This window comes from Myxococcus sp. MH1, from assembly GCF_059738865.1.
Genome location: NZ_AP026947.1, coordinates 8,541,383 through 8,652,345 on the forward strand (window position 1 = coordinate 8,541,383; position 110,963 = coordinate 8,652,345).

105 protein-coding genes and 2 pseudogenes (1 of these 107 cut by a window edge) are annotated in these 110,963 nt (G+C 69.9%); 42 read left to right on the top strand and 65 right to left on the bottom strand.

Annotation, left to right across the window (positions count from 1 at the left end; all coding sequences use genetic code 11):
- Positions 1-97: 97 nt before the first annotated feature.
- Both AC6JA9_RS33565 and AC6JA9_RS33570 read right to left on the bottom strand, forming a co-directional pair.
- Positions 98-712 (bottom strand): YceI family protein, encoded by a 615-nt coding sequence (locus tag AC6JA9_RS33565; protein WP_223748544.1) that lies wholly within the window; start codon positions 710-712, stop codon positions 98-100.
- 33 nt (positions 713-745) lie between these two features.
- On the bottom strand, positions 746-1,621 hold the full coding sequence (locus AC6JA9_RS33570; RefSeq protein WP_267699752.1) for a dioxygenase family protein: 876 nt from the start codon (positions 1,619-1,621) through the stop codon (positions 746-748).
- A gap of 141 nt (positions 1,622-1,762) precedes the next feature.
- Here AC6JA9_RS33570 and AC6JA9_RS33575 point away from each other — a divergent pair, with 141 nt between their 5' ends.
- The gene (locus AC6JA9_RS33575) at positions 1,763-3,400 is read left to right on the top strand and encodes a sigma-54-dependent Fis family transcriptional regulator (protein ID WP_141323539.1); all 1,638 of its coding nucleotides are present in this window, start codon (positions 1,763-1,765) and stop codon (positions 3,398-3,400) included.
- A gap of 10 nt (positions 3,401-3,410) precedes the next feature.
- On the opposite strand, the gene AC6JA9_RS33580 is transcribed toward AC6JA9_RS33575, so the two are convergent.
- The 7 genes from AC6JA9_RS33580 to AC6JA9_RS33610 form a co-directional block, all read right to left on the bottom strand.
- The gene (locus tag AC6JA9_RS33580; RefSeq protein ID WP_223748542.1) at positions 3,411-4,148 is read right to left on the bottom strand and encodes a DUF1751 domain-containing protein; all 738 of its coding nucleotides are present in this window, start codon (positions 4,146-4,148) and stop codon (positions 3,411-3,413) included.
- A gap of 143 nt (positions 4,149-4,291) precedes the next feature.
- Positions 4,292-4,495 carry a hypothetical protein gene (locus AC6JA9_RS33585; RefSeq protein ID WP_046715756.1) on the bottom strand — a complete coding sequence of 68 codons (204 nt, stop codon included), beginning with the start codon at positions 4,493-4,495 and terminating at the stop codon, positions 4,292-4,294.
- Positions 4,496-4,712: 217 nt separating this feature from the next.
- A complete protein-coding gene (locus tag AC6JA9_RS33590; protein ID WP_141323581.1) occupies positions 4,713-4,931 on the bottom strand; it encodes a hypothetical protein in 219 nt (72 codons plus the stop codon).
- A gap of 32 nt (positions 4,932-4,963) precedes the next feature.
- Positions 4,964-6,160: an acetyl-CoA C-acetyltransferase gene (locus tag AC6JA9_RS33595; RefSeq protein ID WP_223748541.1), complete on the bottom strand. Its 1,197-nt coding sequence runs from the start codon at positions 6,158-6,160 to the stop codon at positions 4,964-4,966.
- Positions 6,161-6,226: 66 nt separating this feature from the next.
- A complete protein-coding gene (locus AC6JA9_RS33600; protein WP_223781696.1) occupies positions 6,227-6,874 on the bottom strand; it encodes a hypothetical protein in 648 nt (215 codons plus the stop codon).
- A gap of 92 nt (positions 6,875-6,966) precedes the next feature.
- Positions 6,967-7,623: a 2-hydroxychromene-2-carboxylate isomerase gene (locus AC6JA9_RS33605; RefSeq protein WP_483578580.1), complete on the bottom strand. Its 657-nt coding sequence runs from the start codon at positions 7,621-7,623 to the stop codon at positions 6,967-6,969.
- Positions 7,624-7,863: 240 nt separating this feature from the next.
- Entirely contained in the window at positions 7,864-11,439 is a 3,576-nt protein-coding gene (locus AC6JA9_RS33610; protein ID WP_223782049.1) for a protein kinase domain-containing protein, read from the bottom strand.
- A gap of 341 nt (positions 11,440-11,780) precedes the next feature.
- Between AC6JA9_RS33610 and AC6JA9_RS33615 the strand changes: the two genes are divergently transcribed.
- Positions 11,781-12,080 (top strand): hypothetical protein, encoded by a 300-nt coding sequence (locus AC6JA9_RS33615; protein WP_223781694.1) that lies wholly within the window; start codon positions 11,781-11,783, stop codon positions 12,078-12,080.
- A 145-nt stretch (positions 12,081-12,225) separates the two neighbouring features.
- Positions 12,226-12,642: a response regulator gene (locus tag AC6JA9_RS33620; protein ID WP_223748537.1), complete on the top strand. Its 417-nt coding sequence runs from the start codon at positions 12,226-12,228 to the stop codon at positions 12,640-12,642.
- Positions 12,643-12,644: 2 nt separating this feature from the next.
- Here AC6JA9_RS33620 and uraH read toward each other — a convergent pair whose 3' ends face one another.
- Genes uraH through AC6JA9_RS33645 form a run of 5 tightly spaced genes read right to left on the bottom strand, consistent with a single transcriptional unit; the run spans position 12,645 to position 17,352 of the window.
- Positions 12,645-12,989, bottom strand: coding sequence for a hydroxyisourate hydrolase (uraH, locus tag AC6JA9_RS33625; RefSeq protein ID WP_223748536.1), 345 nt, complete (start codon positions 12,987-12,989; stop codon positions 12,645-12,647).
- Positions 12,986-13,495 (bottom strand): 2-oxo-4-hydroxy-4-carboxy-5-ureidoimidazoline decarboxylase, encoded by a 510-nt coding sequence (gene uraD / locus AC6JA9_RS33630; protein WP_483578581.1) that lies wholly within the window; start codon positions 13,493-13,495, stop codon positions 12,986-12,988. Before uraD ends, uraH begins: the two co-directional genes overlap by 4 nt.
- Complete coding sequence (gene alc, locus AC6JA9_RS33635; RefSeq protein ID WP_408889385.1) at positions 13,492-14,514, bottom strand: allantoicase; 1,023 nt, start codon at positions 14,512-14,514, stop codon at positions 13,492-13,494. Before alc ends, uraD begins: the two co-directional genes overlap by 4 nt.
- Positions 14,515-14,542: 28 nt before the next feature.
- Positions 14,543-15,910, bottom strand: a complete 1,368-nt coding sequence (gene allB / locus AC6JA9_RS33640; RefSeq protein WP_497958377.1) for an allantoinase AllB — start codon at positions 15,908-15,910, stop codon at positions 14,543-14,545.
- A complete protein-coding gene (locus AC6JA9_RS33645) occupies positions 15,907-17,352 on the bottom strand; it encodes an FAD/NAD(P)-binding protein (RefSeq protein ID WP_223748532.1) in 1,446 nt (481 codons plus the stop codon). The genes allB and AC6JA9_RS33645 overlap by 4 nt, the downstream gene beginning before the upstream one ends.
- Positions 17,353-17,564: 212 nt before the next feature.
- Between AC6JA9_RS33645 and pruA the strand changes: the two genes are divergently transcribed.
- Positions 17,565-19,220: an L-glutamate gamma-semialdehyde dehydrogenase gene (pruA, locus tag AC6JA9_RS33650; RefSeq protein ID WP_223748531.1), complete on the top strand. Its 1,656-nt coding sequence runs from the start codon at positions 17,565-17,567 to the stop codon at positions 19,218-19,220.
- A gap of 6 nt (positions 19,221-19,226) precedes the next feature.
- Entirely contained in the window at positions 19,227-20,075 is an 849-nt protein-coding gene (locus AC6JA9_RS33655) for an aldose epimerase family protein (RefSeq protein ID WP_408889384.1), read from the top strand.
- Positions 20,076-20,097: 22 nt separating this feature from the next.
- Here the strand turns inward: AC6JA9_RS33655 and AC6JA9_RS33660 are convergent, their stop codons facing one another.
- From AC6JA9_RS33660 to AC6JA9_RS33670, 3 genes are all read right to left on the bottom strand, one after another.
- Positions 20,098-20,643 carry a hypothetical protein gene (locus AC6JA9_RS33660; RefSeq protein WP_223781688.1) on the bottom strand — a complete coding sequence of 182 codons (546 nt, stop codon included), beginning with the start codon at positions 20,641-20,643 and terminating at the stop codon, positions 20,098-20,100.
- Between the two features lie 8 nt (positions 20,644-20,651).
- On the bottom strand, positions 20,652-22,010 hold the full coding sequence (gene sitA5, locus AC6JA9_RS33665; RefSeq protein WP_408889383.1) for a SitA5 family polymorphic toxin: 1,359 nt from the start codon (positions 22,008-22,010) through the stop codon (positions 20,652-20,654).
- A gap of 91 nt (positions 22,011-22,101) precedes the next feature.
- A complete protein-coding gene (locus AC6JA9_RS33670) occupies positions 22,102-22,947 on the bottom strand; it encodes an alpha/beta fold hydrolase (protein WP_497958378.1) in 846 nt (281 codons plus the stop codon).
- A 171-nt stretch (positions 22,948-23,118) separates the two neighbouring features.
- Here AC6JA9_RS33670 and AC6JA9_RS33675 point away from each other — a divergent pair, with 171 nt between their 5' ends.
- The gene (locus AC6JA9_RS33675) at positions 23,119-23,409 is read left to right on the top strand and encodes a hypothetical protein (protein WP_267699740.1); all 291 of its coding nucleotides are present in this window, start codon (positions 23,119-23,121) and stop codon (positions 23,407-23,409) included.
- A gap of 17 nt (positions 23,410-23,426) precedes the next feature.
- Here AC6JA9_RS33675 and AC6JA9_RS33680 read toward each other — a convergent pair whose 3' ends face one another.
- A complete protein-coding gene (locus tag AC6JA9_RS33680) occupies positions 23,427-24,368 on the bottom strand; it encodes a LysR family transcriptional regulator (protein ID WP_223781684.1) in 942 nt (313 codons plus the stop codon).
- Between the two features lie 82 nt (positions 24,369-24,450).
- Between AC6JA9_RS33680 and AC6JA9_RS33685 the strand changes: the two genes are divergently transcribed.
- From AC6JA9_RS33685 to AC6JA9_RS33700, 4 genes are read left to right on the top strand one after another with little or no spacing between them, the layout of a single operon-like run.
- Positions 24,451-25,686: an acyl-CoA dehydrogenase family protein gene (locus tag AC6JA9_RS33685; protein WP_223748524.1), complete on the top strand. Its 1,236-nt coding sequence runs from the start codon at positions 24,451-24,453 to the stop codon at positions 25,684-25,686.
- A gap of 6 nt (positions 25,687-25,692) precedes the next feature.
- The gene (locus AC6JA9_RS33690; RefSeq protein ID WP_497958379.1) at positions 25,693-26,778 is read left to right on the top strand and encodes a phosphotransferase family protein; all 1,086 of its coding nucleotides are present in this window, start codon (positions 25,693-25,695) and stop codon (positions 26,776-26,778) included.
- A complete protein-coding gene (locus AC6JA9_RS33695) occupies positions 26,778-27,470 on the top strand; it encodes a histidine phosphatase family protein (protein WP_223748523.1) in 693 nt (230 codons plus the stop codon). Before AC6JA9_RS33690 ends, AC6JA9_RS33695 begins: the two co-directional genes overlap by 1 nt.
- 14 nt (positions 27,471-27,484) lie before the next feature.
- Positions 27,485-28,231 (top strand): SDR family oxidoreductase, encoded by a 747-nt coding sequence (locus AC6JA9_RS33700; RefSeq protein WP_483578585.1) that lies wholly within the window; start codon positions 27,485-27,487, stop codon positions 28,229-28,231.
- 13 nt (positions 28,232-28,244) lie between these two features.
- Here AC6JA9_RS33700 and AC6JA9_RS33705 read toward each other — a convergent pair whose 3' ends face one another.
- Positions 28,245-29,000 (bottom strand): dienelactone hydrolase family protein, encoded by a 756-nt coding sequence (locus tag AC6JA9_RS33705; RefSeq protein ID WP_473570405.1) that lies wholly within the window; start codon positions 28,998-29,000, stop codon positions 28,245-28,247.
- A 241-nt stretch (positions 29,001-29,241) separates the two neighbouring features.
- On the bottom strand, positions 29,242-30,057 hold the full coding sequence (locus AC6JA9_RS33710) for a helix-turn-helix domain-containing protein (protein WP_483578587.1): 816 nt from the start codon (positions 30,055-30,057) through the stop codon (positions 29,242-29,244).
- Positions 30,058-30,234: 177 nt separating this feature from the next.
- Between AC6JA9_RS33710 and AC6JA9_RS33715 the strand changes: the two genes are divergently transcribed.
- Together AC6JA9_RS33715 and AC6JA9_RS33720 are read left to right on the top strand one after the other, a co-directional pair.
- The gene (locus tag AC6JA9_RS33715; protein ID WP_223748519.1) at positions 30,235-30,609 is read left to right on the top strand and encodes a hypothetical protein; all 375 of its coding nucleotides are present in this window, start codon (positions 30,235-30,237) and stop codon (positions 30,607-30,609) included.
- A 6-nt stretch (positions 30,610-30,615) separates the two neighbouring features.
- Entirely contained in the window at positions 30,616-32,196 is a 1,581-nt protein-coding gene (locus tag AC6JA9_RS33720; RefSeq protein ID WP_497958380.1) for a hypothetical protein, read from the top strand.
- A 6-nt stretch (positions 32,197-32,202) separates the two neighbouring features.
- On the opposite strand, the gene AC6JA9_RS33725 is transcribed toward AC6JA9_RS33720, so the two are convergent.
- A complete protein-coding gene (locus tag AC6JA9_RS33725) occupies positions 32,203-33,087 on the bottom strand; it encodes a bifunctional transcriptional activator/DNA repair enzyme AdaA (protein ID WP_483578588.1) in 885 nt (294 codons plus the stop codon).
- 141 nt (positions 33,088-33,228) lie between these two features.
- Here AC6JA9_RS33725 and AC6JA9_RS33730 point away from each other — a divergent pair, with 141 nt between their 5' ends.
- Both AC6JA9_RS33730 and AC6JA9_RS33735 read left to right on the top strand, forming a co-directional pair.
- Positions 33,229-33,864 (top strand): glutathione S-transferase family protein, encoded by a 636-nt coding sequence (locus AC6JA9_RS33730; RefSeq protein ID WP_267699732.1) that lies wholly within the window; start codon positions 33,229-33,231, stop codon positions 33,862-33,864.
- A 404-nt stretch (positions 33,865-34,268) separates the two neighbouring features.
- Positions 34,269-35,606 (top strand): alpha/beta fold hydrolase, encoded by a 1,338-nt coding sequence (locus AC6JA9_RS33735; RefSeq protein WP_497958381.1) that lies wholly within the window; start codon positions 34,269-34,271, stop codon positions 35,604-35,606.
- On the opposite strand, the gene AC6JA9_RS33740 is transcribed toward AC6JA9_RS33735, so the two are convergent.
- From AC6JA9_RS33740 to AC6JA9_RS33775, 8 genes and pseudogenes are all read right to left on the bottom strand, one after another.
- Entirely contained in the window at positions 35,548-36,117 is a 570-nt protein-coding gene (locus tag AC6JA9_RS33740; protein WP_497958382.1) for an imm11 family protein, read from the bottom strand. The genes AC6JA9_RS33735 and AC6JA9_RS33740 overlap by 59 nt on opposite strands.
- A gap of 1 nt (position 36,118) precedes the next feature.
- Positions 36,119-36,331 (bottom strand): annotated as a pseudogene (locus tag AC6JA9_RS33745) (AHH domain-containing protein); the annotation flags it as partial.
- Positions 36,283-36,561, bottom strand: a pseudogene (locus tag AC6JA9_RS33750) (AHH domain-containing protein); the annotation flags it as partial. The pseudogenes AC6JA9_RS33750 and AC6JA9_RS33745, both read right to left, overlap by 49 nt.
- A gap of 82 nt (positions 36,562-36,643) precedes the next feature.
- Positions 36,644-37,735 carry a potassium channel family protein gene (locus AC6JA9_RS33755; RefSeq protein WP_223748514.1) on the bottom strand — a complete coding sequence of 364 codons (1,092 nt, stop codon included), beginning with the start codon at positions 37,733-37,735 and terminating at the stop codon, positions 36,644-36,646.
- 16 nt (positions 37,736-37,751) lie between these two features.
- Positions 37,752-38,957 (bottom strand): twin-arginine translocase subunit TatC, encoded by a 1,206-nt coding sequence (gene tatC, locus AC6JA9_RS33760; RefSeq protein ID WP_223748513.1) that lies wholly within the window; start codon positions 38,955-38,957, stop codon positions 37,752-37,754.
- Positions 38,958-38,996: 39 nt separating this feature from the next.
- Positions 38,997-39,542 carry a Sec-independent protein translocase protein TatB gene (gene tatB / locus AC6JA9_RS33765; protein ID WP_223748512.1) on the bottom strand — a complete coding sequence of 182 codons (546 nt, stop codon included), beginning with the start codon at positions 39,540-39,542 and terminating at the stop codon, positions 38,997-38,999.
- A 132-nt stretch (positions 39,543-39,674) separates the two neighbouring features.
- Complete coding sequence (locus tag AC6JA9_RS33770; protein WP_223748511.1) at positions 39,675-40,958, bottom strand: MFS transporter; 1,284 nt, start codon at positions 40,956-40,958, stop codon at positions 39,675-39,677.
- A gap of 40 nt (positions 40,959-40,998) precedes the next feature.
- Positions 40,999-43,053: a methyl-accepting chemotaxis protein gene (locus AC6JA9_RS33775; RefSeq protein ID WP_141327323.1), complete on the bottom strand. Its 2,055-nt coding sequence runs from the start codon at positions 43,051-43,053 to the stop codon at positions 40,999-41,001.
- Between the two features lie 122 nt (positions 43,054-43,175).
- Between AC6JA9_RS33775 and AC6JA9_RS33780 the strand changes: the two genes are divergently transcribed.
- Entirely contained in the window at positions 43,176-44,204 is a 1,029-nt protein-coding gene (locus tag AC6JA9_RS33780) for a histone deacetylase family protein (RefSeq protein ID WP_497958383.1), read from the top strand.
- Here AC6JA9_RS33780 and AC6JA9_RS33785 read toward each other — a convergent pair.
- Positions 44,201-45,538: a threonine/serine exporter family protein gene (locus tag AC6JA9_RS33785; protein ID WP_223781677.1), complete on the bottom strand. Its 1,338-nt coding sequence runs from the start codon at positions 45,536-45,538 to the stop codon at positions 44,201-44,203. The two genes, AC6JA9_RS33780 and AC6JA9_RS33785, sit on opposite strands and share 4 nt — an antisense overlap.
- A gap of 118 nt (positions 45,539-45,656) precedes the next feature.
- Here AC6JA9_RS33785 and AC6JA9_RS33790 point away from each other — a divergent pair, with 118 nt between their 5' ends.
- Positions 45,657-45,953 (top strand): hypothetical protein, encoded by a 297-nt coding sequence (locus AC6JA9_RS33790; RefSeq protein ID WP_223748507.1) that lies wholly within the window; start codon positions 45,657-45,659, stop codon positions 45,951-45,953.
- A gap of 88 nt (positions 45,954-46,041) precedes the next feature.
- Here AC6JA9_RS33790 and AC6JA9_RS33795 read toward each other — a convergent pair whose 3' ends face one another.
- Entirely contained in the window at positions 46,042-46,431 is a 390-nt protein-coding gene (locus AC6JA9_RS33795; protein WP_223748506.1) for a response regulator, read from the bottom strand.
- Between the two features lie 256 nt (positions 46,432-46,687).
- Between AC6JA9_RS33795 and AC6JA9_RS33800 the strand changes: the two genes are divergently transcribed.
- A complete protein-coding gene (locus tag AC6JA9_RS33800; RefSeq protein WP_497958384.1) occupies positions 46,688-47,449 on the top strand; it encodes an SDR family NAD(P)-dependent oxidoreductase in 762 nt (253 codons plus the stop codon).
- Between the two features lie 6 nt (positions 47,450-47,455).
- Positions 47,456-48,316: an orotidine-5'-phosphate decarboxylase gene (gene pyrF, locus AC6JA9_RS33805; RefSeq protein ID WP_497958385.1), complete on the top strand. Its 861-nt coding sequence runs from the start codon at positions 47,456-47,458 to the stop codon at positions 48,314-48,316.
- Positions 48,317-48,387: 71 nt separating this feature from the next.
- On the opposite strand, the gene AC6JA9_RS33810 is transcribed toward pyrF, so the two are convergent.
- Complete coding sequence (locus AC6JA9_RS33810) at positions 48,388-50,958, bottom strand: penicillin-binding protein 1A (protein WP_223781675.1); 2,571 nt, start codon at positions 50,956-50,958, stop codon at positions 48,388-48,390.
- 33 nt (positions 50,959-50,991) lie between these two features.
- On the bottom strand, positions 50,992-51,948 hold the full coding sequence (locus AC6JA9_RS33815; RefSeq protein ID WP_074950880.1) for an RluA family pseudouridine synthase: 957 nt from the start codon (positions 51,946-51,948) through the stop codon (positions 50,992-50,994).
- Between the two features lie 44 nt (positions 51,949-51,992).
- Here AC6JA9_RS33815 and AC6JA9_RS33820 point away from each other — a divergent pair, with 44 nt between their 5' ends.
- Positions 51,993-53,459 carry a pentapeptide repeat-containing protein gene (locus AC6JA9_RS33820; RefSeq protein ID WP_497958386.1) on the top strand — a complete coding sequence of 489 codons (1,467 nt, stop codon included), beginning with the start codon at positions 51,993-51,995 and terminating at the stop codon, positions 53,457-53,459.
- Between the two features lie 556 nt (positions 53,460-54,015).
- Positions 54,016-54,915 carry an alpha/beta fold hydrolase gene (locus tag AC6JA9_RS33825; protein WP_408889368.1) on the top strand — a complete coding sequence of 300 codons (900 nt, stop codon included), beginning with the start codon at positions 54,016-54,018 and terminating at the stop codon, positions 54,913-54,915.
- Positions 54,916-54,933: 18 nt separating this feature from the next.
- On the opposite strand, the gene AC6JA9_RS33830 is transcribed toward AC6JA9_RS33825, so the two are convergent.
- The 6 genes from AC6JA9_RS33830 to AC6JA9_RS33855 form a co-directional block, all read right to left on the bottom strand.
- Complete coding sequence (locus AC6JA9_RS33830; protein ID WP_497958387.1) at positions 54,934-55,596, bottom strand: hypothetical protein; 663 nt, start codon at positions 55,594-55,596, stop codon at positions 54,934-54,936.
- Between the two features lie 14 nt (positions 55,597-55,610).
- On the bottom strand, positions 55,611-57,224 hold the full coding sequence (locus tag AC6JA9_RS33835; protein ID WP_497958388.1) for a hypothetical protein: 1,614 nt from the start codon (positions 57,222-57,224) through the stop codon (positions 55,611-55,613).
- Positions 57,225-57,363: 139 nt separating this feature from the next.
- Positions 57,364-57,948 carry an MOSC domain-containing protein gene (locus AC6JA9_RS33840; protein WP_497958389.1) on the bottom strand — a complete coding sequence of 195 codons (585 nt, stop codon included), beginning with the start codon at positions 57,946-57,948 and terminating at the stop codon, positions 57,364-57,366.
- 30 nt (positions 57,949-57,978) lie between these two features.
- Positions 57,979-58,956, bottom strand: a complete 978-nt coding sequence (locus AC6JA9_RS33845) for an MBL fold metallo-hydrolase (RefSeq protein ID WP_141327351.1) — start codon at positions 58,954-58,956, stop codon at positions 57,979-57,981.
- A 78-nt stretch (positions 58,957-59,034) separates the two neighbouring features.
- On the bottom strand, positions 59,035-59,982 hold the full coding sequence (locus AC6JA9_RS33850; RefSeq protein ID WP_267699720.1) for a DMT family transporter: 948 nt from the start codon (positions 59,980-59,982) through the stop codon (positions 59,035-59,037).
- 51 nt (positions 59,983-60,033) lie between these two features.
- Positions 60,034-61,017, bottom strand: coding sequence for a GNAT family N-acetyltransferase (locus AC6JA9_RS33855; RefSeq protein ID WP_497958390.1), 984 nt, complete (start codon positions 61,015-61,017; stop codon positions 60,034-60,036).
- Between the two features lie 177 nt (positions 61,018-61,194).
- On the opposite strand from AC6JA9_RS33855, the gene AC6JA9_RS33860 reads away from it, so the two are divergent.
- Positions 61,195-61,761, top strand: coding sequence for a cytochrome c oxidase assembly factor Coa1 family protein (locus AC6JA9_RS33860; RefSeq protein WP_223748494.1), 567 nt, complete (start codon positions 61,195-61,197; stop codon positions 61,759-61,761).
- A gap of 244 nt (positions 61,762-62,005) precedes the next feature.
- Here the strand turns inward: AC6JA9_RS33860 and AC6JA9_RS33865 are convergent, their stop codons facing one another.
- The 4 genes from AC6JA9_RS33865 to fsa form a co-directional block, all read right to left on the bottom strand.
- Positions 62,006-62,971, bottom strand: a complete 966-nt coding sequence (locus AC6JA9_RS33865; protein ID WP_223781668.1) for an electron transfer flavoprotein subunit alpha/FixB family protein — start codon at positions 62,969-62,971, stop codon at positions 62,006-62,008.
- Between the two features lie 28 nt (positions 62,972-62,999).
- Positions 63,000-63,797: an electron transfer flavoprotein subunit beta/FixA family protein gene (locus tag AC6JA9_RS33870; RefSeq protein WP_046715805.1), complete on the bottom strand. Its 798-nt coding sequence runs from the start codon at positions 63,795-63,797 to the stop codon at positions 63,000-63,002.
- A gap of 149 nt (positions 63,798-63,946) precedes the next feature.
- A complete protein-coding gene (locus AC6JA9_RS33875) occupies positions 63,947-65,083 on the bottom strand; it encodes an acyl-CoA dehydrogenase family protein (RefSeq protein WP_497958391.1) in 1,137 nt (378 codons plus the stop codon).
- A 162-nt stretch (positions 65,084-65,245) separates the two neighbouring features.
- Positions 65,246-65,899: a fructose-6-phosphate aldolase gene (fsa, locus tag AC6JA9_RS33880; protein ID WP_141327363.1), complete on the bottom strand. Its 654-nt coding sequence runs from the start codon at positions 65,897-65,899 to the stop codon at positions 65,246-65,248.
- Positions 65,900-66,049: 150 nt separating this feature from the next.
- On the opposite strand from fsa, the gene AC6JA9_RS33885 reads away from it, so the two are divergent.
- Positions 66,050-67,108, top strand: coding sequence for a KpsF/GutQ family sugar-phosphate isomerase (locus AC6JA9_RS33885; protein ID WP_223748491.1), 1,059 nt, complete (start codon positions 66,050-66,052; stop codon positions 67,106-67,108).
- Positions 67,109-67,502: 394 nt separating this feature from the next.
- Here the strand turns inward: AC6JA9_RS33885 and AC6JA9_RS33890 are convergent, their stop codons facing one another.
- The 10 genes from AC6JA9_RS33890 to ku all read right to left on the bottom strand — a co-directional run bounded on the left by AC6JA9_RS33890 (position 67,503) and on the right by ku (position 77,235).
- Positions 67,503-68,858, bottom strand: coding sequence for a tetratricopeptide repeat protein (locus AC6JA9_RS33890; RefSeq protein WP_223781666.1), 1,356 nt, complete (start codon positions 68,856-68,858; stop codon positions 67,503-67,505).
- Entirely contained in the window at positions 68,855-69,379 is a 525-nt protein-coding gene (gene folK, locus AC6JA9_RS33895; protein WP_046715810.1) for a 2-amino-4-hydroxy-6-hydroxymethyldihydropteridine diphosphokinase, read from the bottom strand. Before folK ends, AC6JA9_RS33890 begins: the two co-directional genes overlap by 4 nt.
- Positions 69,376-70,149: a fumarylacetoacetate hydrolase family protein gene (locus AC6JA9_RS33900; protein ID WP_223748489.1), complete on the bottom strand. Its 774-nt coding sequence runs from the start codon at positions 70,147-70,149 to the stop codon at positions 69,376-69,378. The genes folK and AC6JA9_RS33900 overlap by 4 nt, the downstream gene beginning before the upstream one ends.
- Positions 70,146-70,961 carry a 4-hydroxy-tetrahydrodipicolinate reductase gene (gene dapB / locus AC6JA9_RS33905; protein ID WP_223748488.1) on the bottom strand — a complete coding sequence of 272 codons (816 nt, stop codon included), beginning with the start codon at positions 70,959-70,961 and terminating at the stop codon, positions 70,146-70,148. Before dapB ends, AC6JA9_RS33900 begins: the two co-directional genes overlap by 4 nt.
- Before the next feature lie 52 nt (positions 70,962-71,013).
- The gene (gene dapA, locus AC6JA9_RS33910) at positions 71,014-71,901 is read right to left on the bottom strand and encodes a 4-hydroxy-tetrahydrodipicolinate synthase (RefSeq protein WP_223781665.1); all 888 of its coding nucleotides are present in this window, start codon (positions 71,899-71,901) and stop codon (positions 71,014-71,016) included.
- A 16-nt stretch (positions 71,902-71,917) separates the two neighbouring features.
- Positions 71,918-73,159 (bottom strand): diaminopimelate decarboxylase, encoded by a 1,242-nt coding sequence (gene lysA / locus AC6JA9_RS33915; RefSeq protein ID WP_223781664.1) that lies wholly within the window; start codon positions 73,157-73,159, stop codon positions 71,918-71,920.
- The gene (locus AC6JA9_RS33920; protein ID WP_223748485.1) at positions 73,156-73,401 is read right to left on the bottom strand and encodes a hypothetical protein; all 246 of its coding nucleotides are present in this window, start codon (positions 73,399-73,401) and stop codon (positions 73,156-73,158) included. The genes lysA and AC6JA9_RS33920 overlap by 4 nt, the downstream gene beginning before the upstream one ends.
- A gap of 2 nt (positions 73,402-73,403) precedes the next feature.
- On the bottom strand, positions 73,404-75,239 hold the full coding sequence (locus AC6JA9_RS33925) for a TIGR04551 family protein (protein ID WP_408889360.1): 1,836 nt from the start codon (positions 75,237-75,239) through the stop codon (positions 73,404-73,406).
- Positions 75,240-75,367: 128 nt separating this feature from the next.
- Positions 75,368-76,189: a bifunctional DNA-formamidopyrimidine glycosylase/DNA-(apurinic or apyrimidinic site) lyase gene (gene mutM / locus AC6JA9_RS33930; RefSeq protein WP_223781662.1), complete on the bottom strand. Its 822-nt coding sequence runs from the start codon at positions 76,187-76,189 to the stop codon at positions 75,368-75,370.
- A gap of 68 nt (positions 76,190-76,257) precedes the next feature.
- Positions 76,258-77,235, bottom strand: coding sequence for a non-homologous end joining protein Ku (gene ku, locus AC6JA9_RS33935; RefSeq protein WP_267699713.1), 978 nt, complete (start codon positions 77,233-77,235; stop codon positions 76,258-76,260).
- Positions 77,236-77,484: 249 nt separating this feature from the next.
- On the opposite strand from ku, the gene AC6JA9_RS33940 reads away from it, so the two are divergent.
- Positions 77,485-78,309: a M48 family metallopeptidase gene (locus AC6JA9_RS33940; protein ID WP_223748481.1), complete on the top strand. Its 825-nt coding sequence runs from the start codon at positions 77,485-77,487 to the stop codon at positions 78,307-78,309.
- 12 nt (positions 78,310-78,321) lie between these two features.
- Here AC6JA9_RS33940 and AC6JA9_RS33945 read toward each other — a convergent pair whose 3' ends face one another.
- Both AC6JA9_RS33945 and AC6JA9_RS33950 read right to left on the bottom strand, forming a co-directional pair.
- Positions 78,322-79,368: a YihY/virulence factor BrkB family protein gene (locus AC6JA9_RS33945; protein ID WP_223748480.1), complete on the bottom strand. Its 1,047-nt coding sequence runs from the start codon at positions 79,366-79,368 to the stop codon at positions 78,322-78,324.
- Positions 79,369-79,458: 90 nt separating this feature from the next.
- Positions 79,459-80,346: an MTAP family purine nucleoside phosphorylase gene (locus AC6JA9_RS33950; protein WP_497958392.1), complete on the bottom strand. Its 888-nt coding sequence runs from the start codon at positions 80,344-80,346 to the stop codon at positions 79,459-79,461.
- Positions 80,347-80,439: 93 nt separating this feature from the next.
- Here AC6JA9_RS33950 and AC6JA9_RS33955 point away from each other — a divergent pair, with 93 nt between their 5' ends.
- Together AC6JA9_RS33955 and AC6JA9_RS33960 are read left to right on the top strand one after the other, a co-directional pair.
- Complete coding sequence (locus AC6JA9_RS33955) at positions 80,440-81,288, top strand: hypothetical protein (RefSeq protein WP_483578599.1); 849 nt, start codon at positions 80,440-80,442, stop codon at positions 81,286-81,288.
- Positions 81,289-81,452: 164 nt separating this feature from the next.
- The gene (locus AC6JA9_RS33960) at positions 81,453-82,937 is read left to right on the top strand and encodes an endo alpha-1,4 polygalactosaminidase (protein ID WP_483578600.1); all 1,485 of its coding nucleotides are present in this window, start codon (positions 81,453-81,455) and stop codon (positions 82,935-82,937) included.
- A gap of 58 nt (positions 82,938-82,995) precedes the next feature.
- Here AC6JA9_RS33960 and AC6JA9_RS33965 read toward each other — a convergent pair whose 3' ends face one another.
- The 5 genes from AC6JA9_RS33965 to AC6JA9_RS33985 form a co-directional block, all read right to left on the bottom strand.
- Positions 82,996-83,208, bottom strand: coding sequence for a helix-turn-helix transcriptional regulator (locus tag AC6JA9_RS33965; RefSeq protein WP_046715820.1), 213 nt, complete (start codon positions 83,206-83,208; stop codon positions 82,996-82,998).
- A complete protein-coding gene (locus AC6JA9_RS33970) occupies positions 83,201-83,641 on the bottom strand; it encodes a hypothetical protein (protein WP_426745239.1) in 441 nt (146 codons plus the stop codon). Before AC6JA9_RS33970 ends, AC6JA9_RS33965 begins: the two co-directional genes overlap by 8 nt.
- Positions 83,642-83,762: 121 nt before the next feature.
- Positions 83,763-84,719, bottom strand: a complete 957-nt coding sequence (locus AC6JA9_RS33975) for a DMT family transporter (RefSeq protein WP_473570437.1) — start codon at positions 84,717-84,719, stop codon at positions 83,763-83,765.
- Positions 84,692-85,705 carry a tRNA epoxyqueuosine(34) reductase QueG gene (gene queG / locus AC6JA9_RS33980; RefSeq protein ID WP_426745238.1) on the bottom strand — a complete coding sequence of 338 codons (1,014 nt, stop codon included), beginning with the start codon at positions 85,703-85,705 and terminating at the stop codon, positions 84,692-84,694. Before queG ends, AC6JA9_RS33975 begins: the two co-directional genes overlap by 28 nt.
- 18 nt (positions 85,706-85,723) lie before the next feature.
- A complete protein-coding gene (locus AC6JA9_RS33985) occupies positions 85,724-86,287 on the bottom strand; it encodes a cob(I)yrinic acid a,c-diamide adenosyltransferase (RefSeq protein ID WP_223748473.1) in 564 nt (187 codons plus the stop codon).
- A gap of 140 nt (positions 86,288-86,427) precedes the next feature.
- Here AC6JA9_RS33985 and AC6JA9_RS33990 point away from each other — a divergent pair, with 140 nt between their 5' ends.
- The 5 genes from AC6JA9_RS33990 (at position 86,428) to AC6JA9_RS34010 (ending at position 90,909) form a co-directional block, all read left to right on the top strand.
- Positions 86,428-87,222 (top strand): thymidylate synthase, encoded by a 795-nt coding sequence (locus tag AC6JA9_RS33990; RefSeq protein WP_223748472.1) that lies wholly within the window; start codon positions 86,428-86,430, stop codon positions 87,220-87,222.
- On the top strand, positions 87,219-87,698 hold the full coding sequence (locus tag AC6JA9_RS33995; RefSeq protein WP_426745237.1) for a dihydrofolate reductase: 480 nt from the start codon (positions 87,219-87,221) through the stop codon (positions 87,696-87,698). Before AC6JA9_RS33990 ends, AC6JA9_RS33995 begins: the two co-directional genes overlap by 4 nt.
- 80 nt (positions 87,699-87,778) lie before the next feature.
- Positions 87,779-88,186 (top strand): hypothetical protein, encoded by a 408-nt coding sequence (locus AC6JA9_RS34000; RefSeq protein ID WP_223748470.1) that lies wholly within the window; start codon positions 87,779-87,781, stop codon positions 88,184-88,186.
- Between the two features lie 64 nt (positions 88,187-88,250).
- Positions 88,251-90,104 (top strand): FTR1 family protein, encoded by a 1,854-nt coding sequence (locus tag AC6JA9_RS34005; protein ID WP_223748469.1) that lies wholly within the window; start codon positions 88,251-88,253, stop codon positions 90,102-90,104.
- A 37-nt stretch (positions 90,105-90,141) separates the two neighbouring features.
- A complete protein-coding gene (locus AC6JA9_RS34010; RefSeq protein WP_223748468.1) occupies positions 90,142-90,909 on the top strand; it encodes a GlsB/YeaQ/YmgE family stress response membrane protein in 768 nt (255 codons plus the stop codon).
- A gap of 327 nt (positions 90,910-91,236) precedes the next feature.
- Here AC6JA9_RS34010 and AC6JA9_RS34015 read toward each other — a convergent pair whose 3' ends face one another.
- On the bottom strand, positions 91,237-92,769 hold the full coding sequence (locus AC6JA9_RS34015; RefSeq protein ID WP_497958393.1) for an MBL fold metallo-hydrolase: 1,533 nt from the start codon (positions 92,767-92,769) through the stop codon (positions 91,237-91,239).
- On the bottom strand, positions 92,766-94,061 hold the full coding sequence (locus AC6JA9_RS34020; protein WP_223748466.1) for an HD domain-containing protein: 1,296 nt from the start codon (positions 94,059-94,061) through the stop codon (positions 92,766-92,768). The genes AC6JA9_RS34015 and AC6JA9_RS34020 overlap by 4 nt, the downstream gene beginning before the upstream one ends.
- A gap of 147 nt (positions 94,062-94,208) precedes the next feature.
- Between AC6JA9_RS34020 and AC6JA9_RS34025 the strand changes: the two genes are divergently transcribed.
- The 3 genes from AC6JA9_RS34025 (at position 94,209) to AC6JA9_RS34035 (ending at position 97,248) form a co-directional block, all read left to right on the top strand.
- Positions 94,209-95,288, top strand: coding sequence for a D-alanine--D-alanine ligase family protein (locus AC6JA9_RS34025; RefSeq protein WP_267699703.1), 1,080 nt, complete (start codon positions 94,209-94,211; stop codon positions 95,286-95,288).
- 16 nt (positions 95,289-95,304) lie between these two features.
- The gene (locus tag AC6JA9_RS34030) at positions 95,305-95,667 is read left to right on the top strand and encodes a GNAT family N-acetyltransferase (protein WP_245772208.1); all 363 of its coding nucleotides are present in this window, start codon (positions 95,305-95,307) and stop codon (positions 95,665-95,667) included.
- Between the two features lie 63 nt (positions 95,668-95,730).
- Positions 95,731-97,248 carry a transglutaminase-like domain-containing protein gene (locus AC6JA9_RS34035; protein ID WP_223748464.1) on the top strand — a complete coding sequence of 506 codons (1,518 nt, stop codon included), beginning with the start codon at positions 95,731-95,733 and terminating at the stop codon, positions 97,246-97,248.
- A 25-nt stretch (positions 97,249-97,273) separates the two neighbouring features.
- Here AC6JA9_RS34035 and AC6JA9_RS34040 read toward each other — a convergent pair whose 3' ends face one another.
- Complete coding sequence (locus tag AC6JA9_RS34040; RefSeq protein ID WP_497958394.1) at positions 97,274-99,367, bottom strand: thioredoxin domain-containing protein; 2,094 nt, start codon at positions 99,365-99,367, stop codon at positions 97,274-97,276.
- Positions 99,368-99,491: 124 nt separating this feature from the next.
- Here AC6JA9_RS34040 and AC6JA9_RS34045 point away from each other — a divergent pair, with 124 nt between their 5' ends.
- The 4 genes from AC6JA9_RS34045 to AC6JA9_RS34060 all read left to right on the top strand — a co-directional run bounded on the left by AC6JA9_RS34045 (position 99,492) and on the right by AC6JA9_RS34060 (position 103,154).
- A complete protein-coding gene (locus AC6JA9_RS34045) occupies positions 99,492-100,862 on the top strand; it encodes an ArnT family glycosyltransferase (RefSeq protein WP_497958395.1) in 1,371 nt (456 codons plus the stop codon).
- An 85-nt stretch (positions 100,863-100,947) separates the two neighbouring features.
- Positions 100,948-101,646 carry a peptidoglycan-binding protein gene (locus tag AC6JA9_RS34050; RefSeq protein ID WP_497958396.1) on the top strand — a complete coding sequence of 233 codons (699 nt, stop codon included), beginning with the start codon at positions 100,948-100,950 and terminating at the stop codon, positions 101,644-101,646.
- Between the two features lie 69 nt (positions 101,647-101,715).
- Positions 101,716-102,258: a DUF350 domain-containing protein gene (locus AC6JA9_RS34055; protein ID WP_223748460.1), complete on the top strand. Its 543-nt coding sequence runs from the start codon at positions 101,716-101,718 to the stop codon at positions 102,256-102,258.
- Positions 102,259-102,281: 23 nt separating this feature from the next.
- A complete protein-coding gene (locus tag AC6JA9_RS34060; RefSeq protein WP_223781650.1) occupies positions 102,282-103,154 on the top strand; it encodes a transglutaminase-like domain-containing protein in 873 nt (290 codons plus the stop codon).
- Here the strand turns inward: AC6JA9_RS34060 and AC6JA9_RS34065 are convergent.
- Positions 103,151-103,921 (bottom strand): tRNA(His) guanylyltransferase Thg1 family protein, encoded by a 771-nt coding sequence (locus AC6JA9_RS34065; RefSeq protein ID WP_305070668.1) that lies wholly within the window; start codon positions 103,919-103,921, stop codon positions 103,151-103,153. The genes AC6JA9_RS34060 and AC6JA9_RS34065 overlap by 4 nt on opposite strands.
- Positions 103,908-104,381 carry an ATP-binding protein gene (locus AC6JA9_RS34070; RefSeq protein WP_223781649.1) on the bottom strand — a complete coding sequence of 158 codons (474 nt, stop codon included), beginning with the start codon at positions 104,379-104,381 and terminating at the stop codon, positions 103,908-103,910. The genes AC6JA9_RS34065 and AC6JA9_RS34070 overlap by 14 nt, the downstream gene beginning before the upstream one ends.
- 376 nt (positions 104,382-104,757) lie before the next feature.
- Here AC6JA9_RS34070 and AC6JA9_RS34075 point away from each other — a divergent pair, with 376 nt between their 5' ends.
- The 5 genes from AC6JA9_RS34075 to AC6JA9_RS34095 all read left to right on the top strand — a co-directional run.
- A complete protein-coding gene (locus AC6JA9_RS34075; protein WP_497958397.1) occupies positions 104,758-107,022 on the top strand; it encodes a S8 family serine peptidase in 2,265 nt (754 codons plus the stop codon).
- A 412-nt stretch (positions 107,023-107,434) separates the two neighbouring features.
- On the top strand, positions 107,435-109,348 hold the full coding sequence (locus AC6JA9_RS34080) for an AAA domain-containing protein (RefSeq protein ID WP_473570453.1): 1,914 nt from the start codon (positions 107,435-107,437) through the stop codon (positions 109,346-109,348).
- Positions 109,349-109,566: 218 nt separating this feature from the next.
- Entirely contained in the window at positions 109,567-109,746 is a 180-nt protein-coding gene (locus tag AC6JA9_RS34085) for a hypothetical protein (protein ID WP_223748455.1), read from the top strand.
- A gap of 37 nt (positions 109,747-109,783) precedes the next feature.
- Positions 109,784-110,644: an alpha/beta fold hydrolase gene (locus tag AC6JA9_RS34090; protein ID WP_223748454.1), complete on the top strand. Its 861-nt coding sequence runs from the start codon at positions 109,784-109,786 to the stop codon at positions 110,642-110,644.
- A 221-nt stretch (positions 110,645-110,865) separates the two neighbouring features.
- A protein-coding gene (locus AC6JA9_RS34095) for a choice-of-anchor D domain-containing protein (RefSeq protein WP_497960801.1) crosses the window boundary here: on the top strand, positions 110,866-110,963 show its start. It continues 2,911 nt past the right edge of the window; the window shows 98 of its 3,009 coding nt (coding positions 1-98); it begins with the start codon at positions 110,866-110,868; its stop codon lies off the right edge, out of view.

Consider the following 110,963-nt stretch of genomic DNA (forward strand, 5'->3'; position numbering starts at 1 on the left):
GCGCGCCGACACGAAGCGCCCACGCACGAAACGAAGAAGGGCCCCCACACCGTGGAGGCCCTTCATTCACGTCAGTCGTTGTCGAGCGACCCGCGGACTACTTCTTCGCGGGGGCGGCGGCATCCGCCTTCTTCGTCAGGGACAGGTCCAGGTTCACGGTGACTTCCTCACCCACCGCCACGCCGCCCGTCTCCAGCGCCGTGTTGTAGGTCAGGCCGAAGTCCTTGCGGTTCAGCTTCGTCGTGGCGGACACGCCCGTGCGGGTGTTGCCCCAGGGGTCCTTCGACTCCTTCGACGGGCCCGTGACGTCCAGGACGACCGGCTTGGTGACGCCGTGCATGGTCAGGTTGCCGGTGACCTTCAGCTTGCCCTCGCCCGCCTTCTCCACCTTCGTCGACTTGAAGGTGATGGTGGGGTACTTCGCCGTGTCGAAGAAGTCCGGCGCCTTCAGGTGCTCGTCACGCTTGGCGTTGCCCGTGTTCACCGTCGCCGCGTCGAGCGTGGCCTCCACGGTGGACTTGGTGATGTCCTTGTCGTCCAGGTTCACCGCGCCCTGCTTGATGTTGAACGAGCCCGTCACGTTCGACACCATCATGTGCTTCACGGTGAAGCCCGCGCTGGAGTGGGCCGGGTCCACGTCCCACGTGGCGGCAAAGGCGAGGGACGGCAGGGCCACCAGCAGGGCAATCGCGCTCTTCAGGGTCGTCTTCATAGGGGTGTGCTCCTCGAATGATGAACTGCGGGTTCAGGCGCGCAGCGCGAAGCTGCGCATGGACAAGGTTCCGTGATGGAAGCCCTCGAACACGGGGGTGATGCGGTCTTCGGGGAGGGCGGCTCCGAGGACGAAGTACAGCGGCAACAAATGCTCGGCCCTTGGATGCGCGAGCGTCGCATTGGGTGCATCCAACCATGATTGAAGCCCCGTGAAGTCGCGCGCCTCCAACTTGTTCGCGACCCACGTGTCGAACGACTGCGCCCACGGCTCCGGGGACGCATCCTTCTCTCGGAAATTCACCCGGCGCAGGTTGTGGACGATGCCACCACTGCCCATCAGCAGCACGCCTTCTTCACGCAGCGGCCGCAGCACCTCGCCCATCCTCGCGATGTCCGCCGCGCGCGCGCCCAGCGGCATCGACACCTGCACCACCGGCAACGTCGCGCGTGGAAACGTGTGGAGCAGCGGTATCCACGCGCCATGGTCCAACCCGCGCTCGCCGTCCGCGACGGCCTCGAGGCCCGCGGACTTCAGCCGGCCCACCACGTCCGTGGCCAGCGCGGGCGCGCCCGGCGCCGCGTAGCGAAGCTGGTACAGCGCGCTCGGAAAACCGTGGAAGTCATAGACGAGCGGCGGCCGCTCGCTGGCGGTGACGCGCACCTCGCCGGGCGTCTCCCAGTGCGCGGAGACGACGACGAGCGCCTTCGCCGTGGACACGCCCTCACCGAAGCTCTTGAGCGCCCGCGGGTACGCGTCCGTGTCCAGCGCCACCATCGGCGAGCCATGGGAGACAAAGAGCGCGGGGGCCTTCGCCTGCCCGCTCGCGGAGCCCGTGCCCAGGGCGCCCGCCACCCCGGCCGCCGCCATGCCCTGCAGCACTCCTCGCCTGTCCAAGCCGCCTCCCATGATGGCGCCTTCTACTGCAACCCCAGGACCAACGTCCCCGGGATTCCAACCCCCTGAAATGACTCCCACCCCACAACCTGTCGTGCAGGAAACATCTCAAAACGATAGAGAGAGGCATCACTTTGGAAGGAGCGGGACACCGTGGCGGGTCAATTCGAGCTGGGGCTGGGCGAGCTCTTGTCCTTCGAACCGGGGGGCGGGCTCATCCACTTCGCGGGGCAGCGGGTGCTGCTCATGGACCCGGTGGCGCTGGGACTGCTCCGCAAGGAGCTGGTGAACCTGATGGGCATGACGGCCGCGCGGGGCATCTTCACGCGGCTGGGCTACGCGCACGGCTGGCGCACGGCGGAGGCGATGAAGGGGGCGGTGCCCTGGACGGATGAGTCCCTGTGGCGCCGCGCGGGCGGGCGGCTGCACACGCTGCAGGGCCAGGTGCGGGTGGAGCGGATGGAGCGCAAGCCCGAGGAGGGCCCGGAGCCCTTCGCCGAGGCGCAGTGGCGCGACTCGTACGAGGCCGAGCAGCACCTGTTGCACCTGGGCCGCGCGGACCACCCGGTGTGCTGGAGCCTCACCGGCTTCGCGTCCGGGTACATGAGCTACGTCAACGGCCGGGAAATCTACTGCACGGAGCTGCGCTGCGTGGGCCAGGGGGACGCGGCGTGCCACATCGTCGGCCGCCCCTCGGAGGAGTGGACCACCGAGTGCAAGGAGGTGCTGCGCTTCTACGAGACGCAGTGCATGGAGGGCGTGCTCGCGCAGGTGACGGACGCGCTGAAGCAGGCGGAGCGCAAGCTGCGCGCCAAGCGCCAGTCGCTCGCGCGGGTGGGCGTGACGGAGGACCCGGCCGGCATGGTGGCGCGCGCGGAGGCCATGCAGCGGGTCATCAACCTGGGCCGCCGCGCGGCGAAGGTGGACTCCACGGTGCTCGTCACCGGCGAGAGCGGCGTGGGCAAGGAGAGAATCGCCCGCCTCATCCACGACGAGTCCACGCGCGCGCACAAGGCCTTCGTGGCCGTCAACTGCGCGGCCGTCACCGAGAGCCTCCTGGAGAGCGAGCTGTTCGGCCACGTGAAGGGCGCCTTCACCGGCGCGACCCACGACAGGCCGGGCCTCTTCGAGGCCGCGCACGGCGGCACCCTCTTCCTGGATGAAGTGGGCGAGGTGCCCGCCTCCATGCAGGCCAAGCTCTTGCGCGCGCTGCAGGAGAAGGAGGTGCGGCGCGTGGGAGAGAACACCAGCCGCAAGGTGGACGTGCGCGTGGTGGCCGCCACCAACCGCGACCTGAGCGAGGAGGTGAAGTCCGGTCGCTTCCGCCAGGACCTCTACTACCGCCTGCGCGTCATCGAGCTGCGCATCCCCCCCTTGCGCGAGCGGCGCGAGGACATCCTGCCCCTGGCCCGGCTGCTGCTCGCCGAGGCCGCGGAGCGGCTGGGCCGCAAGGTGTCGGGCCTGTCACCGGACGCGGCCGACCAGCTCCTGCGCTACGAGTGGCCCGGCAACGTGCGCGAGCTGGGCAACGCCCTGGAGCGCGCGGTGGCCCTGTGCGAGGGCAGCCGCGTGGAGCGCGAGGACCTGCCGGAGGAGGTCCGCGCCGCGCCGCCCAGCCTCATGCCCAGCGGCAACCCGCGCAGGCTCGAGGACATGGAGAAGGAGTACATCCTCGCGGTGCTGGCGCAGAACGCGGGCAACCGGGCGCGCACCGCCGAGCAGCTCGACATCGGCGTGGCCACGCTCTACCGCAAGCTCAAGCAGTACGGCCACCCGGAGGCGGCCCACTGAGCCCTTCGGCTCAGTTCAGATACTGGTCGCGGTCCGGCTTGTCCTTGTTCCTGCCCACCACGTGCAGGTGCTTGGAGCGGTCCTTCAGCTGTCGCTGCAGCCGCCAGTGCTGCAGCTGCAGCATGAACCGCTTGGGGCTGGCGCCCTTGACGTAGGCGAACACCAGCAGCAGCGCGACGACGTGCGGCAGCTGGCTCAAGAAGCCCGCCGTCAGCACGCGCAGCACCACGAAGCCCGCGCCGATGCCGGCGAACGCGTTGCCCGACAGGGGGATGCCCCAGAAGTTCGTCTGCCCCTTGCCGATGACCAGGCCGTAGGCGACCCACAGCACCGAGCCCATCACCCAGCCGCCCTGGTAGCCCGCCGGCAGCGGCATGAAGAGCCCCACCACGCCCAGCACGAAGCCGGCGAGCGCCGTGCAGCCCACCGCCACCATCAACAGCCGCTTCGAGCCCCAGTAGCTCTCCAGCCACCCGCCGATGGACCACAAGAGCAGCGCGCCGAAGAGGATGCTGAACGGCTCGCTCTCGATGAAGGCGTAGGTGAAGGGCTGCCAGAGGAAGAGGTTGCCGAAGACGGTATTGGGCGACAGCAGCAGGAGCAGGCTGTTGCCCGCGCCCTGGTAGCGCAGCACCAGGAAGAGCACGGAGCCCGCCACCAGGCCCACCGCCAGCTTGGACGCCGTGGTCTCCAGGCCGGGGACCCCACCACCGCCACCCCGGCCGCCGAAGCTGCGCATCGGTCGCATTCATTCCTCCACTACGGGCTCGACAAGTCGACCAAAGGTGGTGGAACCCCGCCGGCTTCGCAACCCCAAACGACGAAGGGCGCCCCACCCGGTCCCGGGAGAGCGCCCTCGTACGTCGACGTCCAGCGTCGAGAACCGCCGAATCAGGCCGTCTTCGCGCGGTAGAAAATCGTGATGGTCAGACAGTGGAACTCCTTGTCCGAGGACTGGGTCACCACCTTGTCCACCACCTCGATGTTGACCAGATTCTCCTTGAGCCACTTGGTGATGTTCTCACCCATGTTCTCGCGATCACGCGCGAGCGTGGTGGAGAACACCTTGACTCCCGTGAAGCTCGTAACGCCCATTCCGACCCTCGTCTCAAGCTGAGATTCTGGACGTTTACCCCGAGACGATTCCGCTATCAAGAAACGGGCCCGATTTACCGGCCTTGAGCGGTCCTGGCGGCCCCACCCCGACCCCGCGTGGCGCCAGGGCTCCCACCGTCACGCAGTCGACAACGGGTGGCGGCGCTGCGGGCGAGGGCCTCGCGCGGGTGGACGCCCCGCCAGGCCCCGTGTCGGGTCACGGGCGCGAGGCGGCGGCCCGGCGGTTCTGGCAGGAGACCTCGTCCTTGCAGGCCGGGCCGATGCCCTCCGGGTGGGCGGTGAGGGGCGTCTTGTCGCTCTCCTCCACGCCGCACACGACGCACTTGCGCTTGCGGTTGCGGCGCTCCGCCCGACGCTGCTCGGCGATGGCCTTGGCCCGCTCGCGGGCCGTCTTCGCATCCACCTCGTTCGTCATCTCGCGTCCCGGTTGGAAGTCGTGTTCGGGCATCAGAGCGCCTCGACCAACACGGCGATGCCCTGACCGCCCCCGATGCAGGCGGAGCCGATACCATAGCGTCCACCGCGACGCTTGAGCTCATAGACGAGCGTCGTGGTGATGCGCGCGCCGGACGCGCCCAGCGGGTGGCCCACCGCGATGGCGCCGCCGTTGACGTTGGTCTGCTCGCGCGGCAGCCCCAGCTCCTTCTCCACCGCCAGGTACTGGGGCGCGAAGGCCTCGTTCACCTCGAACAGGTCCACATCGGAGAGCTTCGCCTGCGCGCGCTCCAGCAATTGGCGGATGGCGGGCGCCGGGCCGATGCCCATCACCTTCGGGTCACACCCGGACACGCCCCAGTTCACCAGCCGGGCGATGGGCTTCAGGCCGTGCTTCTGCACGAAGCTGCCCGTCGCCATCACCATGCTGCCGGCGCCGTCGCAGATGCCGCTGGCCGCGCCCGCGTGCACCACGCCGTCCTTCTTGAAGACCTTGGGCAGCTTGCGCAGGCCCTCCACCGTGGTCTCCGGGCGGTTGTGCTCGTCCTTGGAGACGACGACGTCGCCCTTCTTCCCCTTGAGGGTGATGGGCGCGATTTCATCCTGGAAGCGGCCCGCCTCCTGCGCGGCGGCGAAGCGCTTCTGCGTGAGCACCGCGTACTCGTCCACCTGGTCCTGGGTGAGCGCGTAGTCCACCGCGAGCTGCTCGGCGGTGAGCGCCATGGGCTGGCCGGTGTAGCTGTCCGTCAGCGCCGTCCACAGCATGTCCTCCAGGCTGCCCTTGCCCAGCGGCAGGCCCCAGCGCGCGCCGCGGATGACGTGGGGCGCCTGGCTCATGGACTCGGTGCCGCCGGCCAGCACGCAGCTCGCCTGCTCGGTGAGCATCAGCTCCGCCGCGGTGACGAACGCCTGGAAGCCGGAGCCGCACAGGCGGTTGACGCCCAGGGCCGGCACGGGGACGGGCACGCCCGTCTTCAGGCCCACGTGGCGGGGCAGGTAGATGGCATCCGCGCTCGTCTGCACCACGTTGCCGTACACGACGTGCTGCACCAGCTCCGGGGACACCTTCGACTGGGCGAAAGCGGCCTTCGCGGACTCCACGGCCAGGTCGGTGGCGCTCAGGTCCTTCAGGCTGCCGCCATAGGTGCCGAACGGGGTGCGCTTGCCGGAAAGAAAGAAGATTTCCTCGGTCTTGGACACGCTCTTCATGGTGCTCGTCTACCTACTCCCAAGGGGCGCGCGGTGCACGCGCGCAGTGATGGTCCTGGCGGGGTTTCAGGCCGCGCGCCGTCCCAGGAAGGCGCTGGCGACGATGGCAAGCGCCATCACCGTCCACAACAGCCCTTGCAGGTTCTGCCGGCGGATCTCCTTCCGGCCGAGCCCGCGATACCAGGAACGTCCGGCCTCCACCCGACCTTCCCACGAGAAGTCGCTGGCGGGCGTCAGGCCCTCCATGCGGCGCAGGTGGGCGCGCAGCAGACGCTCCGGTGGAGCGTCCTCCAGTGAACCGCTCCGGTAGACGCCGGGCACATCCAGGGCGGGCCGGCGATAACCGGCGGTGATGACGAAGCCTTCCGGGGCCAGGGGGGTGAGGAAGTAGAGCCGGGGCTCGCCGTCCGCCGTCTGGTACACGGTGGCGAAGACGCGCTCGGTGGGGTGGGCCCAGTCGTAGGAGCGCGTGGCCTTCTGGAGCGGCGGCTTCTCCTCGTGGCTGCCGAGCGCCACGAAGCCCAGGGCCTGCAGGTGGATGGAGACCTGCGCCAGCTCCAGGGGCAGGTCCATCTGGTCGGCGGGCGCCTCGGGCTCCACGCGGACCGTGTGGGGGAAGAGGAACAGCACGGCGCGCCAGAAGTTGAGCGCCAGGAGGACGATGGCGAGCACGAGACCCGCGACGACGATGCCCAGCTCGGCGAGGACGTTCATTCGGTGAGCACCTGGAGACGTGGCCCGCCCCTGGGGCTTGGGCCAGCGGGGCACCCTAGCCCAAACTCCAGGTGCTTTCGCACCACCCGCGTTCAGCGTCGGGAGGCGGTCGACGGCAGGGAGCGCCAGCGCTCCAGGTCCACGCCCTTGAGCGGATCCTTGCCCTCGAGGAAGCGCTCCAGGTGCCCCAGCGAGTCGACGCCGAAGAACAGCTCGTCGCCCACGAGCACGGTGGGCACGCCGAAGGCGCCCGCGGCGATGGCCTCCTCGGTGTTGCGGCGCAGGCGGTCCTTGATGTCCTGGCGGCCGGCGGCCTCGAGCAGCGCGGGGGCATCCAGGCCCGCGGCGCGGAGGGCCACGGTGACCTGCTCGGGCGACTCCACGCCCTTCCCGCCGCCCCAGGCCTCCGCATAGAGAGCCGACACCAATCGGGCGCGGGCCTCCAGGTCATTTACGGCGGCCGTCACGCGCAACGGGAGCAGCGGGACGAAGGGATGCGAGGGAGGGGGGCCGAAGGGCACGCCCAGCTCGTGGGCGATGCGGAAGGTGTGCTTGAAGATATAGCCGCGCTTGGCGGGGACCTCGGCGGGGCCGATGTTGCCGGTGGCGTTGAGCACGCCCGCGAGCAGCACGGGGACGGGCTCCAGCACGCGGCCATGGCGCGCGGCGAGGGCGGGCATGCGCGTCCACGCGAGGTAGGCGTAGGGGGAGAGATAGTCGAAACAGAAGCGCAGGGGCGGGAGGGCCATGCCGCGCACTCTACCCTCCTGGCGCCGGCTGTTCGCCGTGACACCTGCGCGTGACGTGAGGCGGCGTACCTTCCGGCTCCCGCGCAGCGCGGCACCACACCCCTCCAAGAGAGCATCGCGTCCCGTGCGTTGCCAGAGCGCGCAGTGCTCCCTCAGCGGTGCTGCGTTTCACGTGGGCTCGCGCGCCCGCACGTTGCCGGAGCGTTCCGTCCATGATGCGGTCACTTCACGCGAGCCGTCTCAAGCGCTCCGTCGGGACTCCGCGCTGCGCTGGAGCGCGCCACGCAGCGACGTCGCCTGGGCCAGCAGGTTCGACGCCCGCGCCTCGGTGAAGGCCGTCTCCGCCGCCGTCAGCTCCGCCACCGCCGCGTCCATCGTCATCGCCCGCTCCGCGAGCGCCAGGCGCACGTGCCCCACCTGCAACACGTTGCCCGTCAGCTCCGCCAGCGCGAGCGCGCGCTTGAGGTGCGTCAGCCCGTCCTCGCCCGGCAGCAGCGCGGCCATCGCCCGGCGCGCCAGCACCTCGTCCCAGGGATTCGCCAGCACCGGGTCCATCGACCGCGACAGCGCCGTCTGCGCCGCCTCGCGCGCCGCCTCCAGGTGCCCCTGCTCGCGCTCGAAGCGCGACTGGTAGACGCGCAAGAGCGTCTCCATCCGGAGGCCACTCTCACGCGCCGCCGCCAGCGCCCGGGGCAGCGACTGGCGCACCGCCGCCGCGTCCTCGAACAGCACGTCCCGGCACGCCTGGTACGTCTGCACGTGGCACTGCAACCAGCGGTCCTCCGGCAGCACCCGCGCCAGCGCCTCGCCGCGCGCCACCACCGCCGCCACGTGCTCGTGCTCGCCGCGCTCCAGATAGTAGGGCGGCGTGAAGATGGCCAGGTTGCGCTCCATCAACCGGGGGTTGCCCAGCCGGCGCACCAGGTCACTCTTCTCCGTGAACGCCGGCACGAAGGCCGCCGCATCCCCCGTGAACGCCGCGCGCGTCACCACCGTGAACAGGTGGAAGGCCCGCACGTCCGTGAAGCCGTGCGCCTCCGCCACCGCGTAGCCATCCCGCGTCGCCTGCGCGTCCAGCGGCTCGCCGCGCAGCGCCAGGTTCATGTTCATCATGTAGCCACCCATCCCCAACGCCCACGCCAGGCGCCGAGGCAGCCGGCCCATCACCTCGCGCAGCCCGCGCAGCCGCGTGAGCTGCTCGAACTGCGCCTCCACCACCCCCGCCGAGCGGCCCGTGTACGCGCTGAGCACCGCCGGCGCCAACAACGTCGCGGCCCGGTACGGCGACACCTCCGGCTGCTCGCGCCGCACCCGCTCCAGCAACGCGTCCAAATCCTTCGTGCGCCCGACGATGGCCAGCGCCATCGCCTGGAGGATGCGCAGCTCCGCCTGCTTCCAGAAGATGTCCGCCGGCGCCACCTGCGCGTCCGCCTCGCGCTCGCGGAACAATTCCCTCAGGCGTGCCGGCCGCTCGTCCTCGGGCGCCGAGCACGCCCCGTCGAGCTGCGCGAGCGCAACCCGCCGCCCCTCCTCCAGGTCCACCGTCGACGCCCAGTGCGCGAAGAGCTTCTCCGCGAAGGCCAGCGAGCTGGGCGGGTCACTCGCGTAGCCCACCTCCACCAGCGTCACCCAGATGCGCAACAGCAGCCTGTCGCGCCCCGGGAAGTCCGGCGCGGACTCCAGCAGCGTGGAGGCCTCCTTCAAGAGCAGCGTCGCCTCCAGCAACGCCTGCGCCTCCATCGCCGCGCGCCCCGCGTCCAGCAACGGACCGATCGCCAGCTCCGGCTCCGACGAGCGCAGGTAGTGCCACCCCACCGTGCGCGTCAGGTCCGGCCGCTGCGAGTAGAGCGTCTGCAGCGCCAGCGCCACCCGCGCGTGCGCCGCGCGCCGCTCGTCCTCCGACATGCTGTCGTAGACGGCCTGGTGCACGGTGTCGTGCGTGAAGACGTACCGGCCCTCCTCCTCCTGGAGGAACTGCCGCTCCACGATTCCATCCAGCACCGCGAACAGCTCCGACTCCGGCAGGTCCGCCAGCGCCCGCACCATGGGCAGCTCCAGGCTGCGCCCCGCCGGCGCCAGCCGCCTCAAGAGCGACACCTGCTCCACCGGCGCGGAGGACAGGCGCTCGAGCACCGCCGCCTGGATGCTCGCGGGCAAGGGCCGCGTGTCCAGCCCCTCCTCCGCCGTCCAGCGTCCACCCACGCGCGTCAGCGCGCCCTCCTCCACCAGCGCGCGCAGACACTCCGTGGCGAAGAACGCGTTGCCCCCCGTCGTCTCGTGCAGCCGCGCGACGAAGCTCTCCGGCACCTCCAGGCCCGGCAGCGCCAGCCCCACCAACGTGCCCACGTGCTCGGCCCCGAGCGGCTCCAGATCCATGCGCCAGGTGAGCTTCTCGTCCACCGTCTGGAACGCCAGGCTCAGCCGGCTCAGCTCCCCCGAGCGGAACGTGCACACCACCATGCCGCGCGTGCCGTGCAGCGCGCGGATGAGCACGTTGAGCACCTCCAGCGACGCGGTGTCCGCCCAGTGCAGGTCCTCGAAGCACAGGACGAACGTCATCCGCTTGCCCAGCCCCTGCACCCACTCCGCCAGCGCGCCGAAGAACCCCAGCTTCTCCTCGCCCGGCACCTGCGCGACGCCCGAGCCCTCCGCCGACATCGCGGGCAGGAGCCTCGAGAGCCTCGGCGACAGCCGCTCCATCACCTCCGTGGGCGTGTGCGGAATCAGCGCGCGCAGCGCCTGCGCGATGGGCGTCAGCGGCGCCTGCCCCTCCGCGCGACACTGCCCCCGTCCGAACGGCAGCTCCGCCAGCTTCGCCTGCAGCTCGAACTCCTGCAGCAGCCGCGTCTTGCCCACGCCCGCCGGAGCGCCCAGCAGCACCGCGCGCGACTGGCCCCAGTCCGCCTCGGCCAGCCCGTTCATCAGCGACTCCAGCTCCGCCGCGCGCCCCACCACCTCCGGCACGTGCAGGTAGCTGGAGCGCGCCGACAGGGGCTCCTCCGGCATCGGCTCGCCGCTGGCGTGGCACAGCGCCTCCATCAGCTCGGCGGCGTCCTGGAAGCGCTCGCGCGGGTCCTTCGCCAACAGCAGGAGGATGATCTCCTCCAGCTGCGGGTCCACCGGCCCCAGCGAGGACGGCTTGGGCGGCGGCCGCGTCAGGTGCTCGGCGAGCAGCGCCGCGGGCGTGTTGCGCTTGAAGGGCAGCTTCCCCGTCACCAGGTAGTACGCCATCACCCCCAGCGAGTAGAGGTCGGCGCGCCCGTCGATGCTCGCGCCACGCTGCCACTCGGGGGCCAGGTACTCCAGCGTGCCCTTGAGCTTGCCGGGGCTCGGGGTGCCCAGCTGGTGCATCACCCCGAAGTCCATCAGCTTCACCGCGCCGGAGCGGGTGATGCGCACGTTGCTCGCCTTGATGTCGCAGTGCACGTACAGGCGCGAGTGGATGAACGCCAGCACCTGCGCCATCTGGAGGAGCACCCGGTACAGCGTGCGCGTGTCCAGCGGGGACTCGCGCGCCAGGGTGCTCAGGTCCTGCCCGTCCACCACCTCCATGGTGATGAAGCGGTTGCCGGCCTCCGTCATCCCCCAGTCGAACACCTTCAGCGTGCCGGGGTGCTGCAGCTTCTTCATCGCGAAGAACTCGTGCCGGAACATCAGCACCAGCTCCTCCGTCTTCGCCGCCGTCAGCCCCGCGGGGACCTGCATCTCCTTGAGCGCGACCTTGCGCCGCTCGTGCAGGTCCTCCGCCAGCCAGATGCGGCCCATGCCGCCCTCGCCCAAGAGGCCCTCCACCCGGTAGCGGCCCGTCACCACCATTCCGAGCTCCAACGAGCGTCGCACGCCCGCGGCGTCCCCCGGCAGGGTGACGGGCGTGCGGATGCGCTCCCCCCACGTGCTGCTCGGAGGACGGCTGCGCTCGTCCAGGACGGTTGTCTTCTCTTCGTCGCTCACGAAGGCGGGACCGGAAGGTCGGCAGAATCCAGAAGTCGATGGAATATCACGTTTCCATGTATCGGGACACGCTCCGACGACACGGAAGAAACCCCTGCCCCCCACCGCCCAGGCAGGCGGCCTGATATCCGCCAGCACTTGTCCCGCGCATCGGGACTTCGGAGGTTGAGTCGGGCAGGCGACACCCACATCCAGGCAGGTGCAACATGGCGGGCATTCCTCGAGGACCCAACGACACGCGGCCGACGCGCGGGGACTTCCAGCCGAGGAATCGCGGCGAGGTGGAGGACGCGCAGGATGAGGGCGCGCGCGACGTGAGCCGTCGGCTCGCGGACGAAGACGCCGGGGACGTGGACCCCACGCGTGACACGGACTGGGAGGCCCGCGTGGAGCGCGGGGAGGAGTGGACAAACGAGCAGGTCCCCGAGCGCGAGGCCCGCGGCGACGAGGAGCCCGACTCGGAGGTGTCCCGGCGCGGCCTGGAGAATCCCCCGCCCGAGGAGTAGGCCTCCCACGCCCGCTCGGCCTTGTACCTCCGTCCAGGGGTGGGGGCAGACCCCTTGCGACGGCGGGCGCGGTGCGGTGATGCTCGTGGTTTCGGACGGTCGTCGCCCCACGGCGCGCCGCCGGCACCGGAGGAGCCCGAGCACCGTGAAGCCCAAGGTCCTCATCGTCGAGAACTCGTGGACGATGCGCGAGACACTGCGCCTGCTGTTGTCCGGGGACTTCGACTGCACGGCGGCGTCGAGCGGCGAGGAGGGCCTGGAGAAGGCCCTGGCCCAGCCGCCAGACCTGCTCCTGTCCGACGTGAACATGGAGGGCATGGACGGGTACGAGCTGTGCCGCCGCTTCCGTCAGGAGCCCTCGCTCCAGCACATCCCCGTCGTCTTCGTCAGCGGCTTCGCGCCCCGCTCGGACAGCGACGCGAGCCTGCCCGTGCCGGATGCCTACCTGGTCAAGCCCGTGAAGCCCGCGCTGCTCATCGCCGAAATCCACGCGCTGCTGCAGCGGGGGAGCGCGCCCGTGTCGGCGGCGGCCCCCACCGCGCAGGTCGTCACCAAGGCCTGAGGTCAGCTCCCCCGGTAGGTGGAGTAGCCGAAGGGGCTGAGCAACAGCGGTACGTGGTAGTGCTCGTCGGGCGCCCCCAGCTCGAAGACGACGGACACCGACGGGTAGAAGCCCTTCACACCGAGCGAGCGGAAGTACGCGCCCGTGTCGAAGGACATCCGGTAGACGCCTGTCTCCACGCGGGCGCCCGCGGGCAGGAAGTCGCGCACGCGCCCGTCGTCGTTGGTGACGCCCCGGGCCAGCTCCTTCCAGTCGCCGTGGGCCCCCTGCAGCTCCAGGGTGATGGGAACACCGGAGGCCGGGCGGCCGCGGTGCGTGTCGAGGACATGGGTGGACAGGGTGCTCATGACGCCAGCAGCTTCTCCAATCGGATGCGGGTGATTTTCGCCTGCTCCCCGGCGGCGATGCGCAGCTCCTCGTCCGGGGCGTTGCCCAGGCGCGCGCGCAGCAGGCCGAGCATCTCCTGGGCGCTCTTGCCCGTCGCGCACACGAGGAAGATGAAGCCGAAGCGCTCCTCGTAGGCCTGGTTGCCATCGGCCAGGCCCTGGAGCACCTCCTCTCCCGCGCCGCTCACCCCGCCCTGCTCCTGCGAGGACCAATTGGCGGTGGCGGCGAACTTCGCGCGCAGCGAGGCCACGTCGCCGATGCGCGGGTGGTGCGTGAAGGCCTCTCGCCAGTCCTCCGGGCCCGTGCGGCTCCACTGCTGGGAGGCCTCGGAGAACAGGTGCTCGGCGTCACGGAAGGGCCGCGCCTTCGTCATCGCCTCCGCCCAACGCGAGGCACCGCAGCAGCGCTTCAGCTCCGCGCGGGCCTCGTCGGGGGGCAGCGTGTTGAGTCGCTCGAGCGCGCTCACGCCGGACGTCCGTGGACGAGCAGCCGGCTGACTCCGCCGTCGGGGAAGATTTTGAGGCGCACGTGGGTGAAGGGGCCCTTCGCCTTCAGCTCGGCCTCGAAGTGGTGACGGTGGTCCGCCTGGAGCTTCGTGCGCGGCAGCAGCTCCGTCCACGCCAGGTCGTGCGCGTTGGCGAAGTCCACCAGCGGCTCGCGCAGGTAGAGGCCTTCGAGCGACGCGCTCTCCGGGAAGTTGCCCTTGTAGAAGGCGGTGTCCACCTCCACGCGCTCGATGGTGCCGGGCACTGCCAGCTTCACGACAATCCAGTCGAAGCCCGGCAGCAGGCGCTTGCGGCGCGTCTCCCAGCCCTCGCCCATGTTGGCCGCGCGGCCGGGCAGGATGAGGTTGTCCTTGGTGCCGAAGAACGCGTCGTTGCACGCCACCACCGTGCCGCCGTTCTCCGCCGCCGCCAGGTCCACCGCGCCCTTCTCGCGCGTCAGCCGCGCCAGGTCCGGCCGCACCTCGCCGTGCACGCGCAAGCGCGCCACGCCGCCGTCCGGGTAGATGTTGAGGCGCAGGTGCGTCCAGCGCCGCTCGTCGGCGATGGCGAAGAGGTTGCGCGTGCCACCCTGCAGCTTGAGCTGCGGGAGGATGCGCGTCCACGCCGCGTCCACCAGCGACTCGGGCGACGGCGAGCCTTCGACCTCCAGCGCGTCCACCGAGGCGTACTCGGGGAAGTTGCCCAGGAAGTGGTTCGTGTCGATGTCCACGCCGCGAATCACGCCGGGCAGGCCGAGCTTCAGGATGCACCAGTCGTGGCCGGGCACGCGCTTGCGGCGCGACTCCCAGCCGTCCATCCACTTGCCCTGCTCGGTATACTTGTCCGGGATGAAGACGCCTCGACCGGGCTTGAGCAGGTTCTCCTTGCCGGCGAAGAACTCGTCACTGGCCAGCAGGGCCTGTCCGCCGACCTTCTCGGCGGCCAGGTCGATGAGCTCCGTGAAGCCGACGCGCAGCTTCCCCTCTTCGGGTGCATGCATTTTCGTGTGTTCTCCCGATGGAATGATGTCAGGCGGCGATGCGCGCCGAGGACGGCCGGCGCACCCAGCTTCCCGTGGGACGCGGGAAGGGCTGCCCGCGCTCGTAGATGGTCTCTCCGCGCAGCAGCGTGCGCTCCACCACGCCCGCGAGCGTCCTGCCCGCGTACGGCGTCAGGGGATGACGGTGCTGGAGCCGTGACGGCTCGACGGTGAAGGTGGCCTCGGGGTCGAACACCACGAGGTCCGCGTCCGCGCCCGGCACGAGCGAGCCCTTCGTACCGCTCAGGCCCACCAGTCGGGCCGGCGCCTCGCACATCCAGCGCACGAGCGACTCCAGACCGTGGCCTCGCCTGCGCGCCTCGGTCCACACCGCCGACAGGCTGAGCTGCAGCGACGCGATGCCACCCCACGCCGCGCCGAAGTCGCCGCGCTCCAGCAGCTTGAGCGCGGGCGTGCAGGGCGAGTGGTCCGACACCACCAGCTCGATGTCTCCGCGCGCGAGCCCCTCCCACAGGCGCTCGCGGTTCTCCGCCTCGCGGATGGGCGGCGCGCACTTGAAGTGGGTCGCGCCGTCCTCAATCTCCTCGGCGGTGAAGCTCAGGTAGTGCGGACACGTCTCCACCGACACGTCCAACCCCTCGCGCCGCGCATCGATGAGCAGCGGCAGCGCGTCCGCCGAGGACAGGTGGACGATGTGCACGCGGCAGCGGTGCTTTCGCGCCAGCTCCATCATCATCCGGATGGCGTCCTGCTCCCAGCTGCGCGGCCGGGACTCGAGATAGGCGCGGTACGTGCGAGCCCCCTCTGCGCGGACCTCCGGGAGCGCTGACTCCAGCTCCGCGTGCACGATGAGCGGCACACCGCGCCGCGCGAGAATCGGCATGGCCACGTCGAGCACCGCGCGGTCCGCGGGAGGGAACTCATCCACACCCGAGGGGCACAGGAAGCACTTGAAGCCCGCGATGCCCGCGTCGATGAGCGCCTCCAGCTCGCCCGCATTGCCGGGAATCACGCCGCCCCAGAAGCCATGGTCCACCTGGCTCGCGCCCCGGGCCGCGTCCGCCTTGAGCTTCAGCGCGTCGAGCGTGGTGGTGGGCGGCAGCGAGTTGAGCGGCATGTCCACCACGGTGGTGATGCCTCCGGCCGCCGCGGCGCGCGTGGCGGTCTCGAAGCCCTCCCACTCGGTGCGGCCGGGCTCGTTGATGTGCGCGTGGCAGTCCACCACGCCGGGCATCACCACGTGGTGGCCCACGTCCGTCACCGACAGCGCGCCGAGCGCCTCGGAGGGCCCGGCCACCTTCTCCACGCGGCCGTCCTTCACCACCACCACCGCCTCGCGCAGCCCACCGCCCGCCAGCACGCGGCGACTGCGCAGCCCGAACTCACCCCTGCTCATGGCTCGAATTCCCTCTCGTCGAAGCATTCCAGGGAGCGGAAGAACGCATCCCGGTCATCCAGGTAGAGCTGCCGCGTCACGCCCGCCGTCAGCTTGGGCAGGCTGTACTTCATGCCGGAGATGCTCGCCCCGCCGAAGCCCAGCGAGAGCAGGCACCCGAAGGTGTAGTTGAAGATGGAGCGGAGGTACGGCGCGCGACCCGGCTGCTTCTCCTGCAGCTCGAAGCCCGGCCCCAGGTACGGGTGGCGCAGCAGGTCCGCGTGCGACTGCCCCTCGGGCGGCGTGAAGCGGTCCTTCCAGAGCGCGATGTCCGTGTGCACGTTCGCCAGCTCCGGCCGCAGCGACAGGTCCGTCACCGTGCCGCTTCCGACGATGAGCTTGTCGAAGGTGTACTGCCCCTGCGGGGTGGTGATGCGGGCCTGCCCGTCCACCACCTCGGCGTCCAGCCACGGGCTCTGGGCGTGCAGGTGGAACTGGGGGAAGGCGCACGCGCGGCGGTACGTGTCCGCCGGGGGCAGCTGCCCCATCTCGAAGATGCGGTGGATGAAGCGCCACTTGTCCGCGTCCGGCAGGTCCGCGTGGTGCTTGAGGAAGCCGACGAACTCCGCCCAGCGGTACGGGTTGATGCACGGCAGCGACTTGCGCCGGTAGAACAGGTGCACCTCGCCGGCACCGTGCTCCAGCGCGACGGAGGCGTTGTCGAACGCGGACGCCCCCGCGCCGAGCACGCCCACCTTGCGACCACGCAGCGCCTCGAAGTCGATATCCTCGCGCGTCTGCGCGTACAGCTCGCGCGGCAGGTTCGCCACGATGGACGGGACTTCCCAGCGCCCCGAGCCGTCGATGCCCGTGGCGAGCACCACCTTGCGCACGAAGAGGACCTCGGTGGCGCCGGTGCGCAGGTCCTCCAGCGGCACGTGGAAGCAGTCGTCCTCGGCGCTCCAGGTCAGCGCTCCGGCGCGCGAGCGGCAGCGCACGGGGATGTTCAGCGTGCGCCGGTACCAGCCGAGGAAGTCCGCCCACAGCTCCTTGGGGATGCGCTCCAGCGACGCCCAGGCGGCCTCGCCATACTGGGCCTCGAACCAGGACTGGAAGCTGAGGTTGGGCAGGTTGTGGTCCGGCCCGGTGAGGTGCTTGGGCGTGCGCAGCGTGTGCATGCGCGCGAACGTCTTCCACGGCCCCGCGAGGTCCTGCTCGCCGTCGTCCACCACGAGCAGGTTCGTCACCTTCTCGCGCAAGAGCCCGAAGGCCGCGGTGAGGCCGCTCTGCCCGCCTCCGATGATGAGCACATCCAGCACGGCCTTGCCGTCACGGGTGTGTCGCGGGAGCACCCAGGAGCGCTTCGGGTACTCCAGCCGCTCCAGGTCCCTGCGGAGCGCGTCCTCCAGGGCGGGGAGGCCGGGAGGAGGCGGCATCGCGGGGCTCGGAGGCGGGATGCGCATGCCTCCATCGTAACCGCGCGCTATGTCGCCCGGTCAATGTGCCCCCCTCCCTGGGTGTGGGCTGACAAGGGGCTCCCGAGGGAAATAGCCGGGCGCGTCAGGGGTTGACAGCGGGTGTCCGAGCGCTGACGACGGCCCGCTTCGACGCTTCCCCGGAGGAGCCGGTTGGTTATGCTCCCCCGCCCTTTTCGCTCCGTCCCGAGGTCATTCGCGTGATCAACGCCTTCCCCCGCGTCCCGGCTCCCCGCAACGAGCCCATCCTCCCCTACTCGCCCGGTTCGCCCGAGCGCCGCGAGCTCCAGGCGACGCTCAAGCGCATGAGCGGCGAGCAGATCGACATCCCGCTCATCATCGGCGGCAAGCAGGTGCGCAGCGGCAAGACGGACACGGTGCGCATGCCCCACCGGCACTCGCACGTGCTGGCCACCCTGCACGAGGCGGACGCGAGCCACGTGGAGCAGGCCATCCAGGCGGGCCTCGCGGTGAAGGAGGACTGGGCGCGGATGTCGTTCTCCTCGCGCGCGGCCATCTTCCTGCGCGCCGCGGAGCTGCTCGCCACGCGCTACCGGCCCATCATCAACGCGTCCACCATGCTGGGTCAGTCGAAGACGGCCCACCAGGCGGAGATCGACGCCGCGTGTGAGGCCATCGACTTCCTGCGCTACAACGTCCACTTCGCCGAGCAGATTCTCGCCATCCAGCCGGAGTCGTCGCCGCAGACGTGGAACATGTTGGACTACCGCCCGCTGGACGGCTTCGTGTTCGCGGTGGCGCCGTTCAACTTCACGTCCATCGCGATGAACCTGTGCACCGCGCCCGCGCTGATGGGCAACGTGGTGCTGTTCAAGCCGTCGTCCACGTCGGCGCTGAGCGCCTGGTACTTCATGGAGATGCTGCGCGAGGCGGGCCTGCCCGACGGCGTCATCAACATGCTCAACGGCGACGGGCCCACGGTGGGCAACCCCACGCTGGCCAGCCCCCATCTGGGCGGCATCCACTTCACCGGCTCCACGCCGACGTTCAACACCATGTGGAAGACGGTGGGGGAGAACATCGGCAAGTACAAGCAGTACCCCCGGCTGGTGGGTGAGACGGGTGGCAAGGACTTCATCGTGGCGCACGCGTCCGCGGCGGACGACGTGGAGGCGCTCGCGGTGGCCATCGTGCGCGGTGGCTACGAGTACCAGGGCCAGAAGTGCTCGGCGGCCAGCCGCGTGTACGTGCCGGAATCGCTGTGGACGAAGCTCAAGCCGCGGCTGCAGGCGCTCATCGGCGACATCCGCATGGGCGACGTGACGGACTTCCGCAACTTCATGGGCGCGGTCATCGACGAGAAGTCCTTCAAGAAGGTCTCCTCGTACATCGAGCTGGCGAAGCAGGACAAGGACGCGAGCATCGTCGCGGGTGGCGAGACGGACCGGAAGGAGGGCTGGTTCGTGAAGCCCACGCTGGTGCAGTTGCAGGACCCGCGTCACCGCATCATGCGCGAGGAGGTCTTCGCGCCTCTGGTGGGCGTGCACGTGTATCCGGATTCGAAGTACGTGGAGACGCTGCGCGAGGTGGACCAGAGCGCGACGTATGCGCTGACGGGGGCCATCTTCGGGCGGGACCGGAAGGCCATCGACACGGCGATGAGCGAGCTGCGGCACGCGGCGGGCAACATCTACATCAACGACAAGCCCACGGGCGCGGTGGTGGGACAGCAGCCCTTCGGTGGCTCGCGCGCGTCGGGGACGAACGACAAGGCGGGTTCGCTGCTCAACCTCATCCGCTGGACGAGTCCTCGGACGGTGAAGGAGAACTTCGCCCCGCCGACGAAGGTGCCGTATCCGTTCATGGACAGCGACCCCCACGATGGGGGTATCTAGGCTCGCATGAGCCGAGCATTCCCGGGCATCGCGGGGCTGGAGACGTATTCGCTGAAGGGTGACGACTGCTGCGTGGAGGTCATCCCTTCACGCGGCGCGCTCGTCACGAGCTTCATGGTGGGGGACGAAGACATCCTCTACCTCGATGAGGCCACCGTGGCGGACCCGACGAAGAACGTGCGCGGGGGCATCCCCGTGCTGTTCCCCAACGCGGGTCCGCTGCCTGGGGACACCTATCCGGCGCATGGCAAGTCCTTCAGCCTGTCGCAGCACGGCTTCGCCCGGAAGCTGGCGTGGGCGGTGCGGCAGGCGGAGGACTCGTTGTTGGTGCTGGGGTTGAAGTCCAACGCGGAGACGCTGCGTGTCTATCCGTGGGAGTTCGACGCGCAGCTCACGTTCTCGCTTGTGGGGCGGAGGCTGACCATCGACTTCGACATCCAGAATCCCGGGATGGAGCCGCTGCCCGTGCACCTGGGCTTCCATCCTTACTTCCGGGTGCCGGACGCGGCGAAGTCGGTGACGACGGTGGAGACGGACGCGACACACGGCTGGGACAACCGGACCAAGCGCGAGGTGCCGTTCACCGGGTGGGATTTGACGGCGGACGAGGTGGACCTGCACCTGCGAGACCACTCGAAGCAGGAGACCCGGCTGTCGCGTGGGCCGGGGCTGCGACCCGTCCACCTGTCGTGGAGCCCTGAGTTCAAGGTGATGGTGGTGTGGACGCTGAAGGGGAAGGACTTCGTCTGCGTGGAGCCATGGACCGCCGCGGCGGGCGCGCTCGCGACGGGCGAGGGGCTGCTGCACGTGCAGCCCGATGAGCGACTGTCGCTCGCGTTCGATATCGAGGTGTGAGCCTTGGGGTGGCGCACTTCGGTCAGGGCAATCGGCTCCTGAACTGGAGCCAGTCCTTCAGCTCGGGGTGTTTTTCCACCACTCCGGACTCAGAGATGTGCGCCAGCGTATTGAGCGCGCTCTTCATGTACCGCAGCTTGAGAAGTGTCTGCGTCGGGATGGTGCGCCAGTCTGGGGTGGCCAGGAGCTTGGCCGCCTCGTCCATCGACATGACGATGAGGCCCTGAAACCAGCTGTAGATGACGTCCGGGTCCAGGACGGCGTCTCCCGCCCGTGAACCGAGTTCTCGAATCATCCACGCTCGCAGGCTCATCTCCGAGAGTCGGACGGAGTGGGCGTTGTCACCAGCCTCAAGTCCCGCGAGGACGCCATAGATGTGCAGGGCGACGTGAGCCCAGTCCAGGCTCCGCTCTTCCCTGGCCCGAGCAGCAGCAGTGAACGCGAAGCCCACCCAGTTGAAGCTCTCGCCCTGCACTGGCGCGCCGATGACCAGCCCGTCGAGCCATGTCCGAACCTGGGGAAGCGGCCAGCCCAGGACGGTTTGAAGTTGGGAGGTCTTCGGTTCCATGGTCGTCCTCACGGGGGGAATGTAATCCCGTGCCGCGCAAATGCCCTCCGTCCGATTTCGAGGGCGCTGTCACTCACGGCCTTCGACACCCCGTTCAGGAAATGCCCGCTCAAGGGCTCAATCCGGATCCCGAAACGGGTCGTGCCATGGACCGCGAGTTCGGCTTCGCCGGCAGCCAACACGGGCCGCCCACCACTCGCGACAGCATGCGAGATTTCGACGCCCTGCCATCTGTACGGGATGACCTGGAGCTGATTGTCCGCAGTGACCACCCACTTGATGCGCTCCTCGCTCGCGTAGCGCATGAAGTCTGGAGAATCCACGCGGACAGGCCGGACACCCAATTGCTCGGCCATCTCCAGTTCTGAGGCGAGCAGTTCTGGCATCTGATTCTCATGGAGCGGTTCCTGGGACGACCTGCCAGGACTCGTTTCGTCCTGGCCACCCTGTGTCCGAGCAGACATCGCGACCGCGTTGGGGGCGAGCCCCACCGTCAGGACGCCCTCCGCGACAGCAATGGAGCGGACTCCCCCAGACATCACCGCGGACCACTGGAAACCCGCATTGACCTCCGTCGCCAGCACCGCACGTGCGAAGCCAGGAAGCAGGGGGCCTTTCGATGCCAGGCTCGCTGCACCGCCGCCCAAAGCCGCGGTGAGGGCCATGATGAGGACACGTGCGCCATTCGCGCCCATCACCTCTCCAAAATCACGCCCTGCATCCTCCAGTCCCCGAAAAGACGTCGCACGCGCTGAATCGGCGGACAACCGCTGCCAGCCCATCACGAGGTTCGTGAATGCGTCCAAGCCGATGTACGCGATGACATAGGTCGTCAAGGCGAGGGCCACGAGCTTCGTCACCGGCTCGGGCGCCACAACAAGGAGCATGTAGGCAGCCATGGCCGAGGTGATCATCGCCTTGAGCACCAGTGGGTTGACAACCTCCTGCACTGCCTGCTGAACCCCATCCCAGACCCCGTCCCAGGCAAAGGACAAAGCCATCTTCCGGCGCACATCGGCATCCAGGAAGGTAAAGCCGTCCTCCAACAACGTGAGGCATTCGCCAGGATCATCCTGACGAGAGCACCAGGCACCGTAGTCCCTTCCACGCGAGGGGGATTCCGCCGCCCACGTAGCCCGCTGGAGTCGTGAACGGCTCGCTTCTTCGGGACGTACCGAGAAGCGCATCTCCAGGACGAGGCGGGTCATCGCACGCTGGAAGTCGCCAGGGTCTACATCAATGGGACTGACCCGCTCAGGAGGTGCGTAGAGGAGGGGCTCACCCTCCCCTGTATCCAAGCGAACCACTCGAGAGGTCGCACAGCCGAACGAGAGGCACGCCAGCAACACCGAGACCCAACGCAGCATCTTCTCGCTCCCGCAATCGAGTTCTCACGACAAGAGCAGGGGGAGAACTAGCAGCAGGGTCCGACAACCCCAGCGAAGCAGCTTGGGGGGGTCACTGGCGCGGAGTCATCCTCGGCACCCATTCTCGCATCGCAGAGGCCACGGCTTCCGGACGTTCGACCCAGGGGAAGTGCGCGGCTCCTGCCACGGTCCTGTGGAGGATGTGCGGTCCCTGGAAAGCGGCCTGTGACCACGGTGTCTGCTGGACGATGCGGTCCTCGGCGCCGCTGATGATGAGCGTGGGCAGCGTGCGCGGCCACCACGTGTGGACATACGTCTCGTCGAAGTTCCGGTCCGACCAGTCCACCGCCGCGCGGTTGTAGGGCATCCGTCGCAGCAGCTCTCGCCCCTCCGTCACGCCCTCCGGCGTGAAGTTCCACTCCGCCGACGCCACCGCGATGTCTCGCAGCCGCTCATCCGTGCGCTCGGATTCGTAGCGTTGGGTCGCCGCGTCGACCTCGGGCAGCGGATGCCGCTGGGTCATCTCGAAGAACGGCGCGCGCCAGCTCGCGTCCGGCGCCGTGCTCACGAGCACGAGCCCCACCAGGAGCGACTCCAGCTCCGGCACGGACAGCAGATACATACCTCCCGTGGAGTGCCCCAGATAGACACAGTTCGGAAGCGCCTGGGCAGCCTCGATGAGCACCCTGGGCCACACGTCATGGGGATTCGCTGGCGCCCCCGGAGGCGAGACATTGGACCCGTCTCCTGGCAGGTCCACCATCCAGCACGTCCCCGGGACATCCAGCGCGTCCGCCAGTCCGAACAGGCTCTCCGCGCCAATCCCTGGCCCGCCCGGGAGGAACAGCCAGTTGAAGGCCCCCGGACGGGCACCTCGTCGCCGGAGCCGAACGCCTGATGCCGTGAAGAACTGTTCCATCGTGCTGCCTGGAGACATTGCCCGCCCCCTCCATCACCGCGTCATCGATGCAAGAACCGTCGGACATCCGCCTCCGCGACCCCAAAGCCCGCACCCACGGCAGCGTCCTCCGACGAGTGAACCTGCGTACAATATCCCGCCGATGCGACTGCGACGATCCTCTCTTCACTCGCGCAGGGAGGAATCACCATGTCGAATCGCATGTCGTGGTTGGCTGGAGTGGGCGCATTGCTGCTCGCGATGGGCTGCGGTCCCATCGAGGATGAACGCGCCGAGGTGCCCGTCCTGGACGACGCCCCCGTCGCGGACGGAACCGTCCACGCGACCGGGCTGGTGAACTGCACCAATGAATGTCGAGAAGAGTCCATCCAGTGCATCGCGGACTGCAAGCTCACGCTGACCGACCCACTCCCACTCATGATCTGTCTCAATGCCTGCGTGGGCGAGCTCGCGGACTGCAACCTGGACTGCGTGAACTGAAGAAGCCTTCATCTCCATCACACGCCGCGCCGCGGCCCCATCAACACCTTCGCCAGGGCTTGAAGCTCCGAGCGCAACCACTGACTCCGAGGCTCGCTGTCCTCGGAGCGGTGCCAGTACAAATGCAGCTCCAGTCGCGGCAGCGCGAGCGGCATGGGCAACAGGTGCAGGTCATCATCCAGCACCCCGTTGATCTCCTCCGCTCTGCGCCGCGGCATCGTCAGCAACAGGTCCGAGCCCGATACGATGCGGCACGCCGTCTCGTAGTGCCGACAACGCACCGTGACCTCCCGCTGATACCCCAGCCGGCTGAGCACCAGGTCCTCCACCGCCAGCCCCGTGCGGCGCGAGGACACCGTGACGTGCTTCGCCGCCATGTACGCCGCCACGTCCAGCCGCCTGCGCTTGCGACTCACCACGCAGAACGCATCCCGCGTGAAGGCCGTATGCCGCAGCTCCGCGCTCGTCGGCTGCTCCACGTCGATGGCCAGGTCCAACCGCCCCGAAGCCAGGTCCCGCTCCAGCCGCGTCCGCTCCAACCGCACGCTGCTGATGCGCGCCTCCGGACTCCGCTCCTGAAGCCGCGCCACCAGTCGGGGCACGATCGACGGCTCCAGCATGTCGCTCATCGCCAGGGTGAAGGTCCCCACGTCCCGCGCCGGCTCGAAACCTCGCGTGTGGTGCACCGCCTGCTGGAGCAGCGCCAGCGCCTCCCGAATCTCCGGCGCCACCCGCTCCGCCAACGGCGTCGGCGCCACGCCCCTCCCCTGCCGGACGAACAGGGGCGCCCCCAACTGCTCGCGCAGCCTCGCCAGCGCGTGGCTCACCGCGGACTGACTGAGGAACAGCACCTCCGCCGCGCGCGTCAGATTCCGCTCCCGATAGACCACGTCGAACACCCGGAAGAGGTTGAGGTCCGGGGGCCCGGGGCGCCGGGTGGAATCCTGAACTGGGCTCATGACGACACATGACCAACATTCAGTGGATTCAACAAGGGCCGGGTGCCAAGGATGAGCGCCTCTCGTGAGAGGAGGCAGCACCGTGGACTTCGAGCCGAGCGCCAGAGGCAAGGACTACCTGGAGCGCGTGAAGCAGTTCATGCGCGAGCACATCGAGCCCAACGAGGCCCGCTACTACCAGGAGGTCATGGAGGCCTCGCGCGGCGGTGACTGGAAGACCTGGCCCGTGTCCTCCGTCATGGAGGACCTCAAGGCCAAGGCCCGCGCGGCCGGCCTCTGGAACCTCTTCCTCCCCGATGAGAAGCTCGCCCCGGGCCTGTCCACGCTCGAGTACGCCCCCATCGCCGAGGAGACCGGGCGCAGCCTCATGGCCCCCGAGGTCTTCAACTGCAACGCCCCCGACACCGGCAACATGGAGGTGCTCTGGAAGTACGGCACCCCCGCCCAACAGAAGCAGTGGCTCACCCCGCTGCTCGCCGGCGAAATCCGCTCCGTCTTCTGCATGACCGAGCCCGGTGTCGCCTCCTCCGACGCCACCAACATGGAGGCCACCGCCGTCGTCGAGAAGGACGAGGTCATCCTCAACGGCTCCAAGTGGTGGACCACCGGCCTGGGCCACCCCAAGGCGAAGATCGCCATCTTCATGGCGCGCACGCCCGACACCGGCGGAGACCGCCACCACCAGCACTCCATGGTGCTCGTGCCCCTGGACTCGCCGGGCGTGTCCATCAAGCGCATGCTCCCCGTCTTCGGCGAGTACGACGCCCCCCACGGCCACGGCGAGGTGCACTTCACCAACGTCCGCGTCCCCGTCTCCAACATCATCGGCGGCCCCGGCATGGGCTTCGAGATCGCCCAGGGGCGCCTGGGCCCCGGCCGCATCCACCACTGCATGCGCTGCATCGGCGCCTCCGAGCGGGCGCTGGAGCTGATGATCGACCGCGGCATGAACCGCACCGCCTTCGGCAAGCCCCTGCTCAACCTGGGCGGCAACCGCGAGCGCGTGGCCGAGGCCCGCATCGCCATCGACCAGGCCCGCCTGCTCACGCTCTACGCGGCGTGGAAGATGGACCAGGTGGGCGCCCTCGGCGCGATGACCGAAATCTCCGCCATCAAGGTCGTGGCCCCCAGCGTGCTCCAGCGCATCGTCGACGACGCCATCCAGATTCACGGCGGCGCGGGCGTGTCCAACGACACGGTGCTCGCGGGCTTCTTCGGCCAGGCGCGCACGCTGCGGCTCGCGGACGGCCCGGACGAGGTGCACAAGGGCGTCATCGCCCGCATCGAGCTGGCCAAGCGCGGCTTCTCCAAGAGGTGACGCACCATGGCCACCCACGCCGCCCCGAAATCCACCCTGGATTCACCCAGCTCCGTCCGCGCCGGTGAGGAGCTGAACGTCCCCGCCGTCGATGCCTGGCTCAAGAAGCAGGTACCGACGCTCGAGGGCCTGCCCACCGTGACGCAGTTCTCCGGCGGCGCGTCCAACTGGACCTACCGGCTCAAGTACCCCAAGCGCGACCTCATCCTCCGCCGCCCTCCCGCGGGCACCAAGGCGAAGTCCGCGCACGACATGTCGCGCGAGTACCGCGTGCAGAAGGCGCTCCGGCCCGCCTACCCGTTCGTGCCCGAGATGGTGGCCCTGTGCCAGGACGCGTCCGTCATCGGCGCGGACTTCTACGTCATGGAGCGCATCGAGGGCATCATCCCCCGCGCCAACATGCCGCGCGGGATGAACCTCAGCGCCGGCGAGACGCGCAAGCTGTGCGTCAACGTCATCGACAAGCTGCTGGAGCTGCACGCGGTGGATGCCCAGGCCGTGGGCCTGTCGTCGCTCGGCAAGGGCGCGGGCTATCCCCGCCGCCAGGTGGAGGGCTGGTCGGACCGCTACGAGAAGGCGCGCACGTGGAACGTGCCGAACTTCAAATACGTGCGCGACTGGCTCAAGGACCACATCCCCGACGACATCGCCACCTGCGTCATCCACAACGACTGGCGCTTCGACAACGTGGTGCTGGACCCGGGCGAGCCCACGCAGGTCATCGGCGTGCTCGACTGGGAGATGGCCACGCTGGGCGACCCGCTGATGGACCTGGGCAGCGCGCTCGCGTACTGGGTCGAGTCGGATGACGACTTCTTCATGCGCGCCACGCGCCGTCAGCCCACGCACATGCCGGGCATGATGAGCCGCCGGGAGGTCGTCGACTACTACCTCCAGCGCTCCGGCCTGAAGCCCGCCAGCTGGACCTTCTACGAGGTCTTCGGAATCTTCCGGCTCGCCGGCATCATCCAGCAGATCTACTACCGCTATCACCACAAGCAGACGCGCAACCCGGCGTTCAAGAACTTCTGGACGCTGGTGACGTACTACGACTGGCGCTGCAAGCGGCTCATCAAGAAGGGAGGGCGGTGATGGGCGTCGTGTACCTCATCCGCCATGGACAGGCGTCCTTCGGCGCGGAGGACTACGACCAGCTCTCCGAGACCGGCTTCGTGCAGGCCCGACTGCTCGGCGAGGCGCTCAAGACGCGGCTGCCGCGTCTCGACGCGGTTGTGGCCGGCACGCTCACCCGTCACCGGCAGACGGCGGAGACATGCCTCTCGGCCATGGGCGTGGACCTGATGCCCACGCGCAGCCCCGGCTTCAACGAGTTCGACCACGACGAGCTGGTCGTCCGCCACACGCCCCGCTACGCCAACCACGCCGCGCTGGCCGAGGACCTCGCCTCGACGCCGGAGCCGCGCCGCGCGTTCCAGGCGCTCTTCACCGAGGCCGTGGCCCGCTGGGTCGCCGGCAAGCACGACGCCGAGTACACCGAGCCCTGGCCCGTGTTCCGCGAGCGCTGCCTGCGCGCGCTCGATTCGCTCATCCACGGGCTGGGGCCATCCAAGACGGCGCTGGTGTTCACCTCGGGCGGCCCCGTCACCGCCATCTGTCAGCAGCTGCTCCAGATTCCCGACGAGCACGCGTTCCGGCTCAACTGGACGCTGGCCAACTGCGGCGTGACGAAGGTCATCTACAGTGAGCGCGGGCGCTACCTGTCCTCGCTCAACGAGCACACGCACTTCGAGGGGCCGAACCAGGCCCTCATCACCTACCGCTGAGGGAGCTTCGGGCCATGCGAAGGAACATCCTGATTACGGGCGCGAGCTCCGGACTGGGTGAGGGCATGGCCCGCGAGTTCGCGGCGCGGGGACGCAACCTCGCGCTGTGCGCTCGACGGACGGACCGGCTGGAGGCGCTGCGCGCGGAGCTGCTCTCGAAGCACCCCGGCATCCAGGTCTCCGTGCGCGCGCTGGATGTGAACGAGCACGAGCGGGTGTTCGAGGTCTTCGAGGCGTTCGCCCAGGACCTCGGCGGGCTGGACCGCGTCATCATCAACGCGGGCATCGGCGTGGGCAAGCGCATCGGCACCGGCCACTTCGCCACCAACGCGAAGACGGCCCAGACGAACTTCGTGGCCGCCGTGGCCCAGTGCGAGGCGGCCGTGGGAATCCTCCGCAAGCAGGGCCACGGACACCTGGTCACCATCTCCTCGATGAGCGCCATGCGAGGGCTGCCCCGTCACCTCACCGTGTACGCGGCGACGAAGGCGGGGCTGGCCACGCTGACGGAGGGCATCCGCGCGGAGCTGCTCGGCACGGGCATCAAGGTCTCCACGATTTACCCCGGCTACATCCACACGGAGCTGAACGCGGGGGCGAAGAGCCTGCCCTTCGCGGTGGACTCGGAGCGGGGCTCGCGCGCGCTGGTGAAGGCCATCGAGAAGGAGCCGGTGAGCGCCTACGTCCCCGGCTGGCCGTGGGGCGTCGTCGGCTTCTTCCTGCGCAACCTGCCGCTCAAGCTCGTCGCGAAGATGTCCTGAGCCCGCGAGGGGCTCACCGGGGCTCGGCGCCTACGAAGACCTCGTCGAGGAACGCGCGCATCGCGGCCCAGGTCCGCCGGGCCGCGTCGGGGTGGTACTGGAGCCCGGCCTCGGGGTTGTGGAGCCCTGGATAGGTGAAGGCGTGCATCGCGTGGCCGTGCGCGTGGAACTGCCAGTCCGCGCCCGCCTCCGTCAGCTCGCGCGCCACCGCGAGCACGTCCTCCTTCGAGCTGGTCGGGTCCTCCCAGCCGTGCAGGATGAGGACCTTGGCCGTGATGGGGGGCTGAGGCCCGAGCCTCGGCGGCACGAGGACTCCGTGGAAGCTCACGGCGGCCTTCAGGCCCGGCACGGCGCTGCGCGCGAGGTCCAACGCGCAGAGGCCACCGAAGCAGTATCCGATGACGACGATGCGCTCCGGGTCGACCCGTGGATGGCGCAGCGCGGCCTCGAAGCCAGCGACCATCCGGCGACGCAGCATCGCTCGGTCCTCCATGAAGGGCCCCATCAGGCGCGAGTTGTCGTCCGTGACGCCGCCTCGCACGCCCTTGCCATACACATCCACCGCGAAGCACAGGTAGCCCAACGCGGCGAACTCCTCCGCCTTCGCGCGGATGGGCGCGTTGAGTCCATCCCAGGCATGCGCCAGGAGCACGCAGGGACGTCGGCGGTCCTCCCGACGGTCCCAGGCCACGTATCCCTCACAGAGGGTCTCTCCCTCGCGATACTCCACGGGCTCTCCGTGGATGACTGCCTCCTGCCGTCCCGACATCACCGTGTCTCCTCGCTGCCTGCGTAGCGACAATCTGGAGCCGGGCGCGGCGCGGGTCTTGAACGAATGCGACATGCCCGTGGGCCCTCCGCTCACGCGAGCGGCGCCCTTGTCGCGATGATTCGCCTCCATCCCTCACCGCGGCCCTGCCGTCGCGGGGAGGCGCGCTGATGCGGCGCCGTGCCCGCCGGCGACGCATGGGGTCGACCTTCTTCACGGCGCAGGCACGCAAGCCCGCCCTTCAGAAGAAGTGCGCGAGTCCGTCGGGCGCGGCGTCTCGCGCCTGGGCGAAGTACTCGGCGAGGATGGACCACTTCCTCCGCTCGTACCGTCCCGGCGTCACGCCGAGGTAACGACGCCACTGGCGAATCTGGTGGGCCTGGTCGCTGAACCCGTGCAGCGGGTCACCCTGCCCCGTCTGCGTCGCATGGAGGCTCGCCTGGACGCGGTCGAGCCCGAGCAGTTGCTTGGGCGTACAACCCACGTGCGCCCGGAACCACCTCTCCAGCTGTCGCGTCGACACCCCCATTCCTCGCGCCGTCGTGCTCACGCGAGAGCTCCTCGCCAACGTCGCCCAGGCCCTTTCGAGCCGCTCCAGTTCACCGCCCATCCGCATCCGCTGGAGCAGCCACGCATCCAGCCGGTCCGCGACCCGCCTGGGAGTCCCCGCCGCCGCGAGGTCGTCACAGAGCCTTCGCGCGGGCCCGTCCCCCAGCAGCCCGCCCAGCTCGATGAGGTCGTCACGGCTCTCCAACCCCGTCGAGGGAAACAGCCGCGCCAATCCCGGCGGCCGCAACATCACCATGACGAAGGAGCACCCCTCCCCGGAGCTCCAGCTGCGCGGACGACTCTGGACGCCCAGCAACGAGGCGCGCGGCGCTCCGGCCGAGAACTCACTCCCACACGGTCGGCCGAAGTTGAGCGTCAGCACCGCCGCCGCGGTGGGGGTGGTGCGGATGGGCTTGCCCTCGTACGAACCCTCCAGGTCCTCGATGAACCAATAACCGAGGACCAGCGGCGCGAGCGCGGTGTGCGGAGCCAGGGCGAGGAAGGCCATGTGAAGAATCCCGGGACGACCCTACACAATGGCAGACGCGTCTCGAAGGTCGTCGTCGACCCGTGTGGGCTCCACCCTACGCACCGCCGACATTGACGCCGGCATTCGAGCCCACGCTAGACTCCCTGGCTTCCGGGCTTCGCGTGACTCCGCGAGCCTTTCGAGGGGGAACACCACATGGGACTCAAGCAAGCCATCGAGAAGCTCAACACGGCGGTCGACGACCTCGTCACGTTGGAGGTCATCACCTACACCGGTCAGGTGAAGCACATCATCAACACCACCGGCGGCAAGCCCACCATCGACTGGGACAACCTGACGACGAGCTCCGTGGGCAGCGCGACGACCCAGGCCACCATCAAGCTCGTCGCCGCGACGCAGGTGAAGTTCGATGGCGACATGAAGCTCTTCCAGACCGATGAGCAGGACATCCCCCGGCTGCAGGAGCTGCTCGACCTGCATCGCAAGTCGGTGGAGACCAGCATCGCCGCGCGCAAGTCCGTCGTGGACTTCTTCGGCGACCTGCTCAAGGACATCGTCAAGAAGGGCTGAGCGACGATGCCGTCCTCTCCCGAGTCGGTCCGCATCGCGGCGCTGTTCGACGCGCCGACACGGCTCCCCGCGGCGCGAGGCGTGCCGCTGAAGGGCCGTGGGCTCGACCCGTTGGAGACCGCCATGAACCTGGAGGAGAACCTCCAGGTCCTGGAGCAGCACGCGGGGCTGGTGCCTCTGTCGGAGCTGACGCCCTCGTCGCAGGGCGCCAACTACGAGCGCTACAAGCTGGTGGTCCGCGCCGTCCGCCTGCGCCTGAGTCACCTGGGCTACGACGTGGGGGCCCCCACCAGCGACAAGATGGACGCGGCGCTGCTCAAGGGCCTCAACCCGTTCCGCGTGGACATCGGGCTCGCGCCCAGCGGCGCCACCATCGAGCAGGCCACGTGGGATGCGCTCCAGGAGCTCGTCACGCTGGAGGACCCGCTCGACATCGACCGGTGGTACCCCGCCCATGGCGTGGCGAAGCCCGTGCTCCTGCGCGCCGCGCAGCTGCGGCTGACGACGCTGGGCCTGCGCGACAACGTCAAGGTCGACCCGAGCGACGCGAACAACCTGCGCATCCAGCTGGCGCGCTTCCGGGCCGTGATGTTCGAGCTGGGCCTGACCGCGTCCTCGAGCATCACCGAGCGGGAGACGCTGCGGCTGCTGATGTCTCACGATGAGCTGCTGGAGAAGGTGGCCCAGGGCACGCCCGAGCTGCGCAGCTTCCTCCCCGAGCGGGAGCTGGAAGAGAAGAAGCTGCCCACCGCGTCGCGGCGCTTCCTCCTGCGGCTCGCGCGCAACGAGCTGTGGCTGAACGGCTACCCGCTGGGAGACATCCGCGAGCCCGTCATCGCGTCGAAGCTGCGCAAGGCGCTGGACCAGTACTGGAGGAACAGCCCGGCGCGGCCCACGTTCGAGGCGCTGGTGCTGCTGCACACCACGCAGGTGACGCCCGCGCTCTTCGAGGACTTCGTGCGCCAGCAGCGCGAGGAGGACGTGTCCTCCGACGACCTCGTGAAGTTCGTCGAGAACAACCAGGCCGAGCTCCAGGACTACTGGACGAGCGAGGTCGACAACTCGGACTTCTTCCTCTGGGACGGCATCAAGCGCACCTTCAAGTGGCTCAAGCGCCAGGTGCAGCGGCTCGGTGAGACGGTGGTGAGCATCTTCCGGTCCGTCGGGGAGTTCTTCAAGACGCTGGCGCGCAACGTGTTCCGCTCCCTCTTCCAGGTCGCCAACGACGTGCTGGGCGCGATTGGCCGCGCGGCCACCGCGTTCGCGGATGGCGTGGGCATCTTCCTGAGCGGACAGCTGCTGCCTCCCGCGCCCCGGCTGGACATGGGCTGCCGGCTCAACATGGACTGCGACACGGTGCTGTTCATCGACGCGCAGGCATCGGTGGCGGACGCGCGGCAGCTGCTCGGGCGCCTGGAGCGGGTGTCGGCGGCCATCGGGCTCGCGGGGGCCGTGCTGTCACTCGTCATCCGGCTGGTCAGTCGGGCCGTCTCGGGGGTCATCGGTTGGCTGCTGCTGATCGCCACCCTGGTGCAGGCCGCCCCGGAAATCATCGCCAAGGTGTCGGCGCTCGCGGCGCTGGGCTGAGCCGCGTCACGCCAGTCCGGACTGGAGGGCCTCGCCGTCCCCGTCCTCGTTGTCGGCCTCGCGGCGCAGCGTCTCCCACGCGAGCATCACCTGCTTGCGTGAGCTGCCCCAACGGTAGTCGCCGATGACGCCCGTCTTGCGCAGCACGCGGTGGCAGGGAATCAGCAACGCCACCGAGTTGTCGCCCACCGCGGAGCCCACGGCGCGCACCGCCTTGGGCCTGCCGATGGCCTTCGCCAGGTCCTCGTACGTCGCCACGTCGCCCGGCGCCACGCGCAGCAGCGCCTGCCACACCTGCACCTGGAACGGCGTCCCCTTTACCAGCACCGACAGCGGCGCGCGCTCGCGCGGCGGCGTCTGGGGGAAGATGCGTCCGGCCCACGGCGCCGTCAGCTTCGTGGATTCGATGAAGCTCGCCTTCGGCCACTGCTCGCGCAGGGACTCCAGCGCCTCGACCTCCGACTCGCCCGTCAGGAAGTGCAGTCCGCAGATGCCGCGCTCGCAGACGGCGATGAGGCAGTCACCGAAGGGCGACGCGTGCACGCCATGGTGAATCGTCAGGCCGTCCCCCGCGAGCTTGAACTCCCCGGGCGTCATCGCCGTCAACGTCACGAACAGCTCGTGCAGCCGCCCGCCCCCGGACAGCCCCACGGCGAAGGACGTGTCGAGCACGCTGCGCCGCTCGGCCAGCAGCCGGCGCGCCGAGCTGAGCGTGTGCACCTGGAGGAAGCGCTTGGGGCTGATTCCCGCCCAGCGGGTGAACAGGCGCTGGAAGTGGAAGGGGCTCAGGCCCACGTGCGCGGCGACGTCATCCAGGGAGGGCTGCTCGCGTGCGTGCGCATCGAGGTAGAGAATCGCCTGCTCGATTCGGGCGTAGTCGCTGTTGGCCATGTCCCGGCTCCCAATAGGTGTGTCCATCCCTGGGTATGGCCCCAGGGCTCGCGCCCTTCAACCCGGTTCTTGCGGCCATCCCCTCCGGCTCACAGCAAGGACCGGGTCGTCCGCCCGCTGGCGGGCGCTTACAGTGTCCTCATGCGCCTCTACGACTGCGCGGCCTCCGCCAATGGTTACAAGCTGCGCCACGTGTTGTCCTGGCTCGGCCGGCCCTATGAGCTCGTCCCCGTGGACATCTTCGCGGGCGAGAGCCACACGCCCGACTTCCTTCGCCACAAGAACCCCGCCGGACGCATCCCCGTGCTGGAGCCGGAGCCCGGACGATTCCTCGCCGAGTCCAACGCCATCCTCCTGTTCCTCGCCGAGGACACGCCGCTGCTGCCTCGCGACGCCTTCGAGCGCGCCCAGGTCCACCAGTGGCTCTTCTTCGAACAGAACTGCGTCGAGCCCAACATCGGCACCGCGCGCTTCTGGGTGCTCACCGGGCGCGCTCGCCTGCACCCTCCCGAGGTCCTCCGCGTGCGCGTCGAGGCCGGCCGGGCCGCGCTCGCCACGTTGGAGCGGCATCTCCAACATGAGGACTTCCTCGTCGGCGGGCGTCCCACCGTCGCCGACATCGGGCTGTATGCCTATGCGCATCTCGCGCCCGACGTGGGCCTGTCCCTGGAGGACTTCCCCGCGGTGTCCCGGTGGCTCGCGCGGGTGAAGGCCCAGCCCGGGCACATCGGTGCGCTCGCCCCGTATCCGGCGAACGCGATGGTCACCGCGCCGTGACGCGCGAGCCCGCACGGAGAATCACGCGTCGTCGCGGAATCCCATGTCGGAGGTGTGCCACATGGGGCACTCGTCCGTGGGTCGACTTGACTCGCGAGGGGTGAGCGTTTATCCGTGAGGGCCATGACGTCCTTCTTCGCCATGCGTCGAATGTCGATGACCGGTGGGCTCGCGCCCGCCTGTGTCGGCTGACGTCGCGTCCGACCCTGGCGAGCCACCGAGCCCACCCACCCGCGAGGGTCGGTGGGCTTCGTCGTTCCTGGCCCTCCCGTAGCGCCCTCGCATCACCCGCAGGAGCGCAGCGAAGCCAGCCCCGCCGTCCGTTCACTTCACACCCCACTTCCACTTCCCTCACGGGCGCACGCTCGCGCCCGCGCAGCCCCCCGTCTGTCCGGAGACGTCCCTTGGCTCCCCTCACTCGCGCGACCTCGCCGCGCCTCTTCGAAGTCACCGCGCCAGAGCTGACGTTGGAAGCCGGCGCCCGCATCACCCCGCACCTGGTGCGTGGTTGGTGGTGGGGCCCGGAGGACGACCTGTCCTGGCTCCACTCCCGTGCGCACCTCCTCTCGGAGGAGGAGTCCCAGGCCACCACGCCGCGCCTCGTGCGCCGCACGCGAGAGGAGCTGCTCCACGCCGCCGAGCGTGCCCGTCATCACGGCGGAGCGCGGGCCTCGACGCGCGTCCCCACCGTGCTCCTGGTGCACGCGCTCACGGGCGACATGCGCGCGGGTGGCGAGGGCGGTTGGTGGGAGCCGCTCATCGGCGCGGGCCGCGTGCTGGACCCGACGCGCATGCGGCTGCTGTGCTTCAACAACCTGGGCTCGTGCTACGGCACCACCGGTCCCGCGGATGAGGGGTTCCCCCGACGCACCGACGACTCGCGCTTCGGCCCCGCGCCCGTGCTGTCCAAGGGCGACCTGCGACAGGACGAGCAACACCTGCCCGCGACGCTCACGCCGTGGGACCAGGCGCGAAGCATCCTCCTCACGCTCGACGCATTGGGCATCCAGGAGGTGGAACTCGTCACCGGTGGCTCACTGGGCGGGATGATTGTGCTCTGCCTCGCCGCGCTCGCGCCCGAGCGCTTCGCGCGCATGGCGCCCATCGCCGCCGCGGAGTCCGCCTCCGCTTGGGTGGTGGGGCTCAACCACGTGGCCCGACAGGCGCTGCTGCTGGACCCGGGGTTCCCCGAGTCATCACACCGGGGCCTGGAGCTGGCGCGACAGCTCGCCATGCTCACGTATCGCGCGGAGCCGGGGTTGGACACGAACCAGCCGCGTCCCGCGACGTGGTCCTCGCGCGCGCTGCATCCGGTACAGAGCTACCTGGAGCACCAGGGCCGCAAGCTGGAGGCGCGCTTCGACGGGCGCGCGTACCTGGCGCAGTTGGGGGCCATGGACCACCACGACCTTTCGCGCGCACCGCACGGAGGACTGGAGCGCATCCGCGCGAGCGCCCTGTGCGTGGGCATCGACCAGGACCTGCTCTTCTTCCCCCAGCACATGGAGGCGCTGGCCCAGCGACTGCGTGCCCAGGGCGTCCACGCCGAGCACGCGGAGCTGTCCAGCCCGCACGGCCACGATGGCTTCCTCATCGAGTGGGCGCCACTGGCTGCGCTGCTCACGAGGGCACTCGCCCTGCCCTCGGGCCTTACAGGACAGGACGCTCAAATCCCCTCGGCCCTCACGTCACCGACTCGAACGACACCCCCAGGTTCCCGACCTGCTCGAGGGCTGCCTTGATTTGCTCCGAGACGATGAACGCTACCTTGAACTTCCTGAGCCGGAAGACCTGCGCGCCTCCGGTCTTCGCGGGGTTGATGCGCAGGCCGTAGATCCACTGGTATTCGTCCGCGTATTCAGCAGAGGCGTCGTCCTCGTCATGAGGGTGCACCTCCCGGCACCTCGCCTCATCGATGGCATCGACCACCCTGCTTGCACTGACCACGAAGTACCGTTCAGGCACGCCCTCGATTGAGACCGGGAAGAGCTGGACGTCATCTGGGCTCAGCGTCCTGAAGACGCTTGCAACGGCTTCGCTGACGATGGGCGTTTCCTCAATCGTAGAGAAGACGAAGGCCCGCCCGGCACCCGGGTGCGAAACCCGAGCCTTGAGGGAACCCACGTCCGAAAGGGCTCGCCCGTCCACGAACATCCAGGGTTCATCAAAAGCCTCGCCCGAGTCGCGCGTCGGCGTCTCGAGAAGCCATTGCGGCACATTCCCCAACCGCACCCAGTAGAAATGACGCTCCATCTCACCCCTCCACCTTCACGATGAAGCTCCGTAAGTCGGAGCCCGGGGTCAACAGCTCGTTGGCAATCCTCGCAAGCTCCTTCATCAAACTGACCCGGCAGCGCTCCGTCGTCCGACAGAGTGCAACAGAGCGTTCAAGACGCTGGACCACCTCGGTGTGATAGCGCTCGGGGTGAGGCCCTTCGAGGACGCGAGCAACGTCCTGGAGCGAGACCACCCCTGCTGGTCCACCGCATCGGCTTCGCGGAAGGCGACATCCATTCGCATCTCGAGGATGAGCCGGGTGAGGGCTGATTTGAACTCCTCCTCGCTCACCTCGACCGGCTCGATGTCCACGGACTCGTGAGCCACCGTCCTGCCACCACCCACGTCCACGCGGACGACGCGCGTCGTCGCGCACGCCCCCGAGAAGAACAGCAACGCGACGATGCCAACCCACCTCATGGAATCCCCCCGGGAATACCGCCCGTAAAGCACGAACGCGGGCAGTCTCACACAGGGTTGTCCGAGGCCTGGAGCGGGGACGTCAGCCCGCCTTGCGCGGCCACACCGGCCCAATCTGGTCCTGGTGCGCGAAGATGGGCGGGTCCGCCTCGTTGGTGAAGGCGCGCAGGCGGCAGTACTCCGGATACGACGCCTGCACCGTCAGCACATCCCCTGCGCGCATGACCTCGTCCCCCACCGGGTGGAGCTGCTCGTGGCCGTCGCGCAGGAGCGACAACGCCAGCCCACCGAAGCGATCTCGAATGGCGGAGATGTTCAGCCCCGGCAGGCCCTCGCGCGCCTCGAAGAGCGACACCACCATCAGGTGCTTTCCCAGATGGAACGAGTGGATGATGCGCGGGTCCATCGCCGCCAGCGCCATGGCGGGCGCGGCGAGCGACGAACTGGACAGGGCCTCCGCCTTGAACGTGTCGCGCACCTTGCCGCTCAAGTCCTCGTCGAACAGGCGGATGACCACGCGGATGTTCGGGTTCAACTTCCGCGCATCCAGCGCGATGTTGAGGTTCGCCAGGTCGTCGTCCGTGGCGCACACAATCGCGGAGGCGTGCTTCACGTTGGTGCGTGGCAGGCACAGCGGGCTGCGCGTGTCGTCGATGAGCAACGGCACGTTCTCATCCCGCAGCGCGGAGACGAAGGCCGCGTCCTCGCGCTTCTCCACGACCACCACGTCCTTGTCCATCTCCTTCAACTGCGTCACCACGCGGTAGCCCACCCGCCCCGCCCCGCACACCACGACGTGGCCCTTCATCGTCTCGGTGACCACTTCGATCCACTCCTTGTCGTTCTTGTGTCGGGCGAAGTAGAGGTAGGCGAAGCGCACCACGCCGTCCGCCACCAGGGCGATGCCCGCCGGCGGAATCACCACGTTGAGCGCCTCGATGGCCCAGTCATGCACGTACGGCAGCGACGGCTGCCCGTAGAGCAGGAAGTAGACGTGGTGCAGCGCCTCTCCGAAGGAGATGGGCACCCCGTCCGGGCCGATGTAGCGCCAGTGGAACAAGAGCGGCCCCAGCACGAACAGCCCCGCCGCCAGCACCAGCGTGGTGCGGAAGCGGCGCAGCAACGCGCGCAGGTAGCGCAGGTTGGCTCTCAGGTGTCTTCGGGAGCCGAACATGGCCTGCCGCCCCTCCTCAGGACACCGGGGTGATGCCCGTCTCCGCCGCGTTGCGCGCCCGGCGCCGCTCCACCAGCCACACCAGGAAGACGCCCAGCTCGTAGCACATCAGCATGGGGCCAGCCATCAGCGACAGGTTCACCACGTCACCGGTGGGCGTGATGATGGCCGCGGCGATGAGGCAGAAGACGAACGCGTGCCGCTGGTACTTGAACAGCCAGCGCGACTGCACCACGCCCACGATGCCCAACAGCGCCATCACCAGCGGCAGCTCGAAGATGATGCCGAAGGCCAGGATGAGCAGCAGCACCAGCGACAACTGCTCGTGCATCGTCAGCATGGGCCGCGTCCACCGCTCCGCCTCGTGCCGCGCCTCGCCCGCCGACAGCTCCTTCTCCAGCTTCCACAGCCCCGACAGCTCCTCGCTGCGCGTGGGAGCCACGCCCGCCAAGAGGCTCGCCGCCTCGTCCATGGCCACCGACGCCGCCACGTAGTCCTGCTTGCCGTAGGCCGTCACCGCCGCGACCTTCTTCTCCACCGCCTGCCGCAACACCGCGCGCGACTGGACACCGTAGCCGTCCGCCGCCGCGTCCAACAGCTTGCCCAGGCCATCCAGCCGCGACTTCAGCTCCACCGCCTGCGACGGCGAGCGCGCGGGCTCGGTCAGCTGCCCCTCGCCTTCCGCGCGCAGCGACGCGCTGGTCTCCTTCGCGAGCACCCCCGCCCGCTCCGCGTCGCCCACGCGCAGGAAGCGCAGGGCGTCATCCGCGCGCAGCCGCGCCGTGTCCAGCCGCTGCTCCAGCGCGAGCGTCTCCTCCTCGTTGAGGAGGAACTTGAACATGGAGGGCAGCACCGCGAAGTAGCAGAAGCACGCGCCCAGGATGAACGCGAGCGAGCCGAACAGGACGAACGGCGCCGCGTACTTGCGCTCCTCCGGGAAGAGCCCCGGCGAGACGAAGCCCCAGATCTGCCAGAGGATGACGGGCGTGGTGAGGAACACGCCGCAGTACACGCCCACCTTCATGAGGACGTTCAGCTCCTCGATGCCGGACGTGTAGATGAGGGCGCGGTTGCCCTCCGGCAGCGCGTCCAGCACGGGCCGCATCAGCACGCCGAAGATGGGCTTGGCGAACAGCAGCGACACCAGGCCCAGCCCGAGCACGGCCAGGGTGCACTTGAGCAGCCGCGAGCGGAGCTCCGACAGGTGCTCCATCAAGCTCATCCGCAGCTCGGAGTCGGCGAGAGGCTGGGGACTCAGGGGTCAGCTCCGTTTCGGCGCGTTGCGCGCCACCGTTCCAGGCAGCGGCGCGAGTCGAGGCAGGCCATCCGCGCCCACGCTCTCGGCGGCGGCGGACGGGGAGGAAGAAGAAGCCGGCTCGGCGGGCTGCGGCTCGGGCGGCTGGAGGCCCGGCTGCGCTTCTGCGACGGGCTCGGGGACCATGGGGTGCTCGTCACCGTCCAGCCCCAGCGGGGCGCGGGCGCGAGGCGCCTCCACGGAGGGCGGCTCGGCGCCGGGCTCCCCGGGCGCGGCGGCCTGGTGCAGCCCCTCGGGCGGCAGCGCCTGGGGCGCGGGCGAGGGCGGGAAGACGGGCGTGGGACGCACCGGAGGCGGAGGCTCGCGATTCAGGTCCTGGTCCATCGTGTAGAACTCGCGCTCCACCACGTTGCGGACCTCGTCCGTCTGGCGACGGAACTCCCGCATGAACTTGCCGATGGCACGCGCCAGCTCGGGCAACCGCTGCGGCCCGAGGATGAGCAGCGCGGCCACCGCGATGAGCACCATTTCGCCTGCGCCGATGTTGAACATGTCCTGACGGCTCTCCCCGAAGCAGCCCGGTTTATCGCGCCCCAGGCCCCCTGGCGCAACCGCTCGACGCTTCCGGACGTCCGCCCGACACCGTGGCCGGGGGACGGCCGGGCCCTTTCCAAGGGCCTGAGACTACTGGTGTGGGTGCGCCTGGGGAGACAGGGGGACGGCCAGCCCCTGGGAAGCAGGCACCGCCAGGGCGCGCGCCTGCTCCCGGGAGCGCACCTGCCGCTCCACCACCCACAACATCGGCGGCAGCGCCACCGTCAGGCCCATGCACACCCAGGCCACGCGCGTCATGCCGCCCAGGGTGCCGTCCGGCAGGTCCGTCAGGAGCTGCGCGCTGAGGAAGGCCCCCACCGCGGAGGCCATGTGCTGGATGGCGGACTGGAGCGACATGAAGCGCGCGCGCACCGGGTTGTCCGGCACGCGCGAGGTCAGCGTGTTGTAGGACACGTTGCGCACGCCCATGGCCGTCATGAAGAGCACGAAGAGCAGCGGAATCGGCAGCCAGCGCGGGTAGTCCACGAAGCCCACGTAGGTCGCCACCAGCAGCAGCACCGAGCCCGCCGTCCCCAGCCTGAAGGCGCCGTAGCGGTCCACCAGCGGCCCCGCCAGCCGCAGCGTGACGAAGCTGACGATGCCGCCCACGAAGTACGGGAACCAGAGCAGGTCACGCGGGTAGCCCAGGTTCTGCTGGAGGTAGGCGGAGATGTTGGGGATGAGCACGAAGCCCGCCATCATCACCACCGCCGTCATGAGGTAGGACAGCTGCACCTCGCGGCGGCCGAGCAGCTCCAGCACGCCCACGCTCGGGGCCCGTCCGGTGGCACCCGTCAGGTGTCCGCGCATCGGCGGCAGGAAGAAGATGGCGCCCACCACCACGAGCAGGCCCAGCGCCGCGACGACGAAGAACGGCAGGCGCCAGCCGCCGTGCTCCGCCAGCTTCAGCGCCATGGGCACGCCCGCGACGGAGGCCACGGAGAACGCGCCCATCACCGCGCCCAGCGCGCGTCCGCGCCGCTCCACCGGAATCAGGTCCGCGATGATGGACAAGGACAGCGACGTGGCGGGCCCGCCGAAGATGCCCGCGGCCACCCGGGCGAGCATCAGCGTGGACAGCCCCGTGGCCAGCCCTCCCGCCGCCGTGGCCACCACCAGCCCCAGCATGGACACCGCCAGCGCCCGGCGCCGGTCATACCGGTCCAGGAAGTAGCCGCCCAACAGCCCCGCGACGCTGGCCGCCGCCGTGTACGCGCCGCCGATGGTGCCGATGTGCGACGAGGCGATGCCCAGGCCCTTGGCGAAGTCGGGCCCCAGCGGCATCACCATCACGAAGTCCAGGATGTTGACGAACTGGACCGCGCCAATCAGGAAGACCACCCAGCGCTCGGACACCTGTCGCTCTGTCGGCATGTCCTCCTGTCCTTAAGCCATTCGCGGGCCGCGCGCACGGCTAGACACGGAAACGGCGCACCTCGCCCCGGAGGATCTCCGCCTGCCGCTGGAGGTTGTCGATGGCCTCCTCCAGCTGCTTGACGGAGCGTGTCTGGTGCTCGGAGACGCCCTTGATGGTCTCCACCGCCTTGAGAACCTGCTCGCTGCCCTTGGTCTGCTCCTTCTGGGCGCGGTTCAGGTGGGTCACCATCTCGTTGATGCTCTCGATGGAGCGGGTGATCTGCTTGCTGCCGTGCGCCTGCTCCTGGCTGCTGCGCTGCACGTGGGCGGTGAGCGCCTTCATCTTCTCCGCGCTCTTCATGATCTGCTCGCCGCCCTTGGCCTGCTCGTTGGAGGCCTTCGAAATCTGCTGCACCGTCTCGCTGATGCGGTGGATGGAGGCCGTGACCTGCTTGCTGCCGCGGGCCTGCTCCACGGTGGCACGGGCGATGGCCTTCACCATCTGCGTGGACTTCTGGGTGCTGTCGTTGATCTTCCGCAGCGCCCCTTCCGCCTCGCGGCCCAGCTGCACGCCCTCCTCCACGTTGCGCGCGCCCTGGTTCATCACCACCACGGCGTTGCGGCTCTCCTCCTGGATGCTGCGGATGAGCTCGGCGATCTCCTTGGTGGACGCGCCGGTGCGCTCGGCCAGGTCCTTGATCTCCTCCGCCACCACCGCGAAGCCCTTGCCGTGGTCGCCGGCCTGCGCGGCGATGATGGCCGCGTTGAGGGCGAGCAGGTTGGTCTGCTCGGCCACGTCGTCGATGACGTTGAGGATGTTGCCAATCTCGGAGATGCGCCGGCCCAGGCTGTCGATGACGTCCGCGGCGGCGCGGCTGGAGCCCTTGATGCGGTCGATGCCGGTGAGCGTCTTGCGCAGCGCCTCCACGCCCGTCTGCGCGTCGTCGAAGACCTGCTCGGACAGGCGCGCGGTCTCCTTGGCGTTGGCCTCCACCTGACCGATGGCCGCGTCCATCTGGCTGATGGCCGAGGACGTCTCCTCCGTGGAGGCGGACAGCTCCTGGATGTTCTTGGCGACCTCCTTGATGGAGAAGGTCATCTCTTCAATCGCGCTGGTGGTCTCCTCCACGCTGGCGGCCATGGCGGTGACGTTCTCCGCCACCTCGTCGTTGGTGGCGGCCATCTCCATGATGGAGGAGCTGCTCTCCTCGGCGCTCTGGTAGAGGACCTCCACGTTCTCCGCGATGCCGCGCAAGGACGCCATCATCTCCACCATGGAGGAGGACGTCTCCTCCACGCGGGCCTGGACGGTGCTGGCGCCGGAGGACACGGTGGTGCCGGTGCGGTGGATCTGCTCGATGACGCCGGCCACCACGTCCGACACACCGCGCACCCGGCCCAGCGTGTCGCGCCAGCTCTGGGCGATGCGGTTGAGCGCCTCGGCGAGCAGGCCCAGCTCGTCGCGCGAGCCCACGTCCACGCGGCCCGTCAGGTCCGCCTCCGCGAGCCTCCGCGCCATGGTCATCATCGCGTCCAGCGGCACCAGGATGAACGCGCGCGAGATGAAGAAGGCCACCACCAGGAAGAGCGCCAGGCCGATGCCGAACGCCAGCAGCACCACGTGCCGCAGCGAGGTGACGACCTCCTCCAGCGAACTGAAGTTCACCGCCACCAGCACGTGGGCCGGGCCCTCGTGCAGGGACACCGGACGGACGCTGGCCTTGTTGCCGTTCTCGAAGACGGCGCCGTCCAGCGTGGCGGGGTCCTTCGACGGCTGCTCGCGCAGGTTGTTGAGCAGCCACCCCTCCGCGCTGGGGGGATGCACGGCCTGCACGCGGCCATCCGGGGTGATGAGGGCGATGAGCGCGAAGTCGTCGTCGCCGCCGTGGAGCGTCTCCAGGAGGGGCGGCAGGATGGTGAGGGAGAGGTTGGCCAGGTCACGCGACGCCTGGAGCGCCTTGTCGTCGCCGTGCTTCGTCAGGCGCGTCTCCAGGAAGTCCTCCACCCGGGACGGGACGACGAAGTAGAGCGTCCCGAGGATGAGGGCGAGCACCACGGCGAAGGAGCCGAGCAGGATGCTGCGCAGGCCGGGTTTCTTGAAGCGCGGAGCCAAGGCGGGCCACTGTAGGAATGGAAACACCGGCAGGGCAAGAACCGGGGTCAGGCCCCTCGGCCGCCCCTCCGCCCGGCGGGAGCCTGACATCCCCGCGCCTGGATGCGTAAGGTCCTACCCTGATGAAGCCCACCCTGCTGCTGACCGACCCCCTCTTCCTCAAGCACGACCCGGGAGAGGGCCACCCCGAGTCCCCCGCGCGCCTGCAGCGCATCCTCGGGGTGCTCGCGAGCACCCCCGTGCGGGGCACGGTGATGGGCTCGCCGCGCTCGGCGACGAACGAGGAGCTGTTGGCGGTGCACACCCCCGCCCTGCTCGAGCGCCTGCGCCAGCTCAACGGACACACCGCGCGCATCGACGCGGACACCGTCGTGTCCCCGGACAGCGTGGACGCGGCGAGGCTGGCGGCGGGCGCGGCGGTGCAGTCCGTGGAGGCGGTGATGGCGGGCCAGGCGCGCAACGCCTTCGCGCTGGTGCGTCCGCCGGGGCACCACGCGGAGCCGGACCGCGCCATGGGCTTCTGCCTCTTCAACAACGCGGCCATCGCCGCGGAGGCCGGGCGGCGGCTGGGCGCCGAGCGGGTGCTGGTGCTCGACTGGGACGTGCACCACGGCAACGGCACCCAGGCGGCCTTCTGGGGCCGGCGTGACGTGATGTACCAGTCGGTGCACCAGTTCCCCTACTACCCGGGCACCGGCGCTTCCCCCGAGGTAGGCCAGGGCGCGGGCGAGGGCTACACCGTCAACGTGGGCCTGCCGGGCGGCAACTCGGACGCGGACTACGGGATGCTCTTCGAGGAGCTGCTGCTCCCCGTGGCCGAGGCCTTCCGTCCCCAACTGGTGGTGGTGTCCGCCGGGTTCGACCCGCATCAGCACGACCCGATTGGCGGCATGGAGGTCACCGAGCGGGGCTTCGCCGCCATGTGCTCCTCGCTGCGCTCGCTCGCCGAGCGGGTCTGCGATGGCAGGCTCGTGCTGCTGCTCGAGGGCGGCTACTCGCTGGAGGGGCTGTCGCAGTCCGTGCACGCCTGCGTCGAGGTGCTCGCGGGCCGCTCCGACAGCTTCCCCACCGGCGACACGCACACCGACGCGCGGGAGGCGCTGCGTGAGAGCCGACAGGCGCTCAAGCCGTACTGGAGCGCGCTGTCCTAGTTCGCCTCGGCGGGTCTCCGGAGTCCTCCGCCTCGCGGCCCCGAGGGCTCCGGCGGCTTCGTCCGCGCCGGACGCTCACCCCGCTCCTCCGCCGAAGCGCGGGCGTCGTGGGACAGGCCGAGCATGAAGGCGAACATCAGGCCCAGCACCAGCTGCAGCGCGACCAGGAGGATGTCGAACACGCGCGCGTCGTCCCCCTGCCCCGGCACGCCGAGCAGCGCGAGGATGGCCCGCGTCCCGATGAACCCGGGCGCGAGCTGCAACAGGCCGGGCATGATGAGCGTGGATGAGAGCCGCTCGGGCATCCGTCCGTAGAGCTGACCCGCGATGCCCAGGATGAACGCGGAGACGAGTGGGCTGCCCCGGTCTCCCAGCACGCCCTTGGTGAGCTCCTGGATGCCCCACGCGAGCAGCACCGCGCCCACAATCCACGGCGTGTCGCGACGGCGCGCGGACATGCACACCGTGAGGGCCAGGCCGCCCACCGCGATGATGGGCAGCACCGCCGTGTGTGGCAGTGACTGCGCGCGGAGCTGGAGTGGCAGCGGCCCGAAGAAGCGCCACAGCGTGGCCGCGGCCATGATTCCCACCGCCAGCATCAAGAAGCGCAACAGGCCATAGGTGAGCCGTGACAGTCCCGCCTCCACGGACTCTCCCACCAGCTCCGCCGAGCCCAGCGTCACCACCATCGCGGGCACCAGCAGCGTGATGCCCCCGAAGAGCGCCCGCGCCGCGTCGAACGACGGCAGGACGAACGTCAGCCCGAACGCGAGCAGCGTGCCGAGGAACGCGCCGAGGAAGCTCTTCTGCAGGTCCACGCGCATGGAGCGCAGCGTGCCGAAGTGGATGGCTCCCGCGAGCACGCCCACGACGAGCCCCGCCACCAGCTCCCAGAGGCCGCCTCCCACGCGCACGGCCACGGCGCCGCCGTACACGCCATAGGCGAGCAGCACGAGCCACTCGGGGTGGGCGGGATGCGGCGTCATGATGCGGTCCAGTTCGGCGCGCGCGCCCGGCACGTCGAGCCGCCCGCGGGCAATCGACTCCGACAGGAGCAGGAGCCCGGCGGCCCGGCGCAGGTTCCAGTGGGGATTGAAGGGCAGCCGCTGGATGTCGACACGGCGGGCCGCGCCGGAGCGCACCTCCGTCACCGCGAGCGTCTGCAGCGTGAAGACCTCCACCTCCAGCCCCCACGCCCTCGCCGCGCGACGCACGCGCTGCTCCACGCCGAAGGCCGGCACGTACGACAGGTGCAGCGCCCGCGCGAGGTCCAGGAGCACCGCCACCGTGGCGTCCTCGCTCGAGGGCATGTCGTCGGTTCGAGCGTCAGTCATGCGGGCAGAGCCTCCCCTGGCATCGAACCATCGTCGCGGAGCGCACGCGTGCGAGGACTCCGACACCTGTCACTCGAGGTGAGCGCCCTCGCGCTGGACGCACACCCCGCCCTCCAGGGTGACTCGACGGCTCGCTCGCCGCGACGCCCTCGGGCAGGCGGAGGACTCGCGACGGCCTGAGTCCAAGGGCATCGACGCCTGGGGCGAGCCCTTCACCGTCCGCCGGGCCCCGCTCGCGTTCGACCTGCGCGCCGACCCGCTGGTGCGCTCCGAGGACGCCGTCGGCTACCAGGCCTGGCTCATCGACCACGCGTTCTACTTCGTGCCCGCGCAGCAGGCCGTGGCCCGCTTCCTCTCGACGTTCCGCGAGTTCCCCCGCGCCAGCGCCCGTCGAGCTTCTCCGTGGACCAGGTGATGGAGAAGCTGGAGCAGGCCCCGTCCGGCCTGCACTGAGGAAGTGACGAGAAGGGCCCGCGCGCTCGACCTGGCGCGGGCCCGGTTCCTCATGCGTGCGGCGAGTCCCCTTCGGCAGAGGCCGCGAAGCGGGACACGGCCCCCAGCAGGCGCTCCACGTCCACGGGCTTGCGCAGGTAGTCGTCCACGCCGAGCGCAATCACCTCGCGCGCGCTCACGCCCTGGCCGGAGATGACCACCACGGGGATGGAGGCGAGCGAGGCATCGGCGAGCTGCCGGTCCCGGAACTCCCAGCCGTTGCCGTCAGGCATCATCAGGTCCAACAGGATCACGTCCGGTCGCTCGCCTCGCCCGAGCAGCTCCAGCGCCTCGCGGCCTCCTCGGGCCAGCAGCACGCGGTGCCCCTCCAGCTCGAGCACGTCCTTGAAGGCCATCAGGATGTCCGGGTCGTCATCGACCGCCAGCACGCAGTTGAGCATGGTCGAGCCCCTCCTCCTGACTCAAGGTGAGGACGCTCGGCGCACACGTCATCACCCCCACGCCCGGGCCTCCCCCAAAGGCCGCCGCGCGTTGGCGCGATGACACCTCGCGCCCGACATTCCCACCAGCCGGGCGAGGCGGCGCTCCAGCGTCCGTGGACTTCTGGCGGTTCCGCCGGGCGACTTGGATTTGTGTCCCCCCTTCCTCTTCAACCATGCGAGAAGCACCCTCGCGGCCACCTCACGAGGAGACACCATGGCGGAGATGAGCTACCGGACGGCGCTGGTGACGGGCGCCTCGAGCGGATTGGGACGCGGACTGGCGCTCTGGCTGGCCCGGCGGGGCCTGCGCGTCTTCGCGGCGGGCCGGCGCGTCCCCCAGTTGCAGGCCCTGGCCGCCGAGGCCCAGGCCGCGGGCGCCACGGTGGAGCCCGTGGAGCTGGACGTCTCGCGCGCGGAGCTGCTCATGGAGAAGCTGCGCGAGCTCGACTCGGAGTGCGGCGGGCTGGACCTGGTCATCGCCAACGCGGGCGTCGGCGGCGTCACGCACGGCAAGCGGCTGGAGTGGGACAAGGTCCGCTCCATCATCGACACCAACGTCACCGGTGCGGTCGCCACGCTGACAGCGGTGTTGCCGAGCATGGTGGAGCGCCGGCGCGGTCACGTGGTGGGCATCTCCAGCCTCGCGGCGCACCGGGGGCTGGCGGGACACGCGGCCTACTCGGCGTCGAAGGCGTTCCTCGCCACGTTCATGGAGAGCCTGCGCGTGGACCTGGCGGGCACCGGCGTGTGCGTCACCTGCATCTTCCCGGGCTTCGTGAAGAGCGAGATGACCGCCGCCAACCACTTCCCCATGCCCTTCCTGATGGAGACGGACGCGGCCGTGGAGCTGATGGGCTCGGCCATCCTCCGCGGTGAGACGGAGGTCTCCTTCCCGTGGCAGCTGGCCATCCCGTCCAGGCTGGCGAAGGTGCTGCCCAACCCCCTCTTCGACGCGGCCGCCCGCCGGCTGCGCTGAGGTCCCATGTCCTCGACGACTCCTCCGTCCTTCGCCCAGCGCTTCGCCCGGCTCGCCGACGAGCGCTCGCCGTTCTGCCTCGGGGTCGACCCGTCGCGGGACCTGCTCAACCGCTGGGGACTGCCCGACACCGCGCAGGGGCTGTCCGACTTCTGCGAGCGCATCGCGGAGGCCGCCGGTGACAGCGTCGCGGTGGTGAAGCCGCAGAGCGCCTTCTTCGAGCGCCACGGCCCCGCGGGCCTCCAGGTGCTCCAGAAGCTGATGAAGCGCTTCCAGGCCGCGGGCTCGCTCGCGCTGCTGGACGTGAAGCGCGGCGACATCGGCTCCACGATGGATGCGTATGCCGAGTCGGTGTTCGGCCCGGACAGCGCCTACCAGGCGGACGCGGCGACGTTCACCGCGTACCTGGGGCTGGGCGCGCTGGTGAAGACGATTGAGCGGGCGCGGGCGTCCGGCGCCTGCGCGTTCCTCGTCGTGCGCTCGTCGAACCCGGAGGGCACCTCGCTCCAGAAGTCGAAGGGCGAGGATGGACGCACGGTGGCCGAGGCGCTGGCGGACGGCCTGCGCGAGCTGAACGAGAAGGCGGGCCCGGGCGTGCTGCCCGCGGGCGCGGTGATGGGCGCCACGCTGCCGGACTCGGACCGGGGCGTCATCGAGCGGCTGGGCGGCGCGCTCCTGTTGACGCCGGGCATCGGCGCGCAGGGCGCGGGCTTCGACGACCTGAAGCGGCTGTTCGCGGGTCGCGAGGCGCAGGTCATCCCCACCGCCACGCGCTCGGTGCTCGAGGCGGGGCCGGAGGTCGGTGCGCTGCGCGCCGCGATTCTCCGCCACGTGGAGCCCGCGCGCCGCTTCCGCCAGGGCGCCTGAAACGACTCGGGCCCCGCGTCCTCCCGGAGGAGGCGCACGGGGCCCAAAGACTCGCGCGGCGGGGACGGGCGCTACTGCGCGCCCATCATGAACTGGTCCACGTCGACGGTGTTCTTGTCGGGCACGGCGTCCTTCGGCTCGGTGCCCTTCTTGAAGAACATCAGCTCGGAGTTCTTCGAGCCCGCCGGAGCGATCTTCCCCGTCTTCTTGTCGATGTGCAGCCGGACCAGGTCCATGGACTGCCACGGGTAGAACTCCGACTGCGGCCGGCCCTCCAGCGCGCGCTTCATGTAGTTGAGCCAGATGGGCAGCGCCGCGCGGCCACCCGTCTCGTAGCGGCCGAGCGGATGCGGGTTCAGGTCGTAGCCCACCCACGCCACCGTCACGAGGTCGCGGGTGTACGCCGCGAACCACGCGTCGAACGAGTCGTTCGTCGTGCCCGTCTTGCCGGCCGCGGGCTTGCCCAGCCGCGTCGCCGGGCCACCGGTGCCCTGGAGCACCACGCCGCGCAGGAGGTGCGTGAGGATGAAGCCCACCTCCGGGCTCATCACCTGCTCACCGGGCTCGAACAAGCGCGCGTAGCCGGCGGCCACGCGGTCCTGCAGGGGCGCCCACGCGTCGTCGAACGCGGTGTGGTCCTCCAGCGTGCGGCCCCAGCGGTCCTCCACCTTGCGCACGAAGTACGTGGGCTTCTTGCGGCCGTAGCGGTTGAACGTCGCGTACGCGTTGGCCAGGTCCACCGGATACACGCACGACGAGCCGAGCGCCGCGGAGAAGTCCATGTTCATGGGCGTGGTGATGCCGAGCTTCGTGCTCCACGCCGCCATGTTCTTCACGCCCACCGCGCCGAAGGTCTTCACCGCGGGGATGTTCATCGAGTTCACCAGCGCCGTGCGCAAGAGCACGTCCCCCACGAACTCCTCGCTGTAGTTGGCCGGCTTCCAGGACACCTTGTTGTCCGGGTCGTGCTCGACGATGGGCGAGTCGACGATGACGGTGGCCTCCGTCCAGTTGAGCTGCTCGAGCGCCGCCGAGTACACGAACGGCTTGAACGAGGAGCCCGGCTGACGGCACGCCTGGAAGGCGCGGTTGAACTCGTTGTCGTCGAAGTCGTAGCCGCCCACCATCGCCGTGAGGTACTGGCGGTGGGGGTCCACGGACACGAGCGCGCTCTGGGCCTCGGGCGTCTGCTCCAGCCGGAAGAGCTTCACGCCCTCGGCGGGGATGTCCTCGGCCAGCTTCTTGTCCCACTGCTCCTTGTCGTCGGTGAGGTCCTTCTTCGTCACGTGGCGCACCACCACGAGGTCGCCCACCGCGATGGCCTTCTTCACCGACGAAATCATCATCGCCGGGTAGTAGCCCTCCGGGTTCACCTTGCGCGCCCAGCGCATGCCCAGGAGCGGCAGCCGCGCCGTGTGCGGCCCCACCTGGATGTCCGCGCCCTTGCCGTCGTCATCAATCTTCGTGACGGCCGCCACGTACAGCCGCCCCTCCACGAGCTCGTCCTGGCCCATGGCCTTGCGCGACTTGTCGAGGAAGACCTTGAGCTCGTCGGCCGTCAGCTGCTTCACCGGCCCGCGCCAGCCCTGGCGCTTGTCCACGGACAACAGGCCCTCCATCACCGCGTCCTGGGCGGCGCGCTGACGCTCGCTGTCCATGGTGGTGAAGATCTTCAGGCCCTCCTTGAGGAGCACCGGGTTGCCGTAGCGGTCCACCACGTCCTTGCGGACCTGCTCGACGAAGTACGGGGCGAACTCGTGGAAGACGTCCTCCACGGGGAACACCTTGACCGCCTCCGCGTTGGCCGTGTCGTGCTCGGCCTGGGAGATCATCCCCTCGTTCAGCATGCGGCGCAGCACGTAGGCGCGGCGCTTCCTGGCCGCCTCCGGACGCAGGAACGGCGAGTAGCGGCTGGGCGCCTGGGGCAGGCCCGCGATGAGCGTCATCTCCCCGAGCGTCAAATCCCGCACGTCCTTGCGGTAGTAGTTCTCCGCCGCGCTCTGCACGCCGTAGCTGTGGTGCCCGAGGAAGACGTTGTTCAGGTAGAGGTAGAGGATCTCCTCCTTGGTCAGCGACTGCTCCAGCCGGAGCGCGAGGATGGCCTCGCGAATCTTGCGGGTGAGCGTCTTGGCCGTGGCGGACTTGTAGCCCTCGGCGGAGATGAGCACCGCCTTCGCGGTCTGCTGCGTCAGGGTGGAGCCACCCTGGATGCCGCCGGAGCGCAGGCCCAGCTTGGAGCCGATGGTCTTGAACGCCGCGCGCGAGGTGCCCAGCACGTCCACGCCGAAGTGGTCGAAGAAGCTGGAGTCCTCGCTGGCGATGAAGGCCTGGACCAGGCGCTTCGGGATGCGCTCGTAGGGCACCACCTTGCGCCGCTCGTTGTAGAACTCGCCGGCCAGCACCGCGTCGTCGGTGTAGACCTCCGTGACGATGGGCGGCCAGTACTCGTCCACCTTGGGGATGGCGGGCAGCCCGTCCGCGTACACGTAGTAGATGGCGACCAGGCCCACCGCGCCCGCCGTCGCGCCCGTCAGCGCCAGCCACCCACCCAGCTTCAGCAGCACCTTCCACCAGCGGCCCGGGGGGACCCCCTTCAGCACCAGCTTCGAGCGGCTGCGGTCAGTCGTCTTGGAGTCGGACATACGTGTTTCGAAACCTCGCGGGCTTCCAATGCCTCAGGGCAGCAGTGCGGCCCGCTTGAGCACGTCTCGGAGCTCGGGTGGGAGGGGGGCCTCCACGGCCACCTTGCCACCGCCCTCCGGGTGGGGGAATTCGATGCGCTCGGCGTGCAGGAACAACCGCTTGAGCCCCCAGCGCGCCTGCACGTCGCGGTTGAAGGCGAAGTCACCGTATTTCTTGTCGCCGACCACCGGGTGTCCGATGGCCGCCAGGTGCCTTCTTATCTGATGGGTGCGCCCGGTCTCGATGGCGCAGGACAGGAGCGCCACCTCGCCAGACTGCTTGACGACCTTCCACCGGGTGAGGGCCTCCTGCATGTTCACCCCGCGGCGGGCCTTGGACTCGGCCGTCTGCTGGTGCTCCGACAGGGGCAGGTCGATGACGCCGGACTCCTTGGGCATCTTCCCCTTCACCAGGGTGAGGTAGCGCTTCTTGGAGAGCCCGTGGGTGAAGACCTCCGTGAAGTGCACCATCGCCGGGCGCCGCTTGGCGACGAGGATGACGCCGGAGGTCTCCCGGTCCAGCCGGTGGGCGGGGGACGCGGTGAAGTCGTTGCGGACGGCCTTGGGCCCCAGGTAGGCGCGCACGTAGTCCACCAGCGTGCCCCCGGTGATTCCGGAGCCGGTATGGACGGCCATCCCGCTGGGCTTGTCCACCGCCATCAGCCAATCGTCCTCTCTGAGAATCACCAGCCGGCTGGGGTCCACCGGCGGGGGCGGACGGTCCACTTTCGGACGGTCCTCCCCCTTGAGCGTCTGCTCGTCGCCCCGGATGGTGAGCACGTCTCCTTCGGCGAGCAACTGCTCGGGCTGGGCGCGCTTCCCGTTCACCCGCACCTTCTTGGTGCGAATCATCTTGAACAGGTGGCTGACGGGAACGGTGGGAAGGCGCTTGCGCAGGTGCTTGTCCAGGCGCATCCCGGCGGTGTCGGTCTCGATTCGGTACTCGATCATTTGTGCTGGCGCGCGGACCAGACCATACGAATAATCCCCGGTCCATGCCGAAAGCCCCCAGTATCGAGAAGCTCCTCCAGAACGGGTCGGCCGAGTGGAACCGACTGCGCAAGGGCGGTCAGGTCCCGACCGAGCACACTGGCGCCACCTTCACGCAACTTTTCTCCGCGAACGCGGACCTGTCGGGCCTCGGGCTCGTGGGCTCCGAGTGGGAGCGGTGCGATCTGTCCAAAATCAACTTCCGGGACTCGGACCTGTCGAACGCCTATTTCCACGGCGGACGGCTGCAGGACTGTGACTTCCGGGGTGCGAACCTCGAGGGCGCGACCTTCGAGAAGCTGAAGCTCTTGCGCTGCGACTTCACGGGCGCCAAGGGTCTGGATGACCTGGAGATGGACGACGTGGACATGGACCGCGTCGTCGGTCTGGACGGTGAGGAGGCCCCGCCTCCGCCGCCTCCGCCGGCCCAGGGAATCACGGCGTTCACCCGCGAACAGCGGGAGAAGGCGCTCGGGGTGCAGGCCTCGGCGCTGCTGCAGGGTGAGCCCGCGCAGGAGGAGCTGCCGCCGTTCAAGCCGCAGGACCCGCCCGGCTCGTTGTTCTTCCGGGGCCTGAAGCGCCTGGCGATGCCGCCGTTGTGGGTGTTGGACGTGCCGGGGCTGAGGCCGCTGGTGCCGCAGCGGATGCCGCCGGGCAGCTCACTGGAGACGCTCTACCGCGAGGCGGTGAAGACGCGGCTGGAGAACAAGAAGCCGCTGGCGGACAGCTCGGTGGTGGAGAAGGCGCAGAAGGCGCTGCACCTGGGCGCGAAGGACGCGGCGGTGGGCGCCATGTACCTGCGCGAGGTGGGCGTGGTGCCGCTGTTCCGCTTCTCCGCGGCGCAGGTGCTGAAGAAGGCGCTGCGCGAGGAGGTGGAGGTGGATGACCTGACGGGCTCCATCGACCCGCGGACGACAGGCGCGCTCCTGGAGCTGCGGCTGACGCACGAGGTGGTGGAGCACCTGCCGGTGGCGCGGCAGCGGCTGGCGGCGACGCAGCTGTACACGGCGCTCCTGGAGGCGGGCTTCAACCCGGAGAACAACTGGGACGAGGCGCTGGAGTCGAGCGAGTTCTCGATGCAGCTGGCGCGTGAGGCGACGGGCGAGGACCGTGACGCGCTGTTCGAGGGCTTCCAGGTCTTCTCGGCGCTGCCCGAGGAGGCGCGGCTGCGCCGGCTGGCGTACCTGGCCGAGTCGGTGACCAACCTGGAGCTGGTGAGCCGGCTGCCGGAGGGGATGGAGCCGTCGTGGCTGAACGGCCCGGAGACGCGCGAGTGCGACAACCGGGAGATGACGTACGTGCAGTCGCTGAGGGCGGAGGACATCCCGACCAAGGTGGCGGCGCTGGCGAAGGCGGAGCTCGGCGTGCCCGAGGGCGAGGTGCCCGAGGAGAGCGACGGGGACCTGTTCATCCACCTGCGCTGTGACGTGTGTGGCAAGGAGAAGCTCATCGTCCAATCGCCGGAGGAGTGACGGCGCGTTGCACGGTGTGAGCCCTCGGGGCCGCTGGGGTTCCCTTTTCGGGACCTGGCGGCCCCGCGGTGTTTGTGGCGCACGGTTGACGGTGCGCGCGCGGCTCGCACACGCTCGGGGGATGGTCGACGACGCTCGGGTGTCGGCGGTGCCGCTGGATGGATGGTCCAAGTGGGGACTGATGGCGCAGTTGCTGCTCGCCGTCGTCCTGTTCGCAGCCGTGCCCTACGCGATGTCGATGGTGCCCTTCGAGCGCATCTACGTCGACGGGCCCTACAAGGCTCCGCACAGGGAGGACCCGATGTTCCCCGTGCGATGGTGGCTCATCGCGATTGGGTCCTGGGTTCCATTCCTCTCGATGCTGTTCGCAATCCTCGCCTGGAGAAAGCGGCACACGCACCTGGGGCTCGCGCTGCTGCAAGCATGGACTGAGCGAGCCGCCGCCCACGCCCGTCCGAAGGGTCCGCAGGCGACCAGGCGGAAGCTCTCCGCGAGGTGGTCACGAGCAAGCGATGTGATGCCCAGCTTGTCCATGACATCCGGGGGAGGCACCAGCATGCTGGCGGTCCAGCACAAGACGGTGGACGTGGATGGCCTCGAGATTTTCTACCGTGAGGCGGGCCCCGAGGACGCGCCCGTGGTGCTGCTGCCCCATGGCTATCCGTGCTCGTCCTTCCAGTTCCGCAACCTGCTGCCCGAGCTCTCGGATTCGTGGCGATTGATTGCGCCGGACGCTCCGGGCTTCGGCTACAGCGCGACGCCGTCACCCCGGCGGTTCAGCTACACGTTCGATGGGTACGCACGCTTCCTCGAGCGCTTTGTGGAGACACTGGGGCTCACGCGCTACGCGCTGTACCTGCATGACTACGGCTCACAGTTCGGCTTCCGCCTCGCGCTGCGCGCACCGGAGCGTGTCGCCGCGCTCATCATCCAGAACGGCGACATCTACGAGGACCAGTTCGGCCCCAAGTACCGGATGCTGAAGGAGCAGTGGGCGAACCCCACACCGGAGGGCCGCAGGAAGCTGGTGGCCGCGGTGAGCGAGGAGGGCTTCAAGGACGAGTTCATCGGCGAGATTCCCGAGCACCTCGTCGACCGCATCAGCCCGGACCTGTGGACGCTCCACTGGGCGCTGGTGCAGCGCTTCGACCGGCGCATGAACCTGGTCCACCTGCTGGAGGACCAACGTACGACGCTCGCGTGGATGCCGCGCTATCAGGCGTACCTGCGTGAGCACCTCCCGCCCACGCTGGTCCTGTGGGGACCGCACGACGGCTACATGCCCGAGGGCGCGGGCCACGCTTACCTGCGCGACGTGCCGGACGCGGAGCTGCACATGCTCGACGCGGGACACTGGGCGCTGGAGACGCACCTGAACGAAATCGCCTTCCACATGCGGCGCTTCCTCCAGCGCGTGCATCTGTCCCACGCGGCGAGCACGACCTGGGTCACCTGAGCAGCAGCGGCCCCAACCTCACATGATGCGTCGATGGGCCTCGATGACCCGGAGCGCCCAGGCACGTGCTTCGTGACCTGCCTGCGGGAAATCGAAGCGACCTTCTTCGATGAGGCGAACGAGGTGCTCATCGCGTGCAACCAGGTGCGGAACCTGCCAGGGAAACCCGAGCGCTGCATAACCCCGCTCCGCGTAGTCCTCGTGTGAGAGGAGCGCCTCCAGGTAGCGCGCGTACAGGTCGAAGAAGCGATCCACTGTCGAGGCGAGCGGCATGACGACCGGCCCATCAAGTTCGTAGTTGCTCACCTCGACGACAGGCTGACATCCCTGCGCGTCCGCGAGACCAGGAACTGTCGCGAAGTAGTACGCCAGAGAGGCTTCACCACCGAAGACGCAGACCGACAAACCCAGTCGCTCCTGCCAACTCTCGCGCCACCACTGGTTCTTTTCCTCGAGCTGGTTCTCCTCGTCGTTGACGCGGAGCAGATAGACGTCCTCCGCGAACCTCGCGCTGCCAGACCGCGCATAGAAGGCCGCCAGCAGCGGGTCCAGGACATGTCCGGCGACACGGTGTCCCTCCCGGAGTGGATGCCGGGCGGGAGGCGTCAGCAGCATCTCGAGCGATGCCTGTCTGCACACGGCGAGCAACCGGTCGAATCCAGGCAGTGCGGGCTGCGTCATCGTCTAGCTCCCACTCAGTTCACCATCGGGAAGCGAGCCCTCAGCGCTTCGAGCGCCGCCTGCTCCGCCCGTTCGATGAGGACCTGCTCTCCTCGGGGGACATCGACACGGTGGTACCAGGACTCGAAATGCGAGTCGATGACCCTCGTCGCCGCTTCGACCTCGTCACGCGTCGCGGTGCGATGCGCTGTCCGAAACTTCGTCCAGAGTCGGCTGACCCGCTCGTGAATGAAGTCCTGGACCACGGCGAGCCGACTCGATGCATTGATGTCCTCGGCAGGGAACAAATGTGCGTATTCCAGGGGGCGCCGATGATGGACCGGGTAGCGCTCGGGGAATGCATCCATGGTGGCGGCCAGGTCGGGGTGGACCTTCTTGTAGGCGGCTCGCGCGGCCTTTCGCAGTCCGTGCTTCTCGCCCAGGTCGAGCGGCGTAGACGCCAGCTTCTCGATGCGGGCCATAAGCGCGCGCAGCTCACTGCGTTCGCTGGTGGTGAGAGCCCGCTCCCCTTCGAGTTGGACCTTCGCCCACAATCGCTCGAAAGCACGGCCCTCGCTCTGGGGAACACGGGACAACATCGTCCGCAGCCAGCCGCTCGCAGCCTCTTTGCCTTGCTGGAGCGCCTTGCGAACGACACCACCGCCACGCACGGCGAGGATGCCAGCTCCCTTGATGGCGATGGCGCCCACGTACCAGAGCGCCAGTTCCTGCACGCCCCGCTGCGCCAACCAGGTGAAACCATCCGAGACGCCTTGGCGCCACCGTCGCAAGATGTCTTCGTGCATCGCACGGTATTCGGCCGCGACCTCTGGCTCGAGTCCCTGCGGCGGCGTGAAATCGACGACTCGCGCGGACTCCACCCACCCTCCGCCGTCCCCTTGCGCCAACCGGATTCCAAACCGGACGGTGCGCTCCCCCAGGCCCTCCTGAAACGCTCGAGCCAGCCGCCCCACTTCATGAGCAAGCCGAGGCGGTACCCCTGAGGAGCTGCCTGCTCCACTCCGAGTCACATGGAAGCGGTGCAACTCCCACTGCGCCAGGCGACCGTCTTCTAGCGCCGCGTCAGCCTCCAGCCAGGCCTCACCACTCCGGGGAGCCCCCACCCCGGCCAGAAGGCGCGCCAGTTCCTCTGGAACAGCATCGCGTTCAGCATCGTCTCCCCAATGCACTGGGAGCGTCCTGGCCTCGGGCGGTCGCTCCGCGTGTCGATGGAACGCATAGTCCACCCGCCACTCGGCCTCGTCCCGATGCAGCGACAACACCACCTGACCCGTGCGCTCCATGCCGTAGCCAGCAAGCACGTCTCTCAGCACAGCTTTCGTGTCCGCCAAGGAAACCGGACGTCCACGGAGCCCGGTTCGCTCGCGCGACTCATAACTCGTCCAGGTCAGAGCACCTCGCTCCAACCAGAACGTCAGCGTCAGATGGGCCCCTACCGAGCCGATGTCGGCAACAGCCGCTCCCACCTGTTCGACAACCCGAGAGACCTCTGCCTCGGAGGCCCGCCGCATCGCGGTCTCGTCCTCTGGCGAGAGGGCGCCAGGTCCCAGCCAGACACCTCCGCCAGAACCCGCGGAGGTCGTCGCACAACCCGCTACCGAAAGAGCGATGGCGAGCAGCAGCCACATGCCGCCTACCCGAACGACTGCCACCCCGCGTCGCGGCGAATCGAGCATTTCCTCTCCATGAAATGACGGGCACCGCATCGCATCACGCCCGAACTCCACTCCGGGCGATACGACAAGAATCAGAGCGCGTTCGTAGCGCTTATCGCTCGGGCAACACGTACGTCACCGGCTTCGGCAGCATCACACGGACTTCATCCCCCGCGCGGATGACGCCGGGCCGGTCCACCCAGGCCACGAGCCCCCGCTTCTCCCACGCGGCCTTCACGAAGCGGCTCGCGAGCTTCTCCTTGTCTGGATGGTGCTCGCCAATCACCTTGCCCGGCCCGATACAGGGCTCGTTCTCCCCCTCCACCGCCAGCACCGCGTCCTCGGGGAAGAAGATGCGCGAGCCCGGCGGCAGGAACGTCAGCTGGGGGATGCCCACCAGCTCCAGGTTGGCTCCCAGCCATGACGCCAGGACCTTCGGGATGCCGAGCGTCTGGGCCACCACCGCCAGCTCCTCCGTCGACACCAGCGACAGCTGCCGCGTGTTCCGGATGGGCGTCCCCTTCGGGTACCACGGCGTACGCACGTCCGCCGGCCGCGTGTGTCCCGCGTGCCTGTCCCCGTCGATGCCCTCGAACGTCACGCGCACTTCCGCCAGCTCGCGCGTGACGAAGGTCTTCTTCTCGGTGCACACCAGGACTCGGACCGCGCGGCCGAAGAGCTGCGGAGACGGAGGCATGCCCCTCTTCTACTCCGCTCCCCTACCGCTTCACAGCAACGCGAGCTGCTGCGGCTTGCCCCCGAGTGGCCGGGCATCCACCCCGTCGTCCCGCAGCGCCTGCGCCAGCTCCTCCGCGAAGCCGAAGCACGTAATCACCTCGCTCGCCCCCGTCGCCTTCACGTACGCCTTCAACGACGGGAAGTCCGCGTGGTCCGACACCGGGAACGCCACGTCCGCGCCGTAGCGCCGCGCCGCCCCCGGGTCCATCGCCCACCCCGTCAACACCGCTGTCCCCCGAGGCCACAGGTGCGCCAGCGCCCCACCTCGCGCCTGGTGCGGCGGGAAGAACAGCACCTCGCCCGGCTCCACCGTCCCCGTGTAGCAGCGCAGGTTTTCAATCGGCACCCCCAGCTCTCCGTAGAGCCGGGCCACCTCGTAGATGGACGGGTGCGCCACCAGCGAGAACCCCCGGCCCGCGAGGAACTTCATCGACTCCTGGCTCTTGCCCAGCGGATACCCGAGCACCACCGGCACCGCGCCCCGCTCGAGCTGCCGACGCACCCACGCCTCCACCTGCCCCATCACCTCGTCACGCGGCGGGAAGCGATAGCGCGGATGCCCGAAGGTCGACTCGATGACCAGCGTGTCGCACTCGGCCACCTCCGTCGCCTCGGCCGTCAGCGACGGCACCACGTTCAAGTCCCCCGTGTAGACCACGCGCCGACCATCCGAGCGGATGACCCGCAGCTGCGCGCTGCCCAGGATGTGCCCCGCTGGCAGCAGCTCCAACACCAACGGCCCCAGCTCGAACGGCCGACGGTACGGCGCGGCCAGGGGCGCGCTCACCGGCCCCAGCCGGTGCTCCATGAAGCGCAGCGTCGCCGCCGTGGCGATGGTGCGCTCATGCCGGGCGATGTGGTCCGAATGCCCATGGCTCACGAAGCACAACGGCGACTTGCGCTTCGCGTCCAGCGACAGGAGGGTGCCCGTCAGGTGCATCCCGTTTCGACGCAGCTCCACACTCATGGGAAGGCTCGCGGATATAGCGCGTCACGGGCCCGGCGCCGCTTCTCTTCGGCCCGCCGCATGGCCGCTCGGGGGGCGTCAGCCCGGCCCCTGGACTGTGCGTGACTTCCACCACGCCCAGGCCGGTGAGCCCAGCTCCGCCACCAGCACCCCCAGGAGGATGAGCCCGCCGCCCATCGCCTCCGGCGTGCCCAGCCGCTCGTAGCCCAGCACCACCGAGTAGATGGACGCGAACACCGGCTCCAGCGCGTAGATGACCGCCGCGCGCACCGCGGACGTGCGCGCCTGCGCCCACGTCTGCACGCTGATGGCGAACGCGCTGGGCAACAGCCCACACACCAGCACCGCCATCACCAGCGAGGGCTGCCACTCCACCCTGCGCGTGACGAAGGGCAGGCACGCCGCGGACATCAGCGCCACGCCCCACAGCTGCACCGCCACCATCCCCAGCACGCCCTCCTTCGACGCGTACCGCTCCGTGAAGGTGATGTGCGCCGCGTACGCCACCGCGCAGCCGAGCGACAACATCTCCCCCAGGTTCAACCACCCGCCGCCCTCCCCCGGCGCGGGCCTGGTGAGCAGGTAGAGCCCCGCCGCCGACAGCGCCACGCCCACCAGCGCCGCGGGCTTCGGCGCCCGCCGGAACACCAGCAGCGTCAGCAGCGGGACGAACAGCACGCACATCCCGGTGATGAACGCCGAGCGCGACGGCGTGGTGAACGTCAGCCCCCACGTCTGGAGCGCGAAGCCCAGGAACAAGAACGTCGCCAGCAGCGCACCGTGACGCAGGTTCCTCGGGTTCAGCACCTGCCGGCCCGCGAGCGCGCTCAGCGCCACCGCGCCCACCCCGAAGCGCAGCGACAGGAAGGTGAACGGGTCCGCGTAGCTCAGCGCGTCCTTCACCACCACGAAGGTGACGCCCCAGATGAGGGTGATGAAGACGAGCGCGCCGTCCGCCTGGAGACCGCGGAGTCTCCCCAGGAAGGACGGCTCACGGCCCAGGCTGTCGGGAGTGGAGGCGCTCACGGAGGGCACGACGTTTCGCCTACCCCGAGGTGCCGCGCAACCCCCGTCGCGTCAGGGCGCGGAGGCCCGCTCCAGGACGACCAGGCGCTTGGAGCGACCCGCCGCGTCCCACGCCTCGTTCGTGCGCCGGGTCAGCGCCTCCGTGGCGAGGCGGAAGCCCAGGCCCTCGAAGGTCTTCAGCGACGCGGCGTTGTCCTCGTCCACGTCCGCCTGCACGCTCGGCTCGCCCTGTCGGTGGGACTCCTCCAGCAGGCACTCCAGCAGCTGCGTCGCCACACCCATCCGCCGGGCCTGCGGCGCCACCACCAGCGAGCGCACCCAGACGCCGTCCAGGGGCAACCCCTCCTGGCGATACGAGTCCACCCACGCGAAGCCGTGCAGCCGCCCCTTCGAGTCCAGCGCGCCCGCCGCCGCGCCCCGACGCTCGGTCGGCTCCAGCCCCCAGCGCTCGCGCAGCTGCCGGCGCAGGAAGCTCGCGGAGACCACCAGGCGCTCGCTCGCGAAGGTGACGAGCGCGTCCAAATCCTCGGCCCGCAGCAGGCGTATCTCCAGCGGCCCCACCAGGTGGCGCCGCAGGGGCCTGGACCAGTTGGAGAAGAAGAAGTCCCGCACGCCCCGATAGACTAGCCGGGTCCGGGGCTGTGCCCACGCGGTCGCCAGCGTCCACTGCGTCACCCACAGCGCCGGACCCAAGGGCCGGGGCAGCGGGAGCAGCCACCTTCCACGCCGCAGCGCGACGGCGCGCCCCAGCAGCTCCCCGTCCGACCGCTCCTCGGCGCCCAGCAGCGGCGCCGTGCTCCACGGCTGGGTGGCCACCACCACCTGGGCCGTCAGCATCCGCCCCTGGCGCACCAGCACCACGTCACCACGCGCCGTCTCGTCCGGCCCGCAGCGCAGCACCCGCACCGAGTCACCGGCGCGTAGCAGCGGGAACAGGCCCCCGCCCACACCGCGCACCCAGAGCTTCTGCCCGGGTGGCAGCGCCCTCAGCACGTCCAGCAGCACCTCGGTGGAAGGCGTCTTCCGCGGCGGCACACGCCACCTCCGGGGAAGTCCGGCCCTGCTCGTGCCTTCCCCTCGTCCGCCGGAATGTAGCCCCTTCGCTCTCCCACACCAACCGACCCGGACCCGGCCCTATCAACCGCCCCTGGGTCCCGCTAAGAGGAGGACGCCACCCACCGGCCGGAGGGCGGCGCAAGGAGGAGTGAGGTCATGGACGCGACGCCCGAGGGCTCGCTGGTGCCGCAGCGGGGTTGGTGGAGTCGGAACTGGAAGTGGGTGGTGCCCGTGGGCTGCCTGGGCCTGCTGGCCTCGTGCGGCTGCCTGGGCTTCGCGATGGTGGGGCTCGGCATGAAGTCGCTGAGCAACATGGGCGCGTACACGGACGCGGTGGCCATCGCCCAGTCCGACGCGCAGGTGCGACGCGCGCTCGGCACTCCCATCCAGACGGGCCTGCCGAAGCAGTCGGCGGTCCAGTCCATCAACGGCCAGACGCACGCGAAGTTCACCATCCCCCTGGATGGCCCGCAGGCCGACGGCACGCTCTTCATCGACGCGACGAAGCAGGGCGAGGACGAGTGGCGCTACGACACGCTCGCCGTGGAGCTGGAGGACGGCAGCCGCATCGACCTGCGTGACGACGCGCCCGATGCCCCCGACGCGTTCCCCAGCGAGGAGACGCCCGAGGACGACGAGCCGCTGCCGCCACCCCCGGAGCCCCCCGGCGCCGACGAGAACGTCCCGGCCCGCGGTGGCCGCGACAGCGACATCGAGCTGTAGCGACACGACAAGGCGCGCGGGCACTGCGCGGCCATGCGCCCCGCCCGCGCCATACCCGTGGAAGCCCACGGGGCGTGGGGCGAGTGCCTCGCGACCATGGGCCTCGCCCGCCCTGCGCCCCTGCAAGCCCACGGGGGCGTGCTCGCCCGCCGTCGGGTGTGCCCCCGGAAACGACGAAGGGGCGAGCGTGGGAGCCCTGAGGTCCCCACTCCCGCCCCTCGTCAGCCCGAACGGGCCCGAAGCGCTACTTCAGCTTCTGCAGCTCCGAGCGCAGCTCGGGGAGGACCTTGAACAGGTCCGCGACGATGCCGTAGTCCGCCACCTGGAAGATGGGGGCCTCGGCGTCCTTGTTGATGGCGACGATGGTCTTCGAGCTCTTCATGCCCGCCAGGTGCTGGATGGCGCCGCTGATGCCCGCGGCGATGTACAGCGCCGGCGCCACGACCTTGCCCGTCTGACCGACCTGCAGGTCGTTGGGAACCCAACCCGCGTCGCACACCGCGCGGGACGCGCCCACCGCGGCGCCCAGGTCATCGGCCAGCGCCTCGATCTCCTTGAAGTCGCCCTTGGTGCCACGGCCACCGGAGACGACGACGCGCGCCTCGGTCAGCTCCGGGCGAGCGCTCTTCACTTCCTTGAACTCGACGAACTTCGTCTTGGAGGCCTCGATCTTCGGCGCGAAGGTCTTCACCTCGGCGGCGCCCTGGCCACCGGCGGCCGCGGTGAACTCCGTGGCGCGCACGGTGAACACCTTGACCGGCGTGGTGAGCTTCACCTCGGCGAACACGTTGCCGGCCCACATCGGGCGGTGGAAGGTGATGTCCGCGCCCGAGCCACCCAGGCCCGTGATGTCCGTGGCCATGGCGGCCTTCAGACGCGCGGCGAGGCGGGGCATCAGGTCCTTGCCCTGCGCGGTGGACGCCATGCCCACGAAGTCCGCCTTGAGCTCGGTGGCGAGCGCGGCGAGCGCGGGGGCGTACGTCTCCGCCAGGTAGTGCTCCAGCTCCGCGGCGGCGCCCACGTGCACGGCCTTGGCGCCGGTGCCCTTGAGCTCCTCGGCCACCTTGGCCGGGTCCTTGCCGAGGATGGCGATGTGCAACTCCGCCCCGGCCTTGTCCGCGAGCTGCTTGCCCGCGGTGATGGCGTTCAGGGAGGCCTTGCGGAGGTTCCCGTCCGGCTGCTGCTCGGCGACGATGAGAACGATTGGCATTGGAGTGTCTCCGTATCTTCCGAGAGGGTTAGACGACCTTCGCCTCGTTGCGCAGCTTGTCCACCAGCGTGGCCACGTCCGGCACCTTGATGCCGGCCTTGCGCGCGGGCGGAGACGCCAGCTTCAGCACCTGGATCTTCGGGGCCACGTCCACGCCAAGCCCCGCCGGCGTCAGCTCCTCGATGGGCTTGCTCTTGGCCTTCATGATGCCCGGCAGGCTCGCGTAGCGCGGCTGGTTCAGGCGCAGGTCCGTGGTGACGACGGCGGGCAGCTGGCACTCCAGCGTCGCGAGCCCGTTGTCGACCTCGCGCACCACCTGGACGGCCTTCTTGTCCGCGGTGAGCTTGACGGCCGGCTCCTTGTTCTTCTCCTCGGCGCTCTCCAGCGACTCCACCTTGGAGGCGAACGTGGCCTGGCCCCAGCCCAGGAACTCGGCCAGGTACTGGCCCACCTGGTTCTGGTCGTCGTCGATGGACTGCTTGCCCAGGATGACCAGGTCCGGCTTCTCCTTCTCGGTCACCTTCTGGAGCAGGCCGGCGATGCCCAGCTGATCCAACGGGCCCGTGTGGTTCACCCACACGGCGCGGTGCGCGCCCATGGCCAGCGCGTGGCGCAGCTGCTCCTGCACCTCCTTGCCGCCGATGGACACCACCACCACTTCACCCTGGTGCTTGGCGACGAGCCGGAGGCCTTCCTCCACGCCAATCTCATCGAAGGGGTTGATCTTGTACTTGAGCCCCTCCTGGACGATGCCCGAGCCATCGGGCTTCACCTTGATTTTCGACTCGGGGTCTTCCACGCGCTTGGCGGTGACGAGGATCTTCACGGCGGCTTCTCCTTGCGGGAGGCGTTTTAGAAGGCTGGAAAACAGTCCGGCGCGCTTGGATTGACGCGACGCGCGAACGGCCTGGGTTAATAGGCATCCGGGCACCACGGCGGCAACGGGAAACGGCCGCCGGGCCCAGTTCTGCTTTTCTACTTGAACAGTTCTCGAGCGATGACGAGGCGCTGGACCTGGCTGGTCCCCTCGTACACCTGGATGAGCTTCGCGTCGCGCATCAGCTTCTCCACGGGGTACTCCTTGATGTACCCGTAGCCGCCGTAGACCTGGACCGCGTCGGTGGCGACCTTCATGGCCATGTCGGCGGCGAAGGACTTGGCGTAGCTGGACTGGAGGGTGCTGCGCTTGCCCTGGTCCAACAGCCACGCGCTCTCGTAGGTGAGCATGCGGGCCGCGTGGGTGTTCATGGCCATGTCGGCAATCATGAACTGGATGGCCTGGTGCTCGATGATGGGCTTGCCGAACGTCTTGCGCTGCGAGGCGTACTCCATGGAGTGCTCGAGCGCGGCGCGGGCGATGCCCACGGAGAACATGGCGGTCAGCGGGCGGCTGTTGTCCAGCGTGGCCATGGCGATGGCGAAGCCCTGGCCCTCCTCGCCGATGCGGTTTGCCACCGGCACGCGCACGTCCTCGAACGTGAGCGACACGGTGTCGCTGGCGCGCTGGCCCATCTTGTTCTCGTGCTTGCTGACGGACAGCCCCTTGGGGCGGCCCTCGACGACGAAGCAGGTGATGCCCTTGTGCTTCTTCGCCTTGTCCACGGTGGCGAACACCGTGTACTGCTCGGCGTGACCGCCGTTGGTGATGAAGCACTTCGCGCCGTTGATGACGTACTCGTCACCCTCGCGGCGCGCCGTGGTCTGCATGTTGGCCACGTCACTGCCGGCCTCGGGCTCGGTGAGGCAGAACGAGGAGAACTTCAGCTTCTCGGCGAAGTGGCCGAGCAGGCGCTTCTTCTGCTCCTCGGTGGCGGCGAGGATGATGGGCAGGTTGGCCAGGTCGTTGGCGATGATGGACGTGGCCACCCCCGCGCAGCCCCAGCTGAGCTCCTCCGCGACGATGGTCTGGTCCAGGTGCGACAGGCCCACCCCGCCGTACTCGGACGGGATGGCCATGTTCAGCAGGCCCAGCTCGAACGCGGTGGCCAGCAGGTCCCGAGGGAACGTCGCCGTCTCATCGTAGTGCGCCGCCTTGGGGCGGACGACCTCGCGGGCGTACTTCCGCGCCGTCTGCTGCAGCGCGCGCTGGTCCTCGGAGAGCTCGAATTCCATGAGATTCCTCGTGATGGGGTCGACGTGTTGACTCGGGAGTCAACGAATACATGCCGTCACGAGAAATCTCCAGCCCAACCCGCCTGGGAAGTGAGTGGTGCGCGGGGGGTCGGCCGACGCCCCGGGGGCCTGTCCTCTGGCACCCGGGGACGAGGCACGTGATTACTTCGCGGCCTTGGGGACCTTTTCCCAATCCGCGAGGAACTTCTTGATGCCCGCGTCGGTCAGCGGGTGGTTGGCCAGCTGGGTGATGACGTTGTACGGCAGCGTGGCGACGTGGGCGCCCATGCGAGCGGACTGGAGCACATGGACGGGGTTGCGCACGCTGGCGACGAGCACCTGCGTGTCGAAGTCATAGTTCTGATAGATCTCCAGGATGTTGGAGATGAGCTCCATGCCGTCCTGGGAGATGTCGTCCAGCCGGCCGACGAAGGGCGACACGTAGGTGGCGCCGGCCTTGGCGCACAGCAGGGCCTGGTTGGCGGAGAAGATGAGGGTGACGTTGGTGCGGATGCCCTCGGCGGTGAGCGCCTTGACGGCCTTCACGCCCTCGACGCCCATGGGAATCTTCACCACGACGTTGTCGTGGATCTTCGCCAGGGTGCGGCCCTCGGCGATGAGGCCTTCGGCGTCCAGGGAGACGGCCTCGGCGCTGATGGGGCCGTCGACGATGGAGCAGATCTCCCGGATGGTCTCCTCGAGGCCGCGGCCGACCTTGGCCAGGAGCGAGGGGTTCGTCGTCACGCCGTCCACGCAGCCCATCGCGTGGGCCTTGCGAATCTCCTCCACGTCCGCGCTGTCGATGAAGAACTTCATCTGTTCACTCTCCTGGATGGGCCCGCGAATGAGGGCGAGGGATGGGGTCGGCTCCGAGGGAGCCGGGCGAGCAGGCGCGTAACCGATGCCCCCCCACGCGTCAAGGGTGGCCCCAGGCGGGAGTGGGAGGTAGAAGGCGAAGCCGTCGCCATGGCCCGCTCCCCACGCTCCGCCGCCAAGAAGCCCCGTCTGCGCGCCCTCCCCGGCCGCTCCACCCCGGCCCCCACGTCCGAGCTGGACGACGAGGCCCTGCTCGCGTGCGCGCGCGACGTGCTGGAGGCGGAGTCGCGCGCCATCCTCGGCGTGACGGCGCGGCTGGGCGCGCCCTTCGTGCGCGCGGTGCGGCTGGTGCGCGAGTGTCAGGGACAGGTCATCGTGACGGGCATGGGGAAGGCGGGCCACATCGGCCAGAAGCTCTCCGCCACGCTCGCGTCCACGGGTGTCCGCTCGGTGTTCCTGCACCCCGCGGAGGCGGTGCACGGGGACCTGGGCCGGGTGGCGCGCGGGGATGTCATCCTGGCGTTGTCGAACAGCGGCTCCACGGAGGAGCTGGTGCGGCTGCTCCCGTCGTTCAAGCGCATGGCCACGCCGGTCATCGCGTTGACGGCGGACACGCAGAGCGCGCTGGCGCGTGGCTCGGACGTGGTGCTGGAGATTGGCCACATCGAGGAGGCGTGTCCGATGGGGCTGGTCCCCACGGCGTCCACGGCGGCGCTGCACGCGCTGGGCGACGCGCTCACGATGGCGGTGCTGCGCTCGCGGCCGTTCGGGACGGATGACTACGCGCTGCTCCACCCGGGTGGGAAGCTGGGCCGCTCGGTGCAGCGCGTGTTCGAGCTGATGCGCACGGGGCCCGCCAACCCGCTGGTGCGCGACACCGCCACGCTGTCGGAGGTGGTGGGGGTGATGACGAAGACACCGGGCCGGCCGGGCGCGGCCTGCGTGGTGGACCGCACGGGGCGGCTGGTGGGCATCTTCACGGACGGCGACCTGCGCCGCCGCGTGGAGCAGGGGCTCACCGACTTCAAGATCCAGGTGCGCGACGTGATGGGCAAGCAGCCGCGCTGCGTGACGCCGGAGACGCTGGCGCTCTCGGCCACCGCGCAGATGCGCGAGCTGAAGGTGGACCAGCTGCCCGTGGTGGACGTCGAGGGCCGCGCCGTGGGCCTGCTCGACGTGCAGGACCTGCTCGCCGCGAAGTTCGTCTGACGGGCCGCGACGCGCGGGCGCTCGCCGACGTGCCCACCGGAGGGGTCCGTGGGTTCGTGCCACCCACGCGCGCCTCAAGGAGCACCTCGCCGCGTGTGGACTCAAAGCACGGCGCCATCGCATCAACTCGGTGGTGCCGCGCCCGCGCAAGCACCGGCATCCCTGAACGGTACGGACGCCCCTGCGTTCGCCAGGGCCAGCGCCCCCAGGCAGCGCCCGCGTCAGCATCGATCTCGCTCGCCTGGACGGACGGACCTCCACCACCAGCGTCAACGCACCGCCGACGCAGTGCGGACCACACGGTGCACATCCTGGTATCTCGCGACGGGCGGGATTCCCCGCGATGCCACGAGCCCATTGCACCGCCTCTTGGCGGTGCGGGCCCAGCTGACACCTACCGCGACAGCTTCGCCTGGAGGCCGGCCTTGTTGTAGTCGGGCGCGTCCGAGGACAGCTTCTCCCAGAGCGCCTTGGCGCCCTTGGCGTCACCCTTCTCGAGCAGCATGTCGCCCAGCTTCTCCACCGACGCCGGGTCCGACTGCACCGCCACGCCCCACACGCGCGCGGCCATGGGCCGCCCCAGGCCCACCAGCGCCCACGCCATGCCCGCCTTCGCGCGGCCGTTCTCCGGCTGGAAGGGCACCACACGCGTGTAGTTGCCGAGCGCCTCCTGGAAGCGCCCCTTCGCCAGGTGCTCCTCACCCTCCTCCACCAGCTTCGTCAGGCCCTGCTCCAGCTCCGGCGTGCGCTCGGTGTTCTTCACCGCGTCCACCATCTCCGGCGTCAGCGGACGCGGCGCGTCCTGCGCGGGAGCGGCGGCCAGCGCCTGCGACAACCGGATGCGGCGGTCCTCGGCGCGCGCCGCGAGCAGCTTCGCGCGCCCACCCGCCTTCACCGTCTCGTCCACCAGCGCCGACATCCGCTTCGCCGTGGCCGCGCGCGCGGAGTTGGGGTTGAGGGCCTGCACCGCCTCGAAGCCCTCGTGCGCCTGCTTCAGCGCCGCCAGGTCCTCGCCCTTCGTCTCGAACAACACCGAGGCGCGCCCGTAGAGCGCCTCCTCGTGCCGGGGCTCCACCTCCAGCACCGCGCCGTACGCCGCCAGCGCCGCCGCCGAATCTCCGCCCAGGTACAGCGCGTTGGCGCGCATGACCCCCGTCTCCAGCACGGGCTCCAGCGCCGCGCGAGCACAGGCCGCCGCGCCCGCCGCGTCACCCTTCTTCGCGCGCTCGCTCGCCACCTGCCCCATCGCCTCCAGCGGCTGGCCCGGCGTGAAGCCACACTTCGCGGCCTCCGCCGTCGGCACCGGCGTCTTGCCCAGCTTCTTCTTCTGCGCCAGGAACAGGTCGCGCACCGGCTTCGCTCGCTCCTCGGCCTGCTGCAGGTACGTGTCCGCGTCCACGTTGCGGCCGTTCACGTAGTACAGCCGGCCCAGCGACGCGGCGATCTCGAACGTCTTCTCGCGCCCCTTCAGCCCCTCCGTGGAGTCGAGCTGACGCAGCAGCTCGTCCGCGGACGGAGGCGCCTTGCCCGTGCCCGACAGCGGCGGGTGCCCCGAGGGCAGCGCGTCCGGAGACGTCGGCGTCTGCCCTTCGAGCGGAGGATGCCCTTGCGGCAGCGCGCCCCCCGCGCCCATGGACGGCGCGGTGGGGGACGCCTGCGTCCCCGGGGGGACGGGCGGGTGACCAGGGGGCAGAGAAGAGGGCTCGGCGGCGAGCAGCGCCGCGGTGGCCAGGGCCAGGGAGAGGTTCATGTCTCGTTGCTCGGCAGGCTCGCTTCGGGCCACCAGGTGGCTTCACTCCTGCGGACATCCTGCGGGGCGAGTTTCCCGAGGAGCTCCTTCACCGTCGTCCCCAACACGGGGTGCAGCAGGTCCGGCGCCAGCTCCGCCAACGGCTCCAGCGCGAAGCGACGCTTGTGCAATTCAAGGTGCGGCACCTGGAGGTGCGGGTCCGCCACCACCTGGCCCTCCCAGAAGAGGATGTCCAGGTCGATGGTGCGCGGGCCCCAGTGCTGCTCGCGGCGCCGGCCCAGGTCCTTTTCAATCTGCTGGAGGATGACCAACAGGCGCTGCGGGGACAGCGCGCAGTCCAGGGCCACCACCGCGTTGAGATAGCGCGGCTGCGGCGGCCCGACGGGGGCGCTGTCGAAAAGAGAGGAACAACGAAGCACCGCCACCGCATCGATGCGGGACAGCGCGGTGAGGGCGGCGACCAGGTGGGACTCGCGGTCCCCCTCGTTCGAGCCCAACCCGACGTAGACGATGGTGCTCACGGCTCCAGCTCAACTGGATTGAGCAGCGTCCCGATTCCCTCGATTTCCACTTCAACCGAGTCACCGGCCGCAAGCTTCCCCACTCCCGAGGGCGTGCCGGTGGAAATCATGTCCCCTGGGAGCAGCGTCATGATGTGGGAGATGAACGACACCAGGCGAGCGGGGCTGAACACCATGTCGGAGGTGCGGCTGTCCTGGCGCACCTGCCCGTTCACCCGGCAGGAAATCTGGAGGTCGGCGGGCGACAGGCCCGTCACCGCCCACGGCCCCGCACACGCGAAGGTGTCGTAGCCCTTGGCGCGCGTGTGCTGCGTCTCGCGCTTCTGGATGTCTCGCGCGGTGACGTCGTTGAAGCACGTCAGGCCCCAGATGGCGCGCGCGGCGGTCATCTCGTCGGCGTTCTTGAGCTTCTCGCCGATGACGAGCGCCAGCTCCGCCTCGAAGTGCACCTCCTGGCTCGCCTTGGGGATGCGGATGGGGGAGCGGGGGCCGTTGAGCGCGGTGGAGGGCTTGGTGAAGATGAGCGGCTCGACGGGCACGGGCTTGCCCATCTCCTCCGCGTGCTTGCGGTAGTTCTGGCCGATGCAGACGACCTTCGACGCGTCCGCGGGCACCAGCAGCGTCACCGCGGACAGCGAGCGGCGGATGCCCGTGTCCTTGACGCCGGTCAGCCAGGGCGCCGAGGAGAGCACCACCACCTCGGTGCCCTCGACGCGGCCGTGGTGCGCGCGGCCCTCGTAGAGGAAGCGGCAGTAGCGGGCGGTCGTCATGAAGTCCTCTGGAAGCCGAGCACGTCGGCCATGTCATACAGCCCCGGCGGGCGGCCCACCACCCAGCGCGCCGCGCGCAGCGCCCCCAGCCCGAACTGGTCGCGGCTGGTCGCCCGGTGCGTCAGCTCGATGCGCTCGCCCTCGCCGAAGAAGTACACGGTGTGCTCGCCCACCACATCCCCCCCGCGCAGCGTCTGCACGCCAATCTCCTTCGCGGGGCGCGCGCCCGTCTGCCCGTGGCGCGCGAACGTCAGGTCGTCCTGCGTGCGGCCCAGCGCGGAGGCGAGCACCTCCGCCAGCCGCAGCGCCGTGCCGCTGGGCGCGTCCTTCTTCATCCGGTGGTGCGCCTCCAGCACCTCCACGTCGAAGCCCGGGCCCAGGACACGCGCCAGCTCCGCGGCCACGCGGATGACCAGGTTGACGCCCACCGACATGTTCGGCGCGGCGACGATGGGCACCTGCTTCGCGCTCTCGGCCAGCGCCTGCGACGCCTCCGGAGAGAAGCCGGTGGAGCCGCACACGAAGGCCACGCCGCGCTCGGCGCACGCCTTCGCGTGGGCCACGCTGACCTCCGCGCTGGTGAAGTCGATGACCACGTCCGCCTTGGCCGCATCCAGCGCGCGGCCCAGGTCGTCGGACACCTGCACCTCGAGCGCGCCGATGCGCGCCGCAAGCCCCGCGTCCAGGCCCACCGAGGCGCTGCCGGGCCGCTCCGTGGCGCCGACGACCTGGAGGTCCTCCGCGTCGCGCGACAGGCGCAGGAGCGTGCTGCCCATGCGTCCGGTGATGCCGGTGATGACGGTGCGAATCATGGTGGGCCGCGCTCCTGGCGTGTCGTGGCGTGTGGCGCTCGGCAGAGCGGCTTCAGTGCTTCAGCAGGCCCAGCTGACGCAGCTCCTCGGCGAGCTTCGTCGCGTTGGGCTCCGTCATGGGCACCAGCGGCAGCCGCACCTCCGGCCCGAAGAGGCCCAGCAGGTGCAGGCCCCACTTCACGGGGATGGGGCTGGACTCCACGAAGAGCAGCCGGTGGAGGGGGTTGAGCTTCACCTGGAGCTCGCGCGCGCGGGCGATGTCGCCGGCCCGCGCGGACGCCACCAGGTCCGCCATCATCCGGGGCGCCACGTTGGACGACACGGAGATGACGCCCTTGCCGCCGCAGGCGATGAAGGGCAGCACCGTGAAGTCGTCACCGGACAGGAGCGTCAGCCGCTCGCCGCACTTCTCCAGGATGTCCACCGCCCGGGCCATGTTGCCGGTGGCCTCCTTGATGGCCACCACCTCCGGGAAGTCGCACAGCCGCTGCACCGTCTCCGGCAGCAGGTCCACGCCGGTGCGGCCGGGGACGTTGTACGCGATGATGGGGAAGCCCGGGTGCGCCCTGGCCACCGCGCGGAAGTGCTCCACCAGGCCCGCCTGCGTGGGCTTGTTGTAGTACGGCGTGACGATGAGCGTGCCGTCCGCGCCCGCGTCCCGCACGCGCGCCACGCCCTCGATGACCTCGGCGGTGTTGTTGGAGCCCGCGCCGCCGACCACCAGGGCCCGGCCCTTCGACTCCTCCACCACCACGCGCACCGCGCGGGCGCGCTCGTCCGCGGACATGGTGACCGACTCACCCGTGGTGCCCATGGGGATGAGCACGCTGGTGCCGCCCTCGAGCTGCTGCCGCACCAGCGCCCGGTAGGCCGACTCGTCGAGCGCGCCGTTGCGGAACGGGGTGGCCAACGCCGTCATGGAGCCTTCGAAGGTCTTCATGCCGGCGCTTATATGTTCAGGCCCGCTCGCCGCGCCAGAGATCCTCGGTGCGCTCGCGCTCCCGCACCACCCGCCAGGCCCCCTCGGCCACCAGCACCTCCGCCGGACGGGGGCGGGAGTTGTAGTTGGAAGCCATGCTCATGCCGTAAGCCCCGGCGCTGAGGAAGGCATACAGCTCGCCCGGCTGGGGGAGGACCAGGGAGCGCGCCTGGGCCAGCACGTCGGTGGACTCACACACCGGCCCCACCACATCCACCTCCACTTCCTTGCCCCGCCGCTTCACCAGCGGGACGAAGCCGTGGTGGGCCTCGTAGAGGGCCGGGCGCAGCAAGTCATTCATGCCCGCATCGACGATGGCGAAGCGCTTGGCCGGGGTCTGCTTGCGGTACAGCACGCGCGTGAGCAGCACGCCCGCGTTGCCCACCAGCGAGCGCCCGGGCTCCAGCACCAGCCGCGCGCCCGTGTCCTTCGTGGCCGCGAGCACCACGCGCGCGTACTCCGCCACCGACGGCGGCGTCTCGTCCGTGTACGTGATGCCCAGCCCACCGCCCACGTCCAGGTACTCCAGCGGGTGCTTGCGCGCCTTGAGCTCGCGGTACAGGCCCGCCACCTTGGTGAGCGCCGCGCGCACCGGCGAGCTCTGCGTGAGCTGCGAGCCGATGTGACAGTCCAGGCCGAAGGCCTTGAGGCCCCGCATCTTCCTGGAGCGCTCGTACAGCGCCACCGCCTCCTCGAAGGGCACGCCGAACTTGGACGTCTTCAGCCCGGTGGCGATGTAGCGGTGCGTGCGCGCGTCCACCTCCGGGTTCACGCGCAGGGCGAACGGCGCCTTCTTCCCGAGCCGCCGGCCCACCGCGTCCAGCGCCTCCAGCTCCTCGGCGCTCTCCACGTTGAACAGGAGCAGGCCCGCGTCCAGCGCGGCCGCCATCTCCTCCGGCGTCTTGCCCACGCCCGCGAACACCGTCTTCGCGGCCTCGCCGCCCGCCTGCCGCACGCGGGCCAGCTCCCCGCCGGAGACGATGTCGAAGCCCCCGCCCAGCCCCGCGAACAGCCGCAGGATGGAGAGGTTCGAGTTGGCCTTCACCGAGTAGCAGATGAGGGGCCGGGCCTCGCCGAAGGCGTCGACGACGGCGCTGAAGTGGCCGGTGAGCGCCGCGGAGGAATAGACGTAGGCGGGCGTGCCCACCGCGTCCGCGATGGCGGGCAGCGGCACGCCTTCCGCGTGCAGCACGCCCTTTCGATAGGTGAAGAAGCTCACGGGACTCCGGCGTCCGCGTCGGTGGTGGTGGTCGGCGTCACCACGCCACCATCCGTCGTCGGAGACACGGAGGGCCCGGTGGGCGCCACCGTCGTCGGCGCGGTGTCCGACGGCGGAGGAGGCGTCTCCGTCGCGGGCGCGCTCGGCGCCAGCGGCGGCTTGGGCGCGCCCTTGATGCCACACGCCACCACCCCCAGCACGAGGAGGGCGGCGATGCTCAGCGAAGAGAGGGCGCGCTTCATGACTAGAACTTCACGCCCAGCCAGCCGCGGATGGTGTGCGGCGTCTCCAGGTCCCGACGCAGCACCTCCTGGTACTGCTGCAGGCCGCTCATCGGGAAGAGGATGCCGTAGGCCAGGCCCGCGATGAAGCCGTCCTCGGTGGTGTAGTCCACGCCCGCGTTCAGCTCGATGCCCAGCGACTTGCTGGTGAACGACGGCGTCGACTCGGCGTAGAGCGCCTGCGAGTAGATGAGGCGGCCGTACACGTCGATGCCCGGCGCCACCGCGTACTTCACGGACGGGCGGATGTAGAACGCGTCGGTGATGCCGCCGATGAGCTGGCGCCACAGGATGAGGTCCACGCGGTAGTCGCGGTTGAAGCGGAAGTTGCGGATGGCGTCATCCGCGCAGCCGCCCGCGTCGCAGCGGTACTGGGGGCCTTCCACGTCGCCCGGCTGGGTGTAGTTGTTGGGGCCGTTCGGGTTGCCGGAGCCGGTGCGGCCCGGGTAGTTGCCGAAGCCCGGCGCCTTGTCACCGGAGGCGAAGCCCAGCTCCAGGCCCACGGTCAGCTTGTTCTCCGCCGCCTTCACCTCACCCTGGAGCACGCCACCGAACTGGGCCACGCGCAGGCTGGGGTCCGCCATCGCCTCGTTCAGGCTGAGGCCGCGGCTGTTGATGCTGCCGAGCACCGCCGCCAGCTCCATCTCGATGCGCCAGGAGCGCTCCTCGTAGCGCAGCCAGAAGTCCGGGACGTACAGCTTGGCGTCGCGGGGGATGAAGCTCACCTGCCCCGTCGTGTCGTTGGTGATGTCCTGGTAGTTCTGCGTGCGGTAGGTGAAGTGCAGGCCGTACTGGAGCACGCCCTGGTTGTTGTCGAGCTTGGAGCGGATCTGCGCGTCCGTGTCCCGGCGGGCGATGGCAATCACCCAGCTGTGGGCGTCATCGGCCTGGGTCAGGTCCACCGGCTCGCCCTGGGCGCCCGTGCGGTACACCGAGCCCTCGGAGTTGAAGTCCAGCATCGGCGTGACGTACCAGCCGGCGAACGGCTCGGTGACGAACTGGATGCGGTCCACGGTGTCGCCGAAGTCGCAGTCGAAGCAGTTGCCGTCGTTGCGCAGCATGCCCAGGCCCCAGTGGCTGCCCATGCGGCCGAAGCGCAGGATGCCCACCGGCGTGTTCACCTCGCCGTAGGCGCGGCGCAGCTTGATGGAGTCCGACAGCGTGTTGCCCAGCGACTCCTGGTCCTCGGAGAAGATGGTGAAGACGTTGCGCGCGTCACCCGGGTAGAGCGTGTCCGGCGTGGAGCCCAGCACCAGGTTGTCCAGGCCGTCCACCTGGAGCTTGATCTTCACCTGCTCGGAGATGTTGAACGTGGGGTCCAGGCGCAGGCGCATGGTGGCGAACGACTGGGTGTTCGCCGACGTGCGCGAGGAGCGCGGGAAGAGGTCCTGGCCCGCGATGGTGGCCGGGACGCGGCCCAGGTCGAACTTGTAGAAGAGCGTGGGGCGCAGGCGGAAGTAGCCGTCGAGCTGGAAGACCTCCAGCTTGCGCTTCTCCTCGGGGTACTCCTCGCTCCACTCCTCGCCGTTGAGGGACTGCTTGGCGGCCTCGGCGCGAATCTCTCCGCGCAGCTCCTGCTTGGTGGCCTCCAGGTCGTCCTGGGTGACCGCCTCGGCCGCGGGCACGGTGGTGGCGGCGGGCTGCGCGGCGGCGGGCTGCTCGGGGGCGGTGGCCGGAGCCTCGGGGGCGGGGGCGGGCGCGGCCTCCGCGGGCGCGGGCGGAGGCGTGCCCCCGGCGGGCACCTGGGCGGTGGCCGTGGAGGAAGCGACGAGCAGCGCCGCCAGCAGGACGTGAGACATGGGCAACGATCTCCAGGGCCGCTCGGGGCGGCCGGGTCGGAAAGGCGGGCGATTCAAGCCATGGGACAGGGGGGTGTCAACGCCAACCGGGACGTCGGTTCGCGCCGTTGACGACAGGACGCCCGGGGTCATTTCCCTGCCCTCCCCCGGGGTTGGCACTTCGGACAGGCGTAGGTGGTGCGTCCCGCCTGGGTGAAGGACTCCACCGGCGAGCCGCACCTGGAGCACGGGCCCTCACCGCGGCCGTACACCAGGAACGGGTTCTCCGAGCCACCCTCCTCCAGGTACACGGGCTCCTCGCCCTGCTGCTCCTCGAGGCCGAAGTCGATGCTCTCCCGGATGGCCTGGACCAGGCGCTTCCAGTCCTCCGGGGTGAGGGTGGAGGGCTTGCGCGCGGGGTGCAGGCCCGCTCGGAACAGGGCCTCCGCGGCGTGGATGTTGCCCAGGCCGGCGATGCGCCCCTGGTCCATCAGCGCCACCTTCAGGTCCTGCTTCGAGGACGCTACGGCCTGCTCCAGCTGGCCGGCGGTGAGGCCGTCCGCCAGCGGGTCCCTCCCCAGTGCCTTCACCACGTCGAGCGAGCGCAGGCCCGCGGCGGGGGTCGGCTCCATGCGCCCGAACATGCGCGCGTCGGCGAAGTGCAGCACCTGGCCGTCGTCGAGGTGGAAGCGGGCGCGGCTGTAGGGGACGACGTCGGTGGGGGCGCGGCGCACGAACTTGCCCGTCATGCCCAGGTGGCCCAACAGGCCCCGGCCTTCCTCGAAGGAGAAGAGCAGGTACTTGCCCCGGCGCACGAGCGACTCCAGCCGCCCCTGCAGCTGAGCGAAGCGCGCACGGTCGGCGCCGCGGAAGACGCGGGTGTCATCCGCCTCCGCGCGCACGAGTCGACGGCCCGTGAACCAGCGCACCAGATTGCGCCGGGCGATCTCCACTTCGGGTAACTCGGGCATCCGCCCGGGCACATAGCACCGGCCCCAAGCCCGGCCCACGCATTAATTGCGGAGGGCCCCGGACGCGCTCAGCCGCGAGGCTTCTTCGGATCCGGCGCCCCCAGGCCGCCACTGCCCTCCGGAGTCGTCGACCCGGGCGTCGAGGCCTCCCGTGGATCATCCGGCGCCCCCCCCACCCCTGGCTCCACCCGGAACGGCTTCGAGCCGAGCCCTCCCGAGTCCTCCCGAACCTCCCGCGCCGCCAGCCGTGGACGCAGCCGTAGCGCCCCTTCCACCGGCGTCACCTCCGGACCTCGTACCTTGGCGCCTGCTGGAGCACCCACCTCCGGCGCCGCCCGGGGCACACGCCTCGACCTCGCCTGCGCGCGAGCCCGTCGCTCCAGGAAGGCCATCACCCGCTCGCGGTGCTCATCCGGATGACGCCGGGGGTCGAACGTGGTGGAGCGGGACTCGATGAGCTTGAGCGCGGCATCCAGCTCGGCCGGTGCCACGCTCGCGCCCGTCAGCTCCAGCTCGGAGAGCTGCTCCTGTGAGACCACCTCGTCCACGGCGTGCAGGGTGGACAGCACGAGCCCCCGAGCGTGGGGCCGCACCAGACACAGGTGGCCCTTCTGATACAGCACCACCCGCCCCACGCCCACGCGTCCCGACACGCGCAGCGCCTCCGTCATCAACGCATACGCCTGCTCCACGCCGCGCGCCGGCACCAGGTGGTACGAGGTGTCCAGCAGCAAGGGGTCCACCTCCACCGGGTCCACGAACTCCTCCAGCGCGATGACCCGGCTCGACACCGGGTCCAGCGCGTCCAGCTCACCGCTCGTCACGGTGACCTGCCGGCCGTCCTCCAGCGTGTACCCCCGCACCACGTGCTCGAGCGGCACCTCCTCGCCATCGGCGGAGCACACCCGCTTGTTCTGGATGCGGGCGCCGTCCGCGTCGTGAATCAGGTGGAAGCGGGCCTGCCGGGAAGAGACGGCGCCGTGCAGCCGTACCGGGAGCGTCACCAGCCCGAAGCTCAGCGAGCCCACCCAGACCGGACGAGCCATGTCGACCTCCTCGCGGTGTCACCCACGACCGACACCCCACGCATCAAACGTCGATGGCCTCCGACACCGCCGCAAGGCTCGCACGCACCACCGGAGGGCACGCGAGCCGCGCGACGCCCGAGCGACGCGGGTCCGTTGTCGGTCGGAAGCGTCACGAGGGGCTTGCCGTGGAGGCGGACGCTGCCCAAGAGTCCGGGCAGTCAGTCGCTCTCTCAACGCATCAACCGGTCAAGAAAGGCGCATTCGGTCATGCAGCGGATTCTCTCGGCGGTATGGAGCCTCGCCCTCGTCATGGGCGTGACGACGGGCTGCACCACGCAGCGCGTCCAGGCGGAGAAGGCTCTCGCGAAGACCTTCATCTCGGATGAGCAGGAGGAGGAGATCGGTCAGCAGGTGAAGAAGGAGCTCGAGCAGAAGGAGAAGATCAAATACGTCGAGGACCCGACCATCGTCGAGTACGTGCGGGGCCTGTCCGCGCCCATCCTCAAGCAGGCCACCAAGGACCGGCCTGGGGTGAAGTGGAAGATCAACGTCATCGACGACCCGAAGACCGTCAACGCCTTCGCGACGCCCGGCGGCTACCTCTACGTCTACACGGGCCTCATCCTCGCCTCGGACACGGAGGCGGAGCTGGCGGGCGTCATGGCCCACGAGGCGGGCCACGTGGTCGGCCGCCACTCGGCGCGCGCCATGGTCAACCAGATGGGCATCCAGACCGTCACCCAGCTCGCCCTGGGGCAGAACCCCGGCGCCGCCGCGCAGGTGGCCGCGCAGCTGGTGGGCGGCGGCGCGCTGCTCGCGCACAGCCGCAGCGAGGAGCTGGAGGCGGACGAGTTCGGCGCGCGCTACTCGTCCGGCGCAGGCTTCGACCCCAAGGGCCTCATCACCTTCTTCCAGAAGCTCCAGGCGCAGGGCGGTGACACGCCGGGCGTCATGAAGTGGCTGAGCACCCACCCCACCAACCGGCAGCGCATCGGCGACCTGGAGAAGTATATCAAGGAGAAGAACCTGCGCGGCACCAACAACAGCCCGGGCCAGCTGCCCGCCATCAAGCAGAAGCTGGGCGCGCGCTAGCCCCGGGCGTCGTCAGTGCAGCGTGGAGGGCGGAGGCTGCTGCTCCGCCGCGGAGGGCTCGGGGGACTTCCCCCGGGCCACGCGCCGACGCCAGCGCCAGAAGGCCATCTTCGAGCGCTTCGCGCTGGCGGCGCTCTTGGCGGCCCCCGGCGTCTTGAGGGGCGGCTCGGCGGGCGCGGGCTCGTCGAAGTCGCGCGCGCCCTTCTCCTTCCCCTCCGCGGAGGCGTGCTCGAGGATGGCGTTGATCTCCCCGCCCAGGATGAACACCAGCCCGGAGATGTAGAGCCACAAGAGCAGCACCACCACGCCACCGATGGAGCCGTAGGTGACGTTGTACTTGCCGAAGTGCTCCACGTACTGCGTGAAGCCCCACGTGCTCCCCATCCACGCCAGCGTGCCCAGGATGGAGCCGGGGGTGATGTACTTGAAGCGCTGCTTCACGTCCGGCAGCAGGTAGTAGCAGAGCGACACCACCAGCATCACCAGGCCCGCGGTGAAGGGCCAGCGCGCCCAGGACCACACCAGGTAGAACGCCTCCTCCACCTGCAGCCGCGTCGCGAGCCACGCCCCCAGCCGCCCGCCCAGGAGGAACACCGCGAAGGACAGCGGAATCAGCAGCGTGCCCACCAGCGTCACCACCACCGCCAGGCCCTGCGTCTTCCACACGGGCCTCGACTCGGGCACGTCGTAGGCCAGGTTGAGCGCCTTGCGCAGGGCGTCCGCGCCGCGTGACGCCGACCACAGGGCGAGCACGAGACCCACGGTGAGCAGCCGGGGCCGGGGCTGGTCCACCAGCGCCGTCAGGTGCTGCGTCACAAGGCCCAGGGCGTCGCCGGGCACCAGCGGGCGGAGGCGCTCCAGCATCGCGTCCACCGCGCCGGGCGCGAACGGCAGGTACGCCACCAGCGTGACGAGGAAGAACAGGAAGGGGAACAGCGAGAACAGCAGGTAGTAGGAGAGCTGCGCCGCGATGTCCGTGACGGTGTCTTCCTGGAACTCCTTCACGAAGCGCCGCGCGAACTCGCGCCACGTGAGGTACTTGAGCCGTGGCAGCCGCATCCTTCCCTCCTCGCTCCCCACTCTCGGGTAACGGAAGGTGGGGTGCGTGACGCCTTTCGGCAGCAGGCGGCCGGCCGAGCCCTCGCCCTGCTAGACGACGTTCGGCGGGAGGTATCTGCCCAACAGTGGACGAAGCCGCGCGCGGACCTCGTCGGGGATGCGGGAGCGCTCGGTCCACAGCGCCATGGCCAGCGCGGAGTCACACCGGCAGGTGACGGGCGTCTCGGCGATGCGCGAGAGCGCGCGGCGGATGAGGGCGGCGCCCTTGGAGGTGACGGCCTGCACGTTGTGCGACAGCCGCGCCAGGAGGGCCTCGTGCTCCTGGCCCTCAGGAGGCGACTGCCAGGAGTCGTAGTCGGTGGGCAGCGCCACCAGGGCGTAGTGCAGCTCCGCCTCCCGGGCCAGCCGCGCCTCGGGCATGGCCGTCATGCCCACCAGGTCCCCGCCCCAGGTGCGGTACAGCAGGCTCTCCGCGCGGGTGCTGAGCGCGGGGCCCTCGATGCAGACATACGTGGCCTGGGTGGCCACCACGGCGTTGGAGGCGAGGGCGGCGTTGGACAGCGCCTTGCGCAGCGTCGCGCAGAAGGGCTGCCCCAGCTCCACGTGCACGGCCACGTCGTCGTAGAAGGTGCAGGGGCGCCGGTAGGTCCGGTCGATGACCTGGTCCGGCACGACGAGCTGCATCGGCGGCAGGTGCTCCTGGAGGCTGCCCACGGTGCTGGTGGAGAGCACGTGCGTGACGCCCAGCTGCTTCAGCGCGAACAGGTTGGCGCGGTAGGGGGCGCGGGTGGCGTTGAAGAGGTGGCCCTGGCCGTGGCGTGGAACGTAGACGACGGAGACGCCGTCCAACTCCCCGGAGAACAGCGGCCCCGCATGGGGACCGAAGGGCGTTTCGAGGGTGTGGGTCTCCAGACGACCATTGAACCCCAGGAGGTGTTCCAGACCATGGCTCCCGATGATGCCCACCCTGACAGCCATGTTCCTCCTTGGGCGCTCCGGCCGCGCTCCCCGGACCATACCGCGCCCCCCTGGCGCCGGGAGGCACGAAGACTGGTAGTTTTCGCAATTGCCATGCGTTCCCTTCCCGTCCTGCTCCTGGTGCTCGCCGCCAGCCCCGTCAGCGCCCAGCGCGGCACCGTCCCCTCCGGCTGTCAGGAGGACTACGCCACCTGCAAGGAGGACTGTTCCATCGAGTACGGCGGCAGCGGCCGCACGCTCAAGAAGCTCACCCAGTGCCTCTCCATCTGCACGGAGAACCGCGAGGAGTGCAGCGACCGGCACTCGGCGATTCGAGGGCTGCCGTCGGGCGTGGTGGCGGACGAGCCGCGTCGCCCGTCGCGCCGTCCGGGCAAGCCGGTGAACCGAGAGGAGGACCCGTTCGGTGACGCCAACTCCAGCTCGGAGCCCCGGCGCACCACCAACCGCGAGGAGGACCCGTTCGGCGACGCGCGTCCGGAGCGTCCGCCCGGGCCGCGAGGTGCGTACCGCTCGCCCGACGAGATTCCCGCCGAGGACACGAGCCCGCCCAAGGAGCCGACGCCCGCGCCGCTCGACACGTCGCCGCCTCCGCCGCCGGTGTCTCGGCAGGGCGTCTATCGCGCGTCGGACTCCGAGCCGAAGCCCACACCGGAGCCCTCGGCGGACATCTCCGATGACCTGGAGCCGCTGGACGCGCCGCCCGCGCCCACGCCCACCGCCGCGACCAGGCCGTCGCCGCGCTCGGAGCCCGCCCGGACCGAGGCCCCGGCCGCCCCGCGGACCGAGGAGAAGAAAGACCCGCTGCTCGACGACGAGCCCGCGCCGGCGCCCGCGCCCACCGCGAAGAAGGCGCCGCCTGCCGCACCCGCGGCGCCTCCGCGCCCCAAGCCGCCGCCGGACCCCAAGTACGACATCTCCGAGTGGGACCCGAACGGGGACTGATTCGGACGGCGAGGTTCGTGTCCGCGTCCAGGCTCGGACGAATGTTCCAGCGATGAAGGGGAGTCCGTGCGCAGCGACGACGTGCGCACAGACTTCACGTTGCTCGCACACGTCGCGCGGCGTTAAGGCCGGCTCGCTACTCCACACCCCTGAGGAGCCGTTGCATGCGAGTCGCGATGAAGTGGTTGTTGGCTTGGAGCTGGCTGGCCCTGCTGGCCGCGTGTGGCGACAAGGCCCCGCACGATGATTTCGACACCGGACAGGACGCCATCCTGCCCGACGCGCGGACCCTGCCCTGCGCCACGCTCCAGTTCGAGCGCGGCGCCCTCCCCTCGGGACAGAGCGGCCAGGGGCTCAACACCCAGACCTTGTCCGGAACGCAGGACCGCTGGGCCGAGTACGTCGAGTTCGCGCCGAACAGCTCCGCCACGTGCACCTATCCGCTGCCCACGGGCGTGAGCGCGGACAGCGTCGTCGCGGCCGAGGTCGGCGTGAACTACCGGGGCCCCGCGAAGGCGCAGATGCGCTGGGTCATCGAGGCCTGGGACTACTCGACGAACAGCTGGGCCCTGGTGGGTGACAACACCTTCGCGCAGTCGTGGCGCTGGACGGCCACGTCGCTGGCCCTGCCCACGCCCGCGCGCTTCCTGTCCGGCGGCCCGGTGAAGCTGCGCTACCGCACGGACTCCACCGCGGATGCGTCGCTGCTGGACCTGCTCGTCGTGCGCGTGCAGGTGGCGGCGAGCGACGCGGGCACGCCCACCGACGCGGGGACTCCGACGGACGCGGGCACGCCCACCGACGCGGGGACTCCGACGGACGCGGGCACGCAGGTGCCCTGGTCGAACGTGAAGAGCTTCACGTACCAGCTCACCAACTATCCGCAGGGCAAGCTCGACGCGATTGCCGCGTCGAAGTTCGACCTGGCCATCGTCGAGCTCGTGCGCGACGGCTCCAGCGGCTACTTCACCGCCGCGGAGATTTCGGCGCTCAAGGCCCGGGGCAAGCAGGTGCTCGCCTACTTCGAGATTGGCGCCATCGAGGAGTACCGCCCCGAGTGGAGCCAGGTGCCCGCGGACCTGAAGCTCGGCCCCGTGTCCGGCTGGCCCGACGAGCAGTACGTGAAGTACTGGGACGAGCGCTGGTGGCCCATCGTCCAGGGCCGCATCGACCGCGCGCTCGCCGCGGGCTTCAACGGCTGCTACCTCGACATGGTCGTCACGTACGAGGAGATTCCCGCCAACTCCGCCGGCACCAACCGCGCCGACCTCGCGCGGAAGATGGTGGCCCTCATCGCGCGCATCAACACGTACGCGAAGGCGCGCAACCCGGACTTCAAGGTGGTGCCGCAGAACTCGCCGGAGCTCGTCGACGACCCGGCCTACCTGCCCGCCATCGACGGGCTGGGCATGGAGGACATGTACTGGTCCGACGACGTGGCCTGCGACGAGGGCTGGTGCGAGGAGAACCGCACCAACGCCGCTCGCGTGCGCGCCGCGGGCAAGCTGGTGCTGTCCACCGACTACGCCACGCAGTCCGCCCATGTCGCGGATGCGTACACCCGCTCGCGCGCCGCGGGCTTCGTGCCCTACGTCACCGTGCGCGCGCTGGACCGCGTGACGGTGAACGCGGGATGGGACCCGCAGTAGTCACCCCCCGTGGGAACACCGCGCCTCGGGAAGTGCCCACGAGGCGCGGTGTCGTGCTTCAGCGCTCCCAGCGGAACACCGCCTCGAGCGGCTTGCCGAAGACCTCCGCGATGCGGAACGCCGTCTCCAGGCTGGGCGAGTACTTGCCCGCCTCAATCGCGGCAATCGTCTGACGCGTGAGGCCCACCTTCTCGCCCAGCGCGGCCTGCGTCATCTCGCCCGCGAGGAAGCGCAGCGTGCGGATTTCGTTGGTCAGCCGAGGCTCAGGCACGCAAGCCCCTGCGGTAGCCCGACACCGTCAGGCCCGTGTGCACCAGCTCCGCGATGACGATGGCGAGAATCGCCGCGTTCGCCACCTTCCAGCCACTGGCGCCGAACGGCATGATGCAGCCGACGAGAATCATCCCGCCCATCAACACGTAGTACGCGACGGACGCGGAGCGATGCGCGATGGCCCGGTCGCGCTCGTCGGGCCCGGTCCTCTCGCCCGGTGCCCGACGCATCCGGCCGACAATCGCCGAGACACCGAGCACCACGCCCTGGAACACCGCCGACGCGGTCAGCATGATGATCTGCGACCAGAACGTGAGCTCACCCCGCGCGTCCAGCACCGCGACCGCGGTGAAGTACGTCCCGTAGCTGACGACGAGCAACACCAGGAACACCCACGCGAACCGCTCCCGGGACGACATCTGCGTCTCCATGAACCGCTCCCTTCACGTACCGCACAATGTTAAGCATTCAAGACTCTATGTCAAGAATGCCTAACATCCCTCCAAAGGCCCCGTCGGCACCGCGAAAGCGAGGCACGAAAGAAAAAGGTCCTCAGGTCGCGGGACGGTCCGTCGTGGGAGCGAGGACCGGCGGCTTCGTCACGGCCGTCTGGGTGAGCCGCACGCCCGCGAGCACCAGCACGCCGCCCACGGCGATCTCCCAGTGCAGGGCCTCATCCAGCAGCGCCCACGCGGCCAGCGCCGTGGCGGCGGGCTGGAGGTTGGAGAAGATGGCCACCTTCGACGCCGACACCTTCGACAGCGCGTAGTACCAGAGCACGTACGCGACCACCGACGTCAGCAGGCCCAGGTACACGATGCAGCCCTTCGCGAGCGTGCTCGTGGCCACGAGCGCCTCCGGGTTCGCGACGAACGGCGCGAACGGCAGCATCATCACCGTGGCCATCGTCATGCACCACGCGGTGGCGCGCAGCGGCCCATGGATGGCGACGAAGGGCTTGCCCTCCGTCGTGTAGACCACCCACGCCATCACCGCGCAGAGGATGAGCAGGTCGCCCGTCAGCGAGCCGCGCGCCTCCGCGAGCCCTCGGCCGAGCAGCAGCACCACCACGCCCACGAAGGCCACGGCGATGCCCGCGAGCGTCCGCGTCGAGGCACGCTCCTGTCCTCGCGCGAGGCTGAGCACGTACACGCCCAGCGGCATGAGCGAATACAAGAGCGCGCCGTGCGCGGCGGTGGAGCGCGACAGCCCCGTGAAGAAGAACAGCTGGTTCACCGGGCCCGCCATCAGCCCGAGGAACAGGATGCGGCCCCAAGCGTTTCGCGGAGGAAGCTTGGGCCCGGGCACCAGCGCCAGCAGCGCGACGAACACGAGCCCGCTGAGCATGAAGCGCCAGAACACCACCGTGAGCGGCGGCAGCTCCGCCATGGCGCGCTTCGCGGCGAGGTACGTCCCCGCGCTGATGAGCACCTGGATGAGGAGGGCGGCGTAGACGCCGCGCAGCGAAGGCGTGGAGGAGTTCAGGGGACCAGCTGGCGCAGTGCCCATTGCGCCGCGCTACGTACCAATTCGCTCGAATCGTCGCTGAGCTTTTCGAGCAGGTGCCGCGCGTCCGCCTGTCTGGCCACCCCCAGCGCGTACACGGCGTTGCGGCGCAGCACGTCGTAGCGTGCGCGCGCCAGCGCCGTCCCCGGGATGAGCTGCTCGTACTGCTCCGTCGTCAGCCCCGCCAGCTCCAGCGTGCCCAGCTCCGCCACCGCGCGAGGCGCGAAGCGTGGGTGCTCCGCGAACACAGGCTTGCGGTTCAACGGACACACCTGCTGACAGATGTCGCACCCGAAGATGAGGTTGTTGAACTTGAAACGAAATGGCTCGGGCACCTCGCGCTCGCGGTTCTCGATGGTCTGGTAGGAAAGACACGCTCCCGCGTTCACCTGGCTGTTGCCCACCAGCGCGCCCGTGGGACACGACACGAGACACCGACGACACGCGCCGCACCGGTCCGCCGTGGGGCCGTCCGCGTATTCGTCCACCTCCGCATCGATGACGAGCGTGGCCAGCAGCACCCACGAGCCGAAGGGCTCGGTGATGAAGCACCCGTTCTTGCCCACGTAGCCCAGGCCCGCGCGCGCGGCCCACACCTTCTCCATCAGCGGGCCGCTGTCCACGCTCCCGTACGTGCCCAGCCCCGGGGCCATCTGGATGATGGCCTTGCGGAACGCCTTCATCCGGTCGCGCAGCGTGGAGTGGTAGTCGCGCCCCCGCGCGTACCGGGCGATGGGCGAGCCCTTCGACGGCTCCTCGTCGCGGTAGTAGTTGTTGACGAAGGAGATGACCGTCTTCGCGCCCGGCAGGAGACGGCCGACGTCCAGGCGTTCCTCCGCCCGCTCGCCCATCCAGTCCATGTCCGCCGCGTAGCCCGCCTCCAGCCAGCTCAGGAGGAAGCGCGGCTCGATGGGCTCCGCGCGGGCGAAGCCCACCAGGTCGAAGCCCACCGAGCGGGCGAGGTCACGAAGCGGAGCGGTGGGGAGCAAGAAGACGCCTTGAAGAGACTAGGACTCGGACGGCTTCTCCGGAATCCACTTCACGTCCTGCACATTCGCGCGGTGGTTCGCCACGCGCGCCATGACGAAGAGCAGGTCGGAGAGCCGGTTGAGGAAGATGACCACGTCCTTGGGAATCGTCCCCTCGCGCAGCAGCGGGACGGCGCGGCGCTCGGCGCGACGGCACACCGTGCGAGCCAGGTGCAGCGCGGCCGCCGCCTGCGTGCCTCCGGGCAGGATGAAGTGCGTCATCTTCGGCAGCTCGCTGTCGAACCGGTCCATGGCGTTCTCCATGTCCGTCACCCAGCTCTCCTTCAGCGGAGGCAGGTGCGAGGCGGCCTTCGCGTCCATGGGCGTCGCCATCACCGCGCCCACGGTGAAGAGCTGGTCCTGCAGCCGGTGGAGCATCGCGTCCAGCTCCGGCGGCGGGGAGAAGCCGCGCACCAGGCCCAGCGTCGCGTTCAGCTCGTCCACCTCGCCGTAGGCATCCACGCGCACGTCATCCTTCGGGACCCGGCCGCCCCCGAATAGACCGGTATCTCCGGCGTCTCCGCGCTTCGTGTAGATTTTCATGTCCGGGCTTCTACCGGCGGGATGCGCCGCGCGTCCAATCCGAAGGACGTGTGTGGACCCAAGTGAGATTGCAGGGTTGCGGGCACTGCGTTTCTTCGTGCTTGCCACTGGGGGCAACGACGCCTAGACGGCTGGGCCCCATGCAGCCCTACCTGAACCTGCTGGACCACGTCCTGAAGCACGGGACGAAGAAGGGCGACCGCACCGGCACGGGCACGCTGAGTGTCTTCGGCCCCCAGCTGCGGTTCGATTTGACGCAGGGGTTTCCGCTCGTCACCACGAAGAAGCTGCACGTGAAGTCCATCCTTCACGAGCTGCTGTGGATTCTCGCGGGTGACACCAACGTGCGCACGCTGCAGGCGCAGGGCGTCACCATCTGGGATGAGTGGGCTGACGCCGAGGGGAAGCTCGGCCCCGTGTATGGACACCAGTGGCGCTCGTGGAGCGCGCCGGACGGGGGCCACATCGACCAGATGAAGGCGCTGGTCGACGGGCTGAAGAAGAACCCGGACTCGCGCCGACACATCGTCAGCGCGTGGAACGTGGCGGACCTGCCGGGCATGAAGCTGCCGCCGTGCCACGTGCTCTTCCAGTTCTACGTGGCCGACGGGAAGCTGTCCTGCCAGCTCTACCAGCGCAGCGCGGACCTGTTCCTCGGGCTGCCCTTCAACATCGCCTCGTACTCGGCGCTGACGATGATGGTGGCGCAGGCGACGGGCCTGGTCGCGCACGAGTTCATCCACACGATTGGCGACGCGCACCTGTACCTCAACCACGTGGAGCAGGCCCGCGAGCAGCTCTCGCGCGCGCCGCGTGCGCTGCCGCGATTGAAGCTCAACCCCGAGGTGAAGGACCTCTTCGCATTCCGGTACGAGGACTTCACGCTCGAGGGCTACGAGCCCCACCCCGCCATCAAGGCGCCCGTGGCCGTATGAAGCTGTCGGCCATCGTCGCGCTGGCGTCGAACCGGGTCATCGGCGCGAACAACCAACTGCCGTGGCGACTGCCCGCGGACCTGGCGCGATTCAAGCGGCTCACCATGGGCCACACGCTCGTGATGGGCCGCAAGACGTACGACTCCATCGGCCGTCCGCTGCCGGGGCGTACGTTCATCGTCGTCACGCGGCAGAAGGACTTCGCGCCATCGGGGGTCACGGTGGCGCACTCGGTGGAGGAGGCGCTCCAACAGGCCGAGGCCCGAGGCGACGACGAGGTCTTCATCGCGGGGGGCGCGGACCTGTACGCGCAGACGATGGACCGCATCCAGCGGCTCTACCTCACGCGAATCGCGCGCGACTACCCGGGTGACACATTCTTCCCCGAGGTGGACCTGTCCGGCTGGCGGCTCATCGAAGAGGACCCGCATCCGGAGTCCGAGCCTCCGTACGCGTTCCTCACCTACGAGCGCTGACGCCGCTGCTCCCTCGTCGAGCAGCGCGGCGTTCCACGTCGGCTTTGTCTCGCTCCCGCGCCGTGCGCACCTGGAACGGCATGCGCACCTCCCTCGGCCCTCGACTCACGCTCAGCCCCTGGCTCCCCGCGCCGCGCCTGCCCTGGCGCGCCGCTTCCCTGCTCGGCGCCACGCTCACCCTCGCCAACACCACCACGCTCGCTCGCCTCTCGCGTCAGCTCGAGGCCCAGCAACGTCAGCGCCGCTTCCGCCCACGCGCCCTGCGCGCGCTCGCCGTCGGAGCCACCGCCATCGGCGCCACCGGCCTGGGCGCGCTCGCCATCGGCGCCGTCTCCATCGGCGCGCTCACCGTGGCCTCGCTCGCCCTCGGCCACCTGCGCGGCGGCGACTGGCGCATCGCCCGGCTCCGCATCCACTCGCTGGAGGTCGAACGGTGGACAGCCCTGGGCAACCCCGCCCCCATTCCGGGCCTTCCGACTCCCGCCTGAAGTCCCCATCTTGAGATTGAGTCGCAGAATTGAAACGACCGGGCCCCGCTGGTAGACGGGACGCATGAATCATGTGGTCCGCGTCGTCCTCGTCCTGCTCTTCATGGTGCCCGGGTCGGCCTTCGCCGCCGAGAGCGGCGCGGAGGAGCGGACCTGGCATCGGCTGGTGGGAATCCTCCAGTACCTGGAGGCGGACTACCCGGCCGCCATCGAGTCCCAGTCCGCGTTCGAGCTGGAGGAGCAGAAGAGCTTCGCGGCGGAGGCGGTGTCCGCGGCGCGGGAGCTGGGTGCGCAGGCCTCGGTCTTCGTCCCCCGCGTGAAGGCCATCCAGGCGCGCGTGGACCAGTCGCAGGACCCGGAGGGCGTCAGCCGCGACTGCGGCGCGCTGGTGCAGGACCTGGTGCTCGTCGGTGGACTCGCGCGCAGCCCCCGTCACCCGCCGGACCTCCAGCGCGGCGCCGAGCTCTTCCAGACGAACTGCGCGGCCTGCCACGCCGCGGACGGCAGCGCCAACCTGCCCATCGCCGCGACGATGGAGCCCGCGCCCGCCAACTTCCAGGACGCGGAGCTGATGGGCGGCCTCACGCCCTACAAGGCGTTCAACACCACCAGCTTCGGCGTGCCGGGCACCGCCATGCCCGCCTTCCCCACGCTCACCGAGGACGAGCGCTGGTCGCTCGCGTTCTTCGCCTTCACCCTGCGCCTGCCCCCGTGCGAGGGGACGCCTCCGCGCGCGTCGCTGGAGCGGCTGGCGAACGCCACCGACGACGAGCTGGTGAAGGACTTCGGCGCCGACAAGCTCGCGTGCCTGCGTCGGAAGCTGCCCCAGGTGGACGAGGAGCGCTCGCTGATGGCGGCGCGCGACGGCGTGCAGGAGGCCATGCGCCAGGGCGCCGCGGGCAACCCGTCCGCCGCGAAGGCCGCGCTCCTGGATGCGTACCTCAACGGGCTGGAGCCGGTGGAGCCCAAGCTGACCTCGCGCGACTCCGCGCTGGTGCTCAAGCTGGAGCAGGGCTTCCTCAAGGCGCGACTGGCGGCGGAGACCAGCAGCCCCAGGTTGCAGGACGAGGGGCGCGAGCTGATTGCGCTGCTCGACCAGGCGCGCCGGGACAGCGGCAGCGCGGCGGACCTGGTGTCCACGCTGTGGCTCACCGTGTTCATCCTGCTGCGCGAGGGCTTCGAGGCGGCCATCATCGTCGCCGCGCTGCTGGCGGCCCTGAAGAAGATGAAGGCCACCGAGCACGTGCGCGTGGTGCACGCCGGCTGGATGTCCGCGCTGGTGGTGGGCGCCATCGCCTACGTGCTGGGCCGCCACCTGCTGGCTGGCGCCGAGCGCGAGTGGATGGAGGGCGTGGCCGCGCTCGTGGCCGTGGGCATGCTGCTGTACGCGGCGCTGTGGCTCAACGCGCGCTCCAACATGAGCCAGTTCATGGGGGAGCTGCGCGAGAAGATGAAGGGTGCGCTGGGGCGAGGCAGCCTGTTCGGCCTGTTCCTCATCGCCTTCACCGCCGTGCTGCGCGAGAGCTTCGAGACCGCCATCTTCCTGCAGGGCCTGGCGCTGGACTCGCCCGCAGGCGTGGCGTGGGGCGCGCTGGTGGGCTCGGTGGCGCTGGTCATCCTGGTGCTCTTCATCAACCGGCTCGGCTTCCGGTTGCCCATGAAGACGCTCTTCAACATCTCCACGGTGGTGCTCGTCGTCACCGCGGTGATGCTGCTGGGCAAGGGCCTGCACTCGCTGCAGGAGGTGGGCGCGCTGCCGCTCTATCCGGTGAGCTTCGTCACCATCGACCTGTTGGGCATCTATCCGGACCTGCTCTCGCTCGTGCCCCAGGTGCTCCTGGCCGCCGCGCCGCTGGCCCTGGTGCTGCTGCGTCGGCGGGCCCGTCCCGAGCGCGTCACCGAGGTGTCCGCCAGTTGACGCGACGAGTACCCCAGCCTTGCGGTAGCGTGTGCGGGTGAGGCTTTCGCGCGCGCATCCTGTCCTCCTGGTGGGCCTGCTCCTTCTGAGCACGGGCCCCGCGTGGGGTCAGCACGTCTCCGAGGACGAGCCCGCGAAGCGCCCCGCGCCCGAGCTGACGCCTCCTCCACTCGTCCCCGTGTCCCCTGGCGACAGGACCGACTCGGACGAGGACGACGACGAGGGCTCGAGCGGACGGACGCAGGACACGCCCCCGGACGACTCGGGGACGCAGGTGGCGGAGGAGGCCCGGCCCAGCCGCAAGGCGGCCGTGGAGGACCCGGTCCCGCGCATCGCGGTGGAGTTCGTGGGAGGCACCGCGGGAGGCATCGCGGGCGGCGCGGTGGGGCTCGTGGTCGGCTACCTGCTGGGCGCGCCCACCGTGGGCTGTGACGAGTGCAACGTCGTCTCGCTGGTGGGCGGGCTCACCGGCGTCGTCATCGGCGTGCCCGCGGGGACGTGGGCGGGCGGACGGCTGATGGACGGCAAGGGCACCATCCTCGCCACTGTCGGAGGGAGCCTCGTGGGCTGGGGTGGTGCGCTGCTGGGATCGCTCGTGCTCGGGGCCGACGACGACAAGGCCGTCTCCGCGCTGCTGCTCTTCCTGCCCGTCATCGGCGCCACCACGGGCTACGAGCTGTCGCACCAGTCGCACTCGGCCGTGAAGCCCGTGGCGCCCACGCGCGCGGACACCGGCGTGCGGCTGATGCCCGTGGCCGGGATGACCGAGCACGGGCCCCGCTTCGGTCTCATCGGGCGTTTCTAGAAACCCCTCACACGAACCACGCCCAGGGGGCTGCTCGAGCAGGATGGATGCGCGCATCCAGGCGCGACCTCCACACGAACCGCACCCGATGCGCCGCCGAGAGCAACCGCGCACCTGAGACGGGCGGCGAGCCCCGAAGCAGATGCACTGGGGATGCATCAACCTCGACCGGCGAGAATGACCGAGCACGGACCCGCTTCGGTCTCCTCGGGCGCATCTAGCAGCACCTTCGGGCACGTCCCGCCGAACTCGAAGCACGCCTCCAGAGGCCCCCTTCCAAACGAGCCTCACCACGGCCCGCGGTGAGTGCCCGACGATGCCTCGCGCCTAGCTCCCCTGTCGGAAGTAGCGAGCCGACTCCTCGCGCACGCGGCCCTCGGCCACCAGCTTCTCCAGCGTGGCCAGCGCGCTGCGCTCCGCCACCGGGTGCATCACCGGCGGCGTGTCCGCGTACGCGCGCTCCACCACCTCGGCCAACGAGACGCCGTCCGCGGGCACCGCGTCGAAGATGAGCGCCTCACGCTGCGCGCGGTGGTTCAGGTACTCCTGGAGCTTCGAGGGACCATCCGGCAGCGGCTGCCCATGCGCCGGGTACAGCGTCGTGACGGGCCAGTCGCGCAGCCGCGCGAGCTGCGCCAGGTAGTCGCGCATGTTGCCCTCGGGCGGGTCGATGACGATGGAGCCCACGCCGGCCACCATGTCCCCCACCACCGCCGAGCGACTGCGCTCGTCCACCAGGCACAGGTGTCCCCGCGCATGCCCCGGCGTGTGCAACACGCGCCAGCGCTGCGGCACATCCCCGGCCAGCTCCAGCACCTCGCCATCCTCCAGCAGCCGCTCGACGGGGAAGTCGAGCCACTCCGCCGTCTTCGCATGGCACCAGAGCGGAATCCCCAGTCGCTCCTTCACCGCGCGCGCCCCGCCCACGTGGTCACCGTGGTGATGCGTCAGCACCACCGCCACCGGCTTGCACCCCTCCGCCTTCAGGCTCGACACCAGCGACAACAGCTTCGCGTACTGCTTCACGTCCCCGGAGCCCGGGTCCACCAGCAACAGCTCGCCGTTGCCCAGCACGTACGCGTTCGTGTGCGTCGCCGGAGGCAGCGTGGCCGTCTCCAGCGCCACCACGCGCACACCCTTCTGGAACTCGATGCGCTGCGAGATGTACCCAGGGCAGTACGGCGGCGTCAGCAGCCGCGCCCGCGCATCCGCCTCGTCCTTGAACGAGCCCAGCACCTGGAGCGCATGCACCGCCGGAGGATGCAGCAGCGCCGTGCCGTCGTTCCACCGCGCCAGCGCCGCCTCGGGCGCAATCCACGCCCCCTCCGACAGCTCGCCCGGCCACAGCTCCGCGCGCGCCTTGGGCGGCAGCTCCACCAGGTAGAAGTGCGTGTCGAAGCGCACCGGCACCGACGGCGGCGTGATCCACCGCCCCGCGCCCCGGAAGTCGTCCGCGCGCAGCGCCAGTCCCTCCGCGTGCAGCAACTCACCCCACCCGAGCTTCCCCGCGAGCAACGCCTTGCGCAGGGCGTCCAGCTTCTCCTGCGAGAGCGCCTCGGCGCCCTCGGCCACCAGCACGCCCGCCTCCTCGAACAGCTCGCGCGCCGCCGCCGAGCGCAGCGCGGCCTCCTCGCCCGTGACACCCCGCACCGGCACCTGCGCGTCCGCCGCGTCCAGCTTCCCACCGGGGAACGCATAGAAGCCGCCGGCGAAGGCCAGCGCCTTGCCGCGCTTCACCCAGTACACCTCCACGCCCGCGCCCACGCGGCGGTACAACAACGCCACGGCCGAGCCCCTGGGCTCACTGGGGACATGCTGCAGGTCCAGGCCGAGGCCCAGACCGGGGAGTCGCTCGCTCATGTTCGCACCGTCTGGCCCAACAGCTGGCCCATCAGCTCGTGCGCCGCGGCCGACTGGTCCGGCCTCACATAAAGCCGGGTGAGGCGCACCGCGCCACTGTAGCGCTGATACAGCGGCGTGTAGCGCGCCACCTCCGTCAGCCGACCCGTCGAGGCGTCGACGATGAAGAGGCTCGGCCCCGTGCTCGAGGGCCCCGAGGCGTACTTGCTGAGCACATTCACCGACTCGACGACGTAGTGCTCGAAGCCCGACGAGACGAGTGCGCTGCGCAGCACGTCCAGGTCATACCCGGCGTCGCGCTCGGTGAACTGCGCCAGCAGCTTGAAGCCCTGCCGCGTGATGATGCGCTGGGCCCACCGGTTGCGCGAGCGGCGCAGCGTGTACCAGAGCGCCGAGTCGTCACAGAGCAGGAACGCCTCCGGGTCCGAGGGAATCTCGAACTCGCCCGGCGACTCCTCGTAGTAGCGCCGCAGCATGTAGTCGAAGCTCACCGACGTGTGGTGCAGATAGACCGACACGAACATGTGGTAGCGGCTGAGCAGGAAGTCCTCGAAGGCGAACGCCGCCGCCCGGCTCAACGCCAGATAGGCGCGCCCGTCCTTCACCGCCGGATTGAGGTTGTTGATGATCCAATCCATGTCGTACCGGCCGTAGTTCACCCCCGTGTAGAAGGAGTCACGCAGCAGGTAGTCCATGCGGTCCGCGTCCAGCTCGCCGGAGACGATGGCGCGCAGCAGGGGCGCCCAGTCCACGCCCTGCCAGGTGAAGCCCGGGTCCTTGGGCGGACGCGCGCCGGTGATCAACGCCACCGCCGCCATGGGGGTGATGCCGAGCCGCCCGAACTCGCGCTCGATGATGGGCGTCAGCGAGCTGTCGAGGAGGATCTTCGCCGTGTAGTCCTCGTGGGTGGCCTGCTCGCCCTCGGCCGCCGAGTCCAGCCAGCCGGGCAGCCGCAGGAGCGAGCGCTTCGGGGCGATGCGCTCGGAGGCGTGCGACAGCGGCATGTGCCCCAGGTCATGACACAGCACGGCCAGACGCACCGCGGTGGAGAAGCGCTCGCGCACGTCGTCGGGCAGCGTGGAGCGCGAGGCCACCGCGGCGAACACCCGCGCGGCCACGTGCATGGCGCCCAACGAATGGATGTGCCGGGTGTGCGTGGCCCCGGGGAAGGCCAGGTCGCCGAAGCCGAGCTGCCGCACATAGCGAAGCCGCTGGTAGTGCCGGCTGTCGATGACCGCCTTCTCGGCGTCGCTCACCGGGATGGTGCCGTGGATGGGGTCGCGGATGCGCATGATGCCCTTTCCATACTCCTGGATACCCCCACCGGAGGTATTCCACCGTACTTCAAGCCCTGGCGGGAGGTAGCCCAGGAGGTAACCAACCGTCACCTGCGGACTGGGCGAGGACCGAGGGACGTGCTAACCCTCGGCCACCTCCGAATGCACATCATTCTGCTGCACAACCGCGACCACGAGCTCCTCCAGGATGACCCGGGCCGGGAAGCCCGCGAGGACGTGGTGCGGGTCGCCGCGGCGCTCGCCGAGGCCCTCACGAAGGGCGACACCCTCGCCGAGCCGCTCGCCATCGAGGGCGACCGGCTGGACTTCGTGGACACGCTGCGGCGGCGGCAGCCGGACCTGGTCATCAACCTCTGCGAGTCGCTCGCCGCCGACAGCCGCGGGGAGATGGCCGTCCCGTGCCTGCTGGACGCGCTGGGCCTGGCCTATACGGGCTCGTCCGCCCTCTCGCTGGGCCTCGCGCTGCACAAGCCCAAGGCGAAGGAGCTGCTCTGTGCGCGCGGCGTGTCCACCCCGGGCTTCCGGGTGGTGGAGCGGCTGGAGGATGCGCTGGCGGTGGACCTGTCCTGGCCCCTCATCGTGAAGCCCGCGCGCGAGGACGCCAGCATGGGCATCAGCGGGGACTCGGTGGTGCACGAGCGGGCGGCGCTGGTGCGCGCCTGCGAGCGGGTGCTGCGCGAGTTCCATCAGCCCGCGCTGGTGGAGCAGTTCATCGCCGGCCGCGAAATCTACGTGCCGCTGCTCGGCAACCAGCCGCGCCGCGCGCTGCCGTTGACGGAAATCCACTTCGGACGGACCTTCGAGGACCGGCCGAACATCGTGTCGTACAGCGCCAAGTGGGAGGCGGGCTCCGACGAGTACCGGGATACGCCCGCCGGGCCGTGCCAGGTGGATGCGGCGCTGGAAGCTCGTTGTGTGCAGGTCGCGCTGGAAGCCTTCGCAGCACTCGATTGTCAGGACTATGGCCGGGTCGATCTCCGGGTGTCTCCGGAGGGCGTGCCCTACGTCATCGATATCAACCCCAACTGCGACCTCCATCCGGGAGCCGGGTTCGCCAGGGCCGCGGCCTCCGCGGGCCTGGACTACGCCGCGCTGGCCGCCCGGCTGGTGGAGGTCGCTACCGAAAGAGCCCATGGACATCCGTCCCATCGAAGAAAAGGACCGGGAGCCCCTCGCCGCGCTGATTCGAAAGATCGAAACCTTCTCGCCGCAGGAGGTTGAGGTCGCCATCGAGCTGGTGGGCGAGGCCCTGAAGTCGGGCAACACGGACTACGCCATCATCGTCGCGGACCGGGCCGGTCAGCTGGTGGGCTATGTCTGTTACGGCCCCACGCCGATGACGGAGGACACGTACGACCTGTACTGGATTGCGTCCGCCACGGAGGTGCGTGGCCAGGGCGTGGGCGCGGCGCTGGTGTCCGGAATGGAGGGCGATTTGCGCCGTCGCAACGGCCGGCTCATCCGCGTGGAGACGAGCGCCACGGAGGCCTACGGCCCCACGCGCGGCTTCTACGCGTCCATGAAGTACGGCGAGGAGGCGCGCATCCGCGACTTCTACAAGGTGGGCGACGACCTCATCATCCTCACCAAGCGGCTGTAGTCCACCGCACGGGGTGTGGGGCGGGTGAAGACTTTGCCCGCCTCCCCCGTTAGAAGGGGCGTGATGACCCGCACGCTCCGACCGATGTCCCTGGCCCTCGTGGCCTTGTGCGCCCTCTTGACGGGCGCGCCCTCCGCGAAGGCCGCCGCGCCCGCCAAGGCCGCGGCGCCCGCGAAGGCCGCCTCCCTCCCCGCAGACGCGTCCGACGTGCTGAAGGCGCCGCGCCCCCAGGGCGGCGAGTTCTTCGGCCTGTACCTCATGGACAAGAAGGTGGGCTGGCTGTTCACGGACCTGGTGCTGGTGCCCGGGGCGGTGCCCCAGGTGAAGAGCGTCAACCAGCTCGTGTTCAAGGCGCTGGTCGGCACCCGCCTGTCGGAGCGCAACCACCGCGAGGAGCGCGTCTACGAGGCGAAGGCCGGCGGACGGCTGTTGTCCTTCACGGTGACGCAGCGCGGGGATGGTGGCGACCAGACGCTGGAGGGCACGACGACGCCCGACGGGAAGCTGCGCGTGGTGCGCAAGCGCGTGGGCTACGCGGACGAGGTGCTGCCGCTGTTGCCCGCGCCGAAGGAGCACGTGGAGGACGCGGACCAGGCGCGCGTGGCGCTCTTTCGCAAGGCGAAGGTGGAGGGCTTCTCGCTCGACGGGATGGACCTGGAGACCTACGGCCTGTCGACGACGGTGGAGGCCCCGGAGCAGCGCACGCTCAACGGGGTGAAGGTGAAGCTGGGCAAGGCCAGCAGCCTGTCGCAGAAGGAGAAGGTGCCGGTGGACTCCTACGTGACGCAGCGTGGGGAGATGGTGCTGGTGGACTTCGGCAAGACGATGCAGGCGCGCAAGGAGACGGAGGCGGTCGCCAAGCGGATGGACCTGGTGGAGGTGTTCGGCCTCACGCGCGTGGTGCTGCCCAAGCCGCTGCCCGAGGCGGCGCGCGCGGTGCCCGGCAACGTGAAGCTGGTGGTGCAGGGGCTGCCGGAGAAGTTCCGCGTGGAGACGTACCGGCAGAAGTTCACGGCCCGGCCGGATGGCGGCGTGGACGTGACGCTCCTGGCTGCGGCGCCCGCGACGGCGAACCGCAAGCCCCGGCCGCTGACGGACCCGGACGGCGGGGAGAACCTCAAGTCCACGCTCATGGTGGAGAGCGACGCGCCGGCCATCCGCGAGCAGTCCAAGAAAATCATCGGGGACGAGAAGGACGCGTACCGCGCCGCGCAGAAGGTGAACACGTGGGTGGCCACCCACCTGGAGAAGGACTACGGCGCCAGCGCGGACCGGGCGACGGATGTGCTGCGCCAGAAGCGCGGTGACTGCACGGAGCACTCGCTGCTGAGCGTGGCGCTGCTGCGCGCGGCGGGAATCCCGGCGCGGCGCGTGGACGGTGTCATCTACATGGTGAACCAGGACGGCGTGCCCGCGCTGTACTGGCACGAGTGGGTGGAGGCGTTCGTGGGGGAGTGGACCCAGATGGACCCCACGTTCAACCAGCCCGTCGCGGACGCCACGCACTTCGCGTTCGGCTACGAGGGCAACGCCGAAATCACGCCCCTCATCGGCACGCTGAAGGTCGTCGAGGTGAAGTAACGCGGCGAACCTCCGGGGGACGTGCTCACGCCCCCCGGGGCGCCAGCGCCAGTCGCTCGACGAGCTCCTTCGCGTCCGTGCGAGGCACCTCGCACGCGAAGCCCCGGCACAGGTACGCGGCGCCCTTGCCGCCCACCGGCTCGCGTCCCTCGAACAGCTCCTTCAGGAGCGCGGGCACGGGCCTCCCCTCCTCCTTCCAGCCGAACGCGAACGTCGGCGCGTAGACGCGGTTCGCCGCGCTCAACAGCGGCGCCACCGCCTCGCGCGAGCCGCTGAACGTCACCCCCGCCGCGCCCTCCAGCAGCGCGTCCGCCGCGAGCCCCAGGTAGCCGTAGCCCATCGCATTGGCCACCAGCCCCTCGCGCATCTTCCCCACATACTTCGTCGGCAGCTCCAGGTGGTGCTCGTGGCCCGTGAGCGCCGCGAGCGCCACCTGCGCCTCCGTCAGCGTGGACGCGCCCGAAGGGAACGCGTTGTCGAACAGGCCATACGTCGCCACCACCAGGTCCTTCTGACCGCGCGGCGCCGTGAAGTACGCCCGCTTCTCCTCATCCCAGAACAGCTCCACCGCGCGCTTCACCAGCGCCTCGGCCGCCTCCAGGTACTTCACGTCGAACGTCGCCTGGTACAGCGCCGTCAGCCCCGAGGCGAGGTCTCCATAGTCCTCCAGGAACCCGTCGATGCGCGCCTGCCCCTCCTGGTACGAGCGCGCAAGCCGAGTCCCGTCCCACAGCTTCGCCAGCACGAAGTCCGCCGCCGCCACCGCGAGCCGCGCCCAGTCCGGCCGTTCGAAGACCCGCGACGCCAGCGCCAGCCCGCGAATCATCAGCCCGTTCCACCCCGCCAGAATCTTGTCGTCCCGCCCCGGCTTCACCCGCTGCTCACGCGCCTCGAACAACACGCGCCGCGCCTCGACGAGCTCGCGCTCCACCTCCGCCACCGGGAGCCCTCGCTCCCGCGCGAGCGTATCGGCGGGCACCACCACCTCCAGCACCGTGGCCCCGTGCTCGAAGTTCCCCTGCGGCGTGACGTGGAAGTGCCGCATCACCAGCTCCGCGCGCTCGGGCGACAACAACCCGTGGAGCTCGTCCGGACGCCACACGAAGAACTTCCCCTCCTCGCCCTCGCTGTCCGCGTCCTGCGCCGCAAAGAAGCCGCCGCCCGCGTCCGTCATCTCGCGGCGCACGTACTCCACCGTCTCCTCCACCACCTTGCGCCACAGCGGACGCGACTCCACCTGCTCGGCCTCCGCGTACAGGTGCACGAGCTGCGCGTTGTCGTAGAGCATCTTCTCGAAGTGCGGCACCAACCAGCGCGCATCCACCGAGTAGCGATGGAAGCCTCCGCCCAGCTGGTCGTAGATGCCCCCCAGCGCCATGCGCTCCAGCGTGAGCAGCACCGCGTCCTTGAGCGGCGCGCCACCGCCCCGCCGCCACGCGCGCAAGAGCAGCGAGAAGTTCATCGGGTTGGGGAACTTGGGCGCGCCACCGAAGCCGCCGTGCACCGGGTCCACCTGCTGGACCATGCGCTTGCCCATCGTCACCACGTCCTCCGCGGACAGCACGCCGGGCGCCGCGTCCAGCCCATACGCGGCCAATTCCCCCAGGCCTTCGGCGAACTGCTCGGACTGCCGCAGCACCTCCTCGCGCTTGTTCGCCCACGCGTCCCGCAGCGCCATCAACAGCCGGGGGAAGCCCGGCCGGCCATAGCGGTCCTCCGGCGGGAAGTACGTGCCGCCGAAGAAGGGCTTCAGGTCCGGCGTGAGGAACACCGTCAGCGGCCACCCGCCGCCCTGCCCCATCAGCTGCACCACGCCCTGGTAGATCTGGTCCAGGTCCGGCCGCTCCTCGCGGTCGACCTTGATGTTGATGAAGCCCTCGTTCATCAGCCGCGCGGTGTCGGGCGACTCGAAGGACTCGTGGGCCATCACGTGACACCAATGGCACGCGGAGTAGCCCACCGAGAGCAGGATGGGCTTGTCCTCGGCGCGGGCGCGAGCGAGCGCCTCATCGCCCCAGGCGAACCAGTCCACCGGATTGTCGGCGTGCTGGCGCAGGTACGGCGAGGGCTCCTGGGCCAGACGGTTGGTGGAGCCGGACGACGGAGGGTGGGTGGCCATGGGGTCTCCGGGCGGGAACTGCCGGACCCAGGGCATATGGAGCCCCGCCATCCGGAGCAAGTCCCAATGGCGCGACCCTCCACTGTCGAACGCGAGCAGGGTACGCTGTCGACAAGACGTGAGCATGGTTTCCCTCGCCCCCGCCCCGCCCAACCCCGTCGGCCTCGGACTGAAGACGTGCATCGCCCTGGTGGGCGTGGCGCTCATCGTGAGGCTCATGCTGGCGTTCGGCACCGACGTCTACTTCGACACCGCCTACTACTGGCAATGGTCGCGGCGGCTCGACTGGGGCTACTACGACCACCCTCCGCTCGTCGCGTGGCTCATCGCCCTGCTCGGCATCCACGCCACCGCGCTCGTGTGCGGCGCGGGCACCATCGCCGCGGTGTGGGGCCTGGCGCGCGACGTGTACCAGAGCCGTCAGGCCGCCTGGAGCGCCGCGGCCCTGTGGAGCGTGGTGCCCGGCGGCATGGTGGCCGGCGTCTGGGCCACGCCGGACTCCCCGCTGCTCCTGTTCTGGACGCTGGCCCTGTGGGCCCTGTGGCGCGAGCGCTGGGTGTGGGCCGGCGTGGCGTCGGGGCTCGCGCTGCTCGCCAAGTTCCCGGCGGTGCTCCTGGGCGTCGCCTTCCTCATCACCGCGGTGAGGGTGCGCCGCCTGCCGAAGGGCGCGTGGGGCACGGGCGCGCTGGCGGCGCTGTGCCTCCTCCCGGTGCTGCTGTGGAACGCGCGCCATGACTGGGTGGGCATCGCGTTCCAGTTGCGTCACGGCCTCGAGGGCAAGGGCGGCTGGGGCACGCTCGGTGAGTTCATCGCGGGGCAGCTCGCCTTCGGTGGGCTGGTGATTCTGCCCCTCGCGTTCGTCTATGCGTTCAAGGGCCCGCGCGAGCAGTTCCTCCTGCGCATGGCCGCGCTCGTGCCGCTGCTGTTCTTCGGCTACGCGGCGTCGCGCGCGCGCGGCGAGGTCAACTGGACCACCATGGCCTATGTCAGCGTCTGCGTGGGCGTCGCGGGCATGCGCAGGCCCTGGCAAATCGCGGCGGCCTCCTCGGGGCTCGCGGTGGTGCTCGCGGTGACGCTGCACCTGTTCTTCCCGGTGCTGAACTTCAAACGCGATACAGCCCTGTGGCGCACCCACGGCTGGGACGTGCTCAGCCAGCTGTCCACGCCCGAGAAGCTCTTCCCGGGGATGAAGCCAGACAGCGTCGTCGCGGTGTTCGCCGGCAACTATCAGCTGGCGTCACAAATCGCACACTACGCCCGCGTCCCCGTGGGCACCGCCGGCCCCGTCCGCTTCAGCCAATATGACGTCTGGGGAGAGCCCCCCATCCCGCCTGGGAAAGATGTGCTCTGGGTGGAAGAGGATGGCCCGTTCGCTCCCGCCGCCCTCACGGACCGCTTCGAAATCATGGACGAGCACGTCGAGCTGGTTGGAACTTTCCAGGGACGTCGTCTGCATTTCTTCCGGGTGTGGTGGGTCCGCAATGCCAGACCCTGACGTGCCCGGGAGGGCATGACAACTTTCAAAGCCTCTCACCGACAACAAGGGAAACCGTTTTTGCCAATTAAACGGAGGTCCCCCCATGTCGACTGTCTCCTCTGCGGGTTCGCGTCGAGTCTCCACCTCCGCCACCGCGGCCGCCGCCACGCCCCCCACCGTGAAGAAGGGCTCGAAGGGCCCGACAGTGACGACGCTGCAGAAGAAGCTGGCCGCCGCGGGCTTCAGCCCGGGCCCCGTGGACGGCATCTTCGGGCCGAAGACGCACGCGGCGGTGTTGTCCTTCCAGAAGGCGAAGGGCCTGGTGCAGGACGGAATCGTGGGCCCGAAGACGTGGGGCGCGCTGAACAAGACGGGCGGAGCCAGGCCGCCCGCGCAGCAGCCGGGCACGAAGGGCAGCGCGGAGACCTTCGTGCAGAAGGCGCTCGCGCAGCGCGGGGACCGCTACGTCTTCGGCGCGGAGACGAAGATGAGCGACAAGAACCCGTCGAAGTGGGACTGCTCGGAGCTGGTCGAGTGGGCGGCCCACCAGGCGGGCGTCAAGGTGCCCGACGGCACGATGAACCAGCTGCCGTACTTCAAGCAGAAGGGCACCACCATCTCCGTGGACGAGGCCCTGCGCACGCGCGGCGCGCTCCTGTACCGCCCCGGCCACGTGGCCATCAGCCTGGGCGACGGGCGCACCATCGAGGCGCGCGGCTCCGCGTACGGGGTGAACATCTTCAGCGCCCACAACCGCGGCTGGACGGCCGGTGCGCTCATCCCGGGCCTCAAGTACGGGTGAGCCGCTGACGCCCCACAGGGTGTAGAGTCCTGACGTGGCGGCGCGGGTGACGCGTCGCTCGCGCTCCCCATGGACTTCACCCTCTTCGTCGTCGGGCTCATCAAGGTGGTGCTGGGCGGCCTCGTGGCCGCGCTGGGCATCTGGCTGGCGTTGCGCGGGCTCAGCCGCATCCTCGGCTCGCGGCCGGAGGAGGAGCTGCGCCAGGGCAACGTGGCGGCGGGCCTGGTGCACGCCTCCAGCCTGGTGTCGCTGGGGCTGCTGGTGCAGCACGCGGTGCAGGCCACGTCGGACGCGGTGGACCTGGCCGTGCGCGCCCCTCACTTGCAATGGTCCATGGTGCCGGGGCTCGTCGCCGTGGCCGCGCTGCACGTGGGCCTGTCGCTCATCGTCGGCGTCACCGTGCTGGCGCTGGGCATCCTCCTGTTCGACCGGATGACGCCCGGCATCGACGAGCTGGCGGAGGTGCGCAAGGGCAACGTCGCCGCGGGGCTCATCCTCTCCGCCATCCTCCTGGTGCTCGCGCTCTTGACGGCGCCCGGGCTCCAGGCGGCCCTCAACGGGCTCATCCCCTTCCCCCAGCTCCCCGAGGGGACGCTGGTGGCGCCGGCCTGACACGGGAGGCGACGGACGAGGCCATGTCCACGAGCGCCGGACTGAAGACGGCCCTGAAGCTGCTGCTCGCCGGGTTCACGCTGACCAGCGTGCTGTGCTGCCTGGGCGTGGGCATGGTGGGGCACCTGGTGGACACGAAGGCGCCGGCCGTGGAGCCGGGGCTGCCTCCGAGCGCGGACGTGGTGGACCTGGGCCTGGTGCTCATCCCGGCCGACACGTCGCCCTCGCGCGCGCGCACGTACGACTGGAACACGGAGGGGCTGCGGCCGCCGGGCAGCCGGCTGGGGTACGGCCTGGGTGAGCTCTTGGACGCGTGGCTGGAGGACCAGCACAAGGTGCTCGGGCGCAGGCTGCGCTACCGCTCGCTGGGCCAAGAGCGCTTCACCTACCAGCCCCCGAGCGGCTGCTCCGCGGACATGCGCTGCATCTACGAGGAGCTGATGCGCGGCAACGCGGGGCCCGTGGAGGCGCTGGGCGAGCGCTTCATGGTCACCATCCGCGAGCGCGGGCTGGACTCACAGCAGGCCGCGCGGCTCATCCTCGGCTTCGTGCAGCGCATCCAGTACGAGGTGCCCACCGATGAGCCCTTCGGCATCATCCCCCCGGCGCTGGTGCCGGCGAGGAACCGGGGGGACTGCGACTCCAAGGCGCTGCTCGCGGTGATGCTCCTGCGGCAGGTGGGAATCGAGGCGGTGATGCTCTACTCGGACCCGCTGGCCCACGCGGCGGTGGGCGTGGGCCTGCCGGGCACGGGCACCCGCCTGCGACACGGCGGGCGCAGCTACCAGTACGCCGAGGTCACCGCCGAGGGCTGGCCACCGGGCATGATTCCGCCCAAGTACGACAAGCCCCGGCTGTGGCGGGTGATGCCGCTGGACGCCGTCACCTCCGGCTAGCGCGGCTCCGGCGTGGACCCGGCAAGCACGCCTCGCAGGTAGCGCTCGTAGGCCTCCTTCATCGGCAGCTCCGAGTCCACGCCCAGCCGGCGGCGCGTCGTCTGGTGCCTGGAGCCATCGCGCGGGTCCACGCCCTCCTTCACGTAGCGCTCCCAGAAGATGGCGGAGCCCCGGCGCTGCCACAAGGGCAGCTCGTTGAAGTGGATGCCGCGCTGGAAGAGCAGCTCGTTCTTGAAGGCGACCGGCTTGCCGTCCAGCTCGCGCGTGGCCTGCGCCGCGCTCAAGCCCTCCTTGCGCAAGGTCCAGTAGCACCAGCCCTGCAACGCGCACCGGCTGCCGTCCGCCTGCCGCCACGTGAAGTAGTCCAGCACCGCGCGCTCGTCCGCGCCCAGCCACACGCGCCCGTCGAACACCGCCGGCACGCCCGCCGCGTGCGTGAAGGTGGCGCTGGCGAGGCCCGCCGACAGCGACACCAGCTTCTCCACCGCGCGGTCGAACAGCGATGCGTCCGGCCGCAGCAGCACGGAGATTTCGTCGCTCTGCGTGTACGCGTACACGCCCTGGAGTTCCTCCAGCAGCGTGCTCGCGGTGCGGACCATCCACCGGTGGAAGAGCGGGTCGAAGGGCTTCTCGAAGCGCTCCTGCGTGAAGCGCGAGAAGCCCCGCCCGTCCACGCGCAGCACCGCCCAGGCGCCCGGCAGGAGGCGCAGCGCGTGGAAACACTCCCCCTGTCGCATGCGTCCGGCCAGCTCGTCAGCGTCCAGCATCCGTGTCCTCCTTCCAGTCCTCGACGATGAAGCCGCCCTCGGCGGCCCAGCGCACGTGGTACAGCGAATCGAAGCCCTCTTCGCGGCGCGGCCGGCACAGCCGCTTCACCGTGGCGTACAGCGCCACCTCCGGCACCCGCGCCCGACCCTCGCGCCGGGCGTTCCGGGCGAGGCAGTCCTCCAGGCGCGACTCGAAATAGAAGCCCACCACCCGCGCGCCCAGCCCATGCCCCAGGGCGATGAGCGGGGAGCGCTGCTCACAGTCGGGGTGCGTGTTGTCCACCACCACTGAGCGACCGGCCACCAGCGCCTCGGTGACGAGCCGACGCTGACGCGCCTCCTTGCGACGCGCGTGCGGCCACAGGTCCTTGCTCACCAGCACGTGCGTGTCCGCGAAGCGCTCGCGGAAGAAGCGGCTCTTGCCGGAGGCCTGCAACCCGATGAAGAGGATGAGTTCCATGGCGGAAGCCCTCCGGACGCGGCGCCGACAGACCGGCTGACGCTCGACCCCGCGCCGCGCATGCGCACCGCTCGCGGGATACCCACGCGCCACTCACCACGTCGCGCGGGCTTGGAGCCTCGCGTCTACCCGGATTCGCTCGTGCTGTACGCCGCTGCACAGCTCGCGCACCTTTCGCGGCGAATGTGTTGATTCGACTGGCTTTGCTCGATTAACAATTAAGTCTCGAATTAATTGATTTCAAGAGTTGTCGTAATCCGCCGTCCGGACTGAAGTCCGGAAGAGGCGGCCGCAGCACGAAGCGCAACCCGAGCAGGAGACACCCATGAAGACCTCACTCTCGTCGTATGCGTTACGTTGGCGTCGGCTCTCCGTCATGGCCCTGGGCCTGGGCATGGTGGCCCCCGTTCCGGTCCTCGCGGCCTCGAAGTCCCCCTCGCGCGTGGAGCGCGCGTCGCTGCTCCCCGCGCGGGTGGTGGACGCGGCGGCGTTGGGCTCGGCGAAGCAGGCCACGGGCCTGGTGGCGACGGCGGGCGGACGTCACGCGCTCGTCACGGGCGCGGGTCGCGTGCTGCACCGCACGGACAACACCATCCAGTCGCTGAGGACGCTGTCCGTCCCCAAGACGACGCTGCAGCTGCACGTCTGGGAGGAGACGGGCGCGGACGGCAAGCGCCAGGACTTCTTCGCCTACAGCCGCGGCGGCACGGAGCTGCTCGGGCGCGCGCAGCCCACCTCGTACCAGGTGCGACTGGCGCACGTGAGCTTCGACCCGGTGCGCCAGGGCGCGCCGCTGGTGGCCGACACGCTGGCCGCGGACACGGGGAACACGCTCTCGCTGGTGCAGCTGCAGGCCACGCCGCTGCCGGAGCTGCGCGAGGCGCTGGAGCGCGAGGGTGGCAAGGTGCTGCGCTTCCTCACGGACCACACGTACCTGGTGGAGCTGGACGCGGACGCTCGCAAGCGCGTGGCGGAGCTGCCCTTCGTGCGCTGGGTGGGGCCGTACCATCCCGAGTACCGCGTGGAGGACGTGCTGCGCGAGTCGCTGACGGGGCGCGCGGCGAAGATGGAGCCGCAGCGCTACTCCATCATGGTGGGCGAGCGCGGCAGTGCGCGTCAGGACGAGGTCGCCGAGGCGGTGCGCAAGCTGGGCGGCACGGTGGAGCTGGTGGAGGCCGGCGGGCTGCGCGTGGAGGCCACGCTCACGCAGGACCAGCTGGAGCGGCTCGCGCGCTCCAACGCCGTCCAGTACATCGACCGGTGGGGCGGGCCGGGTGAAGTGGACATGAACAACGTGCGCGAGGTCGGCGGCGCCAACTACATCCAGACGGCCGAGGGCTTCACGGGCCAGGGCGTGCGCGGCGAAATCTTCGACACCGAGCTGCGCACGACGCACCAGGAGTGGGCGACGCCGCCGCTCATCCACAGCACGTCCAGCGCGGGCAGCGCGCACGGGACGAGCTGCTACAGCATCAACTTCGCCAGGGGCGTGGACGCCACCGCGAAGGGGCTCCTGCCGGACGGCCAGGGCATCTTCTTCCTCTACAGCCAGTCCAGTCAGTTCGGCGGCACCAAGTCGCGCTACGACATCAACCGCGAGCTGACGGACCCGGCCGGCCCCTACCGCGCCGTGTTCCAGACCTCCAGCGTGGGCAGCACGCTGGGCACCGCGTACACCACCATCTCCGCCGAGGTGGACGACTACCTGTTCAAGCACCCCATCCTGAGCACCCAGTCGCAGAGCAACTCCGGCACGCGCAACTCGCGGCCCCAGGCGTGGGCGAAGAACATCGTGTCGGTGGGCGGCTTCTACCACTACGACAACGCCAACCGCGACGATGACCGCTGGAACGGCGGCGCGAGCATCGGCCCCGCGGCCGACGGGCGCATCAAGCCGGACCTGTCGTTCTTCTACGACGCGGTCCGCTCGGCCAACAACTCGAGCAACACGTCGTACTACAACTTCAGCGGCACCAGCGCGGCCACGCCGCAGACGGCGGGCCACTTCGGCCTCCTGTTCCAGATGTGGCACGAGGGGGTGTGGGCGGGCTTCGGCGGCGGCGCGGACGTGTTCGACAGCCGCCCGCAGATGGCCACCGCGAAGGCGCTGATGATCAACCTGGCGCACCGCTACAACTGGAACGTCACCGGCAACAACGCGGACCTGACGCGCGTGCGCCAGGGCTGGGGGACCGCGGACCTGAAGCGGCTGCATGACCGCTCCGGCTCCACCAGCATCATCAACGAGACGGACACCCTGCTGCCCCTGGGCGTCAACGAGTACAAGGTCTCCGTGACGGGCACCGAGAAGGAGTTCAACGTCACGCTCGTCTACACGGACCCGGCCGGCACGGTGGGCGCGGCCCAGGCGCGCATCAATGACCTGTCGCTGCGCGTGACGTCGCCCTCGGGCGTCGTCTACTGGGGCAACAACGGCCTGTCCGCGGGCAACGTCTCCACGGCGGGCGGCGTGTCCAACAAGGTCGACACCGTCGAGAACGTCTTCCTCGTCTCGCCCGAGGCGGGCAGCTGGAAGGTGGAGGTGCTGGGCGACGAAATCGTCCAGGACGCCGACCTCTCCACGCGCGTCATCGACGCGAAGTACGCGCTGGTGGTGAGCGGCGGCCTCATCGTCCCGTAGCGCCTTCGCGCCGGGACCGGGAAGCGGGCCTCGGCGCGCGTGCCCGAACACATCGTCCGTGAGCGCATGGCTCACGGGACACCACCGGGGTCGGCCCGTCGGCCCCGGTGGTGCATCGCCCCCCCGAGGCGCCCTCCCGCCTCGCGCGGATGGACCGAGGTCGCCCCCACATTGACGAGCGGCGCACCCGAAGCGCCTCGAGTCCGGCGGCGTGCCTCGGACGTCCGCATCCATCGTTCACGGAGCGCCGCCAGCGGCCGTCCTTCGCGTCCTCGCCGCGCGAAAGTCCGCTGGCCTGGCCTCGGCGCTGACCATCGCGACGTGCACGGGAACACCGCTCCGCCCTCCGGGCGACACGGGCGCACCCAAGACACTGGCCGCCCGACTCGCCCGCGTGGCATGACTCGGCGCCATGGCCCGTGACGTCTCCTTCTTCGACCAGCTCGGCTCCCTCCTCGCCAAGGAGCGCGAGGCCGAGAAAGCCCGCCTGGCCACCCTCGCCCAGGGCCTGTCCCTCCACGAGCGCGAGGAGCAGGGCCTGTCCGTCCTCGACCTGGAGACGGTGGAGGAGGCGGTCGGCCTGGGAGGCCGCGTCCTGTTGACGCTCGCCCGCGCCGACCGCGCGCGCCTGCCCGCCCGGCTCCACAACGGAGACCTGGTCGCCGTGCTCCCCCGCCGCGCCGAGGTGAGCGAGCCCGCGCGCGCCCTCGTCTCCCGCGCCAGCGCCACGCGCCTGCAGCTCGCCTTCGACCGCTCCCCGCCGCCCTACGTCCACGAGGGCCTCCTGCGCCTGGACGTCGTCCCCAACGACATCACCTACGAGCGCATGCGCGCGGGCCTGCAGCGCGTGAAGGCCATGGACAAGGGCCTGGAGCGCCGCAAGCGCGAGGTCCTGCTGGGCAACGAGCCCCCGCGCTCCGACACCCCCAGGGACTTCGAGCCGAGCCGCCCCCTCAACCCCGAGCAGCTCGACGCCGTGAAGCGCGCGCTCGCCGCCGAGGACTTCTTCCTGGTCCACGGCCCCCCGGGCACCGGCAAGTCCACCGTGCTCGCGGAGGTCGCCGCCCAGGCCGTGGCCAAAGGCCAGCGCCTCTTGTGCACCGCCGCCAGCAACGCCGCCGTGGACCACCTGTTGGACCTGTGCCTCGCCAAGGGCCTGCGCGCCATCCGCGTGGGCCACCCCGCCCGCGTCGCGGCCCGACTCCAGGAGCACACCCTGGACATCGTCGTGGAGGAGCACCCCGACCGCGTCATCTCCCGAGACCTCTTCGACGAGGCGTTCTCCCTGCTCGGCTACGCCCGGCGCCAGCGCACCCAGGGCCGCAGCCGCGAGCGCTTCTCCAACGCCCGCGCCTCCACCACGGAAGCCAAGGCCATGCTCGACGAGGCCCGCGCGCTGGAGAAGAAGGCCGTGCGCTCCGTGCTCGCCAACGCGGACGTCGTCTGCGTCACGCTCGCGAGCCTGGAGTCCAGCGTGCTCGCCGGCGAGAAGTTCGACCTGGCCCTGCTCGACGAGGCCACCCAGGCCACCGAGCCGCTCGCGCTCCTGGGCTTCCTGCGCGCCCCCATCGTCATCCTCGCCGGAGACCCGCAGCAGCTGCCGCCCACCGTGCTCTCACAGGAAGCCGCGCGCGCGGGCCTGGCGGTGAGCCTCTTCGAGCGCCTGCTCGAGGACCATGGCGACGGCGTCAAGCGCATGCTGCGCGAGCAGTATCGGATGAACGCGCGCATCATGGACTTCCCCTCGCGCGAGATGTACGCGGGCCAGCTGCGCGCGCACCCCTCCGTCGCGGACCACACGCTCCAGGACGTGCTGCCCCCGGGCACCGAGGTCGACGCCCCGCCCGTCCTCTTCCTCGACACCGCCGGCAAGGGCTTCGATGAGGAAGTCGAGCCCACCACCCACAGCCTCTTCAACACCGGCGAGGCGGGCCTCATCGAGGCCCGGGTGCGCGCGCTGCTCGGCCACGGCCTGGACCCGCGCGAGCTCGCCGTGATTACGCCCTACAGCGCCCAGGCCCACCGCCTGCGCGAGCGGCTGGAGCCCTTCGCCCCCGACGTGGAGGTCGACACCGTGGACGCCTTCCAGGGCCGCGAGAAGGACGCCATCCTCGTCTCCCTCACCCGCTCCAACAGCGAGGGCCAGGTGGGCTTCCTCAACGATTTGCGCCGCATGAACGTCGCCCTCACCCGCGCGCGCCGCCACCTCTTCGTCGTGGGCGACTCCGCCACCCTCAGCGGCCACCCCTTCTACGCCCGCTTCATCGAAGGAACTCAAACGAGCGCCGGCTACCGCTCCGCCTGGGAGTGGCCCGACGCCCCCTGAGCGCAATGCCTCACATCGGCAGGTCCACGCCGACCCAGCCCTGGGGTACTACGCAAGGACTGTCGGGGTCAGCCTCCAAAAATTGTCGCAACGGCGAACCAAATTTGTCACCTCCACCCACCTGTGCGGGGGAGCGCATCCGGATATCAGGTATTTGGCTCAAGCCCCGTTGTCGGGCATGAGACATGCTTACCGCCGTGGCGGGGAGGAACCGCCACATGTCTCAACGTCCGAACGTGACGAAGGAAAACGACGTCTGGGTTCTCCGTATCGAGAAGGAGAACGGCAAGGTGCAGGAGTACCGGTGCGCCACGGAGAACCAGGCCCGGCAGCTGGCCATGGTGATGTCCAAGCCGGACACGGGTGGGCCGCCGCGTCCGCCGTCGCCGGTCCGCTAGGCGGACCATGAGATAAGGCACGGGTCAGGAGCCGCCCGTGTCCCTCTCTCTCGAATCCCGCTTCGTCGACGCCCAGGGCCTGCGCCTGCACGTGCGCGTGCGTCCAGGCGCCCCCACCCGGCCCGCCGTCCTGTTCCTCCACGGTTGGCTGGACCACTCCCACAGCTTCGACGCCGTGCTCGAGCACGTGCCCGCCGACTGGCGCGTGGCGCTGCTCGACTTCCGAGGCATGGGCCGGAGCGCCCACGCCCCGCCCGAGGCGAACTACCAGGCGGGAGACCACCTCCTGGACGTGGAGGCCGCGCTGGACGGGCTGGGCTTCGAGCAGGCCCACCTGGTCGGCCACTCGCTCGGCGGCATCATCGCGCTGACGTACGCCGCGGTGCGGCCCGAGCGCGTGCTGGACGTGGCGCTCATCGAGAGCCTGGGCCCCACCGGCGGCCCGCCCGAGTACGCGGTGGAGCGGCTGCGCGCCTTCATGAACGACGCGCGCCGGCCGCCGAACTCCAAGCCCTATCCGGACGTGGAGGCCGCCGCCGCGCGCTTGAGGGAGAACAACCCCACCCTGCCCCCGGCCGCCGCCTTGCACCTGGCCCGGCACGGCACCCGGCCCCATGAGAAAGGAGGCGTGGTCTTCACGTTTGATCCACGACACCGCCGGAGGTTCGCGCACGGACACGACGAGGCGCAGTGGCTGGCGCTGCAGGAGCAGGTGCGCTGCCCGGTGCTCCTCGTCCGGGGCCAGGACGGGCTGTGGCCGGACGCGGCGAAGCTGGACCGGCGGCTCGCGGCGCTGCGTACACTTTCGGGCCCTCCGCTCGTGCTCCCGGGTGGGCATCACGTCCACATGGAGCGTGCCCAGGATGTCGCCCGCGCGCTCGCGGACTTCATCCGCTGAAGGGCTGTCACCCGGTCAGAACGCCCGGAAAACTCTTTCCCAGGCGTGGGCAAGTCGGTTCCACCCCAGGCTCCTTACCGCCACTGCGCATCCCAACCCCTTGAATTCAGGACAGCGTCCTCGTCCTTTCGGTTGGTATGCGATTTGGATTACCGCGCCTCGGCGGATCACGCACCGGACCCATCCGGGGGCGTGTGGGGAGAAGGGTGAGGGAGCGGACAATGGGGATGGGGTTGAGGGGGCGAGTCCTCGCGTTGGCGGTGCTCGTCACCACCACGATGGCGTGTCACGAGGGGAATGAAACCCGCTCGGTGCAGGC

Bases quoted from the DNA above. Each gene is read 5' to 3' on its own strand.
- AC6JA9_RS33565 (WP_223748544.1), bottom strand. From the start codon at position 712: ATGAAGACGACCCTGAAGAGCGCGATTGCCCTGCTGGTGGCCCTGCCG.
- AC6JA9_RS33570 (WP_267699752.1), bottom strand. From the start codon at position 1,621: ATGGGAGGCGGCTTGGACAGGCGAGGAGTGCTGCAGGGCATGGCGGCG.
- AC6JA9_RS33580 (WP_223748542.1), bottom strand. From the start codon at position 4,148: ATGCGACCGATGCGCAGCTTCGGCGGCCGGGGTGGCGGTGGTGGGGTC.
- AC6JA9_RS33585 (WP_046715756.1), bottom strand. From the start codon at position 4,495: ATGGGCGTTACGAGCTTCACGGGAGTCAAGGTGTTCTCCACCACGCTC.
- AC6JA9_RS33590 (WP_141323581.1), bottom strand. From the start codon at position 4,931: ATGACGAACGAGGTGGATGCGAAGACGGCCCGCGAGCGGGCCAAGGCC.
- AC6JA9_RS33595 (WP_223748541.1), bottom strand. From the start codon at position 6,160: ATGAAGAGCGTGTCCAAGACCGAGGAAATCTTCTTTCTTTCCGGCAAG.
- AC6JA9_RS33600 (WP_223781696.1), bottom strand. From the start codon at position 6,874: ATGAACGTCCTCGCCGAGCTGGGCATCGTCGTCGCGGGTCTCGTGCTC.
- AC6JA9_RS33605 (WP_483578580.1), bottom strand. From the start codon at position 7,623: ATGGCCCTCCCGCCCCTGCGCTTCTGTTTCGACTATCTCTCCCCCTAC.
- AC6JA9_RS33610 (WP_223782049.1), bottom strand. From the start codon at position 11,439: ATGGTGGTGACGGGCCGCTACCGGGTGGAGGGCCTCTTGGGCGAGGGC.
- AC6JA9_RS33615 (WP_223781694.1), top strand. From the start codon at position 11,781: ATGGCGGGCATTCCTCGAGGACCCAACGACACGCGGCCGACGCGCGGG.
- uraH (WP_223748536.1), bottom strand. From the start codon at position 12,989: ATGAGCACCCTGTCCACCCATGTCCTCGACACGCACCGCGGCCGCCCG.
- alc (WP_408889385.1), bottom strand. From the start codon at position 14,514: ATGCATGCACCCGAAGAGGGGAAGCTGCGCGTCGGCTTCACGGAGCTC.
- allB (WP_497958377.1), bottom strand. From the start codon at position 15,910: ATGAGCAGGGGTGAGTTCGGGCTGCGCAGTCGCCGCGTGCTGGCGGGC.
- AC6JA9_RS33645 (WP_223748532.1), bottom strand. From the start codon at position 17,352: ATGCGCATCCCGCCTCCGAGCCCCGCGATGCCGCCTCCTCCCGGCCTC.
- AC6JA9_RS33655 (WP_408889384.1), top strand. From the start codon at position 19,227: ATGAGCCGAGCATTCCCGGGCATCGCGGGGCTGGAGACGTATTCGCTG.
- AC6JA9_RS33660 (WP_223781688.1), bottom strand. From the start codon at position 20,643: ATGGAACCGAAGACCTCCCAACTTCAAACCGTCCTGGGCTGGCCGCTT.
- sitA5 (WP_408889383.1), bottom strand. From the start codon at position 22,010: ATGCTGCGTTGGGTCTCGGTGTTGCTGGCGTGCCTCTCGTTCGGCTGT.
- AC6JA9_RS33670 (WP_497958378.1), bottom strand. From the start codon at position 22,947: ATGTCTCCAGGCAGCACGATGGAACAGTTCTTCACGGCATCAGGCGTT.
- AC6JA9_RS33675 (WP_267699740.1), top strand. From the start codon at position 23,119: ATGTCGAATCGCATGTCGTGGTTGGCTGGAGTGGGCGCATTGCTGCTC.
- AC6JA9_RS33680 (WP_223781684.1), bottom strand. From the start codon at position 24,368: ATGAGCCCAGTTCAGGATTCCACCCGGCGCCCCGGGCCCCCGGACCTC.
- AC6JA9_RS33690 (WP_497958379.1), top strand. From the start codon at position 25,693: ATGGCCACCCACGCCGCCCCGAAATCCACCCTGGATTCACCCAGCTCC.
- AC6JA9_RS33695 (WP_223748523.1), top strand. From the start codon at position 26,778: ATGGGCGTCGTGTACCTCATCCGCCATGGACAGGCGTCCTTCGGCGCG.
- AC6JA9_RS33700 (WP_483578585.1), top strand. From the start codon at position 27,485: ATGCGAAGGAACATCCTGATTACGGGCGCGAGCTCCGGACTGGGTGAG.
- AC6JA9_RS33705 (WP_473570405.1), bottom strand. From the start codon at position 29,000: ATGTCGGGACGGCAGGAGGCAGTCATCCACGGAGAGCCCGTGGAGTAT.
- AC6JA9_RS33710 (WP_483578587.1), bottom strand. From the start codon at position 30,057: ATGGCCTTCCTCGCCCTGGCTCCGCACACCGCGCTCGCGCCGCTGGTC.
- AC6JA9_RS33715 (WP_223748519.1), top strand. From the start codon at position 30,235: ATGGGACTCAAGCAAGCCATCGAGAAGCTCAACACGGCGGTCGACGAC.
- AC6JA9_RS33720 (WP_497958380.1), top strand. From the start codon at position 30,616: ATGCCGTCCTCTCCCGAGTCGGTCCGCATCGCGGCGCTGTTCGACGCG.
- AC6JA9_RS33725 (WP_483578588.1), bottom strand. From the start codon at position 33,087: ATGGCCAACAGCGACTACGCCCGAATCGAGCAGGCGATTCTCTACCTC.
- AC6JA9_RS33730 (WP_267699732.1), top strand. From the start codon at position 33,229: ATGCGCCTCTACGACTGCGCGGCCTCCGCCAATGGTTACAAGCTGCGC.
- AC6JA9_RS33740 (WP_497958382.1), bottom strand. From the start codon at position 36,117: ATGGAGCGTCATTTCTACTGGGTGCGGTTGGGGAATGTGCCGCAATGG.
- AC6JA9_RS33755 (WP_223748514.1), bottom strand. From the start codon at position 37,735: ATGTTCGGCTCCCGAAGACACCTGAGAGCCAACCTGCGCTACCTGCGC.
- tatC (WP_223748513.1), bottom strand. From the start codon at position 38,957: ATGAGCTTGATGGAGCACCTGTCGGAGCTCCGCTCGCGGCTGCTCAAG.
- tatB (WP_223748512.1), bottom strand. From the start codon at position 39,542: ATGTTCAACATCGGCGCAGGCGAAATGGTGCTCATCGCGGTGGCCGCG.
- AC6JA9_RS33770 (WP_223748511.1), bottom strand. From the start codon at position 40,958: ATGCCGACAGAGCGACAGGTGTCCGAGCGCTGGGTGGTCTTCCTGATT.
- AC6JA9_RS33780 (WP_497958383.1), top strand. From the start codon at position 43,176: ATGAAGCCCACCCTGCTGCTGACCGACCCCCTCTTCCTCAAGCACGAC.
- AC6JA9_RS33785 (WP_223781677.1), bottom strand. From the start codon at position 45,538: ATGACTGACGCTCGAACCGACGACATGCCCTCGAGCGAGGACGCCACG.
- AC6JA9_RS33795 (WP_223748506.1), bottom strand. From the start codon at position 46,431: ATGCTCAACTGCGTGCTGGCGGTCGATGACGACCCGGACATCCTGATG.
- AC6JA9_RS33800 (WP_497958384.1), top strand. From the start codon at position 46,688: ATGGCGGAGATGAGCTACCGGACGGCGCTGGTGACGGGCGCCTCGAGC.
- pyrF (WP_497958385.1), top strand. From the start codon at position 47,456: ATGTCCTCGACGACTCCTCCGTCCTTCGCCCAGCGCTTCGCCCGGCTC.
- AC6JA9_RS33810 (WP_223781675.1), bottom strand. From the start codon at position 50,958: ATGTCCGACTCCAAGACGACTGACCGCAGCCGCTCGAAGCTGGTGCTG.
- AC6JA9_RS33815 (WP_074950880.1), bottom strand. From the start codon at position 51,948: ATGATCGAGTACCGAATCGAGACCGACACCGCCGGGATGCGCCTGGAC.
- AC6JA9_RS33820 (WP_497958386.1), top strand. From the start codon at position 51,993: ATGCCGAAAGCCCCCAGTATCGAGAAGCTCCTCCAGAACGGGTCGGCC.
- AC6JA9_RS33825 (WP_408889368.1), top strand. From the start codon at position 54,016: ATGCTGGCGGTCCAGCACAAGACGGTGGACGTGGATGGCCTCGAGATT.
- AC6JA9_RS33830 (WP_497958387.1), bottom strand. From the start codon at position 55,596: ATGACGCAGCCCGCACTGCCTGGATTCGACCGGTTGCTCGCCGTGTGC.
- AC6JA9_RS33835 (WP_497958388.1), bottom strand. From the start codon at position 57,224: ATGTGGCTGCTGCTCGCCATCGCTCTTTCGGTAGCGGGTTGTGCGACG.
- AC6JA9_RS33840 (WP_497958389.1), bottom strand. From the start codon at position 57,948: ATGCCTCCGTCTCCGCAGCTCTTCGGCCGCGCGGTCCGAGTCCTGGTG.
- AC6JA9_RS33845 (WP_141327351.1), bottom strand. From the start codon at position 58,956: ATGAGTGTGGAGCTGCGTCGAAACGGGATGCACCTGACGGGCACCCTC.
- AC6JA9_RS33860 (WP_223748494.1), top strand. From the start codon at position 61,195: ATGGACGCGACGCCCGAGGGCTCGCTGGTGCCGCAGCGGGGTTGGTGG.
- AC6JA9_RS33865 (WP_223781668.1), bottom strand. From the start codon at position 62,971: ATGCCAATCGTTCTCATCGTCGCCGAGCAGCAGCCGGACGGGAACCTC.
- AC6JA9_RS33875 (WP_497958391.1), bottom strand. From the start codon at position 65,083: ATGGAATTCGAGCTCTCCGAGGACCAGCGCGCGCTGCAGCAGACGGCG.
- fsa (WP_141327363.1), bottom strand. From the start codon at position 65,899: ATGAAGTTCTTCATCGACAGCGCGGACGTGGAGGAGATTCGCAAGGCC.
- AC6JA9_RS33885 (WP_223748491.1), top strand. From the start codon at position 66,050: ATGGCCCGCTCCCCACGCTCCGCCGCCAAGAAGCCCCGTCTGCGCGCC.
- AC6JA9_RS33890 (WP_223781666.1), bottom strand. From the start codon at position 68,858: ATGAACCTCTCCCTGGCCCTGGCCACCGCGGCGCTGCTCGCCGCCGAG.
- AC6JA9_RS33900 (WP_223748489.1), bottom strand. From the start codon at position 70,149: ATGACGACCGCCCGCTACTGCCGCTTCCTCTACGAGGGCCGCGCGCAC.
- dapB (WP_223748488.1), bottom strand. From the start codon at position 70,961: ATGATTCGCACCGTCATCACCGGCATCACCGGACGCATGGGCAGCACG.
- dapA (WP_223781665.1), bottom strand. From the start codon at position 71,901: ATGAAGACCTTCGAAGGCTCCATGACGGCGTTGGCCACCCCGTTCCGC.
- AC6JA9_RS33920 (WP_223748485.1), bottom strand. From the start codon at position 73,401: ATGAAGCGCGCCCTCTCTTCGCTGAGCATCGCCGCCCTCCTCGTGCTG.
- AC6JA9_RS33925 (WP_408889360.1), bottom strand. From the start codon at position 75,239: ATGTCTCACGTCCTGCTGGCGGCGCTGCTCGTCGCTTCCTCCACGGCC.
- mutM (WP_223781662.1), bottom strand. From the start codon at position 76,189: ATGCCCGAGTTACCCGAAGTGGAGATCGCCCGGCGCAATCTGGTGCGC.
- ku (WP_267699713.1), bottom strand. From the start codon at position 77,235: ATGGCTCGTCCGGTCTGGGTGGGCTCGCTGAGCTTCGGGCTGGTGACG.
- AC6JA9_RS33940 (WP_223748481.1), top strand. From the start codon at position 77,485: ATGCAGCGGATTCTCTCGGCGGTATGGAGCCTCGCCCTCGTCATGGGC.
- AC6JA9_RS33945 (WP_223748480.1), bottom strand. From the start codon at position 79,368: ATGCGGCTGCCACGGCTCAAGTACCTCACGTGGCGCGAGTTCGCGCGG.
- AC6JA9_RS33950 (WP_497958392.1), bottom strand. From the start codon at position 80,346: ATGGCTGTCAGGGTGGGCATCATCGGGAGCCATGGTCTGGAACACCTC.
- AC6JA9_RS33955 (WP_483578599.1), top strand. From the start codon at position 80,440: ATGCGTTCCCTTCCCGTCCTGCTCCTGGTGCTCGCCGCCAGCCCCGTC.
- AC6JA9_RS33960 (WP_483578600.1), top strand. From the start codon at position 81,453: ATGCGAGTCGCGATGAAGTGGTTGTTGGCTTGGAGCTGGCTGGCCCTG.
- AC6JA9_RS33970 (WP_426745239.1), bottom strand. From the start codon at position 83,641: ATGGAGACGCAGATGTCGTCCCGGGAGCGGTTCGCGTGGGTGTTCCTG.
- AC6JA9_RS33975 (WP_473570437.1), bottom strand. From the start codon at position 84,719: ATGGGCACTGCGCCAGCTGGTCCCCTGAACTCCTCCACGCCTTCGCTG.
- AC6JA9_RS33985 (WP_223748473.1), bottom strand. From the start codon at position 86,287: ATGAAAATCTACACGAAGCGCGGAGACGCCGGAGATACCGGTCTATTC.
- AC6JA9_RS33990 (WP_223748472.1), top strand. From the start codon at position 86,428: ATGCAGCCCTACCTGAACCTGCTGGACCACGTCCTGAAGCACGGGACG.
- AC6JA9_RS33995 (WP_426745237.1), top strand. From the start codon at position 87,219: ATGAAGCTGTCGGCCATCGTCGCGCTGGCGTCGAACCGGGTCATCGGC.
- AC6JA9_RS34000 (WP_223748470.1), top strand. From the start codon at position 87,779: ATGCGCACCTCCCTCGGCCCTCGACTCACGCTCAGCCCCTGGCTCCCC.
- AC6JA9_RS34005 (WP_223748469.1), top strand. From the start codon at position 88,251: ATGAATCATGTGGTCCGCGTCGTCCTCGTCCTGCTCTTCATGGTGCCC.
- AC6JA9_RS34015 (WP_497958393.1), bottom strand. From the start codon at position 92,769: ATGAGCGAGCGACTCCCCGGTCTGGGCCTCGGCCTGGACCTGCAGCAT.
- AC6JA9_RS34020 (WP_223748466.1), bottom strand. From the start codon at position 94,061: ATGCGCATCCGCGACCCCATCCACGGCACCATCCCGGTGAGCGACGCC.
- AC6JA9_RS34025 (WP_267699703.1), top strand. From the start codon at position 94,209: ATGCACATCATTCTGCTGCACAACCGCGACCACGAGCTCCTCCAGGAT.
- AC6JA9_RS34035 (WP_223748464.1), top strand. From the start codon at position 95,731: ATGACCCGCACGCTCCGACCGATGTCCCTGGCCCTCGTGGCCTTGTGC.
- AC6JA9_RS34040 (WP_497958394.1), bottom strand. From the start codon at position 99,367: ATGGCCACCCACCCTCCGTCGTCCGGCTCCACCAACCGTCTGGCCCAG.
- AC6JA9_RS34045 (WP_497958395.1), top strand. From the start codon at position 99,492: ATGGTTTCCCTCGCCCCCGCCCCGCCCAACCCCGTCGGCCTCGGACTG.
- AC6JA9_RS34050 (WP_497958396.1), top strand. From the start codon at position 100,948: ATGTCGACTGTCTCCTCTGCGGGTTCGCGTCGAGTCTCCACCTCCGCC.
- AC6JA9_RS34055 (WP_223748460.1), top strand. From the start codon at position 101,716: ATGGACTTCACCCTCTTCGTCGTCGGGCTCATCAAGGTGGTGCTGGGC.
- AC6JA9_RS34060 (WP_223781650.1), top strand. From the start codon at position 102,282: ATGTCCACGAGCGCCGGACTGAAGACGGCCCTGAAGCTGCTGCTCGCC.
- AC6JA9_RS34065 (WP_305070668.1), bottom strand. From the start codon at position 103,921: ATGCTGGACGCTGACGAGCTGGCCGGACGCATGCGACAGGGGGAGTGT.
- AC6JA9_RS34070 (WP_223781649.1), bottom strand. From the start codon at position 104,381: ATGGAACTCATCCTCTTCATCGGGTTGCAGGCCTCCGGCAAGAGCCGC.
- AC6JA9_RS34075 (WP_497958397.1), top strand. From the start codon at position 104,758: ATGGCCCTGGGCCTGGGCATGGTGGCCCCCGTTCCGGTCCTCGCGGCC.
- AC6JA9_RS34080 (WP_473570453.1), top strand. From the start codon at position 107,435: ATGGCCCGTGACGTCTCCTTCTTCGACCAGCTCGGCTCCCTCCTCGCC.
- AC6JA9_RS34085 (WP_223748455.1), top strand. From the start codon at position 109,567: ATGTCTCAACGTCCGAACGTGACGAAGGAAAACGACGTCTGGGTTCTC.